The 112,704-nt window shown below is 62.2% G+C and carries 108 protein-coding genes and 3 tRNA genes (2 of these 111 running past the window's edge); 64 read left to right on the forward strand and 47 right to left on the reverse strand.

Annotated elements, in window-relative coordinates:
- The 3 genes from F3H35_RS10975 to F3H35_RS10985 all read left to right on the forward strand — a co-directional run.
- On the forward strand, positions 1–1,270 hold the 3' portion of the coding sequence (locus F3H35_RS10975) for a sensor histidine kinase (protein WP_007815627.1). The gene continues 491 nt to the left of window position 1, outside the view; only the last 1,270 of its 1,761 coding nucleotides appear in the window; the start codon falls outside the window, past its left edge; its stop codon occupies positions 1,268–1,270.
- 6 nt (positions 1,271–1,276) lie between these two features.
- A complete protein-coding gene (locus F3H35_RS10980) occupies positions 1,277–2,614 on the forward strand; it encodes a sigma-54-dependent transcriptional regulator (RefSeq protein ID WP_149779642.1) in 1,338 nt (445 codons plus the stop codon).
- Positions 2,615–3,118: 504 nt separating this feature from the next.
- On the forward strand, positions 3,119–5,935 hold the full coding sequence (locus F3H35_RS10985; protein WP_149779643.1) for a ribonuclease E/G: 2,817 nt from the start codon (positions 3,119–3,121) through the stop codon (positions 5,933–5,935).
- A gap of 89 nt (positions 5,936–6,024) precedes the next feature.
- Here the strand turns inward: F3H35_RS10985 and F3H35_RS10990 are convergent, their stop codons facing one another.
- Positions 6,025–6,261, reverse strand: coding sequence for a sulfurtransferase TusA family protein (locus F3H35_RS10990; RefSeq protein ID WP_223228385.1), 237 nt, complete (start codon positions 6,259–6,261; stop codon positions 6,025–6,027).
- Between the two features lie 93 nt (positions 6,262–6,354).
- Here F3H35_RS10990 and F3H35_RS10995 point away from each other — a divergent pair, with 93 nt between their 5' ends.
- The 3 genes from F3H35_RS10995 (at position 6,355) to F3H35_RS11005 (ending at position 9,746) form a co-directional block, all read left to right on the forward strand.
- Positions 6,355–7,107 (forward strand): cytochrome c biogenesis CcdA family protein, encoded by a 753-nt coding sequence (locus F3H35_RS10995; protein ID WP_037295734.1) that lies wholly within the window; start codon positions 6,355–6,357, stop codon positions 7,105–7,107.
- 144 nt (positions 7,108–7,251) lie between these two features.
- Entirely contained in the window at positions 7,252–8,370 is a 1,119-nt protein-coding gene (locus tag F3H35_RS11000; protein WP_223228398.1) for a hypothetical protein, read from the forward strand.
- A complete protein-coding gene (locus tag F3H35_RS11005; protein ID WP_149779646.1) occupies positions 8,367–9,746 on the forward strand; it encodes a cytochrome P450 in 1,380 nt (459 codons plus the stop codon). The genes F3H35_RS11000 and F3H35_RS11005 overlap by 4 nt, the downstream gene beginning before the upstream one ends.
- Here the strand turns inward: F3H35_RS11005 and F3H35_RS11010 are convergent.
- From F3H35_RS11010 to F3H35_RS11020, 3 genes are all read right to left on the reverse strand, one after another.
- Entirely contained in the window at positions 9,721–9,936 is a 216-nt protein-coding gene (locus tag F3H35_RS11010; RefSeq protein WP_007815615.1) for a hypothetical protein, read from the reverse strand. The genes F3H35_RS11005 and F3H35_RS11010 overlap by 26 nt on opposite strands.
- The gene (locus F3H35_RS11015; protein ID WP_149779647.1) at positions 9,933–11,093 is read right to left on the reverse strand and encodes an aromatic ring-hydroxylating oxygenase subunit alpha; all 1,161 of its coding nucleotides are present in this window, start codon (positions 11,091–11,093) and stop codon (positions 9,933–9,935) included. The genes F3H35_RS11010 and F3H35_RS11015 overlap by 4 nt, the downstream gene beginning before the upstream one ends.
- 95 nt (positions 11,094–11,188) lie before the next feature.
- A complete protein-coding gene (locus tag F3H35_RS11020; RefSeq protein ID WP_188129952.1) occupies positions 11,189–12,019 on the reverse strand; it encodes a helix-turn-helix domain-containing protein in 831 nt (276 codons plus the stop codon).
- Between the two features lie 213 nt (positions 12,020–12,232).
- On the opposite strand from F3H35_RS11020, the gene F3H35_RS11025 reads away from it, so the two are divergent.
- A complete protein-coding gene (locus F3H35_RS11025) occupies positions 12,233–12,613 on the forward strand; it encodes a hypothetical protein (protein WP_149779648.1) in 381 nt (126 codons plus the stop codon).
- Here the strand turns inward: F3H35_RS11025 and ilvN are convergent.
- From ilvN to F3H35_RS11045, 4 genes are all read right to left on the reverse strand, one after another.
- Complete coding sequence (gene ilvN, locus F3H35_RS11030; RefSeq protein WP_149779649.1) at positions 12,610–13,182, reverse strand: acetolactate synthase small subunit; 573 nt, start codon at positions 13,180–13,182, stop codon at positions 12,610–12,612. The two genes, F3H35_RS11025 and ilvN, sit on opposite strands and share 4 nt — an antisense overlap.
- An 89-nt stretch (positions 13,183–13,271) precedes the next feature.
- Positions 13,272–15,029 carry an acetolactate synthase 3 large subunit gene (locus tag F3H35_RS11035; protein WP_149779650.1) on the reverse strand — a complete coding sequence of 586 codons (1,758 nt, stop codon included), beginning with the start codon at positions 15,027–15,029 and terminating at the stop codon, positions 13,272–13,274.
- Positions 15,030–15,333: 304 nt separating this feature from the next.
- The gene (locus tag F3H35_RS11040; protein WP_149779651.1) at positions 15,334–15,993 is read right to left on the reverse strand and encodes a response regulator transcription factor; all 660 of its coding nucleotides are present in this window, start codon (positions 15,991–15,993) and stop codon (positions 15,334–15,336) included.
- A complete protein-coding gene (locus F3H35_RS11045) occupies positions 15,990–17,393 on the reverse strand; it encodes a cache domain-containing protein (RefSeq protein WP_149779652.1) in 1,404 nt (467 codons plus the stop codon). The genes F3H35_RS11040 and F3H35_RS11045 overlap by 4 nt, the downstream gene beginning before the upstream one ends.
- Positions 17,394–17,644: 251 nt before the next feature.
- Here F3H35_RS11045 and F3H35_RS11050 point away from each other — a divergent pair, with 251 nt between their 5' ends.
- The 3 genes from F3H35_RS11050 (at position 17,645) to F3H35_RS11060 (ending at position 22,165) form a co-directional block, all read left to right on the forward strand.
- Positions 17,645–18,730, forward strand: a complete 1,086-nt coding sequence (locus tag F3H35_RS11050) for a TRAP transporter substrate-binding protein (RefSeq protein WP_149779653.1) — start codon at positions 17,645–17,647, stop codon at positions 18,728–18,730.
- A gap of 139 nt (positions 18,731–18,869) precedes the next feature.
- On the forward strand, positions 18,870–19,796 hold the full coding sequence (locus F3H35_RS11055; protein ID WP_149779654.1) for a TRAP transporter small permease subunit: 927 nt from the start codon (positions 18,870–18,872) through the stop codon (positions 19,794–19,796).
- 14 nt (positions 19,797–19,810) lie between these two features.
- Positions 19,811–22,165 carry a TRAP transporter large permease gene (locus F3H35_RS11060; protein WP_149779655.1) on the forward strand — a complete coding sequence of 785 codons (2,355 nt, stop codon included), beginning with the start codon at positions 19,811–19,813 and terminating at the stop codon, positions 22,163–22,165.
- 78 nt (positions 22,166–22,243) lie between these two features.
- Here F3H35_RS11060 and F3H35_RS11065 read toward each other — a convergent pair whose 3' ends face one another.
- The 4 genes from F3H35_RS11065 to F3H35_RS11075 all read right to left on the reverse strand — a co-directional run bounded on the left by F3H35_RS11065 (position 22,244) and on the right by F3H35_RS11075 (position 26,106).
- Positions 22,244–23,428 carry a vWA domain-containing protein gene (locus F3H35_RS11065; protein ID WP_149779656.1) on the reverse strand — a complete coding sequence of 395 codons (1,185 nt, stop codon included), beginning with the start codon at positions 23,426–23,428 and terminating at the stop codon, positions 22,244–22,246.
- A gap of 10 nt (positions 23,429–23,438) precedes the next feature.
- Complete coding sequence (locus F3H35_RS18870) at positions 23,439–23,606, reverse strand: hypothetical protein (protein ID WP_188129953.1); 168 nt, start codon at positions 23,604–23,606, stop codon at positions 23,439–23,441.
- Between the two features lie 9 nt (positions 23,607–23,615).
- Entirely contained in the window at positions 23,616–24,983 is a 1,368-nt protein-coding gene (locus F3H35_RS11070; RefSeq protein WP_149779844.1) for a DUF2927 domain-containing protein, read from the reverse strand.
- Positions 24,984–25,266: 283 nt separating this feature from the next.
- Positions 25,267–26,106: an AAA family ATPase gene (locus F3H35_RS11075; RefSeq protein WP_149779657.1), complete on the reverse strand. Its 840-nt coding sequence runs from the start codon at positions 26,104–26,106 to the stop codon at positions 25,267–25,269.
- A gap of 158 nt (positions 26,107–26,264) precedes the next feature.
- On the opposite strand from F3H35_RS11075, the gene dksA reads away from it, so the two are divergent.
- A complete protein-coding gene (gene dksA, locus F3H35_RS11080; RefSeq protein ID WP_149779658.1) occupies positions 26,265–26,720 on the forward strand; it encodes an RNA polymerase-binding protein DksA in 456 nt (151 codons plus the stop codon).
- 70 nt (positions 26,721–26,790) lie between these two features.
- Complete coding sequence (locus F3H35_RS11085; RefSeq protein ID WP_149779659.1) at positions 26,791–27,969, forward strand: FAD-dependent oxidoreductase; 1,179 nt, start codon at positions 26,791–26,793, stop codon at positions 27,967–27,969.
- Between the two features lie 12 nt (positions 27,970–27,981).
- Here the strand turns inward: F3H35_RS11085 and xth are convergent, their stop codons facing one another.
- Positions 27,982–28,764: an exodeoxyribonuclease III gene (xth, locus tag F3H35_RS11090; protein ID WP_149779660.1), complete on the reverse strand. Its 783-nt coding sequence runs from the start codon at positions 28,762–28,764 to the stop codon at positions 27,982–27,984.
- Positions 28,765–29,090: 326 nt separating this feature from the next.
- Between xth and F3H35_RS11095 the strand changes: the two genes are divergently transcribed.
- From F3H35_RS11095 to F3H35_RS11105, 3 genes are read left to right on the forward strand one after another with little or no spacing between them, the layout of a single operon-like run.
- The gene (locus F3H35_RS11095) at positions 29,091–29,387 is read left to right on the forward strand and encodes a DUF6749 family protein (protein ID WP_149779661.1); all 297 of its coding nucleotides are present in this window, start codon (positions 29,091–29,093) and stop codon (positions 29,385–29,387) included.
- Positions 29,388–29,439: 52 nt separating this feature from the next.
- The gene (locus F3H35_RS11100) at positions 29,440–30,525 is read left to right on the forward strand and encodes a DUF6902 family protein (RefSeq protein ID WP_149779662.1); all 1,086 of its coding nucleotides are present in this window, start codon (positions 29,440–29,442) and stop codon (positions 30,523–30,525) included.
- Between the two features lie 5 nt (positions 30,526–30,530).
- Complete coding sequence (locus F3H35_RS11105; RefSeq protein ID WP_317510559.1) at positions 30,531–31,439, forward strand: DMT family transporter; 909 nt, start codon at positions 30,531–30,533, stop codon at positions 31,437–31,439.
- A gap of 46 nt (positions 31,440–31,485) precedes the next feature.
- On the opposite strand, the gene F3H35_RS11110 is transcribed toward F3H35_RS11105, so the two are convergent.
- Positions 31,486–31,809: a HesB/IscA family protein gene (locus F3H35_RS11110; RefSeq protein WP_149779664.1), complete on the reverse strand. Its 324-nt coding sequence runs from the start codon at positions 31,807–31,809 to the stop codon at positions 31,486–31,488.
- Between the two features lie 77 nt (positions 31,810–31,886).
- On the opposite strand from F3H35_RS11110, the gene F3H35_RS11115 reads away from it, so the two are divergent.
- The 9 genes from F3H35_RS11115 (at position 31,887) to F3H35_RS11155 (ending at position 41,167) form a co-directional block, all read left to right on the forward strand.
- Positions 31,887–33,056: a deoxyguanosinetriphosphate triphosphohydrolase gene (locus F3H35_RS11115; RefSeq protein WP_149779845.1), complete on the forward strand. Its 1,170-nt coding sequence runs from the start codon at positions 31,887–31,889 to the stop codon at positions 33,054–33,056.
- Positions 33,057–33,059: 3 nt separating this feature from the next.
- Positions 33,060–34,898 carry a cation:proton antiporter gene (locus F3H35_RS11120; RefSeq protein ID WP_149779665.1) on the forward strand — a complete coding sequence of 613 codons (1,839 nt, stop codon included), beginning with the start codon at positions 33,060–33,062 and terminating at the stop codon, positions 34,896–34,898.
- A gap of 64 nt (positions 34,899–34,962) precedes the next feature.
- Positions 34,963–35,574 carry a Rossmann-fold NAD(P)-binding domain-containing protein gene (locus tag F3H35_RS11125; protein WP_149779666.1) on the forward strand — a complete coding sequence of 204 codons (612 nt, stop codon included), beginning with the start codon at positions 34,963–34,965 and terminating at the stop codon, positions 35,572–35,574.
- A 51-nt stretch (positions 35,575–35,625) separates the two neighbouring features.
- Complete coding sequence (argS, locus tag F3H35_RS11130) at positions 35,626–37,371, forward strand: arginine--tRNA ligase (protein ID WP_149779667.1); 1,746 nt, start codon at positions 35,626–35,628, stop codon at positions 37,369–37,371.
- A gap of 79 nt (positions 37,372–37,450) precedes the next feature.
- A complete protein-coding gene (locus tag F3H35_RS11135) occupies positions 37,451–38,416 on the forward strand; it encodes an SPOR domain-containing protein (protein WP_149779668.1) in 966 nt (321 codons plus the stop codon).
- Positions 38,413–39,423 (forward strand): beta-N-acetylhexosaminidase, encoded by a 1,011-nt coding sequence (gene nagZ, locus F3H35_RS11140; RefSeq protein WP_223228386.1) that lies wholly within the window; start codon positions 38,413–38,415, stop codon positions 39,421–39,423. Before F3H35_RS11135 ends, nagZ begins: the two co-directional genes overlap by 4 nt.
- Positions 39,416–40,210 carry a segregation and condensation protein A gene (locus tag F3H35_RS11145; protein ID WP_149779670.1) on the forward strand — a complete coding sequence of 265 codons (795 nt, stop codon included), beginning with the start codon at positions 39,416–39,418 and terminating at the stop codon, positions 40,208–40,210. The genes nagZ and F3H35_RS11145 overlap by 8 nt, the downstream gene beginning before the upstream one ends.
- Before the next feature lie 4 nt (positions 40,211–40,214).
- Positions 40,215–40,877, forward strand: coding sequence for an SMC-Scp complex subunit ScpB (scpB, locus tag F3H35_RS11150; RefSeq protein WP_149779671.1), 663 nt, complete (start codon positions 40,215–40,217; stop codon positions 40,875–40,877).
- 89 nt (positions 40,878–40,966) lie between these two features.
- Positions 40,967–41,167, forward strand: a complete 201-nt coding sequence (locus F3H35_RS11155) for a hypothetical protein (protein WP_149779672.1) — start codon at positions 40,967–40,969, stop codon at positions 41,165–41,167.
- A gap of 13 nt (positions 41,168–41,180) precedes the next feature.
- On the opposite strand, the gene F3H35_RS11160 is transcribed toward F3H35_RS11155, so the two are convergent.
- From F3H35_RS11160 to F3H35_RS11195, 8 genes are all read right to left on the reverse strand, one after another.
- Complete coding sequence (locus F3H35_RS11160) at positions 41,181–42,257, reverse strand: 2'-deoxycytidine 5'-triphosphate deaminase (protein ID WP_149779673.1); 1,077 nt, start codon at positions 42,255–42,257, stop codon at positions 41,181–41,183.
- Between the two features lie 91 nt (positions 42,258–42,348).
- Positions 42,349–42,425, reverse strand: a tRNA-Pro gene (locus F3H35_RS11165).
- Between the two features lie 60 nt (positions 42,426–42,485).
- Positions 42,486–43,442, reverse strand: a complete 957-nt coding sequence (locus tag F3H35_RS19040) for a MerR family transcriptional regulator (protein ID WP_223228387.1) — start codon at positions 43,440–43,442, stop codon at positions 42,486–42,488.
- Between the two features lie 14 nt (positions 43,443–43,456).
- On the reverse strand, positions 43,457–43,759 hold the full coding sequence (gene ihfA, locus F3H35_RS11175) for an integration host factor subunit alpha (RefSeq protein WP_149779674.1): 303 nt from the start codon (positions 43,757–43,759) through the stop codon (positions 43,457–43,459).
- Positions 43,760–43,862: 103 nt separating this feature from the next.
- Positions 43,863–44,837 (reverse strand): beta-ketoacyl-ACP synthase III, encoded by a 975-nt coding sequence (locus F3H35_RS11180; protein ID WP_149779675.1) that lies wholly within the window; start codon positions 44,835–44,837, stop codon positions 43,863–43,865.
- A complete protein-coding gene (gene plsX / locus F3H35_RS11185; RefSeq protein ID WP_149779676.1) occupies positions 44,834–45,940 on the reverse strand; it encodes a phosphate acyltransferase PlsX in 1,107 nt (368 codons plus the stop codon). The genes F3H35_RS11180 and plsX overlap by 4 nt, the downstream gene beginning before the upstream one ends.
- A gap of 23 nt (positions 45,941–45,963) precedes the next feature.
- Positions 45,964–46,170 carry a 50S ribosomal protein L32 gene (gene rpmF / locus F3H35_RS11190; protein ID WP_007815550.1) on the reverse strand — a complete coding sequence of 69 codons (207 nt, stop codon included), beginning with the start codon at positions 46,168–46,170 and terminating at the stop codon, positions 45,964–45,966.
- Positions 46,171–46,323: 153 nt separating this feature from the next.
- Positions 46,324–46,878, reverse strand: a complete 555-nt coding sequence (locus F3H35_RS11195) for a YceD family protein (RefSeq protein WP_149779677.1) — start codon at positions 46,876–46,878, stop codon at positions 46,324–46,326.
- A gap of 86 nt (positions 46,879–46,964) precedes the next feature.
- Here F3H35_RS11195 and F3H35_RS11200 point away from each other — a divergent pair, with 86 nt between their 5' ends.
- From F3H35_RS11200 to F3H35_RS11215, 4 genes are all read left to right on the forward strand, one after another.
- On the forward strand, positions 46,965–47,420 hold the full coding sequence (locus tag F3H35_RS11200; RefSeq protein ID WP_149779678.1) for an outer membrane protein assembly factor BamE: 456 nt from the start codon (positions 46,965–46,967) through the stop codon (positions 47,418–47,420).
- A 78-nt stretch (positions 47,421–47,498) separates the two neighbouring features.
- Entirely contained in the window at positions 47,499–48,293 is a 795-nt protein-coding gene (locus F3H35_RS11205) for a GNAT family N-acetyltransferase (RefSeq protein WP_149779679.1), read from the forward strand.
- Positions 48,294–48,355: 62 nt separating this feature from the next.
- Positions 48,356–50,191 (forward strand): ABC-F family ATP-binding cassette domain-containing protein, encoded by a 1,836-nt coding sequence (locus F3H35_RS11210; protein WP_149779680.1) that lies wholly within the window; start codon positions 48,356–48,358, stop codon positions 50,189–50,191.
- A 53-nt stretch (positions 50,192–50,244) separates the two neighbouring features.
- A complete protein-coding gene (locus F3H35_RS11215; protein ID WP_149779681.1) occupies positions 50,245–51,027 on the forward strand; it encodes a potassium channel family protein in 783 nt (260 codons plus the stop codon).
- A gap of 12 nt (positions 51,028–51,039) precedes the next feature.
- On the opposite strand, the gene F3H35_RS11220 is transcribed toward F3H35_RS11215, so the two are convergent.
- From F3H35_RS11220 to F3H35_RS11255, 8 genes are all read right to left on the reverse strand, one after another.
- Positions 51,040–51,795, reverse strand: a complete 756-nt coding sequence (locus F3H35_RS11220) for an SDR family NAD(P)-dependent oxidoreductase (RefSeq protein WP_149779682.1) — start codon at positions 51,793–51,795, stop codon at positions 51,040–51,042.
- A 63-nt stretch (positions 51,796–51,858) separates the two neighbouring features.
- Complete coding sequence (locus F3H35_RS11225; protein ID WP_149779683.1) at positions 51,859–52,911, reverse strand: AbrB family transcriptional regulator; 1,053 nt, start codon at positions 52,909–52,911, stop codon at positions 51,859–51,861.
- A gap of 45 nt (positions 52,912–52,956) precedes the next feature.
- Positions 52,957–55,197, reverse strand: a complete 2,241-nt coding sequence (locus F3H35_RS11230; RefSeq protein ID WP_149779684.1) for a xanthine dehydrogenase family protein molybdopterin-binding subunit — start codon at positions 55,195–55,197, stop codon at positions 52,957–52,959.
- Complete coding sequence (locus F3H35_RS11235) at positions 55,194–55,658, reverse strand: (2Fe-2S)-binding protein (RefSeq protein WP_149779846.1); 465 nt, start codon at positions 55,656–55,658, stop codon at positions 55,194–55,196. Before F3H35_RS11235 ends, F3H35_RS11230 begins: the two co-directional genes overlap by 4 nt.
- Positions 55,659–55,852: 194 nt before the next feature.
- A tRNA-Arg gene (locus F3H35_RS11240) sits at positions 55,853–55,929 on the reverse strand.
- Positions 55,930–55,987: 58 nt separating this feature from the next.
- Positions 55,988–57,382: a sensor histidine kinase gene (locus F3H35_RS11245; protein WP_149779685.1), complete on the reverse strand. Its 1,395-nt coding sequence runs from the start codon at positions 57,380–57,382 to the stop codon at positions 55,988–55,990.
- A gap of 14 nt (positions 57,383–57,396) precedes the next feature.
- The gene (locus F3H35_RS11250; RefSeq protein ID WP_149779686.1) at positions 57,397–58,815 is read right to left on the reverse strand and encodes a dihydrolipoyl dehydrogenase family protein; all 1,419 of its coding nucleotides are present in this window, start codon (positions 58,813–58,815) and stop codon (positions 57,397–57,399) included.
- A gap of 3 nt (positions 58,816–58,818) precedes the next feature.
- Entirely contained in the window at positions 58,819–59,562 is a 744-nt protein-coding gene (locus tag F3H35_RS11255; RefSeq protein ID WP_149779687.1) for a TVP38/TMEM64 family protein, read from the reverse strand.
- A gap of 288 nt (positions 59,563–59,850) precedes the next feature.
- On the opposite strand from F3H35_RS11255, the gene rpmH reads away from it, so the two are divergent.
- From rpmH to F3H35_RS11285, 6 genes are all read left to right on the forward strand, one after another.
- Complete coding sequence (gene rpmH / locus F3H35_RS11260) at positions 59,851–59,985, forward strand: 50S ribosomal protein L34 (RefSeq protein ID WP_005980833.1); 135 nt, start codon at positions 59,851–59,853, stop codon at positions 59,983–59,985.
- 23 nt (positions 59,986–60,008) lie between these two features.
- Positions 60,009–60,410, forward strand: a complete 402-nt coding sequence (gene rnpA / locus F3H35_RS11265; protein WP_149779688.1) for a ribonuclease P protein component — start codon at positions 60,009–60,011, stop codon at positions 60,408–60,410.
- Positions 60,407–60,664 (forward strand): membrane protein insertion efficiency factor YidD, encoded by a 258-nt coding sequence (yidD, locus tag F3H35_RS11270; protein WP_007815490.1) that lies wholly within the window; start codon positions 60,407–60,409, stop codon positions 60,662–60,664. Before rnpA ends, yidD begins: the two co-directional genes overlap by 4 nt.
- 216 nt (positions 60,665–60,880) lie before the next feature.
- The gene (locus tag F3H35_RS11275; RefSeq protein WP_149779689.1) at positions 60,881–61,627 is read left to right on the forward strand and encodes an RNA methyltransferase; all 747 of its coding nucleotides are present in this window, start codon (positions 60,881–60,883) and stop codon (positions 61,625–61,627) included.
- Between the two features lie 63 nt (positions 61,628–61,690).
- Positions 61,691–62,830 carry a heme A synthase gene (ctaA, locus tag F3H35_RS11280; RefSeq protein WP_149779690.1) on the forward strand — a complete coding sequence of 380 codons (1,140 nt, stop codon included), beginning with the start codon at positions 61,691–61,693 and terminating at the stop codon, positions 62,828–62,830.
- Between the two features lie 3 nt (positions 62,831–62,833).
- The gene (locus tag F3H35_RS11285) at positions 62,834–64,306 is read left to right on the forward strand and encodes a carboxypeptidase M32 (RefSeq protein ID WP_149779691.1); all 1,473 of its coding nucleotides are present in this window, start codon (positions 62,834–62,836) and stop codon (positions 64,304–64,306) included.
- Here the strand turns inward: F3H35_RS11285 and F3H35_RS11290 are convergent.
- The gene (locus tag F3H35_RS11290) at positions 64,218–64,919 is read right to left on the reverse strand and encodes a sugar transferase (RefSeq protein ID WP_149779692.1); all 702 of its coding nucleotides are present in this window, start codon (positions 64,917–64,919) and stop codon (positions 64,218–64,220) included. The two genes, F3H35_RS11285 and F3H35_RS11290, sit on opposite strands and share 89 nt — an antisense overlap.
- 265 nt (positions 64,920–65,184) lie before the next feature.
- Here F3H35_RS11290 and F3H35_RS11295 point away from each other — a divergent pair, with 265 nt between their 5' ends.
- A complete protein-coding gene (locus F3H35_RS11295) occupies positions 65,185–66,297 on the forward strand; it encodes a polysaccharide biosynthesis/export family protein (RefSeq protein ID WP_317510555.1) in 1,113 nt (370 codons plus the stop codon).
- Positions 66,298–66,356: 59 nt separating this feature from the next.
- Here F3H35_RS11295 and F3H35_RS11300 read toward each other — a convergent pair whose 3' ends face one another.
- Positions 66,357–66,707, reverse strand: coding sequence for a DUF6614 family protein (locus F3H35_RS11300; RefSeq protein WP_007815474.1), 351 nt, complete (start codon positions 66,705–66,707; stop codon positions 66,357–66,359).
- Between the two features lie 113 nt (positions 66,708–66,820).
- Positions 66,821–69,547: a DNA gyrase subunit A gene (gyrA, locus tag F3H35_RS11305; RefSeq protein WP_149779693.1), complete on the reverse strand. Its 2,727-nt coding sequence runs from the start codon at positions 69,545–69,547 to the stop codon at positions 66,821–66,823.
- A 233-nt stretch (positions 69,548–69,780) separates the two neighbouring features.
- Here gyrA and F3H35_RS11310 point away from each other — a divergent pair, with 233 nt between their 5' ends.
- Positions 69,781–70,050, forward strand: a complete 270-nt coding sequence (locus tag F3H35_RS11310) for an usg protein (protein WP_007815470.1) — start codon at positions 69,781–69,783, stop codon at positions 70,048–70,050.
- 128 nt (positions 70,051–70,178) lie between these two features.
- Here F3H35_RS11310 and F3H35_RS11315 read toward each other — a convergent pair whose 3' ends face one another.
- Positions 70,179–70,739, reverse strand: coding sequence for a lipid-binding SYLF domain-containing protein (locus tag F3H35_RS11315; protein WP_149779694.1), 561 nt, complete (start codon positions 70,737–70,739; stop codon positions 70,179–70,181).
- A 121-nt stretch (positions 70,740–70,860) separates the two neighbouring features.
- Positions 70,861–71,865 (reverse strand): porphobilinogen synthase, encoded by a 1,005-nt coding sequence (gene hemB, locus F3H35_RS11320; RefSeq protein ID WP_149779695.1) that lies wholly within the window; start codon positions 71,863–71,865, stop codon positions 70,861–70,863.
- A gap of 119 nt (positions 71,866–71,984) precedes the next feature.
- On the opposite strand from hemB, the gene F3H35_RS11325 reads away from it, so the two are divergent.
- The 3 genes from F3H35_RS11325 to F3H35_RS11335 are packed head-to-tail and all read left to right on the forward strand — an operon-like array spanning position 71,985 to position 76,632.
- Complete coding sequence (locus F3H35_RS11325) at positions 71,985–72,524, forward strand: component of SufBCD complex (protein WP_149779696.1); 540 nt, start codon at positions 71,985–71,987, stop codon at positions 72,522–72,524.
- Positions 72,525–72,578: 54 nt separating this feature from the next.
- Positions 72,579–76,046: a transcription-repair coupling factor gene (gene mfd / locus F3H35_RS11330; RefSeq protein WP_149779697.1), complete on the forward strand. Its 3,468-nt coding sequence runs from the start codon at positions 72,579–72,581 to the stop codon at positions 76,044–76,046.
- The gene (locus F3H35_RS11335) at positions 76,039–76,632 is read left to right on the forward strand and encodes a GNAT family N-acetyltransferase (protein ID WP_149779698.1); all 594 of its coding nucleotides are present in this window, start codon (positions 76,039–76,041) and stop codon (positions 76,630–76,632) included. The genes mfd and F3H35_RS11335 overlap by 8 nt, the downstream gene beginning before the upstream one ends.
- Positions 76,633–76,672: 40 nt before the next feature.
- Here the strand turns inward: F3H35_RS11335 and F3H35_RS11340 are convergent, their stop codons facing one another.
- Genes F3H35_RS11340 through F3H35_RS11350 form a run of 3 tightly spaced genes read right to left on the reverse strand, consistent with a single transcriptional unit; the run spans position 76,673 to position 78,748 of the window.
- Positions 76,673–77,839: an HD domain-containing protein gene (locus tag F3H35_RS11340; RefSeq protein WP_223228388.1), complete on the reverse strand. Its 1,167-nt coding sequence runs from the start codon at positions 77,837–77,839 to the stop codon at positions 76,673–76,675.
- Positions 77,836–78,090, reverse strand: a complete 255-nt coding sequence (locus F3H35_RS11345; protein WP_149779699.1) for a hypothetical protein — start codon at positions 78,088–78,090, stop codon at positions 77,836–77,838. The genes F3H35_RS11340 and F3H35_RS11345 overlap by 4 nt, the downstream gene beginning before the upstream one ends.
- Before the next feature lie 4 nt (positions 78,091–78,094).
- Positions 78,095–78,748 carry an alpha/beta hydrolase gene (locus tag F3H35_RS11350; RefSeq protein WP_007815456.1) on the reverse strand — a complete coding sequence of 218 codons (654 nt, stop codon included), beginning with the start codon at positions 78,746–78,748 and terminating at the stop codon, positions 78,095–78,097.
- 154 nt (positions 78,749–78,902) lie between these two features.
- Between F3H35_RS11350 and F3H35_RS11355 the strand changes: the two genes are divergently transcribed.
- Genes F3H35_RS11355 through F3H35_RS11400 form a run of 10 tightly spaced genes read left to right on the forward strand, consistent with a single transcriptional unit; the run spans position 78,903 to position 87,346 of the window.
- Complete coding sequence (locus F3H35_RS11355) at positions 78,903–79,364, forward strand: Fe-S cluster assembly transcriptional regulator IscR (RefSeq protein WP_149779700.1); 462 nt, start codon at positions 78,903–78,905, stop codon at positions 79,362–79,364.
- Between the two features lie 58 nt (positions 79,365–79,422).
- Positions 79,423–80,466, forward strand: a complete 1,044-nt coding sequence (locus tag F3H35_RS11360) for a cysteine desulfurase family protein (protein ID WP_149779701.1) — start codon at positions 79,423–79,425, stop codon at positions 80,464–80,466.
- 21 nt (positions 80,467–80,487) lie between these two features.
- The gene (sufB, locus tag F3H35_RS11365; protein WP_149779702.1) at positions 80,488–82,011 is read left to right on the forward strand and encodes a Fe-S cluster assembly protein SufB; all 1,524 of its coding nucleotides are present in this window, start codon (positions 80,488–80,490) and stop codon (positions 82,009–82,011) included.
- 34 nt (positions 82,012–82,045) lie between these two features.
- The gene (locus tag F3H35_RS11370) at positions 82,046–82,366 is read left to right on the forward strand and encodes a heavy metal-binding domain-containing protein (protein ID WP_149779703.1); all 321 of its coding nucleotides are present in this window, start codon (positions 82,046–82,048) and stop codon (positions 82,364–82,366) included.
- Positions 82,363–82,965 (forward strand): hypothetical protein, encoded by a 603-nt coding sequence (locus F3H35_RS11375; protein WP_149779704.1) that lies wholly within the window; start codon positions 82,363–82,365, stop codon positions 82,963–82,965. Before F3H35_RS11370 ends, F3H35_RS11375 begins: the two co-directional genes overlap by 4 nt.
- A gap of 33 nt (positions 82,966–82,998) precedes the next feature.
- Complete coding sequence (sufC, locus tag F3H35_RS11380) at positions 82,999–83,754, forward strand: Fe-S cluster assembly ATPase SufC (protein ID WP_149779705.1); 756 nt, start codon at positions 82,999–83,001, stop codon at positions 83,752–83,754.
- Positions 83,754–85,040 (forward strand): Fe-S cluster assembly protein SufD, encoded by a 1,287-nt coding sequence (gene sufD / locus F3H35_RS11385; protein WP_149779849.1) that lies wholly within the window; start codon positions 83,754–83,756, stop codon positions 85,038–85,040. The genes sufC and sufD overlap by 1 nt, the downstream gene beginning before the upstream one ends.
- Entirely contained in the window at positions 85,040–85,525 is a 486-nt protein-coding gene (locus F3H35_RS11390) for a TAF11 family protein (protein WP_149779706.1), read from the forward strand. The genes sufD and F3H35_RS11390 overlap by 1 nt, the downstream gene beginning before the upstream one ends.
- Positions 85,522–86,124 (forward strand): Yip1 family protein, encoded by a 603-nt coding sequence (locus tag F3H35_RS11395; protein ID WP_149779707.1) that lies wholly within the window; start codon positions 85,522–85,524, stop codon positions 86,122–86,124. Before F3H35_RS11390 ends, F3H35_RS11395 begins: the two co-directional genes overlap by 4 nt.
- A 1-nt stretch (position 86,125) precedes the next feature.
- A complete protein-coding gene (locus F3H35_RS11400; RefSeq protein WP_149779708.1) occupies positions 86,126–87,346 on the forward strand; it encodes a cysteine desulfurase in 1,221 nt (406 codons plus the stop codon).
- A gap of 3 nt (positions 87,347–87,349) precedes the next feature.
- On the opposite strand, the gene F3H35_RS11405 is transcribed toward F3H35_RS11400, so the two are convergent.
- Positions 87,350–88,843, reverse strand: a complete 1,494-nt coding sequence (locus F3H35_RS11405; protein WP_149779709.1) for a fused MFS/spermidine synthase — start codon at positions 88,841–88,843, stop codon at positions 87,350–87,352.
- Positions 88,844–89,133: 290 nt separating this feature from the next.
- On the opposite strand from F3H35_RS11405, the gene F3H35_RS11410 reads away from it, so the two are divergent.
- Positions 89,134–89,210, forward strand: a tRNA-Arg gene (locus F3H35_RS11410).
- A gap of 111 nt (positions 89,211–89,321) precedes the next feature.
- Here F3H35_RS11410 and F3H35_RS11415 read toward each other — a convergent pair.
- Positions 89,322–92,468, reverse strand: a complete 3,147-nt coding sequence (locus F3H35_RS11415; RefSeq protein WP_149779710.1) for a calcium-binding protein — start codon at positions 92,466–92,468, stop codon at positions 89,322–89,324.
- A 363-nt stretch (positions 92,469–92,831) separates the two neighbouring features.
- On the opposite strand from F3H35_RS11415, the gene F3H35_RS11420 reads away from it, so the two are divergent.
- From F3H35_RS11420 to F3H35_RS11430, 3 genes are read left to right on the forward strand one after another with little or no spacing between them, the layout of a single operon-like run.
- Positions 92,832–93,500 (forward strand): TetR/AcrR family transcriptional regulator, encoded by a 669-nt coding sequence (locus F3H35_RS11420; protein WP_149779711.1) that lies wholly within the window; start codon positions 92,832–92,834, stop codon positions 93,498–93,500.
- Positions 93,497–94,801: a phenylacetate--CoA ligase family protein gene (locus F3H35_RS11425; protein ID WP_149779712.1), complete on the forward strand. Its 1,305-nt coding sequence runs from the start codon at positions 93,497–93,499 to the stop codon at positions 94,799–94,801. Before F3H35_RS11420 ends, F3H35_RS11425 begins: the two co-directional genes overlap by 4 nt.
- On the forward strand, positions 94,798–95,559 hold the full coding sequence (locus tag F3H35_RS11430; protein ID WP_149779713.1) for an enoyl-CoA hydratase/isomerase family protein: 762 nt from the start codon (positions 94,798–94,800) through the stop codon (positions 95,557–95,559). Before F3H35_RS11425 ends, F3H35_RS11430 begins: the two co-directional genes overlap by 4 nt.
- Positions 95,560–95,579: 20 nt before the next feature.
- Here F3H35_RS11430 and F3H35_RS11435 read toward each other — a convergent pair whose 3' ends face one another.
- The 3 genes from F3H35_RS11435 to hpt all read right to left on the reverse strand — a co-directional run bounded on the left by F3H35_RS11435 (position 95,580) and on the right by hpt (position 97,093).
- Complete coding sequence (locus tag F3H35_RS11435; protein WP_223228389.1) at positions 95,580–96,305, reverse strand: heparan-alpha-glucosaminide N-acetyltransferase; 726 nt, start codon at positions 96,303–96,305, stop codon at positions 95,580–95,582.
- A 69-nt stretch (positions 96,306–96,374) separates the two neighbouring features.
- Positions 96,375–96,554 (reverse strand): hypothetical protein, encoded by a 180-nt coding sequence (locus tag F3H35_RS11440; protein WP_149779715.1) that lies wholly within the window; start codon positions 96,552–96,554, stop codon positions 96,375–96,377.
- Complete coding sequence (gene hpt / locus F3H35_RS11445; protein WP_149779716.1) at positions 96,551–97,093, reverse strand: hypoxanthine phosphoribosyltransferase; 543 nt, start codon at positions 97,091–97,093, stop codon at positions 96,551–96,553. The genes F3H35_RS11440 and hpt overlap by 4 nt, the downstream gene beginning before the upstream one ends.
- A 75-nt stretch (positions 97,094–97,168) precedes the next feature.
- On the opposite strand from hpt, the gene F3H35_RS11450 reads away from it, so the two are divergent.
- Together F3H35_RS11450 and F3H35_RS11455 are read left to right on the forward strand one after the other, a co-directional pair.
- Positions 97,169–97,615: a type II toxin-antitoxin system RatA family toxin gene (locus F3H35_RS11450; RefSeq protein ID WP_149779717.1), complete on the forward strand. Its 447-nt coding sequence runs from the start codon at positions 97,169–97,171 to the stop codon at positions 97,613–97,615.
- A 15-nt stretch (positions 97,616–97,630) separates the two neighbouring features.
- A complete protein-coding gene (locus tag F3H35_RS11455; protein WP_149779718.1) occupies positions 97,631–98,914 on the forward strand; it encodes an MmgE/PrpD family protein in 1,284 nt (427 codons plus the stop codon).
- A gap of 6 nt (positions 98,915–98,920) precedes the next feature.
- Here F3H35_RS11455 and F3H35_RS11460 read toward each other — a convergent pair whose 3' ends face one another.
- Genes F3H35_RS11460 through F3H35_RS11470 form a run of 3 tightly spaced genes read right to left on the reverse strand, consistent with a single transcriptional unit; the run spans position 98,921 to position 101,027 of the window.
- Positions 98,921–99,388 carry a CinA family protein gene (locus F3H35_RS11460; protein ID WP_149779719.1) on the reverse strand — a complete coding sequence of 156 codons (468 nt, stop codon included), beginning with the start codon at positions 99,386–99,388 and terminating at the stop codon, positions 98,921–98,923.
- Entirely contained in the window at positions 99,385–99,882 is a 498-nt protein-coding gene (locus F3H35_RS11465; RefSeq protein ID WP_149779720.1) for a phosphatidylglycerophosphatase A family protein, read from the reverse strand. Before F3H35_RS11465 ends, F3H35_RS11460 begins: the two co-directional genes overlap by 4 nt.
- On the reverse strand, positions 99,879–101,027 hold the full coding sequence (locus F3H35_RS11470) for a bifunctional 2-C-methyl-D-erythritol 4-phosphate cytidylyltransferase/2-C-methyl-D-erythritol 2,4-cyclodiphosphate synthase (RefSeq protein ID WP_149779721.1): 1,149 nt from the start codon (positions 101,025–101,027) through the stop codon (positions 99,879–99,881). The genes F3H35_RS11465 and F3H35_RS11470 overlap by 4 nt, the downstream gene beginning before the upstream one ends.
- A 158-nt stretch (positions 101,028–101,185) precedes the next feature.
- Here F3H35_RS11470 and dusB point away from each other — a divergent pair, with 158 nt between their 5' ends.
- From dusB to ntrX, 5 genes are all read left to right on the forward strand, one after another.
- Positions 101,186–102,181, forward strand: coding sequence for a tRNA dihydrouridine synthase DusB (gene dusB / locus F3H35_RS11475; RefSeq protein ID WP_223228390.1), 996 nt, complete (start codon positions 101,186–101,188; stop codon positions 102,179–102,181).
- On the forward strand, positions 102,178–103,266 hold the full coding sequence (locus F3H35_RS11480) for a two-component system sensor histidine kinase NtrB (protein WP_149779722.1): 1,089 nt from the start codon (positions 102,178–102,180) through the stop codon (positions 103,264–103,266). Before dusB ends, F3H35_RS11480 begins: the two co-directional genes overlap by 4 nt.
- Entirely contained in the window at positions 103,266–104,633 is a 1,368-nt protein-coding gene (locus F3H35_RS11485; protein WP_149779723.1) for a response regulator, read from the forward strand. The genes F3H35_RS11480 and F3H35_RS11485 overlap by 1 nt, the downstream gene beginning before the upstream one ends.
- Positions 104,634–104,781: 148 nt before the next feature.
- Positions 104,782–106,986 (forward strand): sensor histidine kinase NtrY-like, encoded by a 2,205-nt coding sequence (locus F3H35_RS11490; RefSeq protein WP_149779724.1) that lies wholly within the window; start codon positions 104,782–104,784, stop codon positions 106,984–106,986.
- 7 nt (positions 106,987–106,993) lie between these two features.
- Positions 106,994–108,403, forward strand: coding sequence for a nitrogen assimilation response regulator NtrX (gene ntrX, locus F3H35_RS11495; RefSeq protein ID WP_149779725.1), 1,410 nt, complete (start codon positions 106,994–106,996; stop codon positions 108,401–108,403).
- Positions 108,404–108,414: 11 nt separating this feature from the next.
- On the opposite strand, the gene F3H35_RS11500 is transcribed toward ntrX, so the two are convergent.
- Positions 108,415–108,954: a hypothetical protein gene (locus tag F3H35_RS11500; RefSeq protein ID WP_149779726.1), complete on the reverse strand. Its 540-nt coding sequence runs from the start codon at positions 108,952–108,954 to the stop codon at positions 108,415–108,417.
- 32 nt (positions 108,955–108,986) lie between these two features.
- On the opposite strand from F3H35_RS11500, the gene trkA reads away from it, so the two are divergent.
- The 4 genes from trkA to hflX form a co-directional block, all read left to right on the forward strand.
- Positions 108,987–110,363: a Trk system potassium transporter TrkA gene (gene trkA, locus F3H35_RS11505; RefSeq protein ID WP_149779727.1), complete on the forward strand. Its 1,377-nt coding sequence runs from the start codon at positions 108,987–108,989 to the stop codon at positions 110,361–110,363.
- Between the two features lie 4 nt (positions 110,364–110,367).
- The gene (locus tag F3H35_RS11510; protein WP_149779728.1) at positions 110,368–111,888 is read left to right on the forward strand and encodes a TrkH family potassium uptake protein; all 1,521 of its coding nucleotides are present in this window, start codon (positions 110,368–110,370) and stop codon (positions 111,886–111,888) included.
- 148 nt (positions 111,889–112,036) lie between these two features.
- On the forward strand, positions 112,037–112,276 hold the full coding sequence (gene hfq, locus F3H35_RS11515; RefSeq protein ID WP_007815402.1) for an RNA chaperone Hfq: 240 nt from the start codon (positions 112,037–112,039) through the stop codon (positions 112,274–112,276).
- Positions 112,273–112,704, forward strand: the start of a protein-coding gene (hflX, locus tag F3H35_RS11520; RefSeq protein ID WP_149779729.1) for a GTPase HflX. The gene runs 846 nt beyond the window's last position; the window shows 432 of its 1,278 coding nt (coding positions 1–432); it begins with the start codon at positions 112,273–112,275; its stop codon lies off the right edge, out of view. Before hfq ends, hflX begins: the two co-directional genes overlap by 4 nt.

A 112,704-nucleotide genomic window follows, 5' to 3' on the forward strand; every position in this document is an offset into this window, starting at 1 on the left:
CACCTATTCGCGGCGCGTTGAACGCCAGAACCAGGTGCTTGGCGTGATCGTGGTCGAGGTGGATCTGGCCAAGTACGAGCGTGCCTGGTCGGGTATATCGGATGCGGTTCTGGTGACCGACAGCGAGGGACGGATCATCCTTGCGACAGAGCCGCGCTGGCGCGGGCTGAGCGAGGAAGAGGCGCTTCGCCGAGAGCCGGTGGACACTGCGATAGAGCGGGCCATCCAGGCGACTGCCGGATGGACCGCGCTGCCTGCGGATGCCTATGTGCGAGGCGAGGCGGTGATGCGGGTCGAGGGCAGGGTGGCGTTTCGCGGCTGGAGGATCGCCAGCTTCACCACCTATGCCAGTGTGCGCGAGAAGGTGAACGGGTTTCTGGCGCTCGAGATCATGGGATTCGCGATTCTCCTGGCGCTAGCGTTCTGGGTTCTGAACCGCCGAACAACGCTGCGCATGGCCCTGTTCCAGCGAGAGTCGGCAGAGCTTCGCGCATTGAACGTCCGCCTGCAGCGGGAAATCGCCGAACGCGAACGCGTGCAGGAGAACCTTGCGGTGGCCGAACAGACCCTTGCGCAAAGCTCGAAACTGGCGGCGTTGGGGGAGATGTCCGCCGCCGTCAGCCACGAGTTGAACCAGCCCCTGGCGGCGATGAAGACCTATCTTGCGGGCGCGCGGCTGCTGCTCAACCGGAACCGGCCCGACGAGGCGCTGTCCTCTTTCCAGAGGATCGACGACCTGATCGAGAGGATGGGATCGATCACGCGGCAGTTGAAATCCTATGCCCGTCAGAGCGGTGACACTTTCGCGCCTGTAAATCTTGGCGATGCGCTGTCTTCGGCGCTGTCGATGATGGAGCCGCAACTGCGCCAGCGGCATGTCAATATCACCCGGACCCTGCCCGAGGAGCCGGTGCTGGTGATGGCCGACAGGGTGCGGGTGGAGCAGGTGATGATCAACCTGTTGCGCAATGCGATGGATGCCACGGAAGGCACCGACGATGCCTCGATCGACATTTTGCTGGCTGCCGGTGAAACGGCGGTTCTGACGGTGCGCGACAACGGGCACGGGATCGAGGATTTCGACAATCTCTTCGAGCCGTTCTACACCACCAAGCAGCCCGGCGACGGGGTCGGCTTGGGGCTTGCCATTTCCTCGGGTATCGTGAACGACCTTGGGGGTCGCCTGACGGCGAGAAATGCGTCGGGCGGGGGGGCTGTATTCGAGGTGCAGCTTCCTATCTTGACCGAAGAGACCCGTGCAGCGGAGTGACGTGACATGCCGAGCGCAATGAAAATCGCGATCATCGACGATGAAAAGGACATGCGGCAGTCGATCAGCCAGTGGCTGGCGCTGTCTGGATATGACACCGAGGCCTTCCCGAGCGCCGAGGAGGCGTTGAAGGTGCTTGGACCGGATTATCCGGGGATCGTGGTGACCGACATCAAGATGCCGGGCATGGACGGGATGCAGTTTCTCAAGAAGTTGATGGGCAGCGATTCCAGCCTGCCGGTCATCATGATCACCGGCCACGGTGATGTGCCCATGGCGGTCGAGGCGATGCGCATGGGCGCCTATGATTTCCTTGAAAAGCCGTTCAACCCGGACCGGATGAGCCAGTTGGCCAAGAAAGCCACGACCGCGCGGCGCATGACGCTGGACAGCCGCGCGCTGCGTCGCGAGTTGTCGGATGGCGGCCAGCTGATGAAAAAGCTGATCGGCGCAAGCCCGGTGATGGCGCGGTTGAAGGAGGATATCCTCGATCTGGGGCAGGCGGATGGCCATGTGCTGATCGAGGGCGAGACCGGGACCGGCAAGACGCTGGTGGCGCATGCCCTGCACGCGGTCGGATCGAGGGCGGGCAAGAAATTCGTGTTGGTGTCATGTTCGGCCCATGAGGAAGAGGCGCTGATGAAGCGGCTTTTCGGCCCGGTGCAACCCGAGGACAGCCGCCTGCCGGCGGTCGAGGAGGCACGGGGCGGCACGCTGGTGCTCGAGGATATCGAGGCGCTGAGCGAGGCCGCGCAGGCGCGGCTCTTGACCTTCATCAACGATGAGGGCACGCCGCCAGAGACGCGGATCGTGGCGATCTCGAACATGCAGGAACAGGACCGCACCTGTGAGGACGCGATGCGCCCCGATCTGTTCTATCGCTTGGCCAGCCTGCGGATCACCGTGCCGCCGTTGCGCCAGCGCGGTGAGGATATCCTGACGCTGTTCACCCGCTTTTCGGAGCAATTCGCGGATGATTATGGCTGCGAGGCGCCGCAGGTTTCGGCGCAGGAGGCCGCTCAGCTGTTGCAGGCGCCCTGGCCCGGCAATGTGCGCCAGCTTTTCAACGTGGCCGAACGCGCCGTGCTGCAGGAGCGACGGGGCAGCGGCACCATCGCATCGCTGCTGATGTCGGATCATCAGGACATGCAGCCGGTGATGACCACCGAGGGCAAGCCGCTCAAGGAATATGTCGAGGCGTTCGAGCGGATGCTGATCGACAACACGATGCGACGACACAAGGGGTCGATCGCCTCGGTGATGGATGAATTGTGCCTGCCGCGCAGAACGCTGAACGAGAAGATGGCCAAATACGGTTTGCAGCGTTCGGATTACCTGAGTTGACGGGGCAGGCGGGCTGGTCCGTCAAAATTTCGACATATCGTCTTTCGGCCTTGGATACCCCATGAATGAGGGGGTCGTCATTCGAATTTACCGATGGCTGTGTGGGGCTTGAACGATTAGCCATTGTCACTTGGGGTCAAATACCTCTATCTAGAGGGTAGGATATCCGTCGTCGACCGATTGCGGATCCTGACAACAGAGTTTCGCTGTTTGGGGCCGAGCGGTATGTGACATCGTCCGCCGTCCCGACAGACCGATCAGGCCCCGCTTTGTCGGGCCGCATACAAGCCTGCCCGGCGATGCGCCGGATCGACAGGCGCAGAGTTGGCCCTGTTTCGGGCCGGAGACCAAGAACCGCGATGCAACGCGCACAACGGACATATCACAGAGCAGGCCCCGCAAGTGGCGCCTCAGCCCGTGTGACCGTCATCGCCCCCAACATATACCCGCCGCAGACGTCCGCCCCGCCGGGGCGCGATGCCATGCGCGGAGCAAACGGAAAACATGGCCAAGAAAATGCTTATCGATGCCACCCACGCGGAAGAAACCCGCGTCGTGGTGGTGGACGGAAACAAGGTTGAGGAATTCGATTTTGAGTCCGAAAACAAACGGCAGCTCGCCGGAAACATCTACCTCGCAAAGGTAACACGGGTCGAACCGTCGCTGCAGGCGGCCTTCGTCGATTACGGCGGAAACCGCCACGGATTCCTGGCGTTTGCGGAAATCCATCCGGATTACTACCAGATCCCGGTGGCCGACCGCGAAAAGCTGATGGAGGAAGAGCGCGCCTATGCCGAGGCGATGCGCGCCAAGGAAGACGACGACGAAAAGCCCAAGTCGCGGCGGCGCAGCCGGTCACGTTCCAAGGCCGAGGCGGTCGAGGACAAGGATGCCGTGATCCGCGACACGAGCGGGGAAGTCGCCGGCATGGAGACCATCGATCTCGACGACGATGTGCCCGAGGGCACGTCGCCGATGGAGATCGTCGGTGAAACGCCTGTCGAAGAACCCCAGGACAGCGCCGATCTGTCCGAGGATGGCGATGGCGGCGTCGACGCGCAAGCTCATGACGATGACGATCACCATGACGACGAGGACGAGCACCGCTCGGATGCGTCTTTCAAGGATGAGTCGATCGAGTCGGTGGCTGATGACGACGACCACGAGGATATCCGCCCGCAGCACAAGCCGCGGCCGCGGAAATACAAGATCCAGGAAGTCATCAAGGTGCGTCAGATCCTTCTGGTGCAGGTGGTCAAGGAAGAGCGCGGCAACAAGGGTGCTGCGCTGACGACATATCTGTCGCTGGCGGGCCGCTATTGCGTTCTGATGCCCAACACCGCGCGCGGCGGCGGCATTTCGCGCAAGATCACCAATGCCGTGGACCGCAAGAAACTCAAGGAAATCGCCAACGAGATCGACGTGCCGCAGGGCGCGGGCCTGATCGTCCGCACGGCGGGCGCCAAGCGCACCAAATCCGAGATCAAGCGCGATTACGAATATCTGCAGCGGCTGTGGGAACAGATCCGCGAGTTGACGCTGAAATCCATTGCGCCGGCGAAGATCTATGAAGAGGGCGACCTCATCAAGCGGTCGATCCGGGATCTGTACAACCGAGATATCGACGAGGTTCTGGTCGAGGGCGAGCAGGGATACCGCATCGCCAAGGACTTCATGAAGATGATCATGCCGTCCCACGCCAAGAACGTGAAGCATTACGTGGATACGATGCCGCTCTTTGCGCGGTTCCAGGTGGAAAGCTATCTCAGCTCGATGTTCAACCCGACGGTGCAGCTGCGCTCGGGCGGGTATATCGTGATCGGAGTGACCGAGGCGCTTGTGGCGATCGACGTGAACTCGGGCCGGGCCACCAAGGAAGGCTCGATCGAGGAAACCGCGCTGAAGACCAATCTCGAGGCGGCCGAGGAAGTGGCCCGTCAGTTGCGGCTGCGCGATTTGGCCGGTCTGATCGTGATCGACTTCATCGACATGGACGAGCGCCGCAACAACGCAGCGGTGGAAAAGCGGTTCAAGGACAAGCTGAAATCGGATCGCGCGCGTATTCAGGTGGGCCGCATCTCGGGGTTTGGTCTTCTGGAAATGTCGCGCCAGCGTCTGCGCCCCGGCATGATCGAAGCCACGACACAGCCCTGTCCCGCCTGTCATGGCACAGGCCTGATCCGGTCGGATGACAACCTGTCGCTGTCGATCCTGCGCCAGATCGAGGAAGAAGGCGTGCGCCGCCGGTCGCGCGAGGTGCTGGTAAAGTGCCCGGTGGCCGTGGCCAATTACCTGATGAACCAGAAACGCGAGCATGTGGCGCAGATCGAGCTGCGCTATGGCCTGTCGGTGCGGATCGAAGGCGATCCGATGCTCATCAGCCCGGATTTCTCGCTCGAGAAGTTCAAGACGGCGACCCGCAGCGTGCCCGAAGCCGTGGCGCCGGTGGTGTCGGTCGACAGTTCGTTGATGGATGATCTGGACGACGCGATCGAGGACGAAATCGACGAGGATGCCGAGGCCGATACCGCCAGCGATGCTGACGGCGATCGGACACAGGACGACGATCAGGAAAACGGTGATGGCAAGCCCAAGAAGCGGCGTCGTCGCCGTCGTCGCAGCCGCTCGAAATCCAAGGGCAATGGCGAGAATGCTGCAGCCAACGGTGGCGAGGCCGAGGATCAGGGTGCGGATGATGCGCCCTCCGAGGCGGCCAAGCCTGCGGATGAGGGTGCTGCCGAAGGTGTCGCGGGTTCCGAAGAGGTTAAGGCGGACCAGCCCGCCGAAGAGGACGCGCCGCAAGCCGAGGCCAAGCCGAAATCCCGTTCGCGTTCGCGCAGCAAGAAGAAGGACGCGCCTGTTTCGGAGAGTGCCGAAGCGGCTGAGCCTGTGACGGAAACGGCCACAACGGCTCAGGCAGAGCCTGCAGCCGAGGCGGAGACCGAGGCCGAAGCAAAGCCTGTGGCCGAGAAACCCAAGAGGGCCCCGCGCAAGCCATCGACCCGCAAGAAACCTGAGGCAGCAAAGGCCGAGGCTGTCGCGGAGGCCGCTGTCGAGGCGCCTGCTGAAGAGGCCGATGCGCCGGTTGCAGAAGCAAAGAAGAAGCCTGTCCGAAAGCCCGCTGCGAAGAAAATCAAGGCGGTGACCGACGAGCCGGCCACTGTCGCGCAGGACGAGCCAACCCAAGCGGCGGAGCCAGCCGACAGCGTCGAGACGGTCGAAAAAGCCCCCGCCATGGCTGGCGGCGACGAGACGTCGGAGCAAAAGACCGAGGCTGCATCCAAGCCCAAACGCCGCGGCTGGTGGTCGATCGGTCGCTGACGCGGCTATATTGAAGCCGAAAGCACCGCGCCCCTTTTGGGGCGCGGTGTTTTTATTTTGGGGTCAGGTCGAAGGGCAGGCGGCGCTGATCAGGCCTTGGCCGCCTTGCGCACCACATAGATCTGCGCGCCATCGCGGGTGTCGGTCGAGACAAGCTCATGCCCTGCCTCGGCGCAGAAATGCGGCACGTCGATCACGGCTGCGGGATCGTCTGCCAGCATCTCGATGCATTGGCCCGGAGCAAGCGCCCCGATCCGCTTGCGCAGTTTCAGGACGGGCAGGGGGCAAAGCAGCCCGGTGGCGTCTAGGGTATCGGATATGTCCATGCGCTGCGACATAGTCGCCTTGTTACAGCCTGTCCACAAGGATGTGACATCGCGTAGCGTGACGCGGTGCGCGCGATTGTCTATGTCTCGGTCATGTTTGGATTCGAAATCATAGATGCGGCCCTGATCCCGGCTATGGCCATTGCGCTGTTTGCCGGTGTCATCTCGTTTCTCAGCCCATGTGTGCTGCCGATCGTGCCGCCATATCTGGCCTATATCAGCGGTATCGCATTGTCGGACCTGACCGACGAGCGGACGGCGCGCGCGCGTGCAGTCATGCCTGCGCTGTTCTTCGTCATGGGGCTGTCGACGGTGTTCCTGTTTCTGGGGTTCACAGCGTCGGCCATAGGGAGCCTGTTCCTGCAGTATCAGGGGTGGTTCAACACCTTTGCCGGGATCATCGTGATGATTTTCGGGGCGCATTTCGTCGGTGTGTTTCGGATTGGTTTTCTGGACCGCGAGGCGCGTATGGACGTGGGCGACCGAGGCGGGTCGTCCTTTGGCGCCTATGTGCTTGGGCTGGCTTTTGCCTTTGGGTGGACGCCCTGTATCGGCCCGCAACTGGGGGCGATCCTGTCGCTGGCGGCCTCGGAGGCCAATGTGGCGCGCGGCACCCTGCTGCTGGCGGTCTACGCGGTGGGTCTGGGCGTGCCTTTCCTGCTGGTGGCGGCGTTCCTGCCGCGACTTGGCGGATTGATGGGCTGGATGAAGCGCCACATGGAGCGGATCGAGCGCGTGATGGGGCTTTTGTTGTGGACCATCGGCCTTTTGATGCTGACGGGAGGATTTTCGGACCTGTCCTTCTGGCTGCTCGAAACCTTTCCGTCATTGGCCGTCCTTGGTTAGGACTTACTCTTGCCAAACCTCTGGGCTATCGTATCACGCCACATGACGTGAGGGTTCGACAGTTTGACCAGTGATCCGGTTCATCGCAGGCGCGTGTTTTATGTACCGGGCTATGATCCGGTCCATGCGCGGAAATATCGCGAGATGTACCGCAAGGAGGGCGCTGAACAGGCGGCCATCAGCGGCTATGAGATCGCCTTGTCGCCGGGCAGGACAAAGGGCCGTTTCGGCTGGCATGTCGAGGCGCGGATCGATGGCGCCGAGGTGCAGGCGGACGTTGAGGTTCTGGTCTGGTCCGATATCGTGCGCGGCAGCATGGCGCAGGGCGTTCTGGCGACCTATGGGCAATTGCTGCAGACCGCCTGGGTCTATATCGCATCGGGCGCGTTGTTTCCGCTGATAGGCGTGAGAAAAGGCCCATTTCTGGCCGTGCTCTATCCTGTCGGGTTCCTTTTGGTACAATTGGTGCTGGCGGTGCTGGCTGCGTTTGGGCTGGGTGCGGTGCTGGGGTTGATCCATCCCTGGCTCGCTTGGGGCGGGCTGATCGCGCTGCCGGTCGTGCTGGAATGGTTTCGGCGCAATGACAACCGCTTTCTGGTCTATTACCTGATGCATGATTACGCCTATTCAGCGCGGTATCGCGGGGCCAATCCACCTGAGCTTGAAGCGCGGATGGCCGAATTCGGCGATCTGATCGCGCAGGCCCTGTCGGAGGATGTGCAGGAGGTTCTGGTGGTCGGTCATTCTTCGGGGGTGCATCTGGCGGTGTCGATCCTGTCCGACCTCATCCGGGCGGGGAGGGTACCCGCAAATGGGCCGGCTCTGGCGTTTCTGTCGCTTGGGCAGGTGGTGCCGATGGTGTCTTTTCTGCCCAAGGCCAGCAGGCTTCGGGGCGATCTGCGCTATCTCAGTACCCGGGACGAGCTGACTTGGGTGGATGTGAGCGCACCGGGCGATGGTTGTGCCTTTGCGCTTTGTGATCCGGTCGCGGTCACCGGGGTCGCCCCCGAGGGCAAGCGCTGGCCGCTGGTGTTGTCGGCGGCGTTCCGGCATACGCTCAGCCCGGAGCGGTGGAAGGTGCTGCGTCGGCAGTATTTTCGGCTGCATTTCCAGTATATGTGCGCCTTCGATTATCCGGGCGATTACGATTACTTCCGCATCACCGCCGGGCCGCAGACACTGGCCGCGCGATACCGGGGGCGTGCCCCGTCCCCCAGCCGGATCGAACGGCCGGTTTCAAGATATACCGGGGTCTCGACATGACCCTTCCGCCGAAGCCCCGGGCGCGTGAAGAGGGCAGAGTGTCCTTGTGGCGGTATACGCGGCTGTTTCGGCAGGATATCCTGTCGGCGCAGCCCGCTCGGCTCTATCGCGCGTGGATGGCAGAGTTTCGCACGCCGTTCTTTCGCTCGTACCTGTGCAACCAGCCCGATCTGGTCGATCTGGTCCTAAAGCAGCGACCCGATGATTTTCCGAAATCCGACCGGATCCGCGAGGGTTTGGCGCCTCTATTGGGCAATTCGGTCTTCGTCACCAATGGCGAGACTTGGAAGCGGCAGCGCCGGATCATCGATCCCTCTTTCGAAGGCGGACGGTTGCGCGACACGTTCCCCGCCATGCTGGCCGCCGGTCAGGGCGCGGTGGCACGCCTGCAGGGCAAGGCGGATGGAGAGCCGATCGAGATCGAGGCAGAGGCCAGCCATGCCGCCGCAGATGTGATCTTTCGCACGCTTTTTTCCATTCCGATCGAAGATGAGGTCGCCAGCGCGGTGTTCCACAAGTTCCGAGAGCATCAGCGCGCCCAACCGGTGCTGAACCTTGGTGCTCTGGTGCCTCTGCCGCGTTGGTTCCCGAGGTTTCACCGCCGCGGCGCGCGGCGGACCGCCAAGGAGATCCGCGCGCTGATCACCCGACTGACCGCGCATCGCATGACCGAGATCAAGGCCGCGCGTGCGCCGGATGATCTGGCGACGAAGATCATGACAACCGCCGATCCGCTTACGGGCGAACGTTTCGACACCGAGGAGATGGTGGATCAGGTGGCGATTTTCTTTCTTGCCGGTCATGAGACCAGCGCTTCGGCTCTTGCATGGGCGCTGTATCTGCTGGCGCTTTATCCGGAATGGCAGGACCGGGTGGCCACCGAAGTGCTGGCTGAAATCGGGCAAGAGGCGCCGGACTTCTCGGATATCGCCCGGTTGCGGCAGACCCGCGATGTGTTCCGCGAAACGTTAAGGCTTTACCCGCCCGTGCCGATGATGGTGCGCGAGACGACTTGCCCCGAGCGACTGCGTGATCGCGATGTGCCGCCGCGCGCCCAGATCGTGTTGAGCCCATGGCATCAGCACCGGCACGAAAGGCTTTGGGACAAGCCCGATGCTTTCGATCCCGAACGCTTTGACACGCCCGACGGGCGAGAGGCTTTGCGCTGTGCCTATATGCCATTTTCCGCCGGGCAAAGGGTGTGTCCGGGGGCCGGGTTCGCGATGATCGAGGGCGTGCTTTTGCTGGCGCTTCTGGTGCGCGCCTACCGGTTCGACATTGTGCCCGATCGCCCGGCGATGCCCGTGGCGCATCTGACGGTGCGGGGGCGCGATGGGATCTGGCTGCGGGTCACGCCTCGCGGCCGTGCTGTTTGAGGCGGGCGTGAAGCGCGGCGGCAACCGGTGCGCCAGCTTCAAGCGCGAAGACATAGGCATGGGTCAGGAAGAAACAGGACGCATCCACATCGTTCACGCTGTCGGCGGCTTCCGCGTAGAGCTCGATCAGCGCAGCCCGGTCCTGCGCCGCGTGGGCGCAGAGCATTCGGGCGTGCAGATCCTTGGTCATTCGGCGGCCTTTGCCTTGGCGCGGTGGATTTCGACCTTGTCGGCAACCCAATGATGAAAACAATGGGTCGGGCTGTCCATCACGGGTGAGAAGCGGCCGCCGTCGAATTGCTCCGCATGGCGGCCCTTCTGCATGCCTTCGACCACGAAGATGTCTTCTTCGAATACGGTCTTCCAAAGCTGACTGTTGCGCATCCGCAGCCCTTCGTCGCTGTCGGGCACGGAGTAGTACAGATGCACATGCTCGACCGTGCGTTCGGGGCCTTTGGGTTCGAGGATGATGGCAAAGGCGTGATCGCGATGCGTGCCGAGAAGAACATTGGGATAGACCGCGATATACTCGGCCCGTTCGTTCCAGCGACTTCCCACCTCTTCGAAATCGGGGAATGTGTCGCCATTCTCGTTGGACAATTGCCGGTAGACCAATGTGCCCTGACCGGAATATTCGCCCGGTTTTTCGATATTGTAGTGATCTTCGAGTCTGGAATAGCTGTTCAGCCCGGGATGGACCCAAGGCAGGTGATAGCTTTCGCAGTAGTTTTCGACCGCGAGTTTCCAGTTGGTGTTCACGTCCAGTGTGAACCGGCTGTCATGGCCGCCATGATAGAGCGGCAGTTCGAATTCGCGCCAACGCTGCATCGCGTCGGACATCGCATCCTCGAAGGCGGGCGCATCGCCCGAGATGTTGATCCAGACGACATCGCGCCAGATATGGCTGCGCACTTCGATCAGGCCGAGTTCGTTGCGCTTGATCGCGTCATGGGTGTTCTGCCCCGGTCCGCCGACATGCGGGGTCGCCACAAGATCGCCCTTGGTTGAATAACACCAAGAATGATAGGGGCAGCGGATCGCGCCTTCGATCTTGCGGGGGGTCTCGACAAGGATCATGCCACGATGGCGGCAGATGTTCTGGAACACCCGTACATCGCCATCCTTGTCCCGGATCAGCAGAAGCGGCAACCCGACGAAATCCAGAGGCACGGCATCGCCCGGTTCCGGAACATCCGCCGCGACCGCGAGCCCGGCCCATTGCGAAAACAGCAGGGCCTGCTTTTCCTCGTCATAAATGGCGGGGTCGATGTAATGGGCATTGGGCAGCCCGTTCGCGCGGCTGACATCTGCGCGCACGTTGGAGAGGTCTGTTACGGTCTGCGGCATTGCGGGTCTCCGTTCTCTGATCCCTCTCGCTCAGAACAGGAAATCCCTATCCTGGACCGACAGTTCGCGACCAGAATTTGCCCAAGGCGACACGCTTACCTGAATTCCTCTTCGAGGCGCAGCAGGTTGATGTGATAAGCTGGAAGCTCGGATGCTTTGGCAAGTCCGGCCTGTCTCGCGGTTTCGAGGATTAGGGACCGATTGCTTCCGAGATGTTCGTAGATCATGCGCGTGGCACGACGTCCGGTCATCCTTTCGGGGACGGTGCGTGTGGCATAACCTTCCCACAGACCATGCTGGAAGGTGCGTTCCGGCGTCAGGAAGTTGAACGAGCTGGAATGCGAGCCGCGATGCGCAACGATCGCCATCACGCCGTCCTGCTGGCGCATCACGACACCGCGAAACTCGCGTTCGCTCGGCCTCATCGAGATCCCCTGATGGCGCAGGGCGCTGCGTGGTTCGTACCCGCGCAGGAATGTGTAGCCTGCTTGTCGGCTGACATGGACCAGACCCACGGCAAAAAGGTCCTGATTCATGAAGCTTCGTCGGATGAAGCGGAAAAACCCCGAAGGAAAAACGGTCTGCGGCACGTCGGTCGGCGCCCGGCCGAAAAACTCCTGCACCATAGGGTGATCGAGCAGTCCCGTATCCCGTCGGTTCAGGCTTTCGACAGGCTCGAGCAGGACGCGCGCATCCACCCCGAAAAAGAGGCAGATCCGGTGCAGGACATCCGGTCTGGGAAAGCTTTCGCCGGACAGATACCGGTTGAATTGCGTTCGATTGATCCCAAGCTCCCGGCACAGGGCCGCGACAGACGCGTAAGGCGCGCTCAATAGTCGCAAGTTCCGACCGAAGATCCCGCGCAGCCTGGCGGGATCAAGCTCTGAATGATGGTGGCGCAACGTGACCCAACTCGTAAAAAACATGGTTCCGCACAAGGCTGTTGGCCTTTCATGCGGTCTTGACGGGAAATTTGGTCGAATTTCTGCAGATTGCCAAGACACATGGCCAAGCCTGACGCCAAATAGCGTCAGAACTGTTGCAAATTGATACAAGTTTGCGGCTTGCGTCCTGCCATTTTGCGTGTCCTGCTAAGGGTATTGTGACGCATCAGTAGAGCGGGTCGAAGAGGTTGTGACATGTACGGAGTGGTTTTGTGGAAAGACATCGAAGGTAGTCGCGCCGTGATCTGGTGTGAGGACCACGGTGATCTCGCGTTTCTTTCGGCCGAGGAGGGGATGCACTCGGGCGCCGATCTGGACGCGGGCGACCTGATCCATTTCGATGTCATCTGGGACGGCGCATTGCGACGGGCCAACAATGCCAAGCTTGTGGCGTCACACGCGTTTCCCACATTGCCCAAGGACCTGGCCGCCTGTTCTGCCGCGTTGATGCAACCCGAAGATCAGGCAGGCGCCTGTGATGGCCCAAACGTGGTGTCTTTTCCCGCAACGAGACAGGTCGAGAAACCGCGCCTAAAGGTGACCCCGCCGGTCGAGGCCGGGCGCAAGGCGGTCTAGACGTCGTTTACACTGCCGCGGCGCAGGGCCGCAACACCGGTGCGAGCGATCTCGACAAGGCCCAAGGGGCGCATCAGGTCAGCGAAGGCATCGATCTTGTCGGGCGTGCCTGTGATCTCGAACACGAAGCTGTTCAACGTGCTGTCCACAGCGTTAGCGCGGAATATGTCTGCAAGGCGCAGAGCCTCGACCCGCTTGTCGCCGGTTCCCTGAACCTTGAGCAGGGCCAGTTCCCGCTCGACGGCCTTGCCTTCCACCGTGAGATCATGGACTTCATGGACAGGCACGATGCGACCCAGTTGGGCCTTGATCTGTTCGATAACCTGCGGCGTCCCGGTAGTGACGATGGTGATGCGGCTGGTATGACCGGTATGATCGACCTCGGCCACGGTCAGGCTGTCGATATTATAGCCGCGGCCCGAAAACAGCCCGATGACCCGCGCCAGCACGCCGGGTTCGTTGTCCACGATCACCGCCAACGTGTGCGATTCCACCTCATCCGAGAAGGTCGGGCGCAGGTTATAGGCCGAATGCTTGGACGAGCCTTTTTTGATTTGTAGAGGCGACATGACGTTTCCTTGGTGATGACCGTGCCGCGCGGCACGTCTTGCAGTTCAGGCGGAGGGCGCGAGGGCAGGGCACGCGCGCCCTCATGCGGTCAGACCAGCACCGCGCCTTTTGATCCGATGGCATCCTTGGTCGAGGCGTTCTGCCCCAGAAGCATCTTGTTATGCGGCTCGCCCGACGGGATCATCGGGAAGCAGTTCTCGTGCTTTTCGACGAGGCAATCGAAGATCACCGGCCCGTCATAGTTCAACATCTCCATGATCGCGTCATCGAGATCTGCGGGATCCGAGCAAAGGATACCCTTGGCGCCGAACGCCTCGGCGAGCTTCACGAAATCGGGCAGCGCCTCGGACCAGCTGGAGGAATAACGCTCGCCATGGAGAAGTTCCTGCCACTGGCGCACCATGCCCAGACGTTCATTGTTCAGGATGAACTGCTTGACCGGCAGGCGATATTGCACGGCGGTGCCCATCTCCTGCATGTTCATCAGCCAGCTTGCTTCGCCCGCGACATTGATGACCAAGGCATCGGGATGGGCCATCTGCACGCCGATCGATGCCGGGAAGCCATAGCCCATGGTGCCAAGTCCGCCCGAGGTCATCCAGCGATTGGGATCGTTGAAGCCCAGATATTGAGCTGCCCACATCTGATGCTGGCCGACTTCGGTGCAGATATAGCGGTCATGGTCCTTGGTCAGCGCTTCGAGCCGTTCCAGCGCATATTGTGGCTTGATCGACTTGCCCTCCTGTTTGAAGGCAAGGCAATCGACCTTGCGCCACGCCTCGATCTTGGCCCACCATTTCTGGATCGCCTCGCGGTTCACCTTGCGGCCACGCGATTTCCAGACGTTGAGCACGTCTTCGAGCACATGGGCGATATCGCCGATGATCGGAATATCGGTCTTGATCACCTTGTTGATGGATGACGGGTCGATGTCGATATGCGCCTTTTTCGAGCCGGGGCTGAACGCGTCCAGGCGCCCGGTGATCCGGTCGTCAAACCGCGCGCCGATATTGATCATCAGATCACAGCCATGCATTGCCATATTGGCCTCGTAAAGGCCGTGCATCCCCAGCATTCCCAGCCAGTGCTGGCCATTGGCCGGATATGCACCCAGCCCCATCAGGGTCGAGGTGATGGGGATACCACTGGATTCGACCAACTCGCGCAGAAGCTGGCTGGCGGCTGGACCGGAATTGATGACGCCGCCGCCGGTGTAGAAGATCGGACGTTCCGCCACTTCCATCGCCTCGACCAGTTCGATGATCGTGGCCATGTCACCCTTGACCTGCGGCTGATAATGGCTGGTTTTGGCCTTTTGCGGCGGAGTGTATTCGGCCGAGGCGAATTGCACATCCTTGGGAATGTCCACAAGAACCGGGCCGGGACGGCCCGCGGTGCAGACGTGAAACGCCTGATGCAGGATCTCGGAAAGGTTCTTGGTGTCGCTCACCAGCCAGTTATGCTTCGTGCAGGGGCGCGTGATGCCGACGGTATCGGCCTCCTGGAAGGCGTCGTTGCCGATCATGAAGGTCGGCACCTGACCGGTCAGCACGATGATCGGGATGGAATCCATAAGCGCGTCGGTGAGGCCAGTCACCGCATTGGTGGCGCCGGGGCCGGATGTCACCAGAACCACGCCCGGTTTGCCGGTGGAGCGGGCATAGCCTTCAGCGGCATGGACCGCACCCTGCTCGTGCCGGACAAGAACATGGCGGATGTCATTTTGCTGAAAGATCTCGTCATAGATCGGTAGCACCGCACCGCCGGGATATCCGAATACGACGTCCACGCCCTGATCCTTGAGGGCCTGAACCACCATTTTCGCTCCGGTCATCTGACGTGTCATCGCTTTGCTCCGTTCATGACGTCAATTCACTGTTCTACGCATAAAAAAGCCCCCGGTATTCCGGGGGCGCATGGGGACCATTATGGCGTCCGTTACCGGCCCATGCGCCTGTTGCCTACGATTACGACTAGCGGTGCCATTGACGGCGACTCCCTTACTACGTGCGCGGGACATTAGGTTGCACTGAGGGGGGCGTCAACCACATTTCAAAGAAAAGATTTCGTGAAGCCGGGGGGATTCTTTCCATTTGTTGCGCCTCGAGGCGACTGGCCGCAATCAGACCGTGCCAATGACCGGCTTCCCGTCACAGCCGCGCCATCGTGCCGCCCTGCAGCACACCGTGCTCCAGCGCATAGCGCGTCAACCCAGCGGTCGAGCTGATGCCGAGCTTGCGCTTGATATTCTTGCGGTGGGTTTCGACGGTGCGCACCGAGATATCCAGCGCTTGCGCCACGTCCTTGTTCGACTTGCCTTGCGCCAGCTGCAAAAGGATCGTCTGTTCGCGGTTGGTCAACTGCTCGCGACCGGGCCGCTGATAGGGTTCAAGCGAGCCTTTTGCGCCGGTGCAAAGATAACGCTGACCGGTCATCACCGCATCGATCGCGTGTTTGATCTCTTCGGTCGGCACATCCTTGAGCACATAGCCCACCGCACCGTGACTGAGCGCCGACGCGATATATTCCGGACTGTCATGCATCGAGAGGATCAGGATACGCGTCTCGGGACGCCGCTCCAGGATGATTTCGGTCGTGGACAATCCGCCGATGCCGGGCATGTTGAGATCGAGCAGGATCACATCGGGTTGCAGCGCCTCGACCCGCTCTATGATCGCCTCGCCGCTCGAGAGCGAGGCGATCACCTCGATGTCATCATAACTTTCCAGGATGGTGCGCAGGCCTTGGGCAACCATCGGATGATCGTCGACGATGGCGATGCGGAAGGGGGCAGTCTTTGGGTCTGTCATGCGGTGGCTCTTGTCTCGTCGCCAAGGCGATCTTGTGGGGGCAGAAGATGGGTGAGGGGCACATTGGCCTCGATCAGGGTGCCGCCGTTTCGCGACGACTGTATATGCAGCGTGCCGTTCAATTGCTCGACCCGTTCCTGCATGTTGCGAAGGCCCAAACCTGTGCCATGGGCGTTGGCCGGATCATCGGGGTGAATGCCCCGGCCATTGTCGGAGATTTTCAAGGTGGCGCCCCGGCTGTGGCCGCGCAGGTCGATCGCCACATGGGTCGCACCGGAATGACGCTCGATATTGGTCATGGCTTCCTGGGCGACCCGGTAGAGAGCGATCTTTGCTTCTTCATCAAGGCGGTTGCGGAACACGACAGTATCGAACGAAACCTCGATGCCGGTGCGCTGACCGAAATCTTCCGCCAAGGTCCGGATCGCGGGGCCAAGCCCGAGATCGTCCAGCACGCCGGGACGCAGATCGCGGCTGATGCGGCGCACTTCCTGAATGGCGCCGGACAGGTGTTCTATTCCCTGATCCAGATTATCGCAGCCTGCGCTGTCGCCATTGGCCAGCCGGCGTTTTGCGATTTCCAGCGAAAAGCGTACACCGACAAGGATCTGGCTGATCCCGTCATGCAATTCGCGGGCGACGCGGCGGCGTTCCTCTTCCTGTGCGTCGAACACGCGTTGAGTGAGTTTCTTGAGCTTCGCATCGGCCACCCGCCTGTCGCGGATGTTGATGAACAGCCCGCTGGTGAACACGAGCAGCAACGCAGCCAGCGTAATCCCCCCGATATAGAGAAATGTCCGCTGCACGCGGCTTTCCACCTGTTCGCGGGACGCGGCCACGGTGGCCACCACATCGTCGATGAAGACGCCGGTGCCGATGGCCCAACGCCAGTCCTGAAAGCCGATCACATAGACTGCCATGCGGGCGATCTCGCCGGTCGAGGGCTTGGGCCAGTCATAGGTGTGATAGCCGCCGCCCGTGCGTGCCAGACGGATCAATTCGTCGGTGATCTCGATCCCGTTCGGATCGGTCATCCCGCTCCAGTTGGCGCCGATCAGATCGGTTTTTCGGGGGCTGACAAGGTTGTTGCCGTCATAATCGAAGACAAAGAAATACCCGTCCTGACCATAGAGCATCGCTGCGAGGGTGCGCGTTACTTCAAGCTTGGCTGCCGCGTCGTCGGGGCCCGCGCGGCCATAGATGTTGATGACGGCATTACGAGCCAGCGACAGGTAGTTTTTCAATTCGGCCCGTTTGGCCGCGATCAGCTGTTCTTCGAGTTGCCGGATTTCGCGCTCGGCGAGCTGGCGGGACTGCAGCGTGACCAGAACCGATATCGCGACTGCCGCCAGGATCAACGGCAGTGTTGCGGTGAGAAAGAGTTTCTGGCCGTAATTCATGCAGGCACTGTCATTCAGGGACGTTTACGCGCCCGGTTAGCTTGAATTGACGGAAAATCCTAGTCCGCACTTATGGTCCGCCTGGGCGGAGGCGTCAGAGCCGGGGGTCTCATTTTTTGGCCTTTTTGATGCAATCTACGCATTAGTTGGTATTTGCGTCCGTGCCATCACACGATAGGTTCCGGCTACTTTAACCGAGTCTTGCGCCGCCGGAGGATTTGGCGAAGGCTCATATCCAGGAGGAGATACCTATGGATCGTCGTTCGTTTCTGAAGAATTCCGCGCTTGGCGGCACTGCAGCTGCCGCTGCAGGTCTGGCCGCCCCTGCCTATGCGCAGGGAAAGCGCACTCTTACATTGGTGACCACCTGGGGTCGCGGCCTGGCTGGCGTGCATGACAGCGCGCAATACTGTGCCGATGCGATCACCGCGATGAGCGACGGTCAGTTGACCGTGGATCTGAAGGCCGCGGGCGAACTGGTCGGCGCATTCGAGGTGTTCGATGCCGTGACCGCCGGACAGGCCGACCTGTTCCACGGTGTGGATTACTATTTCCTTAGCCAGCATCCTGCGCTGTCATTCTTCAGCCAGGTGCCCTTCGGGATGACGTTCCAGGAATTCAACAACTGGTTCGATCATGATGGCGGCCGTGAGCTGGCCGACGAGTTGTATTCGATCTTCGGCCTCAAGAGCTTCCCGGCGGGCAACACCGGCCCGCAATCCGGCGGCTGGTATGCCAAGGAGATGAACGCGGTCGAAGACTTCCAGGGCCTACGCTTCCGGATGCCGGGGCAGGGTGGCCAGGTGATGGGCAAGCTGGGCGCCTCGGTTCAGAACCTGCCGGGCGCCGAAGTGTATCAGGCGCTGGCCTCGGGTGCGATCGACGGCACCGAGTGGATCGGTCCCTGGGCGGATGAAAAGGCCGGTTTCCAGGAAATCACCAAGTTCTATTACACCGGCGGCTTCCACGAGCCGGGTCCGAACCTGAACCTGAACGTGAACCTCGAAGTCTATGAAAGCCTGACGCCCGCGCAGCAGTCGATCATCGAGAATGCCGCGCGCGCCTCGAACCTGTGGACCATGTCGCTGTTCATGGCCAACAACTCGGCGGCCCTGACACGTCTGCAGTCGAGCGGCGTGAAGCTTTTGAGCTTCTCGGACGCCATCTGGGATGCGTTCGGCGCCGCGTCGAAAGAGGTGGTCGAGGGATCGCTGAGCGACGAGATCTACAAGACCTGCTACGACAGCTACATGGCGTCGCTGGCAAGCTCGGCGTCCTGGGCCAGCCGCTCGGAAGGCGAATTCGCCGCGCAGCGTAACCGCGTGATGGGCCTCTAAGCTCGGCTTGCAAGCATCGGCCGTGTCCCCCTTTTGCCGGGGGCACGGCATCTTTTGCCGGCCAGCCTTGCAAGACCCTGCCTGAAAGACCAACGCGTAAACAGGGCCATGACTTGCAGACCATTCGGGGATTGTCGTGATGAATGATACTGCCACAACCGGCGGGCTTGGTGCCGTTCTGGATGGCATCCTTTGGCTTGTTCAGAACATCGCCATGGCCTTCTACAATCTGGGCTATGCGATCAGTCATCCGCATCTTTGGCTCGACTGGTCGGACAAGGAAGCGATCATGCGGTTCGTCTATTACGGCGGATCGGTGGAATTCTTCTTCGTGGTCTTCACCGCGTTTCTCGTCTGCACGGGCATCGGCCTGTGGCGCAACGGGTTCATGTGGGGATGCGTGCGCGTACTCGAAGGGTTTGCCAACACCGTCGGACGGTTTTTCGCATGGGCTGGGCTTATCATGGTGATCCAGCAGATCATCATCGTCTTTCTGCAGCGCATCTTCGCGCGGCCCGAAATCGTGATCGGCTTCGGCATTCCGCTTGAGATGGACATCAGTTGGTGGTCCGAGGAACTCAAGCTCTACAACGCGCTGGTCGTGTCGCTGTGCGCTACCTACACATTCGTTCAGGGTGGGCATGTGCGTGTCGACCTGATCTATTCCGCGGTCAGCTTTCGTACCAAACGGGTCATCGACATGGTTGGATCGCTGATCTTCATGATGCCGATGGCGGTTATCATCTGGCTCTATGGCTGGTTCTTCATGTGGCGCCATCTGATCGTGCCCAACCCATCGGCCAGCGAGTCCCTTGATCGTCTGTTGATGAAGTCACGCGCCTTGCGCTGGAACGTCGAGACGATCGGCTTCTCGCCCAACGGGTTCAACGCGTATTTCCTGTTCAAGATCCTGCTGGTCGCCTTTGCGGGGATGGTCTTCATCCATGCGGTGGCGTTCTTCTACCGGTCTTTCCTCGAATGGCGCGAGGGACCGGAAAGCGAAAACAAGTATCTCGACAAGGATAGTCTTGGCGAGGGCCAAGAAGCCTTCGAAGGCACACATTAAGGGGACGGGCAGCCATGTTATTCGGACTTGACGGAGTCGAGATCGGCCTGATCATCGTGTTCCTGTGTCTTTTCGGCGGGATCCTTTCCGGGTTTCCGGTGGCCTTCGCCATCGGCGGTGCCGGCATCCTGTCCTTCGGGATCATCGCAGCACTTGATAGCGCGGGTCTGCTGATTCATCAGGCGATCGACACATCGAGCCAGGCCTATGATGCGCTGATCGCGTCGGGCATCAGGCCCGAGACGATATCGATTTTCCGATATCCCGAATTGCCGCGGATCGGCGAGCCGGTCTTCCCGCAGGGTTGGGAAGTGGCTCTTGATCGCAACGTGAGTTTCATCGTCAACCGGATCAACGAGCGCGTGCTTGCAGGACAATCCATCGAGACCCTGCTGGCCGTTCTGATGTTCGTCATGATGGGGATCACGCTGGAACGCTCGAAGATCGCAAATGACTTGCTGACCACCATGGCGCGGGTCTTCGGCCCGCTTCCGGGCGGGCTGGCGGTGTCGGTCGTGGTCGTGGGGGCGTTTCTGGCTGCATCGACCGGCATTGTCGGGGCGACGGTGGTCACGATGGGGCTTTTGTCGCTGCCCACCATGCTGCGTAACAATTACAGCCCCGAGATCGCGACCGGCGTCATCGCCGCAAGTGGCACGTTGGGGCAGATCATCCCGCCATCCATCGTGATCGTTCTTCTGGGAACACTCGCGGGAGATCTCTATTCCACGGCCCAGGAAGCGCGCGCGCAAACAGCCGGCTGCACCGATGCGCTAACCTATCTGGGCGAACCGGCTGTCGTCTCCGTGGGAACACTGTTTCAGGCCGCCTTGCTGCCCGGTATCATGTTGGCGCTGCTCTATGCGCTTTATGCCTTCGGATATGCACTCTTCAATCCCAGCCGGGCGCCTGCGGTGGAACTGGGCCGGGCCAATGCCGAGCCTTTGAGCCGCAACGAGGCGTTTACGTGGTTTGTGGGAGTTCCGACCGCGCTGGTCGCGGGGATGCTTCTGCTCAGTCAGGTGAATGTCATCGGCTCGCAAAACCTGCAGGTCGACAGCTTCACGGACCGTGGGGCATCTGCGTCGCTGCGCACCAATGTCAGCGATGCGTGCAAGGCTTCCATGATCGAGCTGCACGGCCAGGAGGCCTGGGACGAGGCCGTGGCCGAGCAAAAGGCCATCGACGAGGCCGGCGGCCAGACGGAGAGCACGCGCCTCACGCCCGAGCAGATCGCCGAGCTTGTCGCCGAGAAAGAGGCGAATGCCGCGCCGATCGGAACCGGTGTCGCGACCATCCTGCTTCTGCTGTCGCTGATCCTTGTGGTGGCGCGCGGTGTGCGCCCGACGGCCGAGCAGGCACCGCTGCTTGTGGGGGCACTCGGAATCGTGCTGGCCCTGATTGCGGATGTGCTGCTGATCGCACCCTCCACCAGTTCCGGGCTTTCGCTGCTGATCCTTGCGATCCCCTATGCACTGGCGCTTTATGGCTGTTCTCATGGGGTGGTGCGACTTGCGCAGAACGAGTTGATCCGCGTGGTCTTTCCGCCACTGGTTCTGATCGTGGCGGTGCTTGGCTCGATCCTCGGGGGGATCACGAACCCGACACCTGCCGCCGCACTCGGTGCGGGTGGTGCGATCATGCTGGCGGCGTATCGCCGTTTGCGGGACGAGGACCGCTCGGGCATGGTCATCATCTATGCCACGCTGGCGATCATCGTGTCGATCCTTCTAGGCGTCAATTTCGACCTGCGCATCAATCAGGAACATGTTCCGCTTGAAAGCTGGATGGCCTTCTTTGGCGCCTATGCCGCTTACCTATATGCGGCATTCGGACTGCTTTATGCATGTTGGGTGTTGTTCGCGGGTGGGGTTCTGACGCCGGTCGTTCGCGAGACCGCCAAGGTCACGTCCATGGTCTTCACCATCCTGATCGGCTCGCAATTGCTGAACCTCGTGGTCATCTCTTTTGGTGGAGAGCACTATATCCAGCAGTTCCTGCGCAGCTTCGACAATGAATACAAAGTGTTCCTGATCGTGATGCTGGTGCTGTTCATTCTGGGCTTCGTTCTGGATTTTCTCGAGATCATCTACATCGTCATCCCGATCGTGGGGCCGGTGATCTATGGGGGGACGTTCGATCCGAAATGGGTGACCATCATGATCGCCGTCAATCTGCAGACCAGCTTCCTGACACCACCTTTCGGCTTTGCCTTGTTCTATCTGCGGGGGGTTGCGCCAAAAGAGGTGACGACCGGGCATATCTATCGCGGTGTTCTTCCGTTCGTGTTGATCCAGGTTGCCGGTCTGGGAATCCTGTTCCTGTTCCCGGCCATCGTGACGATCGTGCCGGCGCTGATCGGCAACTGATCCCGCGTCATCGCCGCGCAGAAAAAAGCAAAAGGCCGCCCCGTCGGGGCGGCCTTCACATATGGAAAGAGCGTCGCGTCAGCGGACCAGATCGCGCATCGCCTGGTCGATTCCGCGCAGGGTCATCGGAACCATGCGCCCCTCGAAGATCTCCGAGATCATGCGGATCGAATGGGTATGCCCCCAATATTGCTCAGGCACCGGGTTGATCCAGACATGGCTGGGCCATTGCTGGCGCGCGCGTTCCAGCCAGACCTGACCGGCTTCGGCGTTCCAATGTTCGTTTGCGCCTCCGGGATAGGCGATTTCGTAGGGGCTCATACTGGCATCGCCCACGAAAATACATTTGTAATCAGAGCCATAGGTGTGCAGCACATCCCATGTCGGCGTCTGCGCATCCCACCGGCGGTGGTTGTCGCGCCAGACACCCTCGTAGAGACAATTGTGGAAATAGAAATATTCCATGTATTTGAATTCGGCGCGCGCCGCGCTGAACAATTCCTCAACCACTTTCACATGCGGGTCCATAGATCCGCCCACATCCAGAAACAGCAGCACTTTGACGGCATTGCGCCGCTCGGGGCGGGTTTGAACGTCGAGATAGCCATGCTCGGCTGTGGCGCGGATCGTGCCGTCTAGATCCAGCTCGTCCGCCGCGCCGCTACGGGCCCATTGCCGAAGGCGTTTGAGCGCCACCTTGATGTTGCGGGTGCCCAACTCGACATTGTCGTCCAGATTGCGGAATTCCCTTTTGTCCCAGACCTTGACCGCGCGACGATGACGGGATTGATCCTGTCCGATGCGCACGCCTTCGGGGTTGTAGCCATAGGCGCCGAAAGGGGAGGTGCCCGCCGTGCCGATCCATTTGTTGCCGCCCTGATGGCGGCCCTGCTGGTCGCGCAACCGCTCCTTGAGCGTCTCCATCAGCTTGTCGAACCCGCCAAGGGCTTCGATCTCGGCCTTCTGCTCTTCGCTCAGATGCTTTTCCGCCAGCTTCTGAAGCCATTCAGCCGGCAGATCGACCGCATTCAGCACATCTGCCGCCGACAGCTCTTCCAGACCCTGGAAACTGGCGGCAAAGGCGCGGTCAAAACGGTCGATCAATCGCTCGTCCTTCACCATGGACGCGCGCGCCAGATAATAGAATCCCTCAAGGTCATAGGTGACCAGATCCGCCGTCATCGCCTCCAGAAAGGTCAGGTATTCGCGCAGACTGACGGGAATACCGGCCTTGCGAAGATTTTCGAAGAACGGCAGGAACATGCGCGCCCCCTCAGATCGAGGCGCGGTGGATGATCAGCGTGAGGAACAGACCGGCCAGCGTGAAGACCAGCGCATAGACAAAGGCGTATTGGAGGATATCGGCCAATTTGCCTTTGCGGCGCTTGGCGATCATGGCTCCGATAGTGGCGCCCAGAATGGCTCCGACGATGATGATCATATGCTCGTTTTACCCGTCTGATCCCCTGATCGGGTTGAGCATGGTGATTTCGCGCAGCTTCGCGCGCACCGCCCAATCCGCACCGAACCCGTAACGCGCCCAGCCCAGACTGTCCAGCCGAACGGCATGTGCTTCGGTGACGCGGCCCACCTGGTCGAGCGCCTCGGCCTGCAGCATCATGAGCGTGGCCAGAAGGGCGGCGTTTTCATGGCTTTTTGCCACGGCCAAATGCGGCTCCACCAGTTTGAGGGCATCATTTCCCCGCCCCTCGCTGATGGCATAAGCGGCCAGTTGCGACGCGGTATAGGCACGGTGCAGGTCCGTCCCGGGCGACTGGCGATAAATGCGATCTGCGATCAGGAATTGGTCATGGGCGAAATCCGGGTCCGTGGACTGGCTCAATCGGCCAAGTGCGAAATGGCTGAAGGCAAGCCTGTGATCCTGCCAGCCGACCGCTTGCGCGATTTGCAAAGCCTCGAGTGCGGCCTCGCGTCGTTCAGGGGGGCGCGCACCGGGACCAAGCGCCGTCTGGATGGCGCGCACCCAGGCGCGTGGCGTGCTGGTGCTGTTGCGCGGCGCGATCGTATCACCGATTGGATTGAGCCTGCTCAGAATGCCGGGCAATCGCGCGGCCACTTGCGCGCGCGTCATGCCGGAGCGCAATTCTGGCGCGTAATAAGCGCGCAGGATGAGCATGTCGAACCCGGTAAGCACCGTGTGCACGTTGTCGTCATTGAACACCGAGTCGGGCAACCTGTAGAGATCGTTGAGAGGCCCTATCGCCTGGGCAAGTTCTTCATGCAGGCAGTCGCGCACTTCTTGTGGCGAGGCATCGTTGGGCAGGAAAACCGCCAGCCTTTGGCGCTCTGTCAACAGGCTCCAGTTCGTGGCGCGCGTGTGGCGGGCTTTGCTGTATTCCGCGAGGCTCGAGATATTGGGAACCACGAAGCAGGCGGCTTGCGGCAGATGGCGCCTGATGTCGGATCGCGACACCGCCTCGACCGTGATATTGGCGTCGCCGCCGCGCACGGCCATGACATCTATACCGGCCTCGGTGCGCAGGCGGTTCACCACGCGGTTAAGGTCAGGCATCAGGGTCGGGGGCGGAGAGCCAGTGACCCGAATCGTGATCGGTCCATCGAATCGCGACAGATAGGGCAGGGTGCGCCCCGATTCCAACTGGAACGCCAATTCCAGAAAGTCCCGCTCGATATCGCGGTTGGACCGCGCGGGGGGCATCGGTTGAGGACTGCCGAACATTTTCATCGCCGGCATGGCGCTTTCTTCATGCGTTGCTGCACGCGACGGCATTTCACTCGCTGTATTGGGCACACAGGCCCCGAGCGCCAAGCAAAGCGGTATTATTATACGGCGCATCATGCCTCCGAAACCTGAACCCAACACCAACTCGAACAGGGCGTTACCGCCCCGCACAGGAGTTCCGTGGCTGTGTCGATCAGGCAATCCGGAGCCATGGCAGGCCGGATCATCGCCTTGGCGACCCGCGCCAGCAATGGAACCTGACCTGTAAACCCAAGCTTGCTGTCCAAGATAAGGAAGGCGGGGGGCAAAACTGTGACCGGTGCGTTTTTCCGCATCCCTTGCATGGGAAGGCGTCGTTTTATGTCGGAAAAACAAGGTCATGCTGGTCACATCTTGTTCAGCGGGATCGCCGCGCCATGAAGGCGAGCCGCTCGAAAAGATGTACGTCCTGTTCGTTCTTCAGAAGGGCTCCATGCAATTTTGGCAGCGCATCCGCCCCGTCGCGCTTGAGGTCCTCATGAGTCAGGTCCTCAGCCAGAAGCAGTTTGAGCCAGTCCAGTACTTCGGAGGTAGAGGGTTTCTTTCTCAGACCAGACTGCTCGCGGATCTCGTAGAATTGCGTCAGCGCGGTTGTCAGAAGCTGGTCCTTGATCCCTGGATGATGGACCTCGACGATCCGGCGCATCGTGTCCATGTCGGGGAACCGGATGTAGTGGAAAAAACATCTCCTCAGGAACGCATCGGGCAGTTCCTTTTCGTTGTTCGAGGTGATGATGACGATGGGCCGGTTGCGCGCGCGGATCGTCTCGCCGGTCTCGTAGACAAAGAACTCCATCCGGTCGAGCTCTTGCAGCAGGTCGTTCGGAAACTCGATATCGGCCTTGTCGATCTCGTCGATCAGCAGAACGACCTTTTCGTCGGTCTCGAAGGCCTCCCATAATTTGCCTTTTCGGATGTAGTTGCGCACATCATGCACCCTCTCATCCCCAAGCTGGCTGTCGCGCAGACGTGAAACCGCATCGTATTCGTAAAGCCCTTGCTGGGCCTTGGTGGTGGACTTGATGTTCCACTCGATCATCCGAAGACCAAGCGCCTGCGCCACCTGTCGCGCAAGCTCTGTCTTGCCCGTGCCTGGCTCGCCCTTGACCAGCAAGGGACGTTCCAGCGTCACGGCCGCATTCACAGCAACGGTCAGATCGTCAGTCGCGACATAAGAGTCGGTCCCTTCGAATTTCATGTCGGCTTCGCTCCTTTGCGCGGGCATTCAATCCGCTGAAGATGGCACAGTAAGCCCATATATAAAACACATCAATGCAGCGTGATTGCCTAGTGACATTCGCAGTCTCGGAGTGTAGTTCCTGCGCCAAGGAAGCGCCGCGATCTGAGGAGACTTTCATGCCAGACGTTGGCCTTGATGAGGGGAACAAAATGAAAGCCGAAGTCTTTCTGCCCGAGGATTATCACCCGGCCGAAGATGAGCCGTTCATGAATGACCGGCAACTTGAGTATTTCCGTCGCAAACTTATTACCTGGAAAAATGAATTGCTGGAGGACAGCCGCGACACGATCGAAGGGTTGCAGGATGGCACGCGCGCCATTCCCGATGTGGCCGACCGTGCCAGCGAAGAAACCGACCGCGCGCTCGAGCTTCGCACGCGCGACCGGCAGCGCAAACTGGTGGCCAAGATCGACGCCGCGTTGCGCCGAATCGACAATGGCGAATACGGATACTGCGAGGTCACAGGCGAGCCGATCAGCCTCAAGCGGCTTGATGCGCGCCCCATCGCCACAATGAGCCTCGAAGCGCAGGAGCGTCACGAGCGTCGCGAGAAGGTTCATCGCGACGACTGAAGCTTATGATCACAATCAATCATGAACGCCGGGGCTTTCGCTCCGGCGTTTTTCGTTCCAATAGAATACCATGAGTTTGCAGGACACGAAGATATTGGTGATCGGCGCGGGCATTGGCGGCCTGACTGTCGCGCGTGCTCTGGCGTTGCGGGGCGCGGATGTCACCGTGCTCGAACAGGCACCCGAAATCACCGAGGTCGGAGCAGGGCTGCAGGTCAGTCCGAACGGAGCCGTCGTGCTGCGTGCGCTTGGTCTGGAGGCGGCGCTGAGTGCGCGCGCGCTCGAGGCTCAGGCGGTCAGCTTGCGCGATTATGGTGGGGCGCCGGTGGTCCGGATCGACCTCACACAGCTTGACATGCGGGGCTATTATTTTGTCCATCGCGCCGATCTGATCGATATTCTGGCCGATGGTGCGCGCGATGCCGGTGCCCGTTTGCGGCTTTTGCAGAAGGTCGTCGGGGTCACGCCGGGGGATCGTCCGCGTGTCGATCTGGCAAATGGCGCGTCGCTCACCGCCGATCTGGTGATTGGTGCGGACGGGTTGAAGTCCACCGCGCGTGCGGCCCTGAACGGGGCGGCCGCACCCTTCTTTACCCGGCAGATCGCATGGCGCGCGGTTGTGCCGGATGATGGCGCATCCCCGCTCGAGGCACAGGTTTTCATGGGACCGCATCGGCATCTGGTCAGCTATCCGCTGCGCGACGGTCGCCAGCGGAATATCGTTGCCGTTCAGGAGCGCGCGGCATGGGCCGCCGAAAGCTGGTCGCAGGAAGACGATCCCATGGCCTTGCGTGCAGCATTCGGAGATTTCTGCCCCGAAGTGCAGGATTTCCTAGGCCGTATCGAGAAGGTTCATCTATGGGGGTTGTTCCGTCATCCGGTGGCAGAAGCCTGGCATGGCGGCGGCGTCGCCTTGATGGGAGATGCCGCGCATCCCACCTTGCCCTTCATGGCCCAAGGGGCCTGCATGGCGCTGGAAGATGCCTGGGTGCTCGCGGATGAGCTTGATGGGACGGACACGCTGGATGCGCTTCTGGCGCGATATCAGTCCCGCCGCCGGGACCGGACCCAGAGAATTGTCAACGCTGCCAATGGAAACGCGTGGAAATATCATCTGTCCTTCGGCCCCCTGAGATGGGCCGCGCATACGGCGATGCGGCTTGGCGGAACACTTGCGCCAGAAAAGATGGCGCGCCAGTTCGACTGGATCTATGCGCATGACGTCACCCACCCGCCGGACATCGGCTGAGCGGGGACTCATTCACGCGTCGAGCGTGATCCAGATCGGGACGTGATCGGACGGCTTCTCGCGGCCACGAATGTCGCGGTCGATCTGGCAGTCGCCGAGCAGATCTGCGGCTTGTGGCGTCAGCAGGAAATGGTCGATCCTTATTCCATCGTCGCGGTTCCACGCGCCTGCCTGGTAATCCCAGAACGTGTAATGGCCCGGCCCCTGATGAAAGGCGCGGAACGCCTCTGTGAACCCCAGATTCACGATCCGGCGGAACGCCGCGCGGGTTTCGGGCAGGGCGAGGGCATCCTTGCGCCAAGCCTCGGGGCGTTTGGCGTCCTCGTCCTGGGGAATCACGTTGTAATCCCCGGCCATGAGTGCTGGTTCCTCGGCGGCCAGCAGCGCCTCGGCGCGGGCCTTGAGCCGCTCCATCCACGCAAGCTTGTAGTCATATTTCGGCCCCGGCGCCGGATTGCCGTTGGGCAGATAGAGCCCACAGACCCGGACGGCGGTCTTGTCTCCGATCACGGTGCCTTCGATCCAGCGCGCCTGTTCGTCCTCATCGTCGCCGGGCAAGCCGCGTGTGACATCCTCCAGGGGCAGCCGCGACAGGATCGCCACGCCGTTGAAGCTTTTCTGGCCATGCGTTTCCACCCGGTAGCCACGATCCTCGAAAAGCTCGCAGGGAAAGCCCTCATCGACCGACTTGATTTCCTGCAGGACGACGACATCAGGCTGCGCCTCGTCCAGCCAATCGGTAAGGGCCTGCGCACGGGCCTTGATGCCGTTGATGTTGAAACTGGCGATTTTCATCTGGTCGGCCCCCGCTTGTCCGTCCCCTCTATTGCGCAGCTTACCGCCCGAGGCAAGGGTCGGACCGTGCCGCGCGACATGGAATCACGCATAGGTTGATTCGGGGATCTTCGGGCGGAACGGCGCCAAAATCCACGACATCTGGGGGTGTGGATAAGTTTATATACAACATTTAGGCAGTCGGATTTTCTGAACAAATTCAGGATTTTGCTGCACCCTATTCGGGAAAGCAGCCTGTGGAAAACTCGGTTAGGTAGAATTTCCAATTGAAAAACAATTTAAACGTGCAATCGTCAGGGGGCTGCAACCTAACCTGGGAGACTGACATGCTTGCTTTGAAAACCCTCGAAATCGAAACCCTGGCCCATGTCGGCGAAACCGTCGCCAACCTGCATGACGGCTCCGCCGTCGAGGCCTTCACTTCGTCCATCGGTCCGGTGACAAGTGCCAATATGTTCGCCGGCGATGCGGTCGACGTGTTCACGTCGTCCATCGGCCCGATCACTACAGGCGAAGCCATCCGTGGCGACGCGGTCGAGGCGTTCACCTCCTCCATCGGTCCCGTCACCTCGGGCGAGGCCGCGCTTGGCGATCTGGTTCAGGCGTTCACCTCGAGCATCTGAGCCATGGGCGAAACGGACCCTTCATCAACCTGCCTTACAAGGGATAGAGCCCATGGGAGATATCGTTCGACTGAATGTTCCGTTTCGCCGACCCGCCAAGATGTCGGGACAGGCGGCGCTTGTGACGACCTTCGCAACGCAGCGCCGCCACCGCGACGACGTTTTCTGGATGAAGGAAAACGCCGAATTGCTCAACGTACTCGAGACAACCGGCTCTCTGCCCAAGCCAGACGCGCTTGCGGTGCATCTGGCCTTTTATGAAGACATCGAAAACCGTCTTGGGTTTTTTCCGCAATATTACCGTTTCTTGCTGTCCATCTGCCTTGATCTCGAAGACCTCGGAATTGGCGGGGCAAAAGGCGAAAAGCTGGTCCATTGGGTCATGACCGAGGGTCTTGCCGAGGCCGAGCTTTCAGACCTCCAGCGCGCCGAAGCTCGGCGGCTTTGCCTGCGACGCGGGGTCGATCCGCTGCCGCATGATGTCGGTTTGAATGACCGGTTGCGGGGCTTTGCGCGGCGCTCGGCAACATTTGCCATGCCGAACAAGAAAGCAGCCTATGAGCTGACGCATATTGTATTCTACCTCTCCGAATATGGCCGCCGCGATCCCGGTCTGGATGAGGTGTTCCTGGACAGCCTGTTCTTTGCCGGAACGCTGGCCTTCCTCGACATGAACCTCGATCTTTTGTCCGAAATCTGTATCGCGCTGCGCTTTGCCGGGGCCACGCCGCCGGACATATGGGAGCGTTGGATCCGCGATCAGGCGGCGCGGTTCCGCATCAACTCTGTCGACGCCGCGGCCGGGCCGGACGATTATCACTCGTTTCTGATGGCCAACTGGCATCTGGCGCTGGCCGGGCAGGGTGGGTTCTCCCTTGCCGTGCCCGAGGGCCCGCTTGCGTTTCGCCACGTCCCTTCAGGGCAAGGCCCGTTGCGGGAATTGTCCGAGTGCATGTATGGCCTGGGCGACAGGCGCAGCGCGGACTGGCTCGTGATGAAAGCGGCGATCCATGACAAACTCTCGTCCGAGGCCCGGTCCGTCCTTGCCCTGGCCGAGGCGGCCACCGACAGGTTTGATGCCTTCTTCGCCGGATTTGCCCGCACGGGTCTGGCCCGTCTCGGCGGAGATCGGTCTTGAAGCGCGTGCTCTTGGCCGCTCCCGCCGCAATCGGGGCGGGGTTGATGGTGCTCTACACGCTGCTGATCACGGGTGCCGATGCGATCACCAAGGCCTTTGCCGCCTCCTATGCCGCGCCGCAACTCTTTGCGGTGTCGGGCGGCATCGTGGCCGGGCTGAGCCTTTTGGCCACGCGCGTCTTGCGCGATGACAGGGGTGTGCGCACGCATGCGCCGCGCGCCATGGCGCTACGCTCGGTGACAACGGTGGCCGGGGCGGTGGCGTTTTTCCATGCCTTTCGGCTTTTGCCGTTCGCCGAGGTGTTCCTGTTCATCGCGCTCATCCCGATCTTTGCCGGCATTCTGTCCGGGCCCGTCCTGTCCGAGCCGGTGCGCCCGCAGGCATGGGGCGGTCTTGCTCTGGCCAGCATGGGGGTCTTGGTCCTCTTTCCCTCGGGCCTGTCGTCTATTGGCCTCGGGCATCTCGTGGCGTTGCTGGCGGCCTTGCTTGGCACGGTATCGATGTTGGCGGCGCGCTATATCTGCCGGATCGAAAGCAATCTTCTGGCACAGGTCTTCTATCCCAATGCCGCATTGATGGTGGTGATGGCCCTGGCCTTGCCCTTCGTGTTTCAGCCCATGCCCTTGAAGGATTTGGCTTGGGCCTTCAGCTATGGCGTGATTCTTTTCGGGGCACGGTGGGTGCTTGTGGGTGCGATGCGGGTGATGCCTGCCTATGTGGTCACACCGCTCATCAACCTGCAATTTCTGTGGATGGTGCTGTTCGGCATTCTGTTCTTCGCAGAGACACCCGCCGCGTCGGTCTTTCTGGGGGCCGGGTTGATGATCGCAGCAAGCGCCATGCTGATGCGCGATCAGTTGCGCTTGCGGCCGATGCCTGCGTCACGCCCCAAATCCGTGGTCCCGGCCGAGTGAAAGCTTGCCGAAAGCGATATGAGCTTTCACGCGCAAGCCATTCTGATTACATCGAAAAAGATGTTCCGCAACCGCAAGAGCTGCTGGCATTGGGATTGTCGATGGTGAAACGCGCGCCGATCAGTTCCTCGGTGAAGTCGATGGTGGCACCGGCCAGAAACGGCAGCGAGACACTATCCACGACCACCTTTTGCCCCAAACCTTCGAGAACAAGATCGTCCTCGGCGGGCTGATCCAGCCGGATGTCATACTGAAAACCCGAACATCCGCCACCTTCCACGGCGATGCGAAGAGCCTGACCCTGATCGCCGGCGCCTATTTCGCTAAGGCGGGAGAAAGCGCGCTCTGTCACTTTCGGGGGCAATTGCATCTTGGTCTCCTGACGGTTCCGTTATCCTGTTGCTTGCAATATATGGGAACGGGACAAAGCCGACAAGGATGGCCGACATGCAAATGCCCTATGCCTCGGACCCGGCTCGCACACGCGGGCGTCTGGTGCCCGAGGAGGAAAGCGCGTTCCGCTCCTGTTATCAGCGCGATCGCGACCGCATCATTCATTCCAGTGCCTTCCGCCGTCTCAAGCACAAGACTCAGGTGTTCGTGGAACACGAGGGGGATTATTTTCGCACGCGTCTCACCCATTCCATCGAAGTGGCACAGGTGGCGAGGACGATCTCTGGCGCGCTCGGGCTCAATTCCGAACTGACCGAAGCGGTGGCACTGGCGCATGATCTGGGCCACACGCCTTTCGGTCACACTGGTGAGGATGCGCTCGATGCGCTGATGCAGCCCTATGGCGGGTTCGATCACAATGCCCAGGCGTTGCGCATCGTCACGTCGCTGGAACGGCATTACGCGGAATTCGACGGGCTGAACCTGACATGGGACACGCTGGAAGGCATCGCCAAGCACAACGGCCCGGTCACCGGCGATCTGCCTTATGCGCTGCACGATTACAATGCGCGCCACGATCTCGAGCTCGACACCCACGCCAGCGCCGAGGCGCAGGTCGCGGCCCTCGCCGATGACATCGCCTACAACAATCACGATCTGCATGACGGTCTGCGCGCGCGCCTCTTCACCGAGGTCGACATTCAGGGGCTGCCCATCATCGATGCCTGCTATGCCGAGGTCGACGCGGCTTATCCGGGCCTCGATCCCTATCGCCGCCGCCACGAAGCGCTGCGGCGGGTTTTCGGCGTCATGGTCGGCGATGTGATCGAAACCTCGCGCCGGCATCTGGCCCAAGCCGCGCCGGGCGACGCCGCCGATATCCGGCATCTGGGGCGTCCGGTGATCCGCTTTTCGGACGGCATGTGGCGCGATCTGCGCGAGATCCGCGCCTTTCTGTTCGCGCGCATGTATCGCGCGCCCGTTGTCATGGAGATGCGCGCCAAAGTCACCCGCGTCGTCGAAGAGCTGTTTCCGTTCTACCTCGCGGCGCCCGAGCATCTGCCCGAACGCTGGCGACACGATGTTGCACAGGCTACGGACGATGTCGCGCTGGCCCGCTTGGTGAGCGACTACATCGCCGGCATGACCGACCGCTATGCCCTGCAACAACATGCCCGGCTTCTTGGTGGGCCCGGTGGTGCCGGAGCATGGGGCGGGACATGAACCATGGCGATTGATGCGGCAACGACCGGGGCGCTGGCCCCAGTGATGAGCTTTGCACTGGTCGGCGCGCTTGGCGTCGGTGCGCAATGGCTGGCGTGGCGGCTGCGCCTTCCGGCGATCGTGCTGATGCTGGTGGCCGGTCTGGTGATCGGGCCGGTGACGGGCCTGTTCGATCCAGGCCGCGATATCGGCCCGCTGATGGGTCCGCTGATTTCGATCGCGGTCGCCATCATCCTGTTCGAAGGCGGCATGACCCTCAGCGTGCAAAGCCTGCGCGGGGCGGCCGAAGGCGTCAGGCGGCTGGTTTTTGTCGGCGCGCCGCTTGGCTGGTTGCTCTCGGCTTTGGCGCTGCACTATGTGGCGGGGCTTGGCTGGGCGTCATCGGCTGTGTTCGGCGGGATCATGATCGTCACCGGCCCCACCGTGATCGCACCGCTCTTGCGTCAGGCCCGGCTCAGGCGGCGCCCGGCGCAATTGCTGCAATGGGAGGCCATCGTCAACGACCCGATCGGCGCGCTGGCCGCCGTTCTCGCCTTCGAGGTGGTACTCGTGCTGCAAGCAGCCGAATCCGCGGGCGACGCCGTGCTGGACATTACCCGCGGTCTGGTGGTGGCCTCGGTTCTGGGGGTGGCGTCGGGATGGGCGATTGCGGAATCCTTCCGCCGCGCATGGGTGCCGGAATTCATGAAAGTGCCCGTGCTCTTCACCCTGCTTCTGGGGGTGTTCGCCGTGTCTGACACGGTTTTGCATGAAAGCGGCCTGTTGGCGGTCACGGTGATGGGCATCTGGATCGCGAATGCCGATCTGCCCAGCTATACCGAGCTGCGCCGCTTCAAAGAACATGCCACGATCCTGCTGGTGTCGGGCGTGTTCATCCTGTTGGCCGCAAATATGAAATTCGACGCACTGGCCCTGCTGAACTGGCAAGCGGCGGCATTCGTCGCCGTCGTGATCCTGATCGTGCGCCCGCTGACGGTGCTGATCTCGCTTCTGGGCACCAAGCTGCCGATGCGCGAGCGGCTGCTGGTGGGGTTGACCGGACCGCGCGGGGTCGTGCTGGTCGCGGTTGCGGGGCTTTTTGCCGAACGTCTGGTTGCCGAAGGCATCGAAGATGCGGCTCTCCTGACGCCTTTGGCCTTCGCTCTCGTGGCGGCGACGGTCGTGTTGCATGGGTTTTCACTGCGTCCCATGGCGCGGGCCTTCGGGCTGGCCGGGGCGGCCATTCCCGGCGTGATCTTCGTGGGCGGGTCGCGCTTTGCCATGGCCTTTGCCAAAGCCTTGCAAGACCGCGATGTGCCCGTACTGATCGCTGATGCCAATCGCGCACGTCTGCGCAGCGCGCGCGAGGCCGGGGTGCCGGTCTTTTTCGGCGATATCCTTTCCGAAGCGGCAGAACATGGCGTCGAGATCATGAGCTATGGGCAGGTCATGGCGATCAGCGACAACGATGCCTACAACACCCTTGTCGCCACCGATCTCGCGCCGGAATTCGGCCGCGAGAACGTCTTTCAACTCAAACGCGCCAAACAGGACAGCAAGCGCCATGCGCTCCCGGCCACTCTTGGCGGGCGCATCACCGCAGGGGGGCTCACCTATTACGAGCTTGCCGCGAAGATGAGCGACGGCTGGAGCGTGCGCAGCACCGACCTGACCGATGAATTCACACTCGAGGATTGGGCCGCGCACAATCCCGAGGCCATCTTGCTGGCCAGCTATGATGAAAGCGCCGGGCTGACCCTGATCGAGCATGAACAGGCTCCGAAAAAACTCTCGGGTGTTCGTATTCTTGCGCTTGCGCCGCAAAAACCGGATCGGACCGAAGCACCTCAGACCGAGCGTTGATTACCCGCCGCTGCGGTGATACCCCATGCCGGTGGTGCTTGTGTGAGTGGCTTGTTTGCGTGGCGTGGAGTTTTCTGGCAAGACCGTGGTGATCGCGGGCGCTGGCTGTGAGGTTGGCATCGCACTTGCGCATGGTTTTGGCCGCGTGGGCGCGCGGATCGTGCTCATGGACCGCGAGGAATCCACATTACTGGAAGTGGCGACGCTGGCGCGTGACCGTATCGAACCACTGGCCCTTGATCCCCTGCGCGCCGATCTGAGCGCGCAGTTCGGTGAAATCTGGGCCGATGAACCGCTCGATATCCTGATCCATCTGCAGCCCTTGCGCCATCCGGATCGTCTTGCGGCGGCCATGTCCTCCATCCCCGCATTGACGCGGGATCTGGCGCGCGCGTTGAAGGCCGGGCAGGGCCGGGTGATCGTGCTGTTTTCCGCGCCCACGCCGCTGGCCGGGATCGACCGTGCGCTTCTGGACAAGGCGCTGTCCGCGCTTCCCGGCATGCTCCATGACAAGCTGGGGGTGCATGGCATCTGCTGCAATGCGTTACGCCTTCCGGCGAGCGTCGGTGACATCTGCTCGATGGAGGCCCTCGTCTCGACGGTGATGTTCCTGTGCGGGCCGCATGGCGGTGCCATCGGAGGGGCGCTTTTGCCGCTTTGGCCGCGTTCCGATTGACGCGGGCACTGGCAATGATAAACCGGCCCGCGACGAACAAGGGATGATCCGATGAATCTGTTCACCGAAATCCATGGGCTTGTGCTGGCCGAACTGGGCCGCCTTCAGGCCGAGGGCAAGCTGCCCGAAGCGCTCGATTTCGCGAATGTGGCGGTCGAGCCGCCGCGCGATCCGGCCCATGGCGACATGGCGACCAATGCCGCGATGGTGCTGGCCAAGCCCGCCGGTCTGCAGCCGCGCGCCATCGCCGAGGATCTGGCCGCGCGCCTGCTCGAGGATGACCGGATCGAAAGCGCCGATGTGGCCGGTCCGGGCTTCCTGAACCTGAGGCTGTCGTCCGGCATGTGGCACGCGGTGGTGCGCGCAGCTCTGCAAGACGGCGACGCGTTCGGTCGGTCCGCGATGGGTGCCGGCAAGAAGGTCAACGTGGAATATGTCAGCGCCAACCCGACCGGTCCCTTGCATGTCGGCCATACGCGCGGCGCGGTGTTCGGCGATGCGCTGGCCAGCCTGCTGGACTACGTGGGCTATGAGGTCACCCGCGAATACTACATCAACGATGGCGGCGCGCAGGTCGATGTCCTGGCGCGCTCGGTCTACCTTCGGTATCTCGAGGCGCATGGGCAGGCCGTGGCCTTCGAGGATGGCACCTATCCCGGCGACTATCTGATCGAAGTGGGCGAGGCGCTCAAGGCCGAGGTCGGAGCGGCCTATGTCGATCAACCCGAAGACGTCTGGCTGGCCGAAGTGCGCAGCTTTGCCACCGACCGGATGATGGACCTCATCCGCGACGACCTCAAATCCCTTGGCGTCGAGATGGATGTGTTCTTCTCGGAGAAGTCGCTTTACGGCACGGGGCTGATCGAAAAGGCGCTCAAATCGCTCGAGGATCGCGGCCTGATCTATGAAGGCGTGCTGGAACCGCCCAAGGGCAAGACCCCCGAGGACTGGGAACCGCGCGAACAGACGCTGTTCCGGTCGACCGATTACGGCGATGACGTGGATCGGCCCGTCAAGAAATCCGATGGCAGCTGGACCTATTTCGCGCCCGATATCGCCTATCACTATGACAAGATCACGCGCGGCTTCGACAAGCTGATCGACGTCTTCGGCGCCGATCATGGCGGCTATGTCAAGCGGATGAAGGCCGCCGTGGGCGCGCTGAGCGACAATCGCGTGCCGCTCGACATCAAGCTATGCCAGCTCGTCAAGCTCTACAAGAATGGTGAGCCGTTCAAGATGTCCAAGCGGGCAGGGACCTTCGTGACCCTTCGCGATGTCGTCGATCAGGTCGGCCCGGATGTCACCCGTTTCGTGATGCTGACCCGCAAGAATGATGCGCCTCTGGATTTCGATTTCGACAAGGTGCTCGAACAATCCAAGGATAATCCGGTTTTCTATGTCCAATATGCCAATGCGCGGGTGAATTCAGTGCTGCGCAAGGCGCGCGAGGCGGGCATCGATGTGGAGGACGCGACACTGGCCAAGGTAGATCTCTCGGGGCTGGTCCACGAGGCGGAGCTGGCGGTTGCCCGCAAGCTGGCGGAATGGCCCCGCATGGCCGAGCTTGCCGGTCGCACGAACGAGCCGCACCGGGTGGCCTTCTATCTCTACGATCTTGCCTCGGATCTGCACGCGCTCTGGAACCGCGGCAATGACGAACCTGCCTTGCGTTTCCTGCAAGAGGACAACCCTGCAACAAGTCAGGCCAAAATCGCCCTCGCCCGATCCGTGACCGTTGTTATTTCCTCAGGTCTTGGTATTCTGGGCGTCACACCGGCAGAAGAGATGCGATAACAGTCGCACATATGCGCCGGGGCAGGCAGTAAACAAACCCCGGCGGCCAAGTATCGCCGGAGTGCAAGCGAGGCGAGACATGGCAGACAGGCAAGACGTGCAGCATTCCGCTGCGCCCGGGCAGGGCAACAGTATCGCGAAACTCACCAATTTTGCGGGCGCGGCGATATCGCTGGCGCTCGTTGTCGGGATAGGTGTCTGGGGATACAAGCTTCTTGTGCGTGATGTCAGCGGTGTACCGGTCGTGCGCGCCGCCGAAGGCCCGATGCGCGTGCAGCCCGAAGATCCCGGCGGGCGCCAGGCCCCCCATCAGGGGCTGGCGGTGAACGCCGTGGCCGCCGAAGGCACCGCAGAGCGTCCCGCAGATAAGCTGATCCTCGCGCCAAGGCCACTTGAGCTGACCCTCGAAGATATTCCGCAAGCCGAACTGTCCGCCCTTGTGCAGGCACCTGCGGAGCCCATCGACGAGACCGAGACGGTCGCCGATGCCGAACCTGCCCCCGCGATAGACGAGCGTTTGACCGATGAGGACCGCGCCGTGCAGCTTGTTGCGGTCGAAGCTCTGGCCGCGCGCATGGCCGATGGTGTCGAACCGCTGCAGGCGCTTGAAGAGCCCGCGCCATCCGCCACCCCCGAGCCGCTTGCCGCAACTGATGCAGCATCCGCGGACGGGATCGGCCGGTCCTTGCGCCCCAAGCAGCGCCCCGCCTCACTGGGTCAGGTGAAGCAGGCGGCTTTGACCATCGCAAGCAGCTCTGACTCCCCGCGTGAGATCGCGCCCGAAGATATCCCCGTCGGCACACGCCTTGCCCAGTTGGGCGCGTTTTCCTCGCCCGATATCGCCCGCAAGGAATGGGACCGTCTGGATGGGCGTTTCGGCGAATATCTCGACGGCAAGGATCGCGTGATCCAGAAGGCGCAAAGCGGCGGACGGACCTTCTATCGCCTGCGCGCCATGGGCTTTGCCGATATCAACGATGCGCGGCGCTTCTGTTCCGCACTCGTGGCCGAAAACGCCGAGTGTATTCCGGTGGTTACAAGGTGAGTACGCCATTCGGGGCCTGCATCCTCGATGCCGAAGGCCTGCGTCTGACGGCCGAGGAAAAGCGTTTTTTCGCGGATGCCGATCCTTTCGGCTTCATCCTTTTCGCACGCAATATCGACACGCCGGATCAGGTGCGCGCGCTCTGCGCCGAGATGCGCGATGCCGTTGGCCGCGACGCGCCGATCACCATCGATCAGGAAGGCGGGCGCGTGCAGCGCCTGCGCTCACCCATATGGCGCGATTGGCTGCCGCCTCTGGAGCATGTCGCCGTCGCCGGACCGCACGCCGAAGAGGCGCTTTATCTGCGCTATCGGATCATTGCCTCCGAATTGCGCGATCTGGGGATCGACAGCAATTGCGCGCCTTTGGTCGATGTCGCCGGTCCCGAAACGCATGATTTTCTGAAAAACCGTTGCTACGGGTTCGATCCCGGCACGGTGGCCCGTCTGGGCCGGGCTGTGGCCGATGGCCTGATGGATGGCGGCGTTTTGCCGGTGCTAAAGCATATCCCCGGCCATGGCCGAGCGGTGGTCGACAGCCATCTGGACTTGCCAGTGGTCGGTGCAGCGCATCGTGACCTCTCCGAGGTGGATTTTCTGCCGTTCAAGTCGCTCAACGATCTGCCGATGGGGATGACCGCGCATCTGGTCTATTCGGCGATCGACGACCGGCCCGCGACCACGTCTCCGGTAATGATGCGGATCATTCGGGACGAGATCGGATTCAATGGCCTCGTCATGACCGACGATATCTCGATGAAGGCACTCAAGGGGTCGCTCACGGATATCGCGCGCGCCTCGCTCAATGCAGGCTGCGATGTGGTCCTGCTGTGCAATGCCACGCTCGAGGAGCGCCGCGCCGTGGCCGATGTCTCGGGCTGGCTGTCTCCAGCGGGGCTTGCGCGCGCCGAACGCGCGATGGAGGCCCGCCGCATACCGGACGAGGTTGACATTCGCGCCCTTGAGGCAAAGCTTGATCAGCTGATAAATGGACGCGGTGATGGCTGAAGACGATTTCGAGGATCAGGGCGGGGCGCAAGTGACCCCGGTGGCCGACCGGATGGCGGCTGAAGCCCTGATCGTCGATATCGACGGCTTCGAAGGTCCGCTCGACGTGCTGCTCATGCTTGGCCGGACCCAGAAGGTCGATCTGCTGAAGATTTCGGTGCTCGATCTCGCGCGGCAATACCTGGCTTTCGTCGAGCGCGCCAAACAGCTCCGGATCGAACTGGCGGCGGATTATCTGGTCATGGCGGCCTGGCTCGCCTTTCTCAAATCCCGCCTTCTGTTGCCCCCAGACCCGACCGAAGAAGGTCCATCCGGCGAAGAATTGGCCGCCCACCTGGCGTTCCAGCTCGAACGCCTGCAAGCGATGCGCGAACATGCGGCCAAGCTCATGGCGCGCGATCAGTTGGGCCGGGATTTCTTTGCCCGCGGCATCCCCGAAGACATCACCCGGGTCAAGCGCGTGACCTATACCGCGACGCTCCTTGATCTGATGCAGGGTTATGCGCGCATCCGCACCAAGGATGAATTCCGCCCCTACGCGATGGACCGCGAGGCGATCTTCACCATGGAACAGGCGCTCGAGCGTATGCGCGGCCTGATCGGTTTTGCGGGAACATGGACCGATATCTCGACCTATCTGCCCGAGGGCTTCACCACCGATCCCGCGCGCCGTCGCTCGGCCACGGCCTCGACCTTCGCGGCCTCCCTGGAACTGGTCAAGGAAGGCAAGATAGTCATCCGACAATCCGACACATTCGCGCCGATCGAAGTGCGACGCAAGGATTAGGAATATGGCAGAAGACACTGATAAAAAAGAAGAAAGCCTATTTGATGCGCCGCCCATAGCCGAACAGGAGCGCATGTGCGAAGCGATCCTCTTCGCCACCGCCGAGCCTTTGACCATCAAGGAGATGGAAGCGCGCATGCCGCATGGCTGCGACGCGGCCGAGGCGCTGGTCTATTTGCGCAAACGATACGAAGGGCGTGGGGTGAACCTCGTCAAGGTGGGCGACGCCTGGGCGATGCGCACCGCACCGGATCTTGGCTTCCTGATGCAGAAAGAGACCGTTGAGACCCGAAAACTCAGCCGCGCCGCGGTCGAGACACTTGCCATCATCGCCTATCACCAGCCCGTCACCCGCGCCGAGATCGAAGAGATCCGCGGCGTCTCGGTCAGCCGTGGCACGGTGGATCAACTGCTTGAAATGGAATGGATCCGCTTCGGCCGCCGCAAGATGACGCCCGGTCGCCCCGTGACCTTCGTGGTCACTCAGTCCTTTCTCGATCATTTCGGCCTCGAATCGGCCCGCGATCTTCCGGGCCTCAAGGAACTGCGCGCCGCCGGCTTGCTGGAAAACAGGCCTGCCCCCGGCGCCATGCCCCAAATGGGCGAGGGTGACAGCGATGCGGACGAGCAATCCTCCGAAGGTCAAAGCGAACTCTTCGAGGATTGATGAGGCTCTTGGGCTCCAAGCCCTGAAAACGCCGTGATTTCATGTTATATGATGGATCACGGGTACACTGAAACACGAGTGAGGCAGTTATGAACGTCAACAGCATCGTCACGATGATCCTGCGCATGGTCATGCGAACCGTCGTCAGCAAGGGCATGAATGCGGGCATCAACGCCATGAGCAAACGCAATGGCCCCGATGGAGCATCGGCACCGGGTCCCGACACCCGCAAGACGCAGCAACGTGCCCGTCAGGCGATCAAGATCGGCCGCCGCTTCGGCAAGTTCTGATCCTCCCGCCGCCTCAGGCCGCGCGGAAATGCTTGCTGAGCTTAAGGCCCTGTCCCTGATAATTGGACTTGATGCCTGACCCGTAAAGCTGGTCAGGCACCTGGCTCATGCGTTCGTAAACCAGTCGCCCGACGATCTGCCCATGTTCCAGCACGAAAGGCGCCTCGTGACAGCGTACTTCGAGCACGCCGCGTGACCCGGCGCCGCCCGCCGCATCATGGCCGAAACCGGGGTCGAAAAAGCCCGCGTAATGCACCCGGAATTCACCGACCATGGCCAGATACGGGGCCATTTCAGCGGCATAGGCCGGCGGTATATGCACCGCCTCGCGACTGACAAGGATATAGAACGCACCGGGATCAAGGATGATGCGCCCCTTGCTCGAATGCACCTCTTCCCAGTATTCCGCCGGATCATAGCCGCCGATCCTGTCCAGATCGATGATGCCGGTATGGGGTTTGGCGCGATATCCTACCAGACTGCCCGCAGCCGGCTTGAGGTCAACCGAAAACCCCAGACCGTCGCTGATGACCGCGTCGCCATCGACAAGCGGGGTATCCTCATGCAGCTGGCGCAACGCGGCGTCATCCAGCACGGCCTGACCCTCGCGAAAGCGAATCTGGTTGAGCCGCATACCGGGCCGCACCAGAACGGAAAACGAGCGCGGACATATCTCGGCATAAAGCGGGCCAGAATAGCCCATCGGAACGCGATCGAACTCGGTGCCGCCATCGGTGATCGTCCGTGTCAGCAAATCCAGCCGCCCTGTCGAGGATTTTGCATTGGCCACCGCCTGCAGGCTGTCGGGCAGGTCCAGCGATTCCATGAGCGGCACAACATAGACGCAGCCTTTCTCAAGAACCGCGCCTTGCGTCAGATCGATGCGGTGCATCTCGAATTCGGGCAGCCGGTCGGCCACCGTGCACCCGTGACCGGCAAGAAACGACGCGCGCACGCGGTAGGCCACATCGCCAAGGCGCAAATCAAGGCTGGCCGGTTGAATCTGTTCCGGGGAAACGCCTGTTGTCGCTGAAATCCGTCCATCGGCAATCAGAGCCGAAATCTGCTGGCTGGCCAAAACACCGGTCATCTCGTCCCCTCTGATTGCCCGTGCCGAACAGTAACGGGCAGAATGCGCGCCGATGGTCAGCGTCGACAAGCAAGAGTGGGGACGGATTATTTGGTCGGGCTAGCAGGATTCGAACCTACGACCTCCCGTCCCCCAGACGGACGCGCTACCAGACTGCGCTATAGCCCGACTTGGGGTGTTACATACCTGTTTTGAGAACGGGAACAAGAGGAATTTGGAATTTTCCTCTCAGCTGTCGCGCCTATTTTCCGGGCGGTCCGTGACCTCGCGCAGACGTGCCATCAGGGTCCTGATCCGGTGACGTCTTTCCTCGGTGGCGGGCGCGGTCAGCGTGGCCAATCGAGACAAAAGGCCCGCGTCGGCCGCCATGTCATCGGCGGGATCGTCGGGCAGGGTGATCACAGCCGGTTTGGGCGCGGGCGGGGCAGGTGGCTCCGGTGCTGTCTCGGCGGGCGTGCTCTCGTCGATCTCAGCCTCAACGTCATCTTCAGCCACGGCTTCAACCGCAGCCTCAACCTCGGCTTCAGCCTCAACCGCCTTGTCGGTGTCCGCGATATCCCTGCGCTGGCTGAAGCTGGGCATGACGGGGGCCGCCGCGTCGACGTCTTCGCGCGCAGTCTCGGGCGCGTCCTCGGCGACCGCTGCATCGTCATCGCCGGGCGACATGTCGTCTTGCGCGCTGTCCTGACTGTCCTGCGCTGGCGTCTCGGGCACCTCGGCCAGTGGCTCGTCCGGCTCAACCTGCGCAGACGTCACCTCCTCGGCGGCAGGCTCGATCGCAGGTTCGCGATGCGCGGCCTCGGCAACCTCGATGTTGGGCTGCATGGCCACGATCTGCGCGCTGTCCTGCGCGCGATCCTCCGACGCCTCAACATGGGCTGAAGCGTCAACATACGCCTCAAGATCGCCATCGACAGGTTGGGACAAGGCCGCAACATGCCGCACGCCTTCTTCGCGCAGGATTTTCTGCACGCCCTTGATGGTCATGCCGTCATCATGCAGGAGCTTCTTGATCCCTCCAAGAAGCTCCATGTCCGCAGGTCTGTAATACCGCCGCCCGCCAGCCCGTTTGACGGGTTTCACCTGGCTGAACTTGCTTTCCCAGAAACGCAGAACATGCGCTGGCGTTTCCAGCCAGTCGGCCACTTCGCTGATGGTCCGGAAAGCGTCGGCGGATTTGGCCATATCCCGCTTTTATCCTAGCTTTTGTTGCCGGCCGAGACCCGATCTTTCATCAGATGAGAGGGACGAAAGGTCAGCACCCGGCGGGGGTTGATCGGAACCTCTTCTCCGGTCTTCGGATTGCGGCCGACGCGCGCCGATTTTTCGCGTACGGAAAATGTTCCGAAAGACGAAATCTTGACTTGTTCGCCACGGACCAAAGCATCCGACATATGGGCCAACACGCTTTCCACAAGCTCCGCGGAGTCATTTCGAGACAGCCCGACTTCGCGGAACACTGCCTCGCTCAGATCCATTCTGGTAAGTGTCTTTTCGCTCATCTCTATCCCTCTGGTTTGCACAGACTGTAGGTCGGAAGGAATTTCCGAGTCAATCTCAACTACTTGAAGAGGTATCTTTAAGCGGATATCGCGCGATTTGACATCACCAGCGCAAGACTACCGCGCCCCAGGCGAGCCCCCCGCCGATGGCTTCCGACAGCACGAGATCGCCGCGCTTGATCCGGCCTTCGGCCACCCCCACCGACAAGGCCAGCGGAATTGAGGCAGCCGAGGTGTTGCCGTGATCCTGCACCGTCACGATCACCTGATCCATGGACAGGCCCATTTTCTTGGCCGTGCCCTGGATGATGCGGATATTGGCCTGATGCGGCACGATCCAGTCCACATCCGTTCCCGTCAGACCGATCTTTTCCAGCGCATTCTGGGCGGTGCTGGTCAGTTTTTCCACCGCTTGCCGGAACAGCGGATTGCCCTGCATCCGCAATTTGCCGGCATGTCCCGTGCTCGATACCCCGCCATCCACATAGAGCATGTCGCGATATCGACCGTCGGAATTCAGGTCCGCCGACAGAATGCCACGATCCTCCTTGGTGCCGTCACCTTCATGCGCGCGCAGCACCACTGCGCCCGCGCCATCTCCGAACAGAACGCAGGTCGAGCGATCGGTCCAGTCCATGATCCGGCTGAAAGTCTCGGCGCCGATCACCAGCAGACATTTTGCCTGTCCGGCGAGAATCAGCGCATTGGCATTGGTCAGCGCATAGATGAATCCCGCACAGACCGCCTGCACGTCAAAGCCGAATCCGCGTGTCATGCCAAGATCGCGCTGCACCATGGTCGCCACCGACGGAAAGGTCAGGTCCGGGGTCGAGGTGGCAACGATGATCCCGTCTATCGCATCCACATCCAGCCCCGCATTCTCCAGCGCTGCACGCGCCGCGCGCGCCGCAAGATCCGAGGTCGTCTGACCGTCTGCCGCGAAATGGCGTCGCTCGATACCGGACCGCGTTTTGATCCACTCGTCCGATGTGTCCAACGTCTTTTCAAACTCGGAGTTCGGGACGATACGGTCCGGCAGGTAGTGCCCGACGCCTTCAACGACGGCACGAAGCGTCATTCGGTTTCACCGTTATTTCTTGTTTCTGCTGTGGCATCTTGGTCAAGCATGTTGGCGGATGCAACCCTTGCAGCCAGCTTTTCCGAAAAGCCTTTCTGCGCCAACTCATAGGCCAGCTTTACCGCCGACGAAACCCCCGTCGGATCGGCCGATCCGTGCGATTTCACCACCGTTCCATTCAGCCCGAGGAACACGCCGCCATTCGCGCGGCGCGGATCGATCCGCTTTTTCAGCCGCCGCAGCGACGTATAGGCCAGCACCGATGCAAGCTGCGACAGCGGTGAATACCGGAACGCTTCGCGCAGCAGCTGCGAGATCAGTTGCGCGATCCCTTCGCCGGTCTTCAGAGCCACATTGCCGGTGAACCCGTCGGTCACGATCACATCGCACACGGTGCCCGGCAGATCGCGCCCCTCGACGAAGCCCACGAATTCGAAATCCGCATGGCGCGCATTGGCGGAAATGAGGTCATAGGCCTCTTTCAGCTCGGCGCGGCCCTTGTGCTCTTCGGTGCCCACATTCAGCAGACCGACCCTCGGCCGCTCCAGCCCGAATCCATTGCGCGCATAGGAGGTTCCCATCAGCGCATATTGCATCAGGTCCTTGGCATCGGCCCGGATATCCGCGCCCCCGTCCAGCATGATGTTGAACCCTTGCGGATTGCGCGAGGGCCACATCACCGCGATGGCGGGCCGGTAAATTCCGCCCAGCTTGCGCAGCCGCATCACCGACAGCAGCATCAGCGCGCCGGTATTGCCACACGACACACAGACCGTCGCCTCACCGTTGCGCACGGATTCCAGCGCCGACCACATCGAGGTCTCGCGCCCGTTGCGCAGCACGTGGCTCGGCTTGTCCTCCATCTCCACGACATCGGCGGCATGCCTGATCTCGCAGCGCCCCGCAAGGTTGCTCCGCTTGGCCACCAGAGGTTCCAGAACCTCTTTCGGGCCATGCAGGATGAAGCCGATATCGGGGTTTTTCTTGGCCGAAAGCGAAATGCCGGCAACAACGGTTGCCGGCCCTTCATCGCCACCCATGGCGTCTACGGAGATAACGGTGCGTCCGGCGCGCGCGCGAGAATGGTCCATTCCTGCGGTCATGCGGACGTCCGCCCCCTGGATGCTCAGGCTGCGTCGTCGTCCAGATCGACGTCATCAACCATCGCGACCACTTCACGATCCGCGTAATGGCCACAGGCCGCGCAGATGTGATGCGGGCGCTTCAGCTCGCCGCAATTGGGGCATTCGTTGGGGTTGGCCGCAACGAGCGCGTCATGGGCGCGGCGATTGTTGCGGCGCGATTTCGATACCTTGTTCTGTTGGACAGCCATGTCGCAACCTCAATTTCCTGTGGGCCAGACCAGCCCTGTTTCACGAGTGTCCGCGGCTCATAATCCGTAGTGAGCCGGCGGTTCAACCCCAAATTCCGGTGGAAGCGCGAAAATACAGTGAATCGCCATCAGAGCAAGCCGTTTTTTGCCTGCTCAGCCTTTGTCTTCGAGTTTCTTTTTCAGCTCGGCGAGTTTTGCAAAGGGTTTGCGTTCTTCGGGGGCGATCGGCTCCGCGTCCGGCGGGGTGACCTCGGCCCCGTCAAAGCTGGCGGCATCGCTGCGCGGATAGTCGGGCAGGGCGAGTGTCAGCGCCTCGATCATCACCGCGGCCACATCGATCACATCCGCCAACGGCTCTTGCGTGTCGTCTTGTGGCATTTCCTGCTCATCGGCGAGCGCTTCATCCGGCATCTCGGCCAGGAACAGCCGGGTGATGTCCTCGTCCAGCCGCGTCTTCACGGGCTCCAGCGTCACCACGCAAGGCTGCACGACCGTCGCCCCGAGCCGCGCGTCAAGCTGCCAGTCGCGCCGCCCGACCGAGCGTATCTCGCCTGTGAATGACAATTTGCGCAGCCCCAGAAGCCCAAGTTGCCCGCAGATCGCATCAGTCTCGTCCCTCGAAGGGCGTAGAATGAACTGCGTCGGGCTGTGGGACGAAAGGTCCTTCACGCGGTAAACCGTCTTGTTGGAGACATTGTCTTGCGTCAAGGCACTCTCTTCCTTTCTTGAACCTGTGGCCCACCTTGTTGTAAGCGGGATAAAAGGCAATGCGTGCCAAGATCAAGAGGGCGGACATGATTGGTATCAGACAGCGACTGCGCGGCACCATGCTTGCGCTTGGTGTTCTTGCCCTCTCCGCCTGTTCCGCGACCTACCAGAACCACGGCTATATCCCGCCCGAGGAAGACCTCCAACAGCTTGTCGTCGGGGTCGACACGCGTGCGACCGTCGATGACGTGATCGGCCCGCCCTCTACTTCGGGCGTTCTGGAACAGGGCGATTACTACTATGTGCGCAGCCGGATCCGCGAATACGGCATGTACCGCCCCGAGGTGGTCGAGCGCCAGGTGCTCGCCATCAGCTTCGACAGTACCGACACGATCGCCAATATCGAGCGGTTCGGTCTCGAGGATGGTGTGGTCGTGCCGCTCTCGCGCCGGGTGACCGAATCTTCCGTGGTCGACAACAATTTCCTGCGCCAGTTGCTCAGCAATATCGGCAATATCGATCCGGGCGATATCTTCAACTGATGTCCGTCATGCCTGCGTCACGACTTGTGTGATACGCGATACCCAAGTAGCTTTCGGCGTGACTTGGGGTTTGGCCTGATGACGGCATTGAACAAGGGGCGCTACTCGGCACGGATCGCACAGAGTGCGGCCGATCTGGTTGCCTGCCAGCGGCTCAGGGCGCTGGCCTTTCTGAAATCCACCGATCCCGACCGGCTGGACCGCGATCCGTTCGACGCGACCTGCTCGCATTTCATGGTCGAAGAGCAGCATAGCGGCCGTCTGGTGTGCTGCTTTCGTCTGCTGCACCTGACAGGCGGCGCCGAGATCGAGCGCAGCTATTCGGCGCAATTCTATGAATTGTCGGCCTTGTCCGCCTTCGAGGGTCCGATGATCGAACTTGGGCGATTCTGTATCCATCCAGACATGCGCGACCCCGATATCCTGCGTGTCGCATGGGGGGCCATGACGCGCTATGTCGATCAGCACGGGGTCGAGATGCTGTTCGGCTGTTCGTCCTTTCAAGGCGTCGATGCCGAGACCTATCTGGATGCCTTCGCGATGCTTGCGGCACGCCATATCGCACCGCGTCGCTGGCTGCCCCGGATCAAGGCACCCTCGGTCTTTCGATTCGCGCAAAAGCTTGCCCGCCGCCGGCCCGACACAAGACTGGCCATGCTGCGGATGCCGCCCTTGCTGCGGACCTATCTCTTGATGGGCGGGTGGGTCAGCGATCATGCCGTGGTCGATCGCCAGCTGGATACGCTGCATGTGTTCACCGGGCTGGAAATCGCCGCCATTCCGGATGCGCGCAAGCGGCTGTTGCGCGCCGTGGCGGCCCCCTCCGGCGATCCCGTGATGCACCGACGCGATACCGACGTGATACCGACGTGATACCGACATGCGTTTTTGCGCCACCGCTTGACGCCACCCTGGCCGCGGGATAGCCCGCGTTCATGGCACGTGCACCGCTTCTCCAGCTCTCGGATATCTCGCTCACCTTCGGCGGAGGGCCGATCTTCGACGGGGTCTCTCTGGTCATTCAGCCGGGGGACCGGGTGGCCTTGGTGGGGCGGAACGGATCGGGGAAATCGACGCTGATGAAGGTCATGGCCGGTCTTGTCGAGGCGGACAAGGGCGAGCGTGTGGTGCCCCCGGGAACGAGTGTTGGATACATGGAGCAACACCCTGAAATGGCAGGGTTTTCCACGTTGGGCGAATTTGCCGCCAGCACGCTTGATCCGGCCGAGCATTACCGTGTCGAGATGGCGGCGGAGGGTCTCAAGTTCGACCCGTCAACCCCCGTCGCAACCGCCTCGGGCGGCGAGAGACGGCGGGCCGCGCTGGCCAAACTGATGGCCGAAGCGCCGGATCTGATGCTGCTGGACGAGCCGACCAACCATCTCGACATCGAAGCGATCGCCTGGCTCGAGGCCGAGTTGACGCAAACCCGCGCGGCCTTTGTGCTGATCAGCCACGACCGCGCGTTTTTACGCGAACTTACCCGTGCAACCCTCTGGATAGACAGGGGAAAAATACTTCGTCAGGAAAAGGGTTTCGACGCGTTCGAAGCCTGGCGTGACAAAGTGTGGGAAGAAGAGGACCAGGCCCGCCACAAGCTTGACCGCAAGATCAAGGCCGAAGCCCGATGGGCCGTCGAGGGAATCAGCGCCCGCCGCAAACGCAATCAGGGCCGCGTCCGGAACCTTCAAGCCATGCGCGCCGAACGTTCGGCTCAGATCAGGCGTCAGGGCGCCGCCGCCATGGGGCTGGAAGCTGGGCAGAAATCGGGCAAGCGCGTTATTGAAGCGCGTGGGATTTCAAAGGTTTACGATGGAAAGCCGATCCTGCGCGATTTCTCGATCCGCATCCAGCGCGGCGAGCGTCTGGCCTTTGTCGGACCCAACGGGGTGGGCAAGACCACCCTGCTGAAGATGCTTCTGAAAGAGGTCGAGCCGGATACCGGCACGGTCGAGCATGGCACCAACCTGATGCCCGCCGTCTTCGATCAGGCGCGCGCACAGCTTGATCCGGAAATGACGCTCTGGGACAGTCTGACCGGTGACAAGGACATGCGCGTTTCGGGCCAGGCGGATCAGGTCATGGTACGTGGACAGCCGCGACATGTGGTTGGCTATCTCAAGGACTTCCTGTTCGATGAGCGGCAGGCAAGAGCGCCTGTTAAGTCCTTGTCAGGCGGGGAAAAAGCGCGTTTGCTTCTGGCCAAGTTGATGGCGCGGGAAAGCAATCTTCTGGTGTTGGACGAACCGACCAACGATCTGGATATCGAAACGCTCGACCTGTTGCAGGAACTTCTGGACGACTATGACGGGACGGTTCTTCTGGTCAGTCACGACCGGGATTTCCTTGACCGGATCGCGACCACGACCATTGCGATGGAAGGCGACGGGCAGGCGACGGTCTATGCCGGTGGATGGTCGGACTACCGCGCCCAAAGGGCCGAGGCCATGGCCGGGAAAGAACTCCCGGCAGAGCCTAAAAAGCCCACAAAAACAACGGCAAAGCAAGAGACGCCCACCCCGCGAAACTCCGCCAAATCCAAGCTGTCCTTTACTGAAAAGCACAGGCTCGAGACGCTACCCGACGAGATCGCGCGACTGGAGGCCGAGATCGCCAAGCTGGAAAGCCTGCTGGCCGATCCGCAGCTTTTCACCCGCGAACCGGTCAAGTTTCAAAAGGCGACCGAGGCCTTGACCAGCCGTCAGGCGGCGCTGAGTGCCGCCGAGGACGAGTGGATGGCGCTTGAGGAAAAAGCCGAAAATCTCGGCTGAATCGGCGTGTCGGTATTGCGTCGGTATCACGTCGGTATAACGTCGGTGCTGTCATGACGGAAAACAGGTCACTTCAGGACGAGGTCAGGCTGCTTTACGAGGGTCGCAGCAAGCGTGCCACGCGGTTCCGCTATGGGCTGCTGATCTTCGATTTTGTCACGATCCTGTTCTTTTTGGCCACGGCCTCCATGGCCTTTGCCCCGTGGATCCTGGTGGCGGATATCGTGATCGGCCTTCTGATCGCGCTGGATCTGGGCGCGCGGTTCTGGATTTCAAAGGAGCGCCTTCGGCTGCTGCGGCGGGTCTATATCCTGGTGGACATCGTCGTGCTGGCCTCGCTGGTGGCGGCACCGTTCATGGGGCAGGGGCTGGCGGTGCTGCGCGTGCTCAGGTCGCTGCGCTTGATCCATTCCTATCACCTGCTGCGTGATCTGCGCCGCGATGTGCTGTTCTTTCGCCGACATGAGGACGCGATCATCGCCGCGATGAACCTGACGGTCTTCATCTTTGCGATGACGGCCTTGGTCTTTGCGCTGCGCGGCGGGGATGAGCCGGGCCTCAATACCTATGTGGATGCGCTCTATTTCACAGTGGCGACGCTGACCACCACCGGGTTCGGCGATATCACCATGACAACCACCATGGGGCGGTTGCTGTCCGTGGGGATCATGGTGGTGGGGGTGGGCCTGTTCCTGCAATTGGTCAGGGCGATCTTTTCACCTGCGAAGGTCAAGCACAAATGCCAGAATTGCGGATTGCTCAAGCATGACGTGGATGCGATCCACTGCAAGCATTGTGGCGAGGAGCTAAATATCGAGACGGAAGGCGCGCTTTGAAGGGAGCAGCTCTCACTGCATCCGCAGCGCGCCATCAAGGCGGATCACCTCGCCGTTGAGATAGTCGCATTCCACGATGAAGCGGGCGAGCGATGCATATTCCGCCGGATCGCCGAGACGCTTCGGGAAGGTCACATCCTGCGCCAGCTGGTCCTGCACCTCTTGCGGCAAGCCTTGCATCATCGGAGTGAGGAAAATGCCCGGAGCGATGGCCATGACGCGAATGCCTTCACGCGCCAGATCGCGCGCCATGGGCAGGCTGAGGCCGACGATGCCGCCTTTGGACGCAGCATAGGCCGCCTGACCTTTCTGGCCATCGAAGGCTGCGATGGAGGCGGTGTTTATGATGACGCCGCGCGCACCATGGGGGCCGGGGGCGTTTTGCGCGATCTCGGCGGCGGCCAGGCGGGCTACGTTGAAACTGCCGATCAGGTTGATGTCGATGGTGCGCTGGAAGGCTGCAAGATCATGCGGGCCGTTTTTGCCGAGGGTCTTTTCCCCGGTGGCGATCCCGGCGCAGTTCACCGCTGTCGTGATCTGCCCCATATGGGCCTTGGCGGTGGCGATCGCATGGGCGACCGAGGCCTCGTCGGTGACGTCGGTTTCCACGAAGGTCGCGCCGATCTCGCTGGCGGTGGCGGCGCTGCGTTCGGCATCACGGTCAAGGATGGTGACCTGTGCGCCGTGCTGGCGGAAATGGCGGGCGGTCGCTTCACCGAGGCCCGAGGCGCCCCCGGTGATGATGGCTGAGGTCTGGTCGATGCGCATTCCGGAAGGTCCCCGCTTGCATTAAATGAACATTCGTTCAGATATCGCAGGTGGCGCGGTCTGTCAAAGGTGACGGCGCAGCAGGCGTCCGATGAGCGAAAGGCCGATGACTGTCACGAGGATGCGCCAGATGTGATGCAGCGTCACGAGCGCGGGGTTGGCTTGCAGCGACAGGGCGACAAGCGCCATTTCCGTGACCCCGCCGGGGGCGAAGCTGATGAGCATGACATCGAACGGCTCGCCCATGAAAAGATGCAGTGCCTCGGCAAAGACCGCCGCCATCAGAAGCATCCCCCCGACCGAGATGAACGACAGGCGCGCGCCGCGCAGGATCACCGTAGGCCCAAGCCCGGTGAAGCGCATGCCAAGCGCCGTGCCGACCACGATCTGTGCGATGTTCACCAGCCATTGAGGCATGTCGATGTGATAGAGATCGCTGACCGACAGGGCTGCTGCGACAGCCATGGGGCCGGTCAGTTGCCGTGCGGGCAGGCGGAGCAGGTGTCCGACGACGATACCGGCAAGACCGGCCAGCGCGATCAGAGGCAGGCTGGACCATGGCACGGCATCCCGCGCGAATGTCATTCCGGCGGAACTTCCGATCGGCGCCCCGATCCAGAGAGACAGGCCGATGGGCAGCAGCGTCACCACAAGAATGATGCGCAGGAATTGCTGCAGGATCAGGCGGGCCGGATCGGCGCCCGCCTCCTCGCCCATGGCAAGCGCTTCGAAGAGGCCCCCGGGTGAGGCGGAGTAGAAGGCTGTGGCCTTGTCATAGCCGCCCAGGAGGCGGAATACGGCGTAGTTGAAGCCATGCGACAGCACCACGAATAGAGCCAGAGCAGAGAAGCTGACGCCCAGCAGGGGCAGGGTCTGAAAAAGATCGGCGGTGACCTGTGCGCCGATAATCAACCCGATCACCGTGATGAACGTCACCCTGAGCCAGTTCGGAAAGCCATACCCCTCGGGCAGGAGCCGGCCACCGGCGGTGGCGATTGTCGCGCTGACCAGCAGGGGGCCGATCAGGAACGGCAGCGGCAGGCCTGCCCATTGCGCGGCAAAGGCGCCGATGGAGCAAAGGCATAACAGGGCGGATGTGGTGGCCGGGTGCTGCATACCACCATGAAGCACCGCGCGCGGGGCAGGGCAAGCCCTTGACCGTCAGACGAAATCGATATGTCGGTTGAACGGCATGTCACGCAGGCGCTGCCCGGTGGCGGCGAAAATGGCATTGGCGAGCGCCGGGGCGGCCGGGGGCACCGGGGGTTCGCCGACGCCGCGCACATGGCTGTCGTTCTCGAGCCCGCGCACGGTGATCACGGGGCATTGATATTGGCGCAGGAACGGGAAACTGTCGAAATTGCGTTGTTCCGTCTGGCCATCGGAGAAGGTGGTTTCGGCCATGATGGCATGGCCAAGCCCCCAGATCACGCCGCCCTGCACCTGATTTTCGAAATTGATCGGGTCGATCACGCGGCCCACTTCGGCTGCGACAAAGACCTTGTCGATGCGGATGCCGTCCTGTGTGGCGGTGAGTTCGACCACCTCGGCACAGGGCACGCCGAAGGACAGACAATAGGCGACGCCGCGCCCGCGGCCTTGCGGCAGTGGCGATCCCCAGTTCGACATCTCGCCGACCGCTTCGAGCACCTTGCGCGAGGGGGCGTGAGTGCACAGGCGCAGCCGTTCCTCCAGCGGGTCGGCGCCGGCGGCATGGATCAGCTCGTCGAGAAAGCTGTCGTGGAAAAACCCGTTGGTCGAGGCACCCACCGATCGCCACGAGCTGATCGGGGCGAGCGCGGGGGCACGGTAGCCGGTGACGCGGTAGTGGGGGATCGCGAAGGGCTGATCCCATGCGCCTGCCACGATCTGAAGATCCGGTCCGGCCACAGGCAGGCCAAGGCGCCCCATCTGCGAGGCGATCACCGAGGGCATGGCGATGCCCAGATCGCAGGCCATCACACGGCCATCGGCAACCGCGCCGCGCCCACGCGCCATGGCGATCTGACGGGGGTAGTCATGGGCCATGTCCTCTTCGCGAGAGAGCGTCAGTTTGACCGGACGGCCGGGTGCGGCCATGGCGAGTTCGGCCGCCTGCCGCACCACCAGATCCTCGAGTCGGTGACCGAAGCTGCCGCCGGCCATCTGCACATGGACATGCACATCGGCGCTGTCATGGCCGGTGATCTCGGCCACATGGGTCTGCACGAAGCGGGGGATCTGCGTGGCGGTCCAGACATCGACGCGCTCAGGCGTGACGCGCACGGTGGCGTTGACGGGCTCGAGCGGGGCATGGGCGAGGTAGGGCGCGCGGTATTCGGCGGTGACCTGATCGGAGGCGGCAAGGGTCGCGTCAACATCGCCGTCGTCGCGGTTGCGACTGTCGATCCGGTCGTCGGTGAAGCTGTCGGCGAGCGCCTGCCAATGCGCGTCCATCTCGGGCGGGAACGGGGCAGGGCCCCAGTCGATCTCGATGGCTTGCACCGCCTGCATCGCGCGCCAGCTGTTGTCGGCCAGAACGCCAATGCCCCCGGTGATCGGGACGATCTGCTGCACGCCGCGCATCGCGCGCGCGGCGGTGGCGTCATGCGCCAGCATCGCACCGCCCGGACGCGGATTGCTGCGCACGGCGGCATGGAGCATGTCGTCGAATTTCAGGTCGATGCCATATCCTTGGGTGCCGGTGGATTTGGCCACGATATCAAGGCGCTGCATATCCTGTCCGATCAGGCGCCATTGCGCGGGATCGCGAAGGACGACATCTGTCACCGGCTCAAGAGCGGCGGCCTCTGTGGCCAGATCGGTATAGGGCAGGCGGCTGCCATCGGGCAGGATCACGGCGCCCTGTTCGGTCTGCATCGCGGATCGTGGCGTGCCGGTCTTGACCTCGGCGGCGGCCTTGAGCGTTTCGCGCGCCACGGCGCCGGCATGGCGCAGTTTGTCCCATGCGTCTGGCACGGTGGTGGAGCCGCCGGTGATCTGGATGCCCATGAATTTCATCGGCGCGTCCATCACCGCGCGGCTGGTCCGGGCGAGAAATCCGTCATCTGTGGCCGGGAACGGCACGGCGTCACCTGCGAGTGCGGTGTTGTAATAGGCCGGATCGGGCGGGCCGGGATCGACGGTGACCTGATCGAGTGTCACGTCGAGTTCCTCGGCGATCAAGGCGGCTTGCAGGTGATAGGCCCCCTGGCCCAGATCGGCGCGTGGCGTAATCAGGGTCACGCCGTCGGCTGTGACAAGCACATATGGGGTCAGCGCGGCCTGCCCGGGTTCCAGCCGGTCCAGCAAGGGATTGTCATGAGGGCGGCGGTACAGGACGACGCCAAAGGCCACGCCGCCTGCGACGGCGGCCGAGCCGATCAGGAAGCTGCGGCGCCCGATCTTTGCGGCGCGGCTCATTTCGAGGCCTCTGCCAGCGTGGCGGCCGCGGTTTTGACGGCGGCGCGGATGCGCGGATAGGTGCCGCAGCGGCACAGGTTGCCGCTCATCGCGTCGTCGATATCGGCATCATCGGGCGCCGGTGTCGTGGCCAGAAGGGCCGCGGCCTGCATGATCTGACCGGATTGGCAGTAGCCGCATTGCGCCACCTGATGCGTGATCCATGCGGCCTGCACGGCGTGGAGCGTCTCGGGGGTGCCGAGCCCGTGAATGGTGGTGACAGGGCCCCAGACATCGCCCGCGGCAACCTGACAGGAGCGCACCGCCTGCCCGTCGATATGCACCGTGCAGGCACCACATTGGGCGATCCCACAGCCGTATTTCACACCGGTGAGGCCCAGTTCATCCCGCAGGACCCACAAAAGCGGCATCTCGGTTTCGATGTCGAGCTCGTGGTCGGTGCCGTCGACGGTCAGTTTCATGCGCAAGCCCCGGTCGGATATGGTTGTCATCCTAGGTAAGCGGTGATGCCGCATTTTCCAGAACGGGTGACGTGAGGACACATGGAATAAGGGGTGAGCCGACGCGCGACAAGCCGCGCCCCACGTAGAATAGAGTGCTTCAGCGGTCAGCGCATCGCGACCGCGCCACATCATCACCTGCTATGCGAGGGAAGTGGCGGACCGAGGAGGATTCGAACCCCCGACCCCCTGATTCGTAGTCAGGTACTCTATCCAGCTGAGCTATCGGTCCGTGAGGGCGGGATGTAGACTTTGCCGTCCGGCAATGCAAGGGGGTCCGGCAGAAAAACTCAGGTGTTTTCCAGACCGCCCTTGGGAAGCGTGATCTTGAACACCGTGCCGGTTTTGTCCGAGCGTTCCAGCGTCAGTTCGCCGCCATGGCCACGCACCAGCTCGGAGGCGATATTGAGGCCCAGACCGCTGCCGCCCTTGGTGGCTCGGCCATGAAACGGCTGGAACAAGAACTCACGCGCCTTGGGCGGAAGGCCAGGGCCGGTATCGGTGACGCGGATGATCCAGTCGGCCTCGGTCTCGAGGGCGGCGATGTTGATTTCGCCCGGCGTGCCGCTCGAGACGATGGCCTGCCGTGCATTGCGCACCAGATTCGAGATGACGCGATAGATCTGTTCGGCATCGGCGCGGATCGTCATGGCGCCGGGGATATCCTCGGAAAAGCTGACCTCGCCATCGCCCACGGACAGTCGTTCGCTGTCGATCACATCGCTCACGATATCGGCCAGATAGGCGCGCCCAAGGGTGGGGCCGGGTTCTTCGGCGCGGCCATAGGCGAGGGTGGATTCGCACAGATGAACGGCGCGGGTGATCGAATTGACCAGCTTGGGGGCCATACGCTTGACCGTCGGATCCTCGCTCATTTCCAGGCGGTCGGTGAAAAGCTGCGCCGATGTCAGGATGTTGCGCAGGTCATGGCTGACCTTGGCGACGGCGGCGCCCAGTTGCGCCAGACGGTCCTTTTGCTTGAGAGAGCTGGTCAGCTGGGTCTGCATGAGCTGAAGCGTCTCTTCGGCCTCGCGCAATTCGGTGACGCCTGCCGAGGGGGTGATGACGCGGCGCCCGTCTTCGGGGGCGGCGGCATAGGATTGCATATGGCCCACGACGCGCTTGATCGGTTTCACCAGAAGGCTGCGGACGGCCAGAAATAGCAGGATCGCCGTGACGGCCGAGATGACTGCCGACAGCAACAGAATGCGCAAGCCGTAGTCGATCATCGCGTCGCGCAACTCGCGTGTGTCCAGTGTCACCTCGATCAGAATACCCGCCATGCGCACCGGATTGCCGATCACCCGGATCACCTGTGGTTCGGGCGTGGCGAGCCGGATCATCGCATCGCGGATCAGTTCGAGCGCGGTGGCGTCGCGCAGATCATAGGTGGCGGTGATCGGCGCGGGGATGGGCGAGGACAGGACCAGTTGTCGGGCCTCGTCGCGGCGTAGCACCACGTTGAAAACACCGGCATTGCGCAGCAATTCGTCCTGCAGTTCGGGGCTGATATCCTCTTTGGCCAGCAGGGCCAGCGACGCGATCTGCGACCGGTCCAGACGCGAGATAAGAAAATCCTCACGGTAGCGCGCGATGGAGGGCACGAAGATCAGCACTTCGGCCAGCATCACGAAGAGCACCGTCAGTATGAGGAACCGCCCCGATAATGATCTCAACCATCGCATCTTGCGCGCCCGTATCAAGGGAGCCAGCGCTGCACCAGCCCCACGACTTTCTTTACCTTAGGATTATCAAACAGCTTGGGAGAGAAATAGGCACCTGCGGCGCGTTTGTTCAACTCCCCCAATGTTGGATAGGGCGCCACCATATTGGCCACATGTTTCATCTTGAGCCTGTTGGCGAGGGCAAAGGCCCATAGATTGATCAGCTCGCCCGCCTGTTCGCCGACGATCGACACGCCCACGGGGCGGCCACGGGCGACCATCACCTTGATGAGTCCGGATGTCTTGCGTTCGGCGATGGCGCGGTCGTTCTGGGCATAGGGGAAGCGGACCACCTCGAGATAGATGCCATGCTCGCGGCGGGCCTGTTCTTCGGTGAGGCCCACCTGCGCCAGTTCGGGCGCCGTGTAGGTGACCCAAGGGATATGGGCGGTGCCTGCCTTGGCGGGCAGGCCGAACAGCGCGGAGCGGATCACGATGCCGGCGTGATAGCCGGCGACATGGGTGAATTGCAGCCCGCCTGCCACATCGCCAATGGCATAGACACGGCGGTTGGTGGTCTTGAGGGCGGCATCGACCTTGATGCCCGTGCGGGTCGTCTTGATCCCAGCGACGTCAAGGTTCAGCCGGTCGATATTGGCTTTTCGTCCGACGGCGACAAGCAGATGCGTCCCCTTGAAGAGGCGGCCGTCTTCGGTTTCGATCTCAATTGCGCCAGCCGTGCCGCGCACCTCTTTGGCAAGGGCGTCTTCGGCGATGTCGATCCCTTCGCCGCGCAAGGCGTCCAGAAGCACGCCTGCGGTTTCGGGATCGTCGCGGCCCAGGGCGCGCGCGCCTTCGATCACGGTGACCTTGCTGCCAAGGCGCCTGTGGGCCTGCGCCATCTCGAGCCCGATCGGACCGCCGCCGATCACCAACAGGTGTTCGGGCCGCTCGCGCAGATCGAAAAGGGTCTCGTTCGTCTCGTAAGGCACTGAATCCAAGCCCGGAATCGGCGGCACAAATGGCGAGGACCCGGTTGCGATCACGATGCGCCTTGCGGTGATCCTGTGCGCGCCCGCCTGAACCTGGGTGGGGGATAGGAAGCGGCCATATTCGCTGATGACGCGCACCCCCAAACCCTCGAACCGCTCGACGCTGTCATGGGGGGCGATCTGCGCGATCACGTCCTGAACATGGTCCTTGGCGGCGGCGTAATCTACATCGGGCGTGACATCGGCGACACCGAACGGGGCGGCATGGGCCTGCGCATGGGCCGCCTTGCCCGACGCGATCAGCGCCTTGGAAGGAACACAGCCGTAATTCAGGCAATCGCCGCCCATCTTGTGGCCTTCCAGCAAGATGACATCGGCGCCCATCTGAACGGCGCCGGCGGCCACCGAAAGCCCGCCGGACCCGGCCCCTATGACCAGCAGGTCGGTTTTCAAATCGCTCATGGGTCAGATATCCTTGCGGCCGCGAAGGGCCTTGATGACGAGGGGAAGGGCCGCCAGCAGGCACAGCCCAAGGATCGGCGCCAGCACCTGAGGCTCCCACAAAAGCGAGAGGTCAGGGCGCTCGCCCCGGTCGAAGACTTCGCCCAGCCCGACGCCGATCCAGGTAAAGACGATCGCGCCCGGAATGATGCCCAAAACCGTTGTGAGCGCGAAATTGACAAAGCGCACACCGACCAGAGCAGGCAGCAGATTGGCCACGAAAAACGGGACTGCGGGCACAAGGCGCATCAGAAAAAGCACACTGATTTCATTATCATGCAGGCCGTTCTTGAGGCGCTTGAGCGTGCCGTCGGACGTCTCGATCCGGGCGGCAAGCGTCTGCCCTAGCCCAAGGCGCGCAGCCCAGAAGATCGCAAAGGCCCCAAGCGAGGCCGAGAGCACGTTGAACACGGTGCCAAGGCCCAGTCCAAAGAGAAACCCGCCCGTGACCGAGGCGACGGCGGCGCCGGGCAGGGAGAAGGCCACGATCACGATATAAATGGCGATGAAAGCGAGAGCCAAGCCTGCGAAATTGGCGTCGCGGAAGGCCAGAAGCGCCTCGCGATTGTCGCGCAACGTGTCGAAATTGATCAGATCGCCAAGGGTGAAGGCGCCCAGAACGGCCACGCTTAGGATGGCGGCAAGCGGGGCGTGGCGCCACAGGCTGGGTCGCTGTTCAGGCTTGTCGCTATCGGATATGTCATTCATGGGGTTTGGTCCATCGGGCTTGTGTCATGCGCCAAGATGCGGGGCGCGCGGGAACTTGGCCATAGGGTTCACGCGGGGGTGATGCAGGGTGATTGAAAAACCCCGTTTTGCGCTTGTTCGGACGCGATTGTGACAGGCCGGGGTGGTCGGTTGCATGTTTTTGTTTCAAAAGGCGCGAGGCGGGTTTGACTTGCGCTCGAGGGGCCACTATAGACCGGGCCTCAAACCTATACACGGGTTGGCCGCGATTCCCGCAAGGCGCCGCCCGACAAGACCGGAGACGGAGCGATGAAACGCACCTACCAACCCTCGAACCTGGTTCGCAAGCGCCGCCATGGTTTCCGTGCGCGTATGGCCACCAAGGCTGGCCGCAAGATCCTGAACGCACGTCGTGCGCGCGGCCGGAAATCGCTGAGCGCCTGATCCGCGGGTCAAGGACAACGAACATGGTACCGCCGGAGGCCCCCGACAGCGATGCGGGGAACCAGCCCCCGGCGGTTTCCGTTTGTCTTCAGACACTTGTGGAACGCGCTGACTTTCTCAGGGCGGCGCGCGCGCAGTGGAAGGCGATGCCCTCGATGGTGGTGCAGGCTCGCGACCGTAAGGACGGGGAGGCCACTGTGAGGGTGGGCTTTACCTGTTCCAAGAAGGTCGGCAACGCCGTGGCGCGCAACCGCGCCAAGCGCCGTTTGCGGGAAGTGGCGCGCGCGGTGCTGCCGGATGCGGCGAGGCCGGGCTGGGATTATGTGCTGATCGGGCGGGCCAACGTCACCGCCGCGCTGCCCTTCGAGACGCTGAAATCCGATTTGCGCACGGCGCTAACCCATTTGCACAACAAGACAAAATGACACCGCTGGCGCGCATTCTGTCATGGCCGGTCAAGGCCTACAGGCTGATCTTTTCGCCATGGGTCGGGCATAATTGCCGTTATCAGCCGACCTGCAGCCAATATGCGCTCGAGGCGCTTGAGACCCATGGCGGGATCAAGGGCGGGTGGCTGGCGCTGAGGCGCATCCTGCGGTGCAACCCATGGGGCGGGTGCGGCTATGATCCGGTGCCCGAGGGCAGGGACAAGGACCGCGCAGCGCCACCCGATCGTTAACGAGTCGTCGAATCACCCGCTTTCGCCTTGGTTAACGGCGCAAAACCGCTTCGGTATCGCGTCAGTATCACGTCGGTATCGCATCGGTATCGGGGCCGGTCAGGCCATTGGTGAACAGAGCGCGCGTTGCGCGGCAGGCCGAAAGACGGGAGCCGGGGCTTTTCAGCCTGTGACGGCCCGGCTATGAGACCCGCAGAGCCGCTAGGAGAGACCGCCATGCCCACCGACACTCCACAGCCCGCCTTTGTGCTGGTGCGCCCCCAGATGGGCGAAAATATCGGCGCGGCGGCGCGGGCGATGTGGAATTTCGGGCTGGACCGGATGCGTCTTGTGGCGCCGCGCGACGGCTGGCCCAATCCCAAGGCGGTCGCGATGGCGAGCGGCGCGGGGCGGCTTCTGGACGAGGCGCAGCTGACGGCGGATGTGGCCGAGGCGGTGGCCGATTGCCATTTCGTCATGGCCACGACGGCGCGCGCCCGGGGGCTGACGAAACCCGTCTTCAGCCCCGAACGCGCGATGCAGGTCGCCGCCGAGCGGATTGCGGCGGGAGAGCGGGTCGCGGTGCTGTTCGGGCCGGAACGCGCCGGGTTGGAGAACGAGGATATCGCCAAGGCCAATGCGATCATCAACGTGCCCGTGAACCCCGACTTTCCCAGCCTGAACCTTGCGCAATGCGTGCTGCTGACAGGATATGAATGGCGCCGCGCGCAAGGCGCGATCACGCCCGAGCGCGTGGACATGGCGCGCGCCGACTGGGCCGAACAGATCGAGATCGAGAAGCTGGCCGATCACTATGAGGCGCGGCTGAGCGAGGCGGGGTTTTTCTTTCCCGAGCACAAGGCGGAAGGGATGCGCCTGAACCTGCGCAACATGTGGAGCCGGATGCCGCTCACGCGGGCCGATGTGCAGACCCTGCACGGGGTGCTGCGGCAGATGGTCCGGTGGAAGGACCGGGGCGACTGAGCGCGCTTGAAGGGTATGGGGCTGCGCACTATCGTGCACAGCGATCAGGCAAGGATGATGCAGATGGGTGAAAAACGCAGCATTTTCGAAGATGTAGCCGAGGCGGGACCTCGGCCTGAGGGGCCGAAGGGCGGCATGATCGACGCCGGGCGCAGGGGCGCGCGCGGGCTGGTGCGGGCATGGCTCATCGTGCTTTTTGCGCTTGTGGTGCTGATGATCGGGGTGGGCGGGCTCACGCGCCTGACCGATAGCGGGCTGAGCATCACCGAATGGAAGCCGGTGACCGGCGCGCTGCCTCCGATGTCTGCGGCCGAATGGGAGATCGAGTTGGAGAAATACCGGCAGATCCCCGAATATCAGTTGCAGAACAAGGGCATGAGTATGGCCGAGTTCAAGGTGATCTATTGGTGGGAATGGGGTCATCGGCAGCTTGGACGGGTCATCGGGCTGGTTTGGGCCGTCGGCTTTTTCGGGTTCCTGGCGACGCGGCAAATCCCGCCGGGTTGGACCGGGCGGCTGTTTTTCCTTGGGGTTCTGGGTGGCGCGCAGGGCGCGATCGGCTGGTGGATGGTCAGTTCGGGGCTGCAAGGCGAGATGCTGGATGTGGCCTCGTACAGGCTTGCGACGCATCTGGGGCTGGCCTTTGTCATTCTGGGCCTGATCGCGTGGTATGTGATGGCGCTTGGCCGGGAGGAGCGCGAGCTGTTGCAGGCAAGGCGCGGCAAGGAAGCCAAACTCTATGGGTTGTCGACCGGCTGGCTGCACTTCGCCTTCGTGCAGATTCTCATCGGTGCGCTGGTGGCCGGGATCGATGCCGGGCGCAGCTATACGGACTGGCCGCTGATGGCGGGGGGTATTCTGCCGCCTGATTTCTGGATGGCCGATCTGGGCTGGCGGAACTTCTTCGAGAACCCCGGATTGGTGCAATTCGTGCATCGCACGGTGGGTTACGCGTTGCTGGCCTTTGCGATTGTCGTCTGGCTCAAGGGCCGGCGCAGCGCCAACGCGGCCACGCGGACAGCATTTAACGCGGCCTTTATCGCGCTATGCGGGCAAATCGTGCTTGGAATCGTCACTGTTCTTTACATCGCTGCATGGCAGGTTGCTATCGTGCATCAACTTCTGGCTGTGCTATTATGGGTGCTGATCCTGCGGGCACGGTTCCTGAGTCTGTATCCGAGGGCGCAATCCGTAAGAGGGTAAGATATGGCGGCGTTCGATGATCTGATGACGTTCACCCGCGAGACCGAAGCGCTGGCGCAGGTGGCGGGGCGGCTGTCATGGGATCAGGAAACGGTCATGCCGCGTGGCGCGGGCGCGCAACGGGCCGAAGAAATGGGGGCCATGGAAAGTGTGCTGCACGCGCGGCGCACCGATCCGAGGGTGGCCGACTGGTTGGCGCAAGCGCAGGCGCCGGACGAGGCGGGTGCGGCGCAGCTGCGGCTGATCCGTCGGAGTTACGAGCGCGCGGTGCGCGTGCCGGCCGATCTGGCCACGGCGCTGGCGCGGCTGACCAGGCGGTCGCAAGGCGTGTGGGCCGAGGCGCGCGCGAACAATGATTTCGCGGCGTTCGCCCCGGTCCTGACCGAGGTTCTGACGCTCAAGCGCGAGGAAGGGGCGGCGCTCGCGGGTGGCGGCGATGTCTATGATGCGCTGCTCGATGCGTTCGAGCCGGGGGCGACGGCGACCGAGCTGCAGGCGATGTTCGACGAGATGCGCGAGGGGCTGGTGCGGCTGCGTTTGCGCGCGCTGGAGGGGCCAGAGCTGAGGGCGATCAGCGGTACGTTCGATGAGGCGGCGCAGATGCGGCTGTCGCGCGAACTGGCCGAAAGGTTCGGCTATGATTTCACGCGGGGGCGGATCGACAAGGCGGTGCATCCGTTTTCGTCCGGGTCGGGGGATGATGCGCGGATCACGACGCGCACCAGCGCGGATGATCCGTTCAATTGCCTCTATTCCACGATCCACGAGGTCGGTCATGCCTGTTACGAGCAGGGGATCGACCGGGACTGGCATCTGACGCCGGTGGGGCATGGCGTGTCGATGGGCGTGCATGAAAGCCAGAGCCGCATCTATGAGAACCAGTTGGGCCGGAGCCGGGCGTTCTGTCATTTCCTGTACGGGCGGATGCGGGATGCCTTTGGCGAGATCGGGGTGCAGGACGAGGATGCGTTCTATGCCACGGTGAACCGGCTGCACCGGGGCTATATCCGGACAGAGGCGGATGAGGTGCAGTATAACCTGCATATCATGCTGCGCTTCGATCTGGAGCGGGCGCTGGTGTCGGGCGATCTGCAGGTGAGGGATCTGGAGGCGGCGTGGAATGACCGCTTTGCCGCCGATTTCGGCTATCCGGTGGACCGGCCCGCGCATGGTGTGCTGCAGGATGTGCATTGGTCGGTGGGGCTGTTCGGGTATTTTCCGACCTATAGTCTGGGCAATGTCTATGCCGGGTGTCTGCACGAGGCGCTGCGGCGGGCGGTTCCGGATCTGGACGATCATCTGGCGCAGGGCGATCCGACCCCGGCGACGGATTGGCTGCGCGCGGCGGTGCAGCGGCATGGCGGTTTGAACAGCCCGCGCGAGACGATCACCCAGGCCTGCGGCGGGCAGGCGCCGTCGGCGGCGCCGCTGATGGCCTATCTCGAAGAGAAATTCGGCGATCTTTATCCCGGGTGACGGCAGGTCGGAGCCAGAGGCTCGAGACGGTTTGCACCAAAAGCCACAGATCGAACCACAGGCTGGCATGGCGCGCCCAGAGAAGATCGAGTCGCGCCTTGCGCGCGATGCAGCGGGTGGCATAGACCTGCTCGGTTTCATGCGCCGTGCGGCAGACCGAGAGCAGCCGGTCCTCGATGCGGTGAAAGCGCAGTGTCGCAAGGCCGGTGAGACCGGGCCGGTTGCGCAGGACGCGGGCATAGAGGTTGCGATGATCCTTGACATGGCGGCGCAGGGGCGGGCGGGGGCCGACAAAGCTCATGTCGCCCCGCAGGATGTTGAAAAGCTGCGGCAGTTCATCAAGACGGGAGCGGCGCAGGGTGTGGCCCAAGGGCGTGATGCGCGCAGCCTTGTCGCCCCCGGTGGCCCCATCCGGCTCGGCACTGGGGCGCATGCTGCGGAATTTCCAGAGGATGAAGCCGTCATCGGGGGTTTTCATACGCTCGGAGCGGTGGAGCACCGGCCTGCCGTCGCAAAGGGCGATCAATGCGGCGATGAGGCCCATCACCGGTAAAAGCGCCAGTACGAGGACCAGAGCGAGGAGCAGGTCGAAGATCCGTTTGCCGGGTGTCATGTCGGGACCATGCCCCGGCACCCATGCGACAGGCGCGTTTGAGCGTGCAAGAACGCGCTTAGGCGCGACCGGCCGACAAGGCGCCAGCCTGTCGCGGCGGCGCAGACGCGGAGATTAAAGCCGGTCAGATGGACCAAGGGTTGATGTGACATATCCGGCATGGTCGACGATCGCTCCAAGTGCGGGACAACTAAAGAGGGTTTCATTTGGGGAACTGTGGTGTCTAAGATTGTACCGTGGTGAGCATGTGTTTGGGGTGAGTGCCTTGGTTCGGATCCGGTTCGTTGTGATGCAGCTTGTCTGCGCGGTTCTTTTGTCGGCATGCGCGCTGCCGCGCGGTGCGGCGCTGCAATCCGAGATCCTGACGGAACAACAGTCCGAAACCCCCGGTTTTCAGGTGGTCGCGGTGACCCGCGAGAGCACCCCGCTGCTGGCGCAATGGCCCGTCACGGGCTGGTCGGGGCATTATCATTGGCTGCCCAAGGACAAAGGCCCGGATTCGGGCGTGATCCTGACCGGTGACACGCTGGACATGGCGGTTTGGGAATCGCAGGAAAATTCGCTTCTGGCGGGGGTCGGCAGCAAGATGACCGAGCTGCCCCGGATGACCGTGTCCGAAAATGGCACGGTCTTTGTGCCTTATGTGGGCGATGTGGAGGTGCGCGGCATGACCACGGGGGCTGCGCGCAACGTGCTGCAATCGCGGCTGGAAGAGATCGCCCCGTCCGTGCAGGTGCAGCTTTCCGTGGAGCCGGGGCGCAACAATGCGGTCGATCTGGTGGGCGGGGTGGCATCGCCGGGACGATATCCGCTGGACAGCCGCGCCACGACGATCCTGAGCGTGATCGCGCAAGGCGGAGGCATCGATCCGGGGCTGCGCAACCCGCTGGTGCGCTTGCAGCGCGACGGTCGGGGTTATGACATTTTGGCGGCCGATTTGCTGCGCACGCCCGCGCGCAACGTGCGCCTGCGCGGTGGCGATCAGATCACGATCATCGAGGATGACCGCAGTTTCAACGTGTTGGGGGCCGCGGGCACGCAGCAGCTGGTGTATTTCGAGCGCGATAGGATGAGTGCCATGGAAGCGCTGTCGGTGATGGGCGGGCTGCAGGCGTCGCGGGCCAATCCGAAGGGCATTCTGGTGCTGCGCGACTATCAGGCAAAGGACCTGAAACCGGGCATGGCCGGGCCGGATATGCGGCAGGTGGTGTTCACACTGGATCTGACCAGTGCCGACGGGCTGTTCGCGGCACGCCAGTTCCAGATCCATCCCGGCGACACCTTGCTTGCGACGGAATCGCCGGTATCGGCGGTGCGTTCGATCCTGGGGCTTCTGGGGACGCTCGTGGGGGTGACGGGAACGGTGGAGACCCTGTGAGGCCGGGCGATGCGCGCGCAAAACTGCCGGTACACAGGCCGTGCTGACGGACAGGGCCATCAGATGAGCGCCACGCGTTCGGCACGTTCGGGATCGGGGAAGGGGCGATAGAGCGCCATATCCGCCTGACCCACATGGTCATGCACCATCGCATAGAGCCGCGCGGTGTCGTCATCCCGCCGGCCCGCGAAGCGAAACGCCTGTTCGAGCTGCGCAAGGTCGTTCACGTCGATTTCCAACAGGAAATCCCGAAAGCACTGTGAGGCGAGGTTCAGCTTGCGGCGTTTGAGGCGCCAGGAGCGGATCACCCCCTGCGCCTTGAGATGGGACATCCACGCATCCAGTGCGGCGGCGAAAGACAGCGCCTTGGCCGTGTCGCGCAGATCGATCAAGCAGATATAGGTCGTCATGGCGCCTGGCCCCCGTTTCGGTCATCGCGCGATGATGACTCAACGGAATTTCCAGACCCTTAACGCCAGCCGTTTTTCCGGCGCCCCCGAAAAAGGCGCGCCGGATTGACGACTTAGCTGGAGATATCTTCTTCCGAAGTCTCGGACGGGCTGGCGGCATTGTCGTCCTGATCGCCTTTTTCGGCGATCCAGGCGACCGAGACCACTTCTTCGCCCTTGCGGGTGTCGAAGACCTTGACGCCGCCTGCACTGCGCGAACGGAACGAGATACCGTCCACGGGCACACGGATCGACTGCCCACGGGAGGTGGCCAGCATGATCTGATCGTCGATCTCGACCGGGAAGGAGGCCACCAGATCCCCGCCGCGCATGGCCTTGTCCATGGCCTGCACGCCCATGCCGCCGCGTCCGCGCACCGGATAATCGTGGCTGGAGCTGAGCTTGCCGGTGCCGCCCGTGCTGATCGTGAGGATCAGGTTTTCGGCGGCCTGCATCTCTTCGAACCGTTCGGGCGTGATGTCGCCGGCGGGGGCTTCGGGTTCTTCCCCGTCATCGGGTGCTCCGGCCAATGCGCGGCGCATCTTGAGATAGGCGGCGCGCTCGTCGGCGGAGGCATCGAAATGGCGGATCACGGACATCGACACCACACGGTCATCGCCTTGCAGGCGGATGCCGCGCACGCCGGTGGATTTGCGGCCCTTGAAGACGCGCACTTCGGTCGTGGGGAAGCGGATCGCGCGGCCCGAATTGGTCACCAGCATGATGTCGTCGCCCTCGTCGCAGATGCGCGCGTTGACCAGTTCGATCCCTTCGGGCAGGTCCATCGCGATCTTGCCGTTGCGCTTGACGTTGGTGAAATCGCTGAGCGCGTTGCGGCGCACGTCGCCTGCGGTGGTGGCGAACATGATCTGCAGATCGTCCCATTCCTCTTCGGGGCGGTCGACGGGCATGATCGCCGCGATCGATACGCCTTGGGGGATGGGCAGGATGTTGACGATCGCCTTGCCCTTGGAGGTGCGCCCGCCAAGCGGCAGGCGCCATGTCTTGAGCTTGTAGACCATGCCGTCGGTGGTGAAAAACAGCAATTGGGTATGGGTGTTGGCCACGAAGAGCGTGGTGACCACATCCTCTTCCTTGGTGGCCATGCCCGACAGCCCCTTGCCGCCGCGTTTCTGGGCGCGGAAATCGGCGAGGGCGGTGCGCTTGATATAGCCGCCCTGGGTGACGGTGACGACCATATCCTCGCGCTCGATCAGGTCCTCGTCGTCCATGTCGCCCGACCAGTCGACGATCTGGGTGCGGCGCGGCACCGAGAATTGCTCTTTGACCTCGCGCAGCTCCGTGGCGATGATCTCCATGATGCGCTCGCGGCTGGCGAGGATGGCGAGATATTCCTTGATCTTGGCGGCAAGCTCCTGCAGCTCGTCGGTGACTTCCTTGACGCCCAGTTGCGTCAGTCGCTGCAAACGCAGATCGAGGATCGCGCGGGCCTGCGTTTCGGACAGGTTATAGGTGCCGTCGTCATTCGCGGTATGGGTCGGATCGTCGATCAGCGCGATATATTCGAGGATGTCGCCGGCGGGCCAGCGCCGCGTCATCAGCTTGTGGCGGGCTTCGGCCGCATCGGCCGAGGCGCGGATGGTGGCCACCACCTCATCGACATTCGACACCGCGACCGCCAGACCGCAGAGCACGTGGCTGCGGTCGCGTGCCTTGCGCAGCTCGAAGGCGGTGCGCCGCGCGACGACCTCTTCGCGGAAGGCGATGAAGGCACTGAGAAAGCCGTACAGGGTCAGCTGCTCGGGGCGTCCGCCATTGAGCGCCAGCATGTTGCAGCCGAAATAGGTCTGCATCGGCGTGAAGCGGAAGAGCTGGTTGAGCACGACCTCGGCGGTGGCGTCGCGCTTGAGCTCCACCACGACCCGCACACCGTGCCGGTCGGATTCGTCCTGCACATGGGCGATCCCCTCGATCCGCTTCTCGCGCACCGTTTCGGCGATCTTCTCGATCATCGCGGCCTTGTTGACCTGATAGGGGATCTCGTCGATGACGATGGCATAGCGGTCCTTGCGGATTTCCTCGATCCGGGTTTTCGCCCGGACCACGACGCTGCCGCGCCCCTCGATATAGGCCTTTCGCGCGCCCGAGCGGCCCAGCATGATGCCGCCGGTGGGAAAGTCCGGCCCGGGGATGTAGTCAATCAGGTCTTCCGAGCCGAGATCGGGATTCTCGATCAGCGCCAGCGTGGCATCACAGACCTCGCCAAGGTTATGGGGCGGAATGTTGGTGGCCATGCCGACGGCGATGCCGCCCGCGCCATTGACCAGCATGTTGGGAAACCGCGCCGGCAATACGGTGGGTTCGAGATCCTTGCCGTCGTAATTGTCCTGAAAATCGACGGTGTCCTTCTCGATATCGGCCAGCAGCGCCGCCGCGGGCTTGTCCATGCGCACTTCGGTATAGCGCATCGCCGCGGCGTTATCGCCATCCATCGAGCCGAAATTGCCCTGGCCGTCCAGCAGCGGCAGCGACATCGAGAAATCCTGTGCCATGCGCACCAGCGCGTCATAGATCGCGCTGTCGCCATGGGGGTGGTATTTACCCATCACATCGCCCACCGCACGGGCCGATTTGCGATAGGGCTTGTCATGCGTGTTGCCGCCTTCATGCATCGCATAAAGGATGCGGCGATGCACCGGCTTCAGACCATCGCGCAGATCGGGAATCGCCCGGCTGACGATCACCGACATGGCGTAATCCAGATAGGACGTCTTCATTTCGTCCTCGATCGAAATCGTCGGCCCGCCGTACTGCGGACGCTCTGGAGTATTTTCTTCCATGTCTTCAGGTGGTTGCGGCGTATCGTTCACGTGCTGGCCCGTCCTGTCCTGTATACTCTAGATATTGTTGTCGAAACTATATCAGAGCGCGGATATTGGGTGCAATGCCTGTTCCCGTCCGCCTTTGGCAGCCAGCATATGCATGTGCTAACACACTGTTTTTATTGAAAAGTAAATTTTTTCAGGCATGATTCCCGTACAATCAAGAAACGGCGACCAACAGGAGCAGATCCATGGCGATGAGCGAGACCGAAATGATGCTGAAGGGCTACGGGCTGACCACGGCGGAATTCTATTACCGCATGCCCGATTACACCCATGTGCTGAACACCTTCATCTGGCAGGATTACGACACGGCGCCCGATCATCCGCGCCTGTTCAAATTCGTCGAGTTCTGGCAGGATGAGATCGAGGGTCCGCTGCATTCGGTCAAGTTCACCCATCGCAAGCTGATCGCGCCGGGGGAATGGCGCCAGGTCGTGGGCGAATTCACCCTGCACTGAACGCCGCATCCTGCGTTTCTTCTGGCCGGAAATATCCCGGGGGAGGCGTTGAAATCCCCCTTGAGGGATTTCAACGGCGGGGGCAGAGCCCCCAAGCCTGTCTTGCCACCGGACGGATCAGGGGCGGATCAGGGGATGATGCGCGTATATTTGATGCCTTCGAGCGATGCGCCGGCCATGGCGCCCGCCTGGCCGAAGATCACCGCGACCACGGGGGCCGTGCTGGTGGTCGTGTCGGCGCGGATATTCTCGCCGCGATCGTTGAACACATATTCGATATCGGCGCCGGCCACCCAGCCCGAGGACCGGCGGAACCGCTCCAGCGCGTCTTCGGTCATGAAGAACAGCACATGGGCGAATTGCTGCGCGCCGATCTGCAGCCCGACGCTGCCCTTGGTTGCGGAATAATAATCCACGGTGGTGTTGTTGATCCGCAATGCGCCGCGGCCATAGCCGCCACCGAACAGAAAGCCCGCTTCGGTGACCAGCGGCATGACAAGCATACCAGTCGATTTGGCGGCCAGATCGCGGGTATTCGGATACTGCGTATAGAGGTAATTCAGCGTGGTATCGACGCGGGCGTCGATTTTCTGCGCGTTGTTGGAACCTACGCCGTTGCCGCAGGCAGCCAGAAGGGGCGTGCCTGCCATAGCGCCGAGCGTGAAGGCGCGTCGAGTGAGTTTGCTCATGGTGTTGCCTGTTCGTTGCCTGACATCAATCCGGTCTTCTTCTGCGCCGGTGCTGCGAACTATAGGCCGGTTCTTGCCGCATGTCACGCCTCAACGCCCGCTGGCCGTGCGTCCGCGCGGCTTATCGCCCGTTTTGCATGAGGCGCGCGGCAGCCGGGGCGAAATAACTCAACACGCCATCGCAGCCCGCGCGCTTGAAGGCCATCAGGCTTTCCATCATCGCGCGCTCGCCGTCGATCCAGCCTTGCATCGCCGCGGCCTGGATCATCGCGTATTCGCCGGACACCTGGTAGGCAAAGGTGGGGGCGGCGAATTCGTCCTTCACGCGGCGGCAGATATCCAGATAGGGCATGCCCGGCTTGACCATGACCATATCGGCGCCCTCGGCCAGGTCGCGGGCCACGCAGCGCAGCGCCTCGTCGGTATTGGCGGGGTTCATCTGATAGGTCTTCTTGTCGCCCTTCAACGCGCCTGACGCGCCGACGGCATCGCGGAAGGGACCATAGAAGGCGCTGGCGTATTTCGCGGCATAGCTGAGCAGCATGACGTTCTGATGGCCCTCGGCCTCGAGCGCGGTGCGGATCGCGCCGATCCGGCCATCCATCATGTCGGAGGGGCCGATGATATCGACCCCGGCCTGCGCCTGTGACAGCGCCTGACGCACAAGCGCTTCGACTGTCTGGTCATTGACGATCTCGCCATCCACCACAAATCCGTCATGGCCGGTATCCGAATAGGGATCGAGCGCCACGTCGGTCATCACCACGATATCGGGCACCGCGTCCTTGATCGCGCGGGTGGCGCGGTTGGACAGGTTGTCGGGGTTCCAGGCTTCTGCGCAATCGGCGGTGCGGTTTGCCGCACCGGTATAGGGAAAGAGGCAAATGGCCGGAATTCCCAAGTCATGCGCTTCGCGGGCGGCCTCGACCACCTTGTCGACGCTGCGGCGCATCACGCCGGGCATGGAAGGCACCGGCTCTTCGACGCCCTCGCCGTCGCGCACGAAGACCGGCCAGATCAGATCGGCCGGGGTCAGCGTGTTTTCCGCAACCAGGGCTCGGATGGCGGGGGTGGACCGTGTGCGGCGCAGGCGGGTGGCGGGAAAGGCGGCTTGGGTGGGTTTCATGGACCTGTCCTGAAGAAAACTCTGTTCCTTGAGTGGCACGTAAATTCGCGTATCTCAAGGGTAGGAATTGCCCGAGGGCGGCGCTAAGACTGTCCGGCGAATTAAGGTGGAATGATCTATTGGATTGGTACGAGACCGTTTTCGAACTCATCGACATGCGCAGTTTCAGCAATCTGTGGTTCTGGATTGCCCTTGCGGTGCTGTGGTCATCGACAAGTCATTGGGTGCTTGGCGTGCCTTGGGATGTGGTGATCCGGGCGCGAAAGGCCAAGGGCCCGGAGGATGCGCAAACCGTGATCGACCTGCATGATCTGGTGCGCATCAACGCCAACCGCATTCTCTATATCGCGCGGGAATCCGGGCTGTTGCTGGCTGCATTCGTGTGTTTCACAATCACGGTCGCCTTCCTGCTGGGCTTTGTCTATCACAAGGAATTCGCGCAGGCGCTGTTTCTGCTGGGCTTTCCTATGAGCATCGTGGGGCTTTTGTCCTTGCGGACCGCCCGCAAGATCAAGGTCCGCGCATTGGAGGGCGAGGCGCTTTACAGGCAGCTCTATCGCCACCGGCTGCTCACGCAGGTGATCGGCATGATCTCGATCTTCGTGACGGCGATGTGGGGCATGTTGCAGAACATGACCATCGGCGTTCTGGGTGGCTGAGGCGGCACACAGCGGCGGTTGCACCCTGCGCAAGCTGATTGTATCGGGCAGGGCATGAGCGGATCCGATCACATCACCATAGGCGGCGCGCCCGAAGGTTTCGACGCGCGCCTCATCCTGAACGAGGTCGAACGGCGCGACGCGCCGGTGGCCCATGTGGCGCGCGACGACAAGCGGCTTGCGGCGATGGCCGATGCGCTGCGCTTTTTCGCGCCCGATATGCCGGTGATCCGCTTTCCGGGCTGGGATTGCCTGCCCTATGACCGGATCTCGCCAAATCCCGATATCTCGGCGGCGAGGATGGCGACGCTGGCGGGGTTGGTGCATGGGATGCCGCGCCATTTCGTGCTGCTGACCACGCTGAACGCGGCAACGCAGCGCGTGCCGGCGCGCGAGGTGCTGAAAGAGGCCGCTTTCATCGCGCAGGTGGGCCAGCGCATCGACGAGGCTGGGCTCAAGGCGTTTCTGGTGCGCATGGGCTTCAGTCAGGCGCCCACGGTGATGGAGCCGGGCGATTACGCGGTGCGCGGCGGTATCATCGACATCTACCCGCCGGGGGAAACAGGCCCGGTGCGGCTGGATCTGTTCGGTGACGTGCTGGATGGTCTGCGCCGCTTCGATCCCGCGACGCAGCGCACCACCGACAAACTGGAGCAGATCGAGCTGGCCCCGGTCAGCGAGGTGATCCTTGACGATGCCGCCGTCACGCGCTTTCGGCAGAATTACCGGATCGAGTTCGGCGCCGCGGGCACCGACGATCCGCTTTACGAGGCGGTGAGTGCGGGACGCAAACATGCGGGGATTGAGCATTGGTTGCCGTTCTTCCATGAAAAGCTGGAAACCCTGTTCGATTATCTGCCCGATGCGACGATCACGCTGGACGATCAGGTGAGCGCCGCGCGCTTGTCGCGGTGGGACAGCATCGCCGATCAATACGACACCCGCGTGCATGCACTGACGCAGAAAAGCCGCGAAGGCACGCTCTACAAGCCGGTGCCGCCGGGGCTTTTGTATCTTGATGACGCAGGCTGGCAGGCGGCGGTGGGCACGCGGCGTGTCATGCAGTTCAATCCACTGCCACAAGCGACCGGACCGGGCGTTATCGATGCGGGCGGCCGGATCGGGCGCAATTTCGCGCCCGAGCGCCAGAACGAGTCGTTGAGCCTTTTCGGGGCGCTGAAGGACCATATCGAGACCAAGCTGGCGGCTGGACCTGTGCTGGTGGCCAGTTACTCGGACGGGGCACGCGAACGGCTTGAGGGGCTGTTGGAAGATGAGGGGCTGATCGGCGCGGTGCCGGTGGCCAATGCCACCCGGATCGGGGCGCGCGGCCTGCATCTGGCGGTCTGGGCCTTGGAGCATGGGTTCGAGGCGCCCAACCTGACGGTGATCGCCGAACAGGATGTGCTCGGCGACAGGTTGATCCGCGCCCCCAAGAAACGCCGCCGCGCCGAGAATTTCCTGACCGAGGCGCAAAGCCTGAGCCCCGGTGATCTGGTGGTGCATGTGGATCACGGGGTGGGCCGGTATCAGGGGCTCGAGGTGATCACGGCCGCTGGGGCCGCGCATGAGTGCCTGCTGCTGGAATATGCCGAAGGATCGAAGCTTTACCTGCCGGTCGAGAATATCGAGCTGCTGAGCCGGTTCGGCCATGAAGAGGGGCTTCTGGACAAGCTGGGCGGCGGCGCATGGCAGGCCAAGAAAGCCCGCCTGAAAGAGCGCATCCGCGAGATGGCCGACAGGCTGATCCGGATCGCCGCCGAGCGCGAATTGCGCCGTGCCCCGGTGCTGGAGCCGGAACACCACGCCTGGGAAGAATTCTCGGCGCGCTTCCCCTATACCGAGACCGATGACCAGTTGCGCGCCATCGAGGATGTTCTTGCCGATCTGGATGCCGGTCGCCCGATGGACCGGCTGATTTGCGGCGATGTGGGCTTTGGCAAGACCGAAGTCGCGATGCGCGCGGCCTTTGTGGCGGCGATGTCGGGGGTGCAGGTGGCGGTTGTGGCGCCGACCACGCTGCTGGCGCGCCAGCATTACCAGAGCTTTGCCGAACGGTTCCGGGGTTTTCCGGTCACGGTGCGGCCGCTGTCGCGGTTCGTCTCGCAACGTGACGCCAACCTCACGCGCGAGGGATTGGCCAGTGGCACTGTGGATATCGTGGTGGGCACCCATGCGCTTCTGGCCAAGAACATCCGGTTCAAGAACCTCGGGCTGCTTGTCATCGACGAGGAGCAACGCTTTGGCGTGGCGCACAAGGAGCGTCTCAAGCAGTTGCGCTCGGATGTGCATGTGCTGACGCTGACGGCGACGCCGATCCCGCGCACGCTGCAATTGTCGCTATCCGGCGTGCGGGATCTGTCGATCATCGGCACGCCGCCTGTCGACCGGCTGTCGATCCGGACCTATGTGAGCGAGTTCGACCCGGTGACCATCAGAGAGGCGCTCTTGCGCGAGCATTACCGGGGTGGGCAAAGCTTTTTCGTGGTGCCGCGCATCGACGACCTGCCAGAGATCGAGGCGTTCCTCTCCGAGCAGGTGCCGGAAGTGTCCTACGTCATCGCGCATGGCCAGATGGCCGCGCGCGATCTGGATGACCGGATGAACGCGTTCTACGACGGCAAGTATGACGTGCTTCTGGCCACGACGATCGTGGAGTCGGGGTTGGATATTCCGACGGCCAACACGATGATCATTCACCGCGCCGATATGTTCGGGCTGAGCCAGCTGTATCAGATCAGGGGCCGGGTCGGACGCTCGAAGACGCGGGCCTATGCCTATCTGACAACGCGGCCGCGCGCGCGGCTGACGCCGGCTGCCGAAAAGCGGCTGCGGGTTCTGGGGTCGCTGGACACGCTTGGGGCAGGATTCACGCTGGCCAGTCAGGATCTGGATATTCGCGGCGCGGGCAACCTGCTGGGCGAGGAACAGTCCGGGCAGATGCGCGATGTGGGCTATGAGCTCTATCAATCGATGCTCGAAGAGGCGATCGCCAAGATCAAATCCGGTGAGTTGGAAGGGCTGACCGAGGATGATGGGCAGTGGGCGCCGCAGATCAATCTGGGCGTGCCGGTTCTGATCCCCGAAGAGTATGTGCCCGATCTGGATGTGCGATTGGGGCTGTATCGCCGGCTGAGCGGGCTGAGCAGCAAGGTCGAGCTGGAAGGCTTCGCCGCCGAATTGATCGACCGGTTCGGCAAGCTGCCTCGCGAAGTGAACACCCTTCTGTTGATCGTTCGCATCAAGGCGATGTGCAAGAAGGCCGGGATTTCGAAGCTGGATGGCGGGCCGAAAGGGGCGACAATCCAGTTCCACAACGACAAGTTCGCAACGCCCGAGGGGCTGGTGGATTTCATCCGCGACCAGAAGGGTCTGGCCAAGGTGAAGGACAACAAGATCGTCGTGCGGCGCGACTGGCGCAAGGAAAGCGACAAGATCAAGGGCGCCTTCGCCATTGCCCGCGATCTTGCCGAAAAGGTCGTGGCCGAGCGCAAGAAAAAGCAGGTCGCCAAGGATGCTTGAGGACGGGCTTCACGATGTGCCGGCGGGGCATACCGCGTCGGTGGTGACCTATCTCGAGATGCTGAGCGCGGCGCCCGAGCGCACGTGCGCAGATGTGCCGTTGCGCCTGCAGCGGGTGATGCGCCCCGATCCGGAGTGGTATCTGCGGCTCTTTCGCCGGGTGGGCGATCCGTGGCTCTGGTTCGGGCGCCTGGAGATGGCGCGTGCCGATCTGCAAAGGCTGCTGGATGATCCCTTGGTGCATGTCCATGCGGTGATGGATGGCGAGGCCGAGATGGGGTTGCTGGAGCTGGATTTCCGTGTGCAAGGCCAGTGCGAGCTTGCCTATTTCGGCTTGGTGCCGCAGGCGGTCGGGGGCGGCGCCGGGCGCTGGATGATGAATCGGGCGATCCGCCTGGCCTGGGCCGAAGGGATCACGCGGTTTCACGTTCATACCTGTACGCTGGATCATCCCGCCGCGCTGGAATTCTACCGTCGCAGCGGGTTTGTTCCCTATAAACGCGAGATCGAGATCGCGCCCGATCCAAGGCTGATCGGGCTGATCCCGGAAGACGCCGCGCCGCATGTGCCACTGATCCGGCGATGAGTGCTTGTCCGGCCTGACGGTCGGCCGCGCGTTTGGCTCCTCAGCCGTGGCGGGCGAACCACGCTTCGATCTGTGGGGCGATCCACTCCCAAAGGGCCGGCGCGCCGCGCTGTATCGGCTGTCCGACCCGGTCGCTCACCTGATCCAGTGTCGCGCCATGTGCGCGCCAGCTGACCCCGTCCGTGGCCAGGTTCAGGTTGGGTGGCTGGAACCGGTCGAGCGCCTTGGCGAAGCGGGCATCGGCCGTGTGGGCGGCCTCGAATTCATCCCAGAGGGCGCGCATGTCGCGCCCCTGATCGTCAGGCAGAAGCCCGAAGATACGATCCGCCGCCGCAATCTCCGCCCGCGCGATGGCGGCGCGGTCGGCCTGAGCGTAGATCGGCATGTCGCCGGCATCGATTTCAACGAGATCATGCAGCAAAAGCATCCGCGTCACCCGCGCCGGGCAGGCGCCATCGGGCGCATGATCGGCCAGCACCTGTGCGAACAGGGCGAGATGCCAGCTGTGCTCGGCGGAATTCTCATGGCGCGATCCGTCGCAGATCGGTGTGGCACGGGTGACGGATTTGAGCCGGTCGGCGGTGGCCAGAAACGTGATCTGGCGCGCCAGCGTGCTGCAGGGCAGGGGTGCGTCGTGACGCAGGGCGTGGAGGCAGGCGGCCATGTCGGGCCAGTCGGTGACGACCCACCGGGCGCGGCCCGTCGCCAGATTGTCGGCCACGACGCCCAGATGATCCGGTCGGGGCCTCTCGGCACAGAGCACTTGCAGGATCGGTTGCAGGTGATCGACCGCCCGCGCCAACCGGGCCGCCGGGCTTTGCCCCGCGCAGAATTCGGCCCATAGCGCCTGCAGAGCGGTCCCCTGATCGGCGGGCAGCAGTGCAAACAGCCGCAAGGCGGCGGCCTCTTCGCTGGCGCGCAGCGCGTCGGGATCGTGGGGCAGGTGGATGGGCTGGTCGCCGCTGTCGATCTCTACCAGATCATGCACCAGAAGCATGGCGATGGCGCGATCACGGCTTTGCGGTGTCACCTGAGCCACGGCGGAGGGCGGGGTCAGGATGAGCGCGCAGAGCGCCACATGCCAGCTGTGTTCTGCGACGTTCTCTGCGCGCGAGAGATCGATCAGATCATTGCCGCGGGTGACGGATTTGAGCCTGCACGCCTCGATCAGGAAGGCCATTCGGGAATCGAGCGGCGTAGGGCTCATCCTGCGTCGGAGGCTTTGCCACTCTTATCCAGCCCGGCCTCGAATTTCCGGGCGCGCTCGAGCAGCAGCGCACGGGCCTTCCTGTTGGCGCGGCGCACGCGCAACGACGTTAGAAACGCCTCTTCGGCCGTCTGGGATGTGGCACCCAGCAATTTGACCACGTCCGATATGATCTGCTCATCTCCCGTGGCGTCAATGTATTTGAGCACATCGAGCGCCAGTTCGTCGGCCAGATCCTCGGTCACGCCCATGATGTCACCGGGTGTTTTCGGTCAGGCGCCGTTTCACATAGCTGGTCACGGTGTCGATCATCGTGTCCATATGCGGCTCCTTGAAGAAGTGATCCGCGCCCTCGACCTGTTCGTGGGTGACGGTGATCCCCTGCTGCTCGTGCAGCTTGTTCACGAGCGCAGTGGTGTCGGCAGGCGGGGCGACGCGGTCCGCGGTGCCGTTGATCACCAGACCCGAGGACGGGCAGGGTGCAAGGAAGGAGAAATCATACATGTTCGCCGGCGGCGAGACCGACACGAAGCCCGTGATCTCGGGGCGGCGCATGAGAAGCTGCATCCCGATCCAGGCGCCGAATGAAAAACCCGCAACCCAGCAATGCTTGGAATTGCTGTTCATGGATTGCAGGTAATCGAGCGCCGAGGCCGCATCGCTGAGTTCGCCGATACCCTGATCGTATTCGCCCTGCGACCGGCCCACGCCACGGAAATTGAACCGCAGCACGGTGAACCCCATGTTGTAGAAGGCATAATGAAGGTTGTAGACGACCTTGTTATTCATCGTCCCGCCGAATTGCGGGTGCGGATGCAGCACGATCGCGATCGGGGCATCCTTTTCACGTTGCGGGTGGTAACGTCCTTCAAGACGGCCTTCGGGACCGGGAAAGATTACCTCGGGCATGGGGCCTGTATCTCCGTGGTTTGGGTGTGCGACTTTCTTGACGAAATCGATCAAGCACCTTAGAATTATTCTAAATTTCCCGCCGGGGCCGGAAGCTTCAGCCGAGATAAGCCCTGCATGGCGTCACGTCAATCTATTCAAGGGGATTTGCCCGATGAAGCTGAGTACGAAAGGCCGCTATGCGATGGTGGCGCTCGTGGATATCGCCCTTCAGGACGGCGAGTCCCTGGTCACGCTCAGCGAGATTTCCAGGCGGCAGGACGTATCCTTGCCGTATCTGGAGCAGCTTTTCGTCAAATTGCGCCGCGCGAACCTCGTGACCTCGGTGCGTGGGCCGGGCGGGGGCTATAGGCTGGCGCGGCCTGCATCCGAAATCCGCGTGGTGGATGTGCTCGCGGCGGTGGATGAAACGGTCAATGCCTTGCAGAAGGGGGCCGGGGCCTCGGGGGCGGCCAGCGGATCGAAAGCGCAATCCATGACCAACAGGCTGTGGGAATCGCTGAGCGCGCAGGTCTATGTCTTCTTGCACCAGACCCGATTGAGCGATGTGGTGTCTAACACGCTGGCGCCATGCCCGGCGGTGCCGACACTGTTTTCGGTGGTGGACGAAGAGTGATGCGCGCCAAGGCGATCATGGCGCTCTGTCGGTGTGAACGCAAAAGGAGGGCGGAGCAGTGAGCCGCGTCTATCTTGATCACAATGCCACGACGCCGCTTCGGCCCGAGGCGCGTGACGCGATGATCGCGGCGATGGATGTCGTGGGAAATCCCTCGAGCGTGCATGCAGAAGGGCGCGCGGCCAAGGCGCTTGTCGAACGCGCGAGAGAACAGGTCGCGGCGGCGTTCGGGGCAGAGGGCGCGGACGTGATCTTCACCTCGGGGGCGACGGAAGCGGCAGCGCTGGCCTGTGCAGGGCGCGGGCTGCATGGGGCGGCGGTCGAGCATGATGCGGTCAAGGCATGGATCGAGCCGGATCTTCCGGTCGATGCGCAGGGGCGCGTTACGGTCAAGTCGCCCGGGCAATCCGTCCTGCAGAAGGCCAATTCCGAAACCGGGGTGATTCAGGACTTGCCCGAGGGACTTGAAGTCAGCGACATGACGCAGGCATTCGGCAAGCTGCCCGTGGCGTTCAACTGGTCGGGATGCCGCATGGCGCTGAGTGCGGCGCACAAGCTGGGTGGGCCAAAGGGTGTGGGTGCCCTGATCGTGAAGCGCGGCACCGATCTGGAGGCGCAGATCCGGGGCGGCGGCCAAGAGATGGGCCGCAGGTCCGGAACCGAAAATGTTATTGGAATCGCGGGTTTCGGAGCCGCAGCTAAAGCAGCGGTCGAAGATATCGCCACCGGGACATGGGACCGGATTGCCGAATTTAGAAAGATTCTAGAAAATATCATTGCAGCCGGCTCAAATGAGACTATTTTTGTCGGGAAAGACAGCGCTCGGTTGCCCAACACGTCGTGTTTCATCACTCCGGGATGGAAGGGCGAAACGCAGGTGATGGCGATGGATCTGGCGGGTTTCGCGATATCGGCGGGGTCGGCCTGTTCCAGCGGCAAGGTCAGAAGCAGCGTTGTGCTGCAGGCCATGGGCTTTAGCGGGGCGGATGCGGGATGCGCCGTGCGTGTTTCGCTTGGGCCGGAAACGACCCGCAACGACGTGACACGCTTCGCCGAAAGCTGGCTGAAGCACCTGAACAGACATCGCGCCCGTGCGGCGTAATACATCAAGGAGGGGGCCACTATGACGGCACTGGATGACATGCAGGTCAAAGAAGGCGTCGACAAGGAAACCGTCGATGCCGTGCGCGAGATGGCGGGTACCTACAAGCATGGTTGGAACACCGATATCGAGATGGATTACGCCCCCAAGGGCCTGACCGAAGATATCGTTAAGCTCATCTCCGAAAAGAATGGCGAGCCCGAGTGGATGACCGAATGGCGTCTGCAGGCCTATCAGCGCTGGCTTCAGATGAAAGAGCCGGAATGGGCGATGCTGGATTACCCCGAGGTGGATTTCCAGAACCAGTATTACTACGCGCGCCCCAAAAGCATGGCGGTCAAGCCCAAGTCACTGGACGAGGTGGATCCCAAGCTTTTGGAAACCTACGAAAAACTTGGGATTCCGCTGAAGGAGCAGATGATTCTGGCCGGGGTCGAAGGCGCCGAGGATGCGCCCGCCGAAGGGCGGAAGGTGGCGGTGGATGCGGTGTTCGACTCGGTTTCGGTCGGCACGACATTCCAGAAAGAGCTTGAGAAGGCCGGCGTGATCTTCTGCTCGATCTCCGAGGCCATCGAAAAGCACCCGGAACTGATCAAGAAATATCTCGGATCGGTCGTGCCGGTCAGCGACAATTTCTATGCCACGCTGAATTCGGCCGTGTTCTCGGATGGTTCTTTCGTCTATGTGCCGCCCGGTGTGCGCTGTCCGATGGAATTGAGCACCTATTTCCGCATCAACGCCGAGAATACGGGGCAGTTCGAGCGGACGCTGATCATCGCGGACAAAGGCTCGTATGTCAGCTACCTCGAAGGCTGCACCGCGCCGCAGCGCGATGAAAGCCAGCTGCACGCGGCGGTGGTCGAGATCGTCGTCGAGGAAGACGCCGAGGTGAAATATTCGACCGTTCAGAACTGGTTCCCGGGCAACGAGGATGGCACGGGCGGCATTTACAACTTCGTGACCAAGCGGGCGGATTGCCGTGGCGATCGCGCCAAGGTGATGTGGACCCAGGTGGAAACCGGGAGTGCCGTGACCTGGAAATACCCCTCGTGCATCCTGCGCGGGGATGACAGCCAGGGCGAGTTCTATTCGATCGCCATCACCAACAATTACCAGCAGGCCGACACCGGCACCAAGATGATTCACCTTGGCAAGAACACCAAGTCGCGCATCGTGTCCAAGGGTATCAGCGCGGGCAAGGCGCAAAATACCTATCGCGGGCTGGTGACGATGCACCCCAAGGCCACCAACAGCCGCAATTACACGCAGTGCGACAGCCTGCTGATCGGCGACAAATGCGGGGCGCATACGGTGCCTTACATCGAGGTCAAGAACAACTCGAGCCGTGTTGAGCACGAGGCCACAACCTCGAAGGTGGATGACGACCAGCTGTTCTATTGCCGCCAGCGCGGCATGGACGAGGAAGAGGCCGTGGCTCTGGTGGTCAACGGGTTCTGCCGGGACGTTCTGCAGGCGCTGCCGATGGAGTTCGCCATGGAAGCGCAGCAGTTGGTGGCGATTTCGCTGGAAGGATCGGTGGGCTGAGGCCCGCCGACAGGCTTTGCCCGGGGACGGCGTCATGATCATCACCACCACGCATGGCATCGAAGGTCGCAAGATCACCGAGTATCGCGGCATCGTCGTGGGCGAGGCGATCATGGGGGCCAATGTGTTCCGTGATTTCTTCGCGTCGATCACCGATGTCGTCGGAGGCCGGTCGGGCGCTTACGAATCCAAGCTGCAGGATGCCCGGGATACCGCGATGCACGAGCTAGAGGCCCGCGCCGCGGCGCTTGGCGCGGATGCGGTCGTGGGTGTCGATCTGGATTACGAGGTGGTGGGCGACTCGATGCTGATGGTTTCGGCAAGCGGCACGGCGGTGGTGCTGGACAGGGCATGACGGAGACCGGCACCATATCGCGGCCCGAGCTGACCCTGCCCGAGGCCGAGGCGGCACGGTTGCGCGATGCTTACGAGCAAGCGGGCGTGATCCTCGAATATGGCAGCGGCGGGTCCACCGTGATGGCGGGAGAGATGCCCGGAAAGCAGGTTTTCACGGTCGAGAGCGACCAATCCTGGGCCGAGATGATGCGCGCCTGGTTCCATCAGGCGCCGCCCGCCACCGGCACCGAGGTGAACATCATCTGGTCCGATATCGGGCCAACCAAGGAATGGGGCTACCCGACCGGAAACAGCGAATGGCAGCGCTATGCGCGTTATCCGCTGGAGGTCTGGGACCTGCCCGAGATGCGCCAGCCGGACGTGGTGCTGGTGGATGGACGGTTTCGCGCCGGTTGCGTGCTCGCGGCGGCGTTCAGAACGAAAGCCCCGGTGAGGGTGTTCGTGGATGATTACGCAAGGCGCCGACATTATCACCGTGTCGAGGCCTTTGTCGGTGAACCGAGGATGACCGGGCGTATGGCAGAGTTTGACGTAATGCCGATGGCCGTACCCGGAGATCGGCTGTTGTCGATCATTGAAATGATGACGCGGCCTTGAGCCGCGTCGAGGACTGAAAGCGAGGAGCTGAATATGCTGGAAATTAAGAACCTGCACGTCGATCTGGAAGACGAGGACAAGACCATTCTCAAGGGTGTGGACCTGACGGTGGAGGCCGGCAAGGTTCATGCGATCATGGGCCCCAACGGATCGGGCAAATCCACGCTCAGCTATGTTCTGGCGGGGCGCGACGGCTATGAGGTGACCCAAGGCTCGGCGACGCTCGAGGGTGTGGATATCCTCGACATGGAGCCCGAAGAGCGCGCGGCGGCAGGTCTGTTCCTGGCCTTCCAGTATCCGGTCGAAATTCCGGGTGTCGGCAACATGACCTTTCTGCGCACGGCGCTGAATGCACAGCGCAAGGCCAAGGGCCTCGAGGAAATGAGCGCGACGGATTTCCTCAAGCTGGTGCGCGAAAAGGCGGCGACGCTCAAGATGGACAATGACATGCTCAAGCGGCCGGTCAATGTGGGCTTCTCGGGCGGTGAGAAAAAGCGCAACGAGATCCTGCAGATGGCAATTCTCGAACCCAAGATGTGCATTCTCGACGAGACGGATTCCGGGCTTGACGTGGACGCGATGAAGCTTGTCGCGGAAGGTGTGAACGCCTTGCGCAACGAGGGCCGCGGCTTTCTTGTCATCACGCATTACCAGCGTCTGCTGGATCACATCAAGCCGGACGTGGTGCACATTATGTCGAATGGCCGCATCATCAAGACCGGCGGGCCGGAGCTTGCGCTCGAGGTCGAGCAGAATGGCTATGAGGATATCAAGGCGGAGGTGGCATGATGGCTTTGCCCCAGGCGAAACTTGACGCGACCGAAGCGCGCCTGTCCGGCGCGACGCGCCCGGACGGTGCGGCCTGGTCGAACGCGGCGCGTGATGCCGCGCTTGCGCGGGTTCGCAATGCAGGTCTGCCGCATCGGCGGGATGAGTATTGGAAATACACCAATCCTGAAACCCTAGTGCAGACCGACGCGCCCGAAGCCGCATTGTTCCAATCGGACGACACCCCGATTTTCAACGGCATCGACCGGCTGAAGATCGTGTTCGTGGACGGTGTTTTCGACGCCGAGGCGAGCGATGATCTGTCGCTTGAGGGCGTGAAGATCGAGCGGCTTTCGGATGCGGCATCGGTCGATATCCACTGGGCCAAGGATCTGTATGGTGTTCTCGAAGAGCGCGGTCAAACGCCTGTCGCACGGCCGCTTGCCGCGCTGAACACCGCGCTGGCCACCGATGGGATCGTCATCCATGTGACCGGCAAGGTCAGCAAGCCTGTGAACCTGATTTATCACCACCGATCGACCTCTTCTGACGCGATCCTGCATCACGTCATCAAGATGGATCCCGGCACCGAGATCACGGTTCTCGAAAACGGTCCTGCGGCGGCGCGGTTCAACAAGGTGATGGAAGTCGAGGTAGCGGACGGGTCGTGTTTTCATCACGTCCGTGCGCAGGGCCGCGATCACGAGCGGCGTGCGGCGACGCATGTCTTTGCCCGTCTGGCCGAGGAAAGCGTGTTCAAGTCCTTCACGCTGACCGCCAATGGCGTGCTCACCCGAAACGAGTGCATTATCGAACTGACCGGTGACAACGCCAAGGCGCATGTCGCGGGCGCCTGTGTGGGCGATGGGGATTTCCACCACGACGACACGGTGTTCATCACGCATGATGCGGTGAATTGCGAAAGCCGTCAGGTCTTTAAAAAAGTCCTGCGCAACGGCGCGCGCGGCGTGTTTCAGGGCAAGATCCTCGTGAAGCCTGGCGCACAGAAAACCGACGGCTATCAGATCAGCCAATCGCTGCTGCTCGATGGCGACAGCGAGTTCGACGCCAAGCCGGAGCTTGAGATCTATGCCGATGACGTGGCCTGTTCGCATGGCTCCACATCGGGGGCGATCGACGAGGAAGGGCTGTTTTATCTGCGCGCCCGCGGCGTGCCGCGTGACATCGCCACCAACCTTCTGACGCTGGCCTTTCTGGCCGAGGCGGTCGAGGAGATCGAGGACGAAGGGCTGCGCGATGAAATCGTCGGCCGGCTGGAAGGCTGGCTGGAGCGTCGGCGCGGCTGATGCCCGTAACCTCAGATATCGCGGCCAGCTATCGCAGGCCGCGCGCCGTCATGCGCCGCCTGCTGTCCCTGTCCGAAAACGAGGGCAGGTCCCTGGCGATTGCCATGGCGGGCTGTGTCGTGGTGTTTGTCGGCCAATGGCCGCGTCTCGCGCGTGAGGCGCATATGTCAGGACAGGAGCTGAACTCGCTGCTGGCAGGGGCGTTGCTGGCTTGGGTGTTCATCGTGCCGCTGGTTCTTTATGTCCTGGCGGCGTTCAGTCTGATGGTGCTCAAACTGTCCGGCGCGCGCGCGACAGGGTATCGGTGCCGGCTTGCTCTTTTCTGGGCGTTTCTGGCGGCGAGCCCTCTTGTGTTGCTCAATGGTCTTGTGGCCGGGTTTGTCGGCCCCGGAGCGGGGTTGCAACTGGTGGGTTTCTTGTGGCTCGTGGTTTTTCTTTGGTTCTGGCTGTCGAACCTGCGTGAAGCGGGGTGGGGCGAAACATGACGGCGTCTGCACTTGTATCCTTGTTCGTGCTGACTTTGCGCAATCCGCGCGAGGCCGGGGAATATATCCTGAGTTTGCGCCTGCCCGCGCAGGCGCTCTGGATCGGCCTGTCGCTGATTTCGGTGATGACCTCGTTGGTCTTCTCGGGCCTGATGCGCTTGGGGCCTTTGCCTCAGGATCAGTTCGGCGAGATCATCTCGGGCTCGCCGGCCTATAGCGCGCCGCTGGTGTTTGCCTTGATGCAATGGGGCAGGGCGATCCTGACGGTGTTTGTCTTTTTCTGGGTTGGCCGGATTATGGGCGGCCGTGGTCCACTCGAAGATGTGCTGGCCGTACTGACCTGGCTGCAGGCGGTCACTTTCGTGATCATGCTGGGCTTGCTTGTGGGAGGGCTCGTTCTACCCTTCCTCACATCGCTGATGATCCTCGCTGCGTTCGTCTGGTGGCTATGGGCCGTGACCACGCTTTTGAATGTGGCGCATGGGTTCGATAGCCCGATGAGGGCCGTGGGCGTGCTGATCTTGTCGCTGCTTGGCGTGACCATCGGTTTGTCGCTGTTCTTCGGGGCTGTTGCCGGCCTTTTCATGGGGGTATCCTAGGATGCTGGACATCAAGAAAATCCGGGCCGATTTCCCAATCCTCAGCCGTGAGGTGAATGGCAAGCCGTTGGTCTATCTGGACAATGGCGCCTCGGCCCAGAAGCCGCAGGTGGTGATCGACGCGATCACGACCGCCTATTCGCATGAATACGCCAATGTCCATCGGGGTCTGCATTACCTGTCGAACCTCGCCACCGAGAAATACGAGGCCGTGCGCGGCACCATCGCGCGCTTTCTGGGGGTCGCGGATGAAAACCAGATCGTGCTGAATTCCGGCACGACCGAGGGGATCAACATGGTCGCCTATGGCTGGGCCATGCCGCGTATGGAAGCGGGTGATGAGATCATCCTGTCGGTGATGGAGCATCACGCCAATATCGTGCCATGGCACTTCCTGCGCGAACGGCAGGGCGTGGTTCTGAAATGGGTGGATGTGGATGCCACCGGCGCGCTTGATCCGCAAAAGGTGCTGGATGCCATCGGGCCGAAAACCAAGCTGATCGCGGTGACGCATCTGTCGAACGTGTTGGGCACCAAGGTGGATGTGAAGGCGATCTGCGAGGGTGCCCGCGCCAAGGGCGTGCCCGTTCTGGTGGATGGCAGTCAGGCTGCGGTGCATATGCCGGTCAATGTCGATGAGATCGGGTGCGATTTCTACGCCATCACGGGTCACAAGCTTTATGGACCGTCAGGATCGGGGGCGATCTTCGTCAAGTCCGAGCGGTTGGCGGAAATGCGTCCTTTCATGGGGGGCGGCGACATGATCCGCGAGGTCAGCAAGGACGCTGTCACCTATAACGATCCGCCGATGAAATTCGAGGCCGGAACACCCGGTATCGTGCAGACCATCGGTCTGGGCGTGGCCCTCGAGTACATGATGGATGTCGGCATGCACGATATCGCCGCACATGAAGACGCCTTGTCGTCCTATGCGCAACAGCGCCTTACAGGTCTCAATTGGTTGAATGTGCAAGGTACGACGCCGGACAAGGCGGCGATCTTCTCGTTCACGATGGACGGGGCGGCCCATGCGCATGACATCAGCACCATTCTCGACAAGAAGGGCGTCGCGGTCAGGGCCGGGCATCACTGCGCCGGGCCGCTCATGGATCATCTGGGCGTGACGGCCACCTGCCGCGCGAGTTTTGCGATGTACAACACCACCGACGAAGTGGATGCCTTGATCGATGCGCTCGAACTGGCGCATGATCTGTTCGGCTGACGCTCAGCCCGGTCCGAGTAGCCGGTCGATCGGCGCATAATCATCCGTCAGGATCACCGGAGACTTTGCGGCGACAAGCGACTGGATGAAGCCGTCGGCGAGCACGCCGTAGCGCGTGGGTTCGGGCGAGGGCAACTCGAGGCTGTCGAACATCCCCGGACCAGCCGACGCCGCCAGCACAAAGACCATGCGTTCCTCCGGCTCAGGGCGGCGTTGCTCGGTCCAGACTTCCACATGCGGAAATACTCTGTCCATGGTGGCGTAAAGGGCGGCCAGCGTGTCCATCCGATGCTCGAAATCGATGACATTCATCAGGAATAGCCCGTCGGGGGAAAGCCTGTCGCGCACCAGTTCGAAAAACTCCTGCGTCACGAGATGCGGCGGCACGGCGATATCGGTGAAGGCATCGCCAATGATCACATCATATCGGGCTTCGGGACGGATCAGCAGGGCGCGGCGCGCATCCTCGTGCAGGACCGTGGCCGATTGGGGATCGAACCAGAAATCACGCGCGGCGATCTGTGTGACTGCGGGGTCGATCTCGGCCACCGTGAGTGGGCCAATACCACGATCCGCCCAGGCTCTTGGGATCGAAAATGTGCCTCCGCCCACAAAGAAGGCTGAGAACTGCCTGTCTCCCATCCGCATCCGGGCGATTCCGTCCAGCATGGCGGAATAATCCCCGAACATCACACGCGGTAGATCGCGGGCACTGATGCCATGAGCCAGATGATCCAGCACCATCAGGTTGACCGGCTTGTCCGCGTTCGCGGCGATATCCTCGGTCCGGATGCAAAAATAGCGGCTTTCGCGGTCACATGGGCTGGACAGTGTCGCACCGAAGCCCGCCAGCACAAGCGCGATGGCCGCGACGCCAACCGTCAACCCACGTTGGACATGCCCGGCCAGCCCAAAGCAAATGAGCGCCGCGATGACATAGCAGATAGCCACGATCGTCAGCGTCAAGGCGCTGCCAAGCCACGAGATGAACAGAAAACCCGCCAGCAAGGTTCCGGCAATGGCACCGATCGCCCCTGAGGCGAACATCGCGCCAAGCGCGCGACCGGCGCGGTCCGATGAGGTGACGGCGATTTGCGCAAAGACCGGCGCGGGGACGCCGGCGAAGAACGACGGGGGGAAGAACGCCACGGTGCAAAGAACGGTGATGGCCCAGACAGGATGGGTGAATACCGCAAGCAAGGGACCGGCGCTGCCGCGCAGCAAAAGGCCCGCAACGGCGGTGGTCAAAGCCGCAGCCATCAGCGCCCAGCCTGTATGTCGCATGGCTTGATCGGCGGGACGTTCCGCGATCCGGCCGCCCCACCAGTGGCCTGCCGAAAACCCGGCCAGAACCACGGCAATCACGGCGGTCCATGTGTACAAGGACATCCCCACATACGGCGCCAACATCCGGCCCGCCACAATCTCGACGACGAGGCTGGCGGCCGAGACGGCACCCTGGAGGAAGATCAGCAGCGTCAGCGGGGCTTTGGTCATGGTGAGGCCTTATCTCGTTTCACAGGCATAAGGACCGGATGAGGCGGATTGTGCAAGCCGATCTTCCAAGGGCGGGATTTTGGATTGCAGGGCGATGTGCTTTGACCTATACGCCAGGTCGTGCGCTTGTGCGGATGGATCGGCTGGATATTTGCTGTTTAGTCGGGCGTGGCAAAAGGGCATGACGTGGACGGGGCTTTGGTCCGACACAGTCGAACAATGGTTTGCGAGGCTGTTGTTCTATGCTTTAAACTCGCAGACAGATCGCGTAAACACTGCGCAAGCAGTAGGCACCCATAGCTCAGCTGGATAGAGTGTCGCCCTCCGAAGGCGAAGGTCGTAGGTTCGAATCCTACTGGGTGCGCCACTGCTTTTCCCACAAATCCCGACGTGATGATGGGTGCTGTGACGCGGGCCCGACCCCAGGTCGCTGGATCAGGCCCGTCATGGCTTGGTAAATCACCCGCGATACAGACGCTTACGCAAAAAGGAAGGCCCAAGGGTCGTTTACGGTCGTGTCTTCGGCTTCCTTGTCCATCTGCTCCTGTGCTGCGGTTTCCAGCTGCCCCGCAGTCATCTCCATGAAAAACAGCTCCAGTGATGTCGCGCCGGTCTCCGCTGGCTCTTGGGTCAGCAAGCCGCCAAAGAAGTCCGGCTCTTCTTCGGGGGGTGACGATGACATGCCGAGGCCGAAGATCTGCTGGAAATCAGCCACTGACGGATCGCCCGGGATTTGCGGAGTGACGTTTTTCAAGATCACCGTATGATCTTCGCTTAGCCTGATCTCGAGGTTTTTGCCGCGAATGCTGGCATTGTCGAGCATGAATTCTTCCCGAGATGGCTGGCCATTCTCATCGTCGAAATCCAGTCCGTCGATCTCGAGAAAATCCTGTCCCAAGGTAAAGCCGTGCACGATATCGGTCTCGACAGGGCCAAATGGCGCATCGTTGACGGTGAACGACAGGATCGTCGTCTCGGCCCCGGCTTCCAGCGTGTCGTTGCCCGCACCGCCTGCAAGAAAATCCTTCTGCCCCGATGCAACAAGCCGGTCATCGCCGTCACCTCCGAACAGGCTGTCGGACCCGTCGCCGCCGAAGATCGTATCATTGCCGCTGCCACCAAACAGGAGGTCATTGCCCCAATCGCCTGTCACGCGGTCATCGCCGGACCCGCCATCGAGCTGATCGTTGCCCCAGCCGCCTTTCACCGTGTCGTCTCCGGCGCCGCCTGAAATGGTGTCATCGCCAAGCACGCCATTGAGACGATCAAAACCCGCGCTGCCGGTCATGACGTCATTGCCTTCACCGGCATGAACCCAGTCATGCGGCGTCTGGGGCACCTCTTCGATGATTTCCGGACTGGCGGTGTTTGAGGTCCCGAAAATCTGGTGAAAATCGACAACGTCGGACGTGCCGGGAAGCTGCGAGACCAGATCCTTCAGCACAACGGTATGGCCCTTGCTCAGGGTGATCTCGAGATTGTTTCCTTGAATGCTCGCATTCTCACGCAGGAAGTCTGCACTTGATAAACGGTCGTCGCGATCCGAGAAATTCAACCCTTCTATGTCGATGACATCCTGACCCAAAACGAAGTCATGGACGGTATCGACTTCCTGTCGAGCGCCGATGGTCTGACCCGTGGTGAATTTGAGAATCGTGGCCTCGGCACCGGCGATGAACGTGTCATTGCCAGCACCGCCGTCCAGAATGTCGAGCCTCCCCGAGGCGACAAGACGGTCGTTACCTGCGCCGCCAAACAGGACATTGTCGCCTGCGCCGCCGAAAATGACGTCATTGCCATCCCCGCCGAACAGTTGGTCATTGCCCCAGTCCCCGGTCACCTTGTCATCGCCAGCGCCACCATCGACACTGTCGTCTCCCCAGCCACCTTTTACCGTGTCGTCCCCGGCGACGCCCCAAACCATGTCATTGCCGAGCTTGCCATTGATCCGGTCGGCCGCATCGGTTCCGAGCAACAGGTCATCCTCGGGTGCGCCCGAGCCCGAGGTCGAAACCGCAGCCGAGGCCAAAAGCATCTCGACGGGCGCCATCTCGAGGGGGGCATCCAAAACGAGCGTTTCAAACGTCTCGAGCTCGGATTTCTCCAGCACGATGCGCACCACCTCGTAATCATGCTCGAAGGTGACATCGAGGCTCGAGGGGGTTTCGGATGACATCAGGTCGATCGTGTAACTGAGCGAGTCGCCAAAACTTCCGATCAACTCGCCGTCGCCGGGATGAAACAGTTGCTCTCCGGTGGCCCAGAGATGCGTGATCTCTGCGTCGACGAAACTTTCGTCGAACGTGAGCCGGTAATCCAGCTGGTCTCCGCTAAAGTCGCTGGCAGCAAGAAAGACGGCCACTTCGGCGTCATTGCCATACACGTAACTGTTTACATGGTTGCCGCTGATATAGGACCTGCCAAGGTCGGCCACGTTCGAAATATTGTCCTTAAACCCGTCATAGAGAAACTTGCCGGGGATGCTTTCGCCCATCAGGTCGAACAATTTGCCTCCCACAAGCAGCTCATCTCGCCAGCCCAGAGAGCCGCCATTGCTGTGACCGATGGCATAGACCGTACCGACATCCATGCCCGCGGCCAGAAACTGGGCATTCACCTGCAACAGGTTGGTCAGCCCCGGTGCGCCGTACTCAAGCCGCTCTTCGGAACCGGCCGACGGTGAAAGATACCCTCCCAGAAACTCGAACTCCTTGCCGCCGCTGGCCTGTTCCCAAAGGGCAAAGGCATCATCCAGACGATAGCCGTTCGCATCTTCATCCATGCCGCGGCTGATATTGTCGAAAGTTGGCGTGTATTTGTGGAACAGAAGCGTATCGACCTTGTCGATGGCGCCAGTGTCGATGAACGCCTCGATGAAATCCAAGTTGTCCGAAAAATCGCCGCCATTCTGGCTGGGATCGGCCTGATGGCGCGCCAGTTGAACGGCCAGCTTGACCTCGGTTCCATCGACGTTGAGGTTGGGGTCGGCGAACACTTCGCCCATTTCGTCGACAACTGCGGCAAAGACCTTGCCGAACTTTTCGGCAAGCGGGCCGGGATCCTTCTGATAGGGTCGTCCGCTTTCGTCTGATGTCATCTTTTTCCAGATGCCGGTGGCATAATATTCGCTGCCGACTTCGATTGTGAACCCCGCAGGCACTGTGCCGTATTCCCCGGAGACCAGCTTTTCCGCGAAGATGCGCGCGTCGGCGCGGGCCTGGGCAAGGCCAGCCTCGTCGCCTTGCTCGAACATTTTTTCCACGTAGCGCGCCGTGGGGGTCACCATCGCAAAGGTTGCACCGGTCTCGTTGGCATAGGCGAACATCTCCTTGATGCCTTCGCGCGGGTCACCATTATTCCGATCCCATTCAACCAGATTATCGAACTTCAGATCGAAGACATGCTCTCTGGACCCATCCGCGCTGCCATCGACATTGATGCCTTCCTCAACCGGAATACCGCCAGGCCAGCGAATGTGGGGCAGGTTCAGTTCCTGATTGCGCGCGACAAAATTCGAGAACGGTTCCCATCCAAGAAACTCGGCGCCAAAGGCGCTGGCAGGAATGACTTCGTCGGGATTGACATAGGTCTTGTCGGCCGTGTTGATCGCCAATGTGTACCGCATGGCTCACCCCCCGAACATCATTCGGGCCGCAAGGGACAAGGGCGGCACGACCACTGGGGGCGTATCGTTCGATGCCGCAAGAGGGGTTGGCGCTTCCATGACACTTTGCCTTCTGCAAGGTTGGGTTGAGCAGACCGATGCAGATATCGTGCCAAGCCAGGATCGAGCCTTTGGCGAAGGGACCGGTTCATAGCGGACGAGGGTGAAGGCGGGCAGGGGGAACCGTGCTGTTTCGCTGTCGCAAGGCTCAGATGATGCGGGCACCCGTCACCTGCTCCAAAGACCCGAGTCCTGGGTTTCCCTGACGTCTTGACGCAATACAAAACTGATGATGATATCATTTTCAGTATTAAAGGGCATGTCATGATTCCGACCAAAAAAATCACCACCCGGAACAGCAAGCCGGCCGATGGATTTTGCGAATGGCTGGCCCAAGGCCGCGACACGCTGCGCAAGGGGGACAGAACCCGGATTGATCTGCTGATCGCCGGCAGCAGCTTTCTTTCGCACAATCCGCTGGAACGGTTGACGGTCTCTGCGATCTGCAAGGTGGCGGGCGTGGCGCACGGCACCTTTTATCTCTATTTCAAGGACAGGAACGATCTGGTGGGCGCGGTTCTGGGTGCATTCGTCGATTATGTGCAACTTCAAATGCGCGCGGCGGCGCGATGTGCCGGGGATACGACGCGAAACACGACAGAAGCCTATATGCTGGTCTTCGAGGCGCACCCGGCCCTGATGAAAAGCCTCGTGGCAGCAGGAGACGCGTTTCCAGAGGCGCGCGCTGCGTTCCAGCGACTCAACCATGAATGGATCGAAGCTGTGGTCAGCAGTGCGATGCGCTCCGACAAGGGGGCGCCGCGCTCGAGACCTGATCTGATGCGCCGGGCTTATGCGCTTGGCGGCATGGTCGATCAATATCTGACGGCGCTTTTCGTGACCGACGATCCATGGGTGCGGGACTTGTCGCAAGACCGCAGCGAAGTGGTCGATATGCTGACGGATCTATGGAAACGGGGGATGGCGCAATGAGCCTTGTTCACGATGGCCACCGCATCGCTTTGAGTGATCTTGCGTCCCACAGGCATGACGCCTGGGCGCGGCAAAGCGCCCATGTGGCGGCCCATTCCGCTTTCTACCAAGGGCTTTGGGACGGCAAGGTGCCCCCTGCGGATCTGGAAGACCTGCCCGAGATGCCCTTGTCGGACAAGGCGGGGCTTCGACTGTCGCAACCCGCGCATCCGCCTTACGGAGATTATCTGGCAGCCCCCCGCGAAAAGGTCTCGCGCATGCACCGCACATCCGGCACCACCGGGCAAGCGATGAACCTTGCGATGAGCGCCCGCGATTGCGAGATCACCGAAATCGTCGGCGCCCGCGCGCAGGCGCTTGCCGGTCTGGGGCCGGGCATCACGGTGGTGCATTGCCTGAATTACCAGATGTGGATGGGTGGGCTGACCGATCATATGACGCTGGAGCGGACCGGCGCCACGGTCGTTCCTTTTGGCGTGGGGGCGACCGAACTGTTGGTGCGCACCATACAGGAGGTGGGGATCACCGCGATTTCCTGCACACCGTCCTATCCTTCGGTGCTGGAGCGGGTGATCGCCGAGAAATTCCCAAACCTCTCACCTGCCGATCTGGGCTTGAAACTGGGGCTTTTCGGGGGAGAGGCGGGTCTGGACGATCCCAGCTATCGCCAAAGGTTTCGCGACACCTGGGGTATGGAGCCACGCAATTCGAATTACGGTGTATCGGACGTGTTCTGCAATTTTGCCGCCCAATGCGCGCATGATACCGTGCTGCATTTCGTGGCGCATGACGTCTTGCATGCCGAATTGATCAACCCCGAAACCACCGACCCCATCGAGATCGTATCTGGTGCCACGGGCGAGCTGGTGTTGACGCATCTGGCACGCGACTGTCAGCCGCTGGTGCGGTTTCGCACCGGGGACATCATCACGATCGACGCGACCGAGCCGTGCCGCTGCGGATGCACGGGCATGCGTTTTCGCGTTGTGGGGCGGTCCGATGACATGATCGTGGTGCGCGGGTTGAACATGTTCCCCACGATGGTCGCAGCCGTCGTGTCGGAGTTCGCCGAGCTTTCAGGCGACTACAGGATCGTTCTGGACACGCCGCCGCCGCATCATGTTCTGCCGGTGCACGCTGAACTTGCCAAAAATCGGACCGATGACGGCACGCTGGCACACCGGCTGGAACAGGCCTTCAAGGCCAAGCTCGGCGCGACGATCCGCGCGACGATCCTGGAACCCGGCACATTGCCGGTGACCGAGGGCAAGACCAAACGTGTCATCAGGAGCTATTCATGACCGATTTCACCTATGATACGGTCCTGTCGAGCATGACGGGCGACGGCGTGCGGACCATTGCGCTCAACCGGCCTGACTGTCTGAACGCGATGAACCGGCGCCTGATCGACGATGTAGCGCTGGCTTTCGACGACGCCAACCGCGATCCCGAGACGCGCGCGATCATCTTCACGGGGCAGGGACGGGCCTTTTGCGCGGGGGATGACCGCAACGAGCACCAGCACCCCGAGAGCGAAGCCTGCGCACGCGATCTGGTCACGGCGATCCAGCGCGCGACGGTTTCGATCATATTCGGCCAGAAACCCGTGGTCGGCGCGATCAATGGCTGGGCGGTCGGTGGTGGCTTTGAATGGGCGATCAACTGTGATTTCCCGATCTGGGCGAAAAGCGCCAAGGCGTTTTTTCCCGAGGTCTCTCTCAACCTGTTCGTGACGGGGGCTGTCACGGCAATTCTGCCCGCGATCACCGGGCCTCTCAAGGCCCGGGAGATGCTGTTTCTGGGGCAGCGTTATTCGGCGGCTGAGTTACAGGCTTGCGGAGTGGCGTGGAAAGTGGTGGAGGATGCCGATTTGCTGACCGAAGCCCATAAGCACGCCGAGCATTTGGCCAGCCTGCCGATCCTGTCGGTCCGGGCGATGAAACGCGTGCTCAACCAGACTACGGTCGGAGCCCTGAGACAAGCGCTCGACCTTGAGACCGAGGCGACGATTGCAGGGTTTCTTGATCCCGAAACGACACGCTTGCTCAAGGCATTCTGATCGCTCGAGCCTTGCCCGGTTCAGATCAGAAATGTCGCGGCCCATATCAGGGTGAACAGGATGGGCTGATGGACAAGATAAAGAACCAGAGTATTGCGCCCCGCCCATAGCCAAGCCCGCCAGAGCATGTTCTGATTGCCGGGTGTGTATCGTTTAGCACGCGTGAAGCCGCCCCGCGCCTCGATCCATCGCGCAAGGATCATGCCGAGCAAAAACGCGGCAAACCACGGAAAAAACGGCTCGAAATCCATCGAAGGGGCAGGCTGCGTCGACAGGCCCAGCCACCACAGGGCGGGGGCGTTGAAAAGGTCCGACCGGAAAAGACCCGGGGCCGTGAGGACACCCAAAAGCCCGATGGCAAGCACCCACAAAGGCAGGCGCAGAAAGGCAAGTCCGATCAAGCTGAATGTCGCAATGGCATGGAGGATGCCGAAATAGACGAACTGACCCGGCATCATGGCGTAGGTGGCCACCGAAACCGCCAGCGCGGCAAGCACCAGCTTGACGAAACGTTTTGCGAAAGCCGTCCAGCGCAGGGTCTCGGTATGCGCGACCACAAGGCTGACGCCGGCAAGACAAATGAAACTGCCCGCGACAAGCTTTGCGAAATTGGACCATCCCCAACTCCCCGCTGTGCCTTGCGGCACGAGCCCGAAAAGTTCCAGGTCGAAAACGAAATGGAAAATCACCATGCCGATGAGGGCTATGGCACGTAGCGAGTCCAGCACCATGATGCGCGGGGTCATGGGCATCTGCGATATCTGCGGTGCGTCACTGGACACGGCGTACCAGTCGCGTTGCACTTCGGCTGATTGTCATGGCGCCCATAACCGTCCTCTTGGATCGGGCGACAAGGCCTCTGGCCAGCCAAAGACATATTCCAGCGCAAATACCACAAGACAGATCGCCAGGATGCCGAGAACGAACCTCACCCGCCGTTCACTTGGCGGATTATGCGCCCAATGGGCCATGCGCAAAAGCCAACGAATATTCATGTGTCTTTGAACTGAACCATTCCGACAAAAGGCAGATTGCGGCCATGCTGCGCATAGTCGATACCGTACCCGATAACGAAAGCGTCGGGGATTTCAAAGCCTGTCCAATCCGCCGCTATGTCGACCTCGCGGCGCGACGGCTTGTCCAGAAGCACGATACTGCGAAGTTTCGCGGGCTTTTGCGCCCGCAGGAGATCCAGAACATGGGCAAGCGTGTGACCGGTGTCGAGGATATCATCGACCACAAGCACGTCGCGCCCGGCGATGTCGGTTCTGATTTGCTTGAGGATATCTATCTTGCCGCTGGATTTGGTGGCATTGCCATAGGACGAGACTTCCATGAAGTCGATTTCCTGATCCAGCGTGATCGCCCGCGACAGATCGGCCGCGAAGATGAACGCGCCTCTGAGCAGAACAATCACGACCAGACGTTCCGTTCCCGCGAAATCGGCGTCAATCTCGCGTGCGAGGCTTGCTATTCTCAGCGCGATCGTCTCGCGCGGCAGCAAGGGAACGATCTCGTGGGCGTGTTCCGGCATGGGAAGCCCCTTGAACTTTTCCCGCCAGTCTATGAAAAAGCGCGCCACTGTCACGAAAAAACGGGGCACGACTGAATGCCGTCACATGCCGAAACACGCCAGCTGCCCTATTCTGCGCAACAAATGTACGATCTTGTTGCGGATGTAGGCGATTATCCCAAGTTTCTGCCATGGACAGCCGCGGCCCGAGTGCGCTCGGTCACTCCGCAGGACGATGGATCGCAAGTGATGGAGGCGGATCTCGTCATCAGCTTCAAGGTATTTCGCGAACGCTTCGGCAGCCGGGTTGTGCTGTGGCCCGAGAGTCGGAGAATCGAAACCGAATATCTCGATGGCCCCTTCCGCCATATGAGATCGAACTGGCAATTCGAGGACCACGGCGAAGGGTGCATGGTTCATTTCGATGTGGATTTCGAATTCAAGAACATTATCCTGCAAAAAGCGGCTGGCCTCTTTTTCTACGAGGCGATGCAGCGGATCGTGAAGGCTTTCGAAGGACGCGCGCAGCAGCTTTATGGCTGACTGGAAGGGAACTCCATGTCACTGACCGATCGCCTGGCCCAGTTCGCTCTGACCGATCCCCGGCATTTGCCGGAAAGTGCGAAAAGGATCATGGCCTTGTCGCTGATCGACTGGATGGGATGCGCCATTGCCGGGCGCGATGAAGCGGTGTCCCATGTGGTCCGACGTCTTGCTCAGGACGAGGGCGGTACGCCGCAAGCGCATCTGGTAGGCGGCGGGCAGGCACCGGCGCGCATGGCGGCGCTGGTCAACGGGACAATCAGCCACGCGCTGGATTATGACGACACGCATTTCGCGCATATCGGGCATCCTTCGGTTGCGGTCGTGCCGAGTGCCCTGGCGATTGCCGAACGCTGCGATGCCGATGGCGCGGCCTTGCAGGACGCTGCATTGATCGGGGCCGAGCTGTCGGTGCGTGTCGGACTTTGGCTCGGGCGCGGCCATTACGAGACCGGGTTTCATCAGACCGCAACGGCGGGCGCCTTTGGCGCGGCGGCGGCGGCGGGGAGATTGCTGGGGTTCGATGCTGACCAGATGGCTGCTACCTTGGGGCTTGTGGCGACGCGGGCATCGGGGCTCAAGGCGCAGTTCGGCACGATGGGCAAGCCCTTCAATGCCGGGATCGCCGCCAGCAACGGGGTCGAGGCAGCCTTGCTGGTTGCCAACGGGCTGGTGCCCAATCCCGCTGCGCTCAAGGATTTCGGCGCGTCACATGCCGGCTCCAACATGAGCGACGCATTGGAAGACATTGGTAATAAATGGACTTTCGAAGATGTCAGCCACAAGTTCCATGCCTGCTGTCACGGGCTGCACGCCGCCCTTGAGGCCTTTGCAGAAGTGGCCCCGGAGCGCCAGGACATTGCGGCGATCACGGTGCATACCCATCCCCGCTGGTTGAGCGTGTGCAACCAGCCTGACCCGCAAACCGGACTGGGCTGCAAATTCAGCTTTCGGGCGGTGCTGGCCATGGCGATGGCCGGTCATGACACGTCACGGCTGGAGACTTTCTCGGACGGGTTCGCCCAGGCACCCGAGCTTGTCGCGCTGCGTGACAGGGTTAAGGTGGTGGGCGACGAAAGCGTGTCGGAGACCGGAACGCACCTTGTTTTACGAATGAATGACGGTTCGGAGAAACGGGTCGCGCATGATCTTCTGGCGCCGATGACCGTCGAGACGCGCCGCGCGAAGATCATGGCGAAGGGCACTGCCTTGATGGGGTCTGCGCGCGCCGAACGTGTCGCGCGGCTTGTGGAGGGGCGGGACGCGCCATCGAGCCTTGCGCGTGAATTGGCGGACTAAGGCGGTTCACGCCAAGGCGTGGGCCAGCATCTCCAGCGCGTGATCGCGAGACAGAAGGCGCACCCGATCGCGGCCGACGGCGCCGAACTCAACCGTTTCCGTCTGTGTTTTCAATCCCTTGAGGCATAATCCGAAACAAACCCGGCCTTCGGGCTTGTGCTCGGATCCGCCCGGGCCGGCGATCCCGGTGATGGCCACGGCGATATCGGCAAGGGACTGTGCGATGGCGCCTTCGGCCATTTCGCGCGCCACCTCTTCGGATACGGCGCCAAAGGTGGCAAGCGTGTCGGGGCGCACGCCGAGCATGTCGATCTTGGCCTCGTTCGAATAGGTGACAAAGCCGCGATCCACCACGGCAGAGGAGCCGGGAATATCGGTCAAAGCCGCCGCAACCATCCCGCCGGTGCAGGATTCGGCGGTTGCAACCTTCAGGTTCCGAGCCTTGGCGAGATCAAGAACTGTTTTTGCAATCAACGCATTAGCACCCCATGTGAAAGTGCTGCCAAGGCCACGACACCCACGGCGGCAAGGACCCCGGCAATGATGTCGTCCAGCATGACCCCAAGCGCATCGCCGCGTCGATCGGCCCATCCGACAGGGCCGGGCTTCCAGATATCGAACAGACGAAACAGCACAAAAGCGGCGATCCAGCCCGGCCAGAGCGCGGTCAGCTCCGCCCCGACATGGGCCGCCCCGATCGACACGGGCCAGAAGGCAAGCCACTGTCCCGCCACTTCATCGACCACGATCTCTGATGGATCGTGATCATCTTTTCCTTTTGTTTCCAGATGTGTAGCCCACCACCCTAATGCGAAAACCACGACTGTGGACAGCATCAAAACCCAAGGCCCAGCAAGGCTGTGGATCGCCCAAGCCGCCGGGATGGCGGCGAGTGATCCCCAGGTGCCGGGGGCGGGGCGGAGGTGGCCGGTGCCGAAGAAGGTGGCGATGAGGTGGGACAGGGTCATGCGGGCACCAATGTGACGGCGGCTTGCGCGGCGATGCCTTCCTCGCGGCCGGTGAATCCCAGCCGTTCGGAGGTGGTGGCCTTGACCGAAATGCGATCCTGCGCGACGCCCGTGATGGACGACAGGCACGCGATCATCGCCTCGGCATGGGGCGTGATCTTGGGATGTTCGCAAATCAAAGTGACATCCATGTTATTGATCTTGAACCCTTTTTCACGGGCCAGATCGACTGCGTGCCGCAGGAAGATGTGGCTTTCCGCCCCCTTCCATTGGGGGTCCGACGGGGGGAAGTGGCGGCCTATGTCGCCTTGGGCCAAGGCGCCGTAGATGGCGTCGGTCAGCGCGTGCATGCCGACATCGGCGTCGGAATGACCTTGCAGGGTTTTTGTGTGGGGAATGGCGACGCCACAGAGCATGACATGGTCACCGGGGCCGAAACGATGCACGTCATAACCTTGACCGATACGTATATCCATTTGATCTCGCAGTATTTTTTCCGCACGGATGAAATCCGGGGCATGGGTGATCTTGAGGTTGGACTCGTCCCCGTCGATGATCCTGACGGGGATGCCATGGGCGCGGGCGACCTCGACATCGTCGGCGGCATCGCCAGAAAAGGCGCGGTGCGCGGCAAGAATGTCTTTGAAGACAAAGGCTTGCGGGGTCTGCGCACGGTAAAGCCCGGTCCGGTCGCGGGTGCCGGTGACATGGCCGTCGGTGCCCTCCCAGAGCGCGTCGGTGACCGGCAGGGCCGGGGCCACGGCGCGGGTGCCGGGGGTTTGGAGTTCGTACGAGACGTACGAAACATACGCGGGTTTGGTACAACAACGGGCCACATCATGGATCATTGTGTACACAACCTCTCCTTTGTCGGGAGTGGCGTCCAGATATTCGAGACCGTTGCGGACCGATCCGGCGCGGGATGCAGCACCGGTCGTCACCTCGACGCGGTCGCGCGGCACGAAGAGATCGACATCCTCGGGATGCAGCACGACGACGATACGGCTGATCTCGGGCGTGGCCTCGAACGCGGCCACGGTCCAGTCGATTACACGGCGTCCGGCGAGGGCGCGCCACTGTTTGGGCATGTCCCCCCCCGCACGGGTGCCGCGACCCGCGGCGACGATGATGGCGGCGATTGTCATGGGGAATTGATTACGCGCAGGGATGCACAAGCGCAATGCTGTGCTCAAGTGCCTAATTTTTAATCATTGCGCCCTGAGGGATGCGTTTCAGGCCGTGCAATTATTGTTCAATGCGCGGTGAGAGGCTAGATAGGTCGAAGTGCTCAAGGATTAATCACGTGACACCGTCACCCTGTCGGACATTGCTTTCAAAGCCTGTTTTCCTCGCGCCTCTGGCGGGAATCACCGATTTGCCGTTCCGCAATCTGGTGTCGCGCTTCGGGGCGGGACTTGTGGTGAGCGAAATGGTCGCCAGTCAGGAAATGGTGCAGGCCAAGCCGGGGGTGCGCGAACGCGCCGAGCTGGGGTTCGGCATCGAGAACACCGCCGTGCAGCTTGCCGGACGCGAAGCGCATTGGATGGCCGAGGCTGCGCGCAAGGTCGCGGCGAATGGTGCGCGGATCATCGACATCAACATGGGATGCCCTGCCAAGAAGGTGACAAGCGCCAGCGGCACCGGGGCGAGCGGATCGGCGTTGATGAAAGACCTCGACCATGCGCTGAGCCTGATCGAGGCGGTGGTGGGTGCGGTGGATATTCCGGTCACGCTCAAGACCCGGCTGGGTTGGGATGACCGGCTGATGAACGCGCCTGAGCTTGCGCGGCGGGCCGAGGGCGCAGGAATCGCGATGATCACGATTCATGGCCGCACGAGGTGCCAGTTCTACAAGGGCCGGGCCGATTGGGCGGCGATCCGGGCCGTCAAGGACGCGGTGGAGATCCCGGTGATCGCGAATGGCGATATCGTCGATGCGGGCAGCGCGCGCGACGCGCTGCGCCTGTCGGGGGGCGATGGGGTGATGATCGGGCGCGGCGCGCAGGGGCGTCCGTGGCTTTTGTCGCAGGTGGCGGCGGAGTTGGCAGGCCAGCCTGTGCCGAAGGCGCCGGAGGCCGGAGATTTGGTGGATATCGTGACGGGTCATTACGACGAGATGTTGAGATTTTACGGCGAGGAATTGGGCAATCGCGTCGCCCGCAAGCATATGGGCTGGTACCTGGACGATGCGGGAACAGGCCCCGCGTTGCGCAAGCGGGTTCTGACCAGCCGCGATCCGGGCGAGGTGTTGCGACTGCTGCCCGAGGCGCTTCGTGATGGCGAGAGGGCGGCGGCATGATCGGCCAGAACGACCCGCTTTGGATTTCGCTGCCGGTGCCTGCCTTGCTGCTGGATGCCGAGAACCGGATCACGCAGATCAACCCTGCGGCAGAGGGGTTCCTGATGACCTCGACCAAGGCGATCAACGGCGTGCCGGTCTGGGACAAGCTGATGGTGGATGCGCCGCTGGAAGAAGCGTTTAAGCGCGCAAGAGAGAATGCCGCGCCGCTTTTCGTGAATGACGTGGATGTGGGCACGGGCGACCGTGCGCCGCTTCAGTGCAACCTGCAATTCGCGCCGCTGAGCGGCGAGGACGGCTTCATGCTGCTGATGATCTCGCCGCGTGAATTGGCCGGGCGGGTGACACAGGGGCAATCGGTGAAGTCGGCGGCCAAGTCGGCGATCGGCATGGCGGAAATGCTGGCCCATGAAATCAAGAACCCGCTGGCGGGCATCACCGGGGCGGCGCAGCTTTTGTCGATGAGCCTGAGCAAGGACGATCTGGAGCTGACGGATCTCATCGTGAGCGAAAGCCGCAGGATCGTGGGCCTTCTGGAGCAGGTCGAGCAGTTCGGCAATGTCACGGCGCCCAAGATGCGGGCTGTCAATGTGCATGACGTGCTGGACCGGGCGCGGCGCTCGGCGATACTTGGGTTTGCCGCCGATATGACGGTCGTCGAGGATTACGACCCCTCGTTGCCGCTGGCGATGGCGGACCCGGATCAGTTGCTGCAGGTCATTCAGAACCTGCTGAAGAACGCCTCGGAGGCGGCGGGCGCGGGCGGCGGCGTGATCCGGCTGCATACCTATTACGAACAGTCGCTGCGGGTGCGGCGCGGCGGCGGCGGCAAATCCCTGCCGTTGCAGATCGAGGTGATCGATGACGGTCCCGGCCTGCCGCCCGATATCGCCGGTGATATTTTCGACCCCTTCGTATCGGGCCGCGAGAACGGCACCGGGCTTGGCCTTGCGCTGGCCGCGAAGATTATTTCCGACCACGACGGATGGATTTCCGTGAACTCGGCACCCGGACGCACGGTGTTTCGCATTTCCTTGCAACGCGCCCCGGACACCCTGCCAGAGACTATTGAGGAGCAAGTCTGATGGATGGCACTGTACTGGTTGCGGATGACGACCGCACGATCCGAACCGTTCTGACCCAGGCGCTGACGCGCGCGGGCTGCAAGGTGCACGCGACCTCGTCGTTGACCACGCTGATGCGGTGGGTCGGCGAGGGCAAGGGCGATGTGGTGATCTCGGATGTGATGATGCCGGATGGCAACGGGCTCGAGATGCTGCCAAAGATCGCGCAGGACCGGCCCGGCCTGCCGGTGATCGTGATTTCGGCGCAGAACACGATCATGACGGCGATCCAGGCGGAAGAGGCGGAGGCCTATGATTACCTGCCCAAGCCGTTCGACCTTCCGGATCTGATGAAGCGCACGGCGCGCGCGCTGGAATCGCGGGCAAGGATGCCGGCCTCGGCGCGAAAGGTCGAGGATGACCGGCCGGACGACTTGCCGTTGATCGGACGCACCGCGGCGATGCAGGCGCTTTACCGGGTGGTGGCGCGGATCATGAACACCGATCTGCCGGTGCTGGTGACGGGCGAGTCGGGGACCGGAAAATCGCTGATCGCGCGGGCGATCCATGATTTCTCGGATCGGCGCACGCTGCCTTTCGTGACGGTGTCACCGGGAGATCTCACGGATCTGGAGGGGCCGGCGCGGATCATGGCGCGCGCCAAGGGCGGCACGATCATTCTGGACGAGGTGGCCGATCTGGATGCGGCGGCGCAGGGGCGCGTGGTGCGGATGATGGATGCGCCGGGCGATCACGTACCGCGCTTCATGGCCACCAGCCAGGCGCGGCTGTCCGAGAGGATGGAAAGCGGGCTGTTGCGGGAGGATCTGTATTACAGGCTGTCGGGGGCGGTGATCGAGGTGCCGTCGCTGCGCGAGAGGGTCGAGGATATTCCGCTTCTGGCGGAGCATTTCCTGGCGCGGTCCGAGCGAGAGGGCAATCCGGCGAGGCAATTGTCGGCGGGCGCCGAGGAGCTGATGCGCGCCTATAGCTGGCCGGGCAATGTGCGGCAGCTGGAGAATGCGGTGCGTCGGATCGGCCTGACCGCGCGCGCCGAGGAGATCAGCCGCTCGGAGGTGGAGGCGATCCTTGGCAACCAGCCCGAGGCGCAGCCGGTGCTGGGGCAGGGCAATGGCGAGAAGCTGGCAGCGTCGGTGCAGCGGCACCTGAAGCGGTACTTCGACCTGCATGGCAATATGTTGCCGCCGCCGGGTCTTCACGGGCGAATCCTGCGCGAGGTGGAGACGCCGCTGATCGAGATCGCGCTGGATGCGACGGGCGGAAATCAGGCAAAATGTGCCGATCTGCTCGGGATCAACCGCAATACCTTGCGCAAGAAGATCAAGGATCTCGATATTCACGTGACACGCCGCCGCAAATTGATGTAAAACTGCAACATGCTGTGGCTTTTGAGAACAGGCCGCAGGACACAAAATGTTGTGGTTTGCCCGCAGAGGCGACCCAATTTGACAGGGGCGGTGCGTGGCGGTCACTACACGCAGATGGACATGGGACCGGGTCAATCGGCTGAGGCGCATGAAGCGTCTGCAGACGCTTGCGACCTTCGGGCTGGTGGTGCTGGGGCCGGTTCTGGCGGTGCTCACCTATCTGGTGATGGGGCCGCTGGATCAGGGCGCGTCGTCGAACGTGCTGCGGATCGTTCTGCTGTCGGATCTGGTCTATGTGATCATGGTGGCGGCGCTGGTGATGCAGCGCGTGGCGCGGATGATCGCGGCACGGCGCAAACGCTCGGCGGGATCGCGGCTGCATCTGCGGCTGACGGGTGTGTTCGCGCTGATGGCGCTGTTGCCGACCATCGCGGTGGCGGTCTTTGCGACATTGTCGGTCAATATGGGTCTGGAGGCGTGGTTTTCGGATCGGGTGGGCCGGGTTGTGGACAGCTCGGTGGCGGCAGCGCAAGCCTATGAGGAAGAGCACCGCCGCGATCTGGTGGCGGATGCGCAGGTTCTGGCCTCGGTGATCGACGCCACCAAGCGCGCCACGATGTTCATGGATGATGGCGATATCCGGCAGGTCCTGTCACGTGGCCAGCGCGAGATCCAGCGCGGTCTGCGCGAGGCCTTCGTGATCGACGGCACGGGCGATATCAGGGCGCGCGGCGAGAGATCGTATTTGTTCGATTATGAACAGCCGACGCAGGCGCAGATCCAGCAATCCCTTGCCGAGGGGGTCGTGGTGATCCGCGACTGGGACAATAACGAGTTTCGCGCGCTCTTGCCGCTCGAGACGATCCCGGACCGATATCTCTATGTCAGCCGCAATGTCGATGGCGCGATCCTGAACCTGCTTGACGAGACGCAGGAGACCGCACGCTTTTATGAGCAGCGCGAAAGTGAACGGGGCCGGGTCCTGTTCGAATTCGGGCTGGTGTATCTGGGCTTTGCGGTGATCCTCATTCTGGCGGCGGTCTGGCTTGGCATGTGGTTCGCCGAGCGGCTGTCGCGCCCTGTGGGGCGCCTGACCAGTGCGGCGCAGCGCGTGGGGGATGGCGATCTGGACGTGACGGTGCGCGAAGAGGAAGGCGATGACGAGATCGCCCAGCTTGGCACCTATTTCAACCAGATGACCCGGCAGCTCAAGCGGCAGCGCGAAACGCTTCTGGCCAACACCCAGCAGATCGAACGCCGCCGCAGGCTGTTCGATTCGGTGCTTGGATCGGTGTCGTCGGGGGTTGTGGGGCTGGATCCCAATGGCCGGGTCGCCTTTGTGAACCGGGCGGCGGAAAGGCTGCTGGATTGGCAGGAGGATCAGGCCTCGACGGCGCTGAGCGTGGCGGTGCCGGAATTCGGGCCATTGTTCGAAAAGCTCAAGCAGGTGCAGGGTGGCTTCGTGCAGGAAGAGGTCAAGGTGAGCCGGGGCGGACGATTGGAAAACCTGCTGGTGCGCATGTCCACAAGGCGCAGCGAATCCGGTAAGCGCGAAGGCTATGTGGTGGCGTTCGACGATGTGACCGATCTGGTGGCCGCACAGCGCATGGCGGCCTGGGGCGATGTCGCGCGGCGCATCGCCCATGAGATCAAGAACCCGCTGACCCCGATCAAGCTGTCGGCGGAGCGCATCAAGCGCAAGTTCGGCCGTATTCTTGATGAACAGCAAGCCGCCGATCTTGAACAATTGACCGATGTGGTCATCCGGCAGACCGACGATCTGCGGCGGATCGTGGACGAATTCTCGAAATTCGCGCGGATGCCCGAGCCACAGGCCAAGCCCGAGAGCCTGACCGAGTTGGTGAGGAAAGCGGCGCTCTTGCAGGAGGCGGGACAGCCCGATGTGATCTTCGTCACCGATCTGGACGAGGATGCGCTGTGGTCGAGCGTGGATGCCACGATGATCAGTCAGGCGCTCATCAACCTGATGAAAAACGCGGGCGAGGCGATCGAAAGCCTGCAGGAGGCGGGGGCGCCCGAAGGGCATCGCCCGGAGATCCGGGTATCGACCACGATCGAGAACGGGCAGGCGGTGCTGCGCATCGCCGACAACGGAATCGGGCTGCCGGAAGATCGCGCAAGGCTGTTCGAGCCTTATGTGACGACACGCGAAAAGGGCACCGGGCTTGGATTGCCGATCGTCAAGAAGATCATCGAGGAGCACGGGGGCACCCTTGTGCTGGAGGATGCGCCGGCCTTTGCAAACGGCGCGCATAAAGGGGCGATGGCGGTGGTTCACCTGCCGCTGCTGAACGCCCGGGAGGACCAGGGCATTGAACGAGAAGCGGTGTGAAAACAATATGAGTGACATTCTGATTGTGGACGACGAACGAGATATCCGCGAGTTGATCGGGGATATCCTTGAGGATGAAGGCTATGGCACGCGGCTTGCGGGCAGTTCGGACGAGTGCATGTCCGCGATTGCCGCCTCGGCGCCGGCGCTGTTGATCCTCGATATCTGGCTGAAAGACAGCCAGATGGACGGGATCGACATTCTCAAGGCGGTGAAGCGCGATCACCCGGAAATTCCGGTGGTCATCATATCGGGTCACGGCAATATCGAGATCGCGGTCGCAGCAATCAAGCAGGGCGCGTATGACTTCATCGAAAAGCCGTTCAACATAGATCAGCTTTTGGTGGTGATCCGGCGCGGCATGGAGACCAGCCGTCTGCGCCGCGAGAACCAGCAATTGAAGCGCCGCGAGACGGAGCCTGCGCAGATGCTGGGCGACAGTGCGGCGTTCCGGGCGCTGGTGTCGCAGCTGGACAAGGTGACCAAATCCAACGGGCGCGTCATGCTGAGCGGGCCTGCGGGATCGGGCAAGGAGCTGGCGGCCCGCTATATCCACGCCAATTCGCAGCGCGCGGAGGCGCCTTTTGTCAGTGTGAGCTGCGCGTCGATCGAGCCGGACCGCATGGAGGAGGTGCTGTTCGGGCGCGAAACCGACGAGCGCGGCGTGGAGCCGGGCCTGTTGGAAGAGGCCAATGGCGGGGTGATCTATTTCGACGAGGTGGCCGACATGCCGCCGGGCACGCAATCGAAGATCCTGAGGGTTCTGGTGGATCAGACATTCCTGCGGGTCGGCGGCAGCGAGAAGGTCGAGGTGGATCTGAGGGTGATTTCCTCGACCAGCCGCGATCTGGAGGCCGAGATCGCCGCCGACAAGTTCCGGCGCGAGCTGTATCACCGGCTGAACGTGGTGCCGATCGAGGTGCCCAGTCTGGAAGAGCGGCGCGAGGATATTCCGGGGCTGGCCGCGCATTTCATCGAGATGCTCAACCGCACGCAGGGCTTGCCGCTGCGGCGCATGAGCACCGAGGCGGCGGCGCTTTTGCAGACGATGAACTGGCCGGGCAATGTGCGCCAGCTGCGCAACATGATCGAGCGCGTGCTGATCCTTGGCGATGCCGGTGGCGAGATCAAGGCCGGGGAATTGCCGAGCGAGACCGAGGCGCCCGCCGAGGAGGGGCGCGTGGTGCTGGCGGGATCGGTGGCCACGATGCCACTACGCGAGGCCCGCGAGGCGTTCGAGCGCGAATACCTGCTGACCCAGATCAACCGTTTCGGCGGCAATATCAGCCGGACGGCGGAATTCGTGGGCATGGAGCGCAGCGCGCTGCACCGCAAGCTCAAGTCGCTTGGCGTGGTGACAGGCACCAAGGGCACGCGCGGCACGAGCGACGAGGAAGAGCATCAGGAAGTGGGTTAGAACGTGTCAGGTCAGGGCGCAGGTGTGACCATGCGCCAGTTGCCGCCATCGGTGCGCAAGGCACAGGAGCCGGGTCCGAGCGGCGGCTGAGGGGTGTCGGAGCGCAGCGTGATCCTGCCCGCGACATCGGACGGGCAGGAGGGCAGCGAGATCCGGGCGTAGCCCTTGTCGGCCATGCACAGGCGGGTCACATCCTCGCGCAGCGCCGCGTTCGTGTCGACGCGCTCATAATTAGAGGGGCGCAGCACGATCCGCGTCCAGACACAGGCGCCGCCGGGATGGCAGACCGGCTGCAGGATCGTGTCGGGCGGGGTGTATCGGGTTTCGATGGCGGGCGGCACATCGCGCAGGGCCGAGACGCGGCAGGCGGTCAGATCGCGGTCCAGCCGGTCGATGGTCACGCCCTCGCGATAGAAAAGCTCGGGCGTGGCGCAGCCTGCCAGAACGACAAGACACAGCGGAAAAAGGCGGGACGCGATCTGCATGAAGCGAGGATACATCAGCCGCAGCGGCGGGACAAAGGAATTGACCCTGCGGGGGGCATCTGTCATTCAGCGTGTCCAGACAGGATGAGGCGTGAGGCATGAAGGTCATCATCTGCGGGGCAGGTCAGGTCGGCTGGCAGATCGCCCGTCATCTTTCGGGCGAAAAGAACGAAGTCACAGTCGTGGACAACAATCCCGATCTGGTGCGCCGGGCCACGGATACGCTTGATGTGCAGGGGATTGCGGGCTTTGCCAGCTATCCCGATGTTCTGGAGCGCGCGGGCGCGCGGGACGCCGACATGATCATCGCCGCCACCTATTCGGACGAGGTCAACATGGTGACCTGTCAGGTGGCGCATTCGGTCTTTTCCATTCGTCGCAAGATCGCGCGGCTGCGCAGTCAGTCCTATCTCAACGCGATCTATTCCGATCTGTACCGCCGGGATCACATGCCGATCGACGTGGTCATCAGCCCCGAGCGCGAAGTGGCCGAGGCGGCGATGCGGCGGCTGTTTTCGCCTGCGGCCTTCGATACGGAGCTGTTCTTTGACGGCAAGGCGCAGCTCATGGGGTTGCGGCTTGAAGAGGATTGCCCGGTTCTGAACACGCCGCTGCGGCAATTGAGCGATCTGTTCTCGACCTTGCGGGTCGTGGTGCTGGCGATCCGGCGTGAGGGACGGCTGTTTGCGCCCGAGGCGGGCGACCAGCTTTTCGAGGGGGACGAGGCCTATATCTTTGCGCCAATCGAGGACATTCCCCGGTCGCTGGAGGTGTTCGGCAAGTCGCAGAAGAAACAGGAACGTCTGGTGATCGTGGGCGGCGGCAATATCGGGCTTGCGGTGGCGCAGGCGATGGAGAAACGCGGCACGCGGACCCGAACCAAGGTGATCGAGCGGGACCGGGGCCGTGCCGAGCGCGCGGCGGATGCGCTGGAGCGCACGATCGTCCTTTACGGGGACGGTCTGGATGCCTCCTTGCTCAACGAGGCGGGCATATCGCGCGCGGATGCGGTGCTGGCGGTCACGGATGACGACAAGACCAACATGCTGGCCGCCGTGCGCGCCAAGGCCGCCGGGTGCCCCTTTGCGATCACGCTGGTCAATGACCCGACGCTGTTGCCGCTGATGGAGCCACTGGGGATCGACGCCTTCATCAACCCGCGCGCCACCACTGTGAGTTCCATCTTGCGCCATATCCGGCACGGCAAGGTGCGCTCGGTCTATTCCATTGGCGATGCGGAGGCCGAGGTGATCGAGGCGGAGGTCATGTCGACCTCGTCGATCGCCGGATCGGCGGTGCGCGACATCGATTTCCCGGAAGGCGTGCTGGTGGGCGCGGTGAAGAAGGGCGACGAGATTCGCAAGCCCACGGGCGGGTTGAGGATCGAGGCAGGGGACGTGATTGTCCTGTTCGCCATGGCCGACGATGTGGCCCGGGTGGAGCAGCTGCTTCAGGTTTCCATCGACTTCTTCTGATCTGATGATCGCGCGCCTTCTGACATTCCCGCTGATCCTGATCCTGGCCGGGATTGCGGCTGGGGCCATGCTGATTCCGGCGACCCATGCGCTGGTGCAGCGCGATCACAGCGTGGCGCAGGCCTTTGCCTATTCCAGCGTGCTGGGGATGACGGTGGTTTTCCTTGTGGGTCTGGCACTGTCCGGGCGCCCGCGCAGCGACAACAGCGATCTGGAAAATCTGGGCTCGCTCATGCTGGCCTTGACGGGGTTGCCGCTTTTTCTGGCGCTGCCCTTCTATGAGGGGCTGGAGACGACCAGTTATCTCAACGCCTATTTCGAGATGGTGTCGTCGTTGACCACCACCGGCGCGCCGATCTTCACCGAGCCGGGACGGCTGACCGACAGCCTGCATCTGTGGCGCGGGATCGTCGGCTGGTTCGGGGGGCTGCTGATGTGGATTGCGGCCGCGGCGGTGCTGGCGCCGTTGAACCTTGGCGGGTTCGAGGTGACGGCAAGCGCCGAGCCGGGGCAGGGCGGCGGGCAGATGGAGCGCTTCGAGAGAGCCAGTTCGGCCAAGCGGCTGGCACAGGTGACGCTCCGGCTGGCGCCGCTTTATGCCGGGCTGACGGCGGCGCTTTGGCTGATGCTGATGATCGGGGGCGACCGGCCGCTCGTGGCGATCATGCATGCCATGTCGACCATGGCGACAAGCGGCATTTCCCCGATCGGTGGCGTGCAGAACGCGCAATCGGGATTCGCGGGCGAGGCGGTGGTGTTCCTGTTCATGCTCTTTGCGCTGTCGCGGCTGACGTTTTCCTCGGACACGGTGACCGTGGCGCGGCCCGGTCTGCACAATGACCCGGAATTCCGGTTGGGCGCGGCGCTGGTGCTGGGGGTGCCGCTTTTGATTTTCGCGCGGCACTGGGTCGGAGCGTTCGATGTCGATGAGACCGAAAATCTGGCGATGGCCGGCGCGGCGCTTTGGGGGGGGATGTTCACGGTGCTGTCGTTCCTGTCCACCACCGGGTTCGAAAGCGCGTCATGGGACGAGGCAAGGGGCTGGTCGGGACTGGGCACGCCCGGATTGATCCTGATGGGGCTGTCGATGGTTGGGGGCGGTGTCGCCACGACCGCCGGGGGCGTGAAGCTCTTGCGGGTCTATGCGCTTTATCTCAATGGCCAGCGGGAAATGGAGCGGCTGGTGCATCCCTCGTCGGTGGGGCGCGCGGGGGCGGGCAGCCGGAGGATCCGGCGCCGGGGCGCGTTCGTGGCGTGGATCTTCTTCATGCTGTTCGCGCTTTCCCTGGCGCTTGTCACCCTGACGCTGGCGGGTCTTGGGCAGGATTTCGAGCAGTCGATCATCCTGAGCATCGCCATGCTGAGCACGACCGGGCCGCTGGTGAGCGTGGCCGGCGAGGCGCCGATCAACCTTCTGGTGCTCTCGGAGCCCATCAAGCTGGTGCTCTGCGCGGCGATGGTCGTGGGGCGGCTCGAGACGCTGGCGATCATTGCGCTGCTCAATCCGAGCCTGTGGAGGCGGTGACGGAATGGCCGCGCGACGGCGCGGAGCGATCACGTGCAAGGATTTGATTTTTGGGCTGGAAAGTCACGTCAACGCACTCCATACTTGTATTGCGAGGGAGTGAACGTGCCGGTTCGCGGCGCAGGCAAGAACAAAGGCTTTAGGCAAAATGGCATCAGACAGACAAAATCTGCAGGACGCATTTCTGAACCAGGTCCGCAAGACCAAGATTCCAGTCACGATATTTCTCATCAACGGTGTAAAGCTTCAGGGTGTCATCACCTGGTTCGACAATTTCTGCATCTTGCTGCGGCGAGATGGGCAATCGCAGCTTGTCTACAAGCACGCGGTGTCCACGATCATGCCGTCGCAGCCGATCAGCCTTTATGAAGGCGACGAGGCGACTTGACGCTGACAGAGCGCGCAGACACCCGGGCATGGGTGTTGCATCCAGACATTCCGAACGCCGCGTCGGGCCGCGATCCGCAGCTGGCGCTTGAAGAGGCCGTGTCGCTTGGCCATGCGCTGCCGGGGCTGGATGTCGTCGGCGCGCAGGTGGTGCGTGTGCGCCAGCCGCATCCCGGGACGCTGTTCGGCAAGGGCAAGCTTGAAGAGCTGCACGCGTTGATCGACGCGCAGGAGATCGAGCTTGTGTTGATCGACGGGCCTGTGACGCCCGTGCAGCAACGCAATCTGGAAAAGGCCTGGGGCGTGAAGCTGCTGGATCGCACGGGGCTGATTTTGGAGATCTTCAGCGACAGGGCGGCCACCCGCGAGGGCGTGTTGCAGGTCGAGATGGCGGCGCTGTCCTATCAGCGCACGCGGCTGGTGCGGGCC

It is taken from the genome of Roseovarius litoreus (genome assembly GCF_900142765.1).
Classification (GTDB): Bacteria; Pseudomonadota; Alphaproteobacteria; order Rhodobacterales; family Rhodobacteraceae; genus Roseovarius; species Roseovarius litoreus.

Excerpts from the sequence above, each read along its gene's own strand:
- F3H35_RS10980 (WP_149779642.1), top strand. The coding sequence starts at position 1,277 with ATGCCGAGCGCAATGAAAATCGCGATCATCGACGATGAAAAGGACATG.
- F3H35_RS10985 (WP_149779643.1), top strand. The coding sequence starts at position 3,119 with ATGGCCAAGAAAATGCTTATCGATGCCACCCACGCGGAAGAAACCCGC.
- F3H35_RS10990 (WP_223228385.1), bottom strand. The coding sequence starts at position 6,261 with ATGGACATATCCGATACCCTAGACGCCACCGGGCTGCTTTGCCCCCTG.
- F3H35_RS10995 (WP_037295734.1), top strand. The coding sequence starts at position 6,355 with ATGTTTGGATTCGAAATCATAGATGCGGCCCTGATCCCGGCTATGGCC.
- F3H35_RS11000 (WP_223228398.1), top strand. The coding sequence starts at position 7,252 with ATGTACCGCAAGGAGGGCGCTGAACAGGCGGCCATCAGCGGCTATGAG.
- F3H35_RS11005 (WP_149779646.1), top strand. The coding sequence starts at position 8,367 with ATGACCCTTCCGCCGAAGCCCCGGGCGCGTGAAGAGGGCAGAGTGTCC.
- F3H35_RS11010 (WP_007815615.1), bottom strand. The coding sequence starts at position 9,936 with ATGACCAAGGATCTGCACGCCCGAATGCTCTGCGCCCACGCGGCGCAG.
- F3H35_RS11015 (WP_149779647.1), bottom strand. The coding sequence starts at position 11,093 with ATGCCGCAGACCGTAACAGACCTCTCCAACGTGCGCGCAGATGTCAGC.
- F3H35_RS11020 (WP_188129952.1), bottom strand. The coding sequence starts at position 12,019 with ATGTTTTTTACGAGTTGGGTCACGTTGCGCCACCATCATTCAGAGCTT.
- F3H35_RS11025 (WP_149779648.1), top strand. The coding sequence starts at position 12,233 with ATGTACGGAGTGGTTTTGTGGAAAGACATCGAAGGTAGTCGCGCCGTG.
- ilvN (WP_149779649.1), bottom strand. The coding sequence starts at position 13,182 with ATGTCGCCTCTACAAATCAAAAAAGGCTCGTCCAAGCATTCGGCCTAT.
- F3H35_RS11035 (WP_149779650.1), bottom strand. The coding sequence starts at position 15,029 with ATGACACGTCAGATGACCGGAGCGAAAATGGTGGTTCAGGCCCTCAAG.
- F3H35_RS11040 (WP_149779651.1), bottom strand. The coding sequence starts at position 15,993 with ATGACAGACCCAAAGACTGCCCCCTTCCGCATCGCCATCGTCGACGAT.
- F3H35_RS11045 (WP_149779652.1), bottom strand. The coding sequence starts at position 17,393 with ATGAATTACGGCCAGAAACTCTTTCTCACCGCAACACTGCCGTTGATC.
- F3H35_RS11050 (WP_149779653.1), top strand. The coding sequence starts at position 17,645 with ATGGATCGTCGTTCGTTTCTGAAGAATTCCGCGCTTGGCGGCACTGCA.
- F3H35_RS11055 (WP_149779654.1), top strand. The coding sequence starts at position 18,870 with ATGAATGATACTGCCACAACCGGCGGGCTTGGTGCCGTTCTGGATGGC.
- F3H35_RS11060 (WP_149779655.1), top strand. The coding sequence starts at position 19,811 with ATGTTATTCGGACTTGACGGAGTCGAGATCGGCCTGATCATCGTGTTC.
- F3H35_RS11065 (WP_149779656.1), bottom strand. The coding sequence starts at position 23,428 with ATGTTCCTGCCGTTCTTCGAAAATCTTCGCAAGGCCGGTATTCCCGTC.
- F3H35_RS18870 (WP_188129953.1), bottom strand. The coding sequence starts at position 23,606 with ATGATCATCATCGTCGGAGCCATTCTGGGCGCCACTATCGGAGCCATG.
- F3H35_RS11070 (WP_149779844.1), bottom strand. The coding sequence starts at position 24,983 with ATGCGCCGTATAATAATACCGCTTTGCTTGGCGCTCGGGGCCTGTGTG.
- F3H35_RS11075 (WP_149779657.1), bottom strand. The coding sequence starts at position 26,106 with ATGAAATTCGAAGGGACCGACTCTTATGTCGCGACTGACGATCTGACC.
- dksA (WP_149779658.1), top strand. The coding sequence starts at position 26,265 with ATGCCAGACGTTGGCCTTGATGAGGGGAACAAAATGAAAGCCGAAGTC.
- F3H35_RS11085 (WP_149779659.1), top strand. The coding sequence starts at position 26,791 with ATGAGTTTGCAGGACACGAAGATATTGGTGATCGGCGCGGGCATTGGC.
- xth (WP_149779660.1), bottom strand. The coding sequence starts at position 28,764 with ATGAAAATCGCCAGTTTCAACATCAACGGCATCAAGGCCCGTGCGCAG.
- F3H35_RS11095 (WP_149779661.1), top strand. The coding sequence starts at position 29,091 with ATGCTTGCTTTGAAAACCCTCGAAATCGAAACCCTGGCCCATGTCGGC.
- F3H35_RS11100 (WP_149779662.1), top strand. The coding sequence starts at position 29,440 with ATGGGAGATATCGTTCGACTGAATGTTCCGTTTCGCCGACCCGCCAAG.
- F3H35_RS11110 (WP_149779664.1), bottom strand. The coding sequence starts at position 31,809 with ATGCAATTGCCCCCGAAAGTGACAGAGCGCGCTTTCTCCCGCCTTAGC.
- F3H35_RS11115 (WP_149779845.1), top strand. The coding sequence starts at position 31,887 with ATGCAAATGCCCTATGCCTCGGACCCGGCTCGCACACGCGGGCGTCTG.
- F3H35_RS11120 (WP_149779665.1), top strand. The coding sequence starts at position 33,060 with ATGGCGATTGATGCGGCAACGACCGGGGCGCTGGCCCCAGTGATGAGC.
- argS (WP_149779667.1), top strand. The coding sequence starts at position 35,626 with ATGAATCTGTTCACCGAAATCCATGGGCTTGTGCTGGCCGAACTGGGC.
- F3H35_RS11135 (WP_149779668.1), top strand. The coding sequence starts at position 37,451 with ATGGCAGACAGGCAAGACGTGCAGCATTCCGCTGCGCCCGGGCAGGGC.
- F3H35_RS11145 (WP_149779670.1), top strand. The coding sequence starts at position 39,416 with ATGGCTGAAGACGATTTCGAGGATCAGGGCGGGGCGCAAGTGACCCCG.
- scpB (WP_149779671.1), top strand. The coding sequence starts at position 40,215 with ATGGCAGAAGACACTGATAAAAAAGAAGAAAGCCTATTTGATGCGCCG.
- F3H35_RS11155 (WP_149779672.1), top strand. The coding sequence starts at position 40,967 with ATGAACGTCAACAGCATCGTCACGATGATCCTGCGCATGGTCATGCGA.
- F3H35_RS11160 (WP_149779673.1), bottom strand. The coding sequence starts at position 42,257 with ATGACCGGTGTTTTGGCCAGCCAGCAGATTTCGGCTCTGATTGCCGAT.
- F3H35_RS19040 (WP_223228387.1), bottom strand. The coding sequence starts at position 43,442 with ATGGCCAAATCCGCCGACGCTTTCCGGACCATCAGCGAAGTGGCCGAC.
- ihfA (WP_149779674.1), bottom strand. The coding sequence starts at position 43,759 with ATGAGCGAAAAGACACTTACCAGAATGGATCTGAGCGAGGCAGTGTTC.
- F3H35_RS11180 (WP_149779675.1), bottom strand. The coding sequence starts at position 44,837 with ATGACGCTTCGTGCCGTCGTTGAAGGCGTCGGGCACTACCTGCCGGAC.
- plsX (WP_149779676.1), bottom strand. The coding sequence starts at position 45,940 with ATGACCGCAGGAATGGACCATTCTCGCGCGCGCGCCGGACGCACCGTT.
- rpmF (WP_007815550.1), bottom strand. The coding sequence starts at position 46,170 with ATGGCTGTCCAACAGAACAAGGTATCGAAATCGCGCCGCAACAATCGC.
- F3H35_RS11200 (WP_149779678.1), top strand. The coding sequence starts at position 46,965 with ATGATTGGTATCAGACAGCGACTGCGCGGCACCATGCTTGCGCTTGGT.
- F3H35_RS11205 (WP_149779679.1), top strand. The coding sequence starts at position 47,499 with ATGACGGCATTGAACAAGGGGCGCTACTCGGCACGGATCGCACAGAGT.
- F3H35_RS11210 (WP_149779680.1), top strand. The coding sequence starts at position 48,356 with ATGGCACGTGCACCGCTTCTCCAGCTCTCGGATATCTCGCTCACCTTC.
- F3H35_RS11215 (WP_149779681.1), top strand. The coding sequence starts at position 50,245 with ATGACGGAAAACAGGTCACTTCAGGACGAGGTCAGGCTGCTTTACGAG.
- F3H35_RS11220 (WP_149779682.1), bottom strand. The coding sequence starts at position 51,795 with ATGCGCATCGACCAGACCTCAGCCATCATCACCGGGGGCGCCTCGGGC.
- F3H35_RS11225 (WP_149779683.1), bottom strand. The coding sequence starts at position 52,911 with ATGCAGCACCCGGCCACCACATCCGCCCTGTTATGCCTTTGCTCCATC.
- F3H35_RS11230 (WP_149779684.1), bottom strand. The coding sequence starts at position 55,197 with ATGAGCCGCGCCGCAAAGATCGGGCGCCGCAGCTTCCTGATCGGCTCG.
- F3H35_RS11235 (WP_149779846.1), bottom strand. The coding sequence starts at position 55,658 with ATGAAACTGACCGTCGACGGCACCGACCACGAGCTCGACATCGAAACC.
- F3H35_RS11245 (WP_149779685.1), bottom strand. The coding sequence starts at position 57,382 with ATGCGATGGTTGAGATCATTATCGGGGCGGTTCCTCATACTGACGGTG.
- F3H35_RS11250 (WP_149779686.1), bottom strand. The coding sequence starts at position 58,815 with ATGAGCGATTTGAAAACCGACCTGCTGGTCATAGGGGCCGGGTCCGGC.
- F3H35_RS11255 (WP_149779687.1), bottom strand. The coding sequence starts at position 59,562 with ATGAATGACATATCCGATAGCGACAAGCCTGAACAGCGACCCAGCCTG.
- rpmH (WP_005980833.1), top strand. The coding sequence starts at position 59,851 with ATGAAACGCACCTACCAACCCTCGAACCTGGTTCGCAAGCGCCGCCAT.
- rnpA (WP_149779688.1), top strand. The coding sequence starts at position 60,009 with ATGGTACCGCCGGAGGCCCCCGACAGCGATGCGGGGAACCAGCCCCCG.
- yidD (WP_007815490.1), top strand. The coding sequence starts at position 60,407 with ATGACACCGCTGGCGCGCATTCTGTCATGGCCGGTCAAGGCCTACAGG.
- F3H35_RS11275 (WP_149779689.1), top strand. The coding sequence starts at position 60,881 with ATGCCCACCGACACTCCACAGCCCGCCTTTGTGCTGGTGCGCCCCCAG.
- ctaA (WP_149779690.1), top strand. The coding sequence starts at position 61,691 with ATGGGTGAAAAACGCAGCATTTTCGAAGATGTAGCCGAGGCGGGACCT.
- F3H35_RS11285 (WP_149779691.1), top strand. The coding sequence starts at position 62,834 with ATGGCGGCGTTCGATGATCTGATGACGTTCACCCGCGAGACCGAAGCG.
- F3H35_RS11290 (WP_149779692.1), bottom strand. The coding sequence starts at position 64,919 with ATGACACCCGGCAAACGGATCTTCGACCTGCTCCTCGCTCTGGTCCTC.
- F3H35_RS11300 (WP_007815474.1), bottom strand. The coding sequence starts at position 66,707 with ATGACGACCTATATCTGCTTGATCGATCTGCGCGACACGGCCAAGGCG.
- gyrA (WP_149779693.1), bottom strand. The coding sequence starts at position 69,547 with ATGGAAGAAAATACTCCAGAGCGTCCGCAGTACGGCGGGCCGACGATT.
- F3H35_RS11310 (WP_007815470.1), top strand. The coding sequence starts at position 69,781 with ATGGCGATGAGCGAGACCGAAATGATGCTGAAGGGCTACGGGCTGACC.
- F3H35_RS11315 (WP_149779694.1), bottom strand. The coding sequence starts at position 70,739 with ATGAGCAAACTCACTCGACGCGCCTTCACGCTCGGCGCTATGGCAGGC.
- hemB (WP_149779695.1), bottom strand. The coding sequence starts at position 71,865 with ATGAAACCCACCCAAGCCGCCTTTCCCGCCACCCGCCTGCGCCGCACA.
- mfd (WP_149779697.1), top strand. The coding sequence starts at position 72,579 with ATGAGCGGATCCGATCACATCACCATAGGCGGCGCGCCCGAAGGTTTC.
- F3H35_RS11335 (WP_149779698.1), top strand. The coding sequence starts at position 76,039 with ATGCTTGAGGACGGGCTTCACGATGTGCCGGCGGGGCATACCGCGTCG.
- F3H35_RS11340 (WP_223228388.1), bottom strand. The coding sequence starts at position 77,839 with ATGAGCCCTACGCCGCTCGATTCCCGAATGGCCTTCCTGATCGAGGCG.
- F3H35_RS11345 (WP_149779699.1), bottom strand. The coding sequence starts at position 78,090 with ATGGGCGTGACCGAGGATCTGGCCGACGAACTGGCGCTCGATGTGCTC.
- F3H35_RS11350 (WP_007815456.1), bottom strand. The coding sequence starts at position 78,748 with ATGCCCGAGGTAATCTTTCCCGGTCCCGAAGGCCGTCTTGAAGGACGT.
- F3H35_RS11355 (WP_149779700.1), top strand. The coding sequence starts at position 78,903 with ATGAAGCTGAGTACGAAAGGCCGCTATGCGATGGTGGCGCTCGTGGAT.
- sufB (WP_149779702.1), top strand. The coding sequence starts at position 80,488 with ATGACGGCACTGGATGACATGCAGGTCAAAGAAGGCGTCGACAAGGAA.
- F3H35_RS11370 (WP_149779703.1), top strand. The coding sequence starts at position 82,046 with ATGATCATCACCACCACGCATGGCATCGAAGGTCGCAAGATCACCGAG.
- F3H35_RS11375 (WP_149779704.1), top strand. The coding sequence starts at position 82,363 with ATGACGGAGACCGGCACCATATCGCGGCCCGAGCTGACCCTGCCCGAG.
- sufC (WP_149779705.1), top strand. The coding sequence starts at position 82,999 with ATGCTGGAAATTAAGAACCTGCACGTCGATCTGGAAGACGAGGACAAG.
- sufD (WP_149779849.1), top strand. The coding sequence starts at position 83,754 with ATGGCTTTGCCCCAGGCGAAACTTGACGCGACCGAAGCGCGCCTGTCC.
- F3H35_RS11390 (WP_149779706.1), top strand. The coding sequence starts at position 85,040 with ATGCCCGTAACCTCAGATATCGCGGCCAGCTATCGCAGGCCGCGCGCC.
- F3H35_RS11395 (WP_149779707.1), top strand. The coding sequence starts at position 85,522 with ATGACGGCGTCTGCACTTGTATCCTTGTTCGTGCTGACTTTGCGCAAT.
- F3H35_RS11400 (WP_149779708.1), top strand. The coding sequence starts at position 86,126 with ATGCTGGACATCAAGAAAATCCGGGCCGATTTCCCAATCCTCAGCCGT.
- F3H35_RS11405 (WP_149779709.1), bottom strand. The coding sequence starts at position 88,843 with ATGACCAAAGCCCCGCTGACGCTGCTGATCTTCCTCCAGGGTGCCGTC.
- F3H35_RS11415 (WP_149779710.1), bottom strand. The coding sequence starts at position 92,468 with ATGCGGTACACATTGGCGATCAACACGGCCGACAAGACCTATGTCAAT.
- F3H35_RS11420 (WP_149779711.1), top strand. The coding sequence starts at position 92,832 with ATGATTCCGACCAAAAAAATCACCACCCGGAACAGCAAGCCGGCCGAT.
- F3H35_RS11425 (WP_149779712.1), top strand. The coding sequence starts at position 93,497 with ATGAGCCTTGTTCACGATGGCCACCGCATCGCTTTGAGTGATCTTGCG.
- F3H35_RS11430 (WP_149779713.1), top strand. The coding sequence starts at position 94,798 with ATGACCGATTTCACCTATGATACGGTCCTGTCGAGCATGACGGGCGAC.
- F3H35_RS11435 (WP_223228389.1), bottom strand. The coding sequence starts at position 96,305 with ATGACCCCGCGCATCATGGTGCTGGACTCGCTACGTGCCATAGCCCTC.
- F3H35_RS11440 (WP_149779715.1), bottom strand. The coding sequence starts at position 96,554 with ATGAATATTCGTTGGCTTTTGCGCATGGCCCATTGGGCGCATAATCCG.
- hpt (WP_149779716.1), bottom strand. The coding sequence starts at position 97,093 with ATGCCGGAACACGCCCACGAGATCGTTCCCTTGCTGCCGCGCGAGACG.
- F3H35_RS11450 (WP_149779717.1), top strand. The coding sequence starts at position 97,169 with ATGCCGTCACATGCCGAAACACGCCAGCTGCCCTATTCTGCGCAACAA.
- F3H35_RS11455 (WP_149779718.1), top strand. The coding sequence starts at position 97,631 with ATGTCACTGACCGATCGCCTGGCCCAGTTCGCTCTGACCGATCCCCGG.
- F3H35_RS11465 (WP_149779720.1), bottom strand. The coding sequence starts at position 99,882 with ATGACCCTGTCCCACCTCATCGCCACCTTCTTCGGCACCGGCCACCTC.
- F3H35_RS11470 (WP_149779721.1), bottom strand. The coding sequence starts at position 101,027 with ATGACAATCGCCGCCATCATCGTCGCCGCGGGTCGCGGCACCCGTGCG.
- F3H35_RS11480 (WP_149779722.1), top strand. The coding sequence starts at position 102,178 with ATGATCGGCCAGAACGACCCGCTTTGGATTTCGCTGCCGGTGCCTGCC.
- F3H35_RS11485 (WP_149779723.1), top strand. The coding sequence starts at position 103,266 with ATGGATGGCACTGTACTGGTTGCGGATGACGACCGCACGATCCGAACC.
- F3H35_RS11490 (WP_149779724.1), top strand. The coding sequence starts at position 104,782 with ATGAAGCGTCTGCAGACGCTTGCGACCTTCGGGCTGGTGGTGCTGGGG.
- ntrX (WP_149779725.1), top strand. The coding sequence starts at position 106,994 with ATGAGTGACATTCTGATTGTGGACGACGAACGAGATATCCGCGAGTTG.
- F3H35_RS11500 (WP_149779726.1), bottom strand. The coding sequence starts at position 108,954 with ATGACAGATGCCCCCCGCAGGGTCAATTCCTTTGTCCCGCCGCTGCGG.
- trkA (WP_149779727.1), top strand. The coding sequence starts at position 108,987 with ATGAAGGTCATCATCTGCGGGGCAGGTCAGGTCGGCTGGCAGATCGCC.
- F3H35_RS11510 (WP_149779728.1), top strand. The coding sequence starts at position 110,368 with ATGATCGCGCGCCTTCTGACATTCCCGCTGATCCTGATCCTGGCCGGG.
- hfq (WP_007815402.1), top strand. The coding sequence starts at position 112,037 with ATGGCATCAGACAGACAAAATCTGCAGGACGCATTTCTGAACCAGGTC.